Genomic DNA, 87,282 nt, shown 5'->3' with positions numbered 1-87,282 from the left:
GCAGTGGCTGGGTCTTGCTCCAGCAAGGCGTCAATGGCCTTGAGCACGTTGTAGTGCTCCTTCCCGAAGTAGGCCGCCACGTCCCGGCTATTCGCCCAGGCCTTCCCGTCGCTGTCGATTTTGACAATGGGGATGGTCTTCGGATCGCCGGGCTCATTGACGATGCCCGCCCAAGGGTTCGGGACGGCGGGGGAAGAGGCCTTCCGCCACGGGTTCGGGAGCCCCTCGTCGTGGAGTTCCTGAGCAAGTTCGGTTCGTTGGGTGGGCGTCGTCATTGCGGGGCATCCTGCCGGAGTGGAGGGGAAAGGAAGTTCAGCTTCGCCTTGCTGCCGTGGTGCTGGAGGGCGGCGGCGTCATAGGCCCTTGCAGCATCTTCCGGGCGCTCGAAGGAGCCGAGCCACAGGCGCTTGCCGTCTGCTGTGATGGCGGCCGTCCCGTGCCGATAGAGGCTGTCCCAGGCGACACCCCGGAAGGGGCGGTGGGTGCTCATTCTCACTCCACCGGAGGTGGAGCCTCAGCCCTCGCCAGCCCCGGCTTCCAGGGCTCTGGAGAAGGCGCCTGCACGGGCTCTGCCTGCTGGCTCTTCATGTGCATTGCGAAGGCCTCCATGCGCTGGAAGCTCTCCGTCATGCGCTCGATGGCCTCGACAGCCTGCGTGGGGGTCTCGTACTGGCCAAGGAACATGGCGTTCCCCCGGGGATCGGTCATCGTGGCTTCCCACAGGTGGGAGACCGGAGACCATGAGAGGCCTTCGATACGCCGGGGGCCGTGGCCGTCCTGAAGGTCAACGCGGCTCATGTCGCTGAGCGAGACCATGCCTATACGCCATCCCCCAACATGCCTTCACCCACGTCTCGGGAGGCGAGATGGCGGGCGTAAGCGGCGGTGCGGGAGGCGTCACGGGTGGCTTTGTCGGCGGCGTAGGCCTCCTGGGCGGCCCGCCCTTCCTCGGTCGTCATGTCGAACAGGTGGCGAGGGGCGGAGCCATCCGGCCGGAGGGTGGCCGGGGAGACCTCATAGAGGCCCGCACGGAGCATGCTGGCCGGGATGAAGGCGGCGGGGGCAGTGCCATAAGTGACAGCGGTCATGGTGGGGGTGTCCTTTTCGTTGATGGCGGGTGGTGGTGGTGGTGGCGGTCAGCCGCGACGGCGGGCGGCGTCGTGGACGGGCATCAGGCCTGTGCCACCGATGGCGGCAAGGCGCTCCTCAGCCCACACAGCCGCCTGCGCCATGGCCTCGGCAAGCACGCCGTAAAGACGCCGATCTTCGTGGGCGTTCTCGGCAAGCTCAAAGCGCAGCTCGGGGAATTGTGCGGCCACTTCCCGCAGGCTGTGCGCGGCCTCCAGGAAGCCTATGGTGGTCTCCGTGGTGGGCTTCCAGGTGCCCCACGGGGGCAGGTCGCAAACGACGCGGGACGTGCTCAGCACCTCCACCGGAAGCCCCTGCAAGCCCGCGTCGAGGACCTCCTGAAGGGCTTCGGTCACGGCGATTGCATGGGACTCGGCACCGGGGTGGGCGCCGTCCAGGGGGCAGAGGTCATGGTCGTGGTGGTGGAGCCATCCTCGTAATGGGTGGTCACCGCGTAGCAGATGGCATACGCGCCCTTGAAGGCACTCTGCGGGGAGCCTCTGCCGGCGGCGGTGATCGTGATGCCGGTGGGCTGCTTGCTGTCGGGGGTGTCCGAAGCCATGGGCGTCCTTTTCAATGGCCGTTGAGCCGCGCGATGCGGCCTCCTTGGGAGGAACGGCGGGGGTGGGTGGCGATGTCGCCAAAGGCTCCACAAAGCGGAGTGCAAAAGAAAAGGACGGGGATTGCTCCCCGCCCTTCTCGTGGTGGTGTGGCTCCGCCGGCTTACGCCACGGCGCCGGTGGCGATCTCAATCGCGCAATCCGAGCGCAGAACGTCGTGGCCCACCAGGTACTTGGCGACGAAGAAGGTGCCTTGGGTGCGGATTTCGTATTCACTCTCCACGCCAATATCCAAGAGCTTGACGGTGCCGGCAGCGTACTTGTTGAAGACGAGGCCCACGGTGGTGGTGAAGTCTCCCTGGTACTTGGTCGGACCGGTGGCGACGCTGGTGGACGGGACGTGGTTGGACTTCACGATGGGCAGGCCGGCGATGGTCTCGACGACGCCCGAGGCCACCGCGCCCTTGGCACCCAGATTGGTGTCCACCAGACGGTCACGCTGGGCGAGAAGGTAGAACTGCGCCGGGCGGAACACCGCATAGCGGTCCTGCTGGCTCACGTTCTTTTCGTCCAGGGTCTGGGTGGCGGTGAACAGGGCCGCTTCGAGGCGGGCCGGGTCCGTCAGCATGTCCGCATGGGTGATGCGGGAGCCGCCGGAACGGCCAGTCAGCGGAGAGGCCGCGCGGGCCGCCAGGGTCAGCACCGCGCCAAGATGCGTGTCATACTGGTAGGCCAGTTCCTGACCCAGCTCGGAGCTGTAGATGGACCGCACGTCATAGTGGTTCATCGCCTCGTCCACGTTCGCGATGAACGTGTTCGACTGGAGCAGCTCGTCAATGACGATGGTCTTTTCCGCGTGGTCGATGGCGGTGCCATCAATCCAGGTGCCGGGGGTGTGGTAGGCACTGGAGGCCCGGCCGACCAGGGGGAACTGCGCCGACTTGCCCGCCGTGATCCGGCGCACGTAGGTCAGCTTCTCGAACACGTTGAGGCGCTCGAACTCGGTCATCACCTCGCCGCCGAAGACCTTGAGGAAGAGGGCGGAGGCGTCGCCAGCGCCATTGATCTGGCCAAGGCGGGAAACAGTGGTATTGGTCACTTGGTACTAAATCCTTGATGATGCAGGGTGTGGCATCACCAACGGCAATGGCCGGTAGTTCTTCCGCCGGCGCCCGCGTGGTCGTCCCCCTCGGAGGCTCCACTACGTGGAGTGCAGAGGCTCCACCTCAGTGGAGTGCAGGGGAGACAAGCGGGCGTAAGGAAGAGTCGGGCACAGCCTTTGGGGCTTGCCAGGGTTCCCGACACGCACCAGGGAGTAGTTCTGTCCGCAGGTCGTCCAGCCGCACCGCAGCGCGGGGAAGGAGACCTCGGGACAGAGTTCACAGGGCATGTTCAACTCTGCATGTGCAGAGCCTCGGGCGTCTCGCTCAAAAGCGAGGGCGCGTCCAATGGGGGCATCATCAAGGGGGTGGAGGCGCGTCGTGGGGTCGGACCACGAGGGACCCAGCTTTGCTGGGCGGAGGGCGTCACCAGTGGTGACGGGCTAGTAATCGACGGCGGGGTTGTAGCCCTTGGGCTCCTCTTTCGGAGGCGTCAGCTTGCGAAGCTGGCGCTTGAGGTCCGCAACCTCCCTGCGCAGTTCCTTGCCCTCTGCGGCAGCTTCATCGAACATCACGTTCAGCTCGGCATTCTCCTTGCGGAGCGCGGCCAGCTCTTCCGTGGGTGGATCGTCGAGGGAGACCACAGGGGTCCCCTGGAGGCGCGTGATGAAGGCTTCGGCGGTGGCGAGGGCGTCGCGGGAGGCATGAAGCTCGCTCGTAAGGCGGGTGATCTCTGCTTTCAGCTCCTTGACGGAGGTGGAGGGCTTGGCGGGCTTCGGCTCGCTGGCGGCTTTGGGCGCGGTGGCCACGGGCTCGTCTGCATGCTCGGTCGTGTCGGCATCGCCACTGTTGCGGGGGGTGGAGTGGGCTTCGAGGAAGGCGTCGATGCCGCCGTCAAAATTCCCTTGCGAGGGAAGTTTGGCGATCCGCATGTATTTCAGTGCCTGCTTGTAGGAGACTGCACAGTTCTTCTCGATCCATGCCTTGAACTCCCCGTGCCGAACCTGCTCCTTGGCCTTGAGTAGGTGCTCCCCGGCCTCCTTGGCGAAGAGGAGGGTGGATCGTCCGGCCTCGCAAACGTGCTGGTGCGCGGCATTGATGGCGTCGGACAAGGTCATGGGCGGGGCCAGGACCGGAGCCGATACAGGGTCGGCGGTGGTGACGGGGGTGGTGGTCGTATCAAGCATGCGTCGTGGTGCTCCTTCATGTCGTGAACTCCACGTGGTGGAGCCTCTGGGGAGGTGGAGAGAGCGGCGCCGTGTCGGGGTTGGACCGACAACGGGTCGCATAGGGCCACGGGCGCACGGAACCACCCTCCCTGCGAGGGGGAGGGCCGAACGATACACCAGGGGAAAGGGGAGCCCTGCCCTCCCACCCGCCCCATGGGGCAGGAAAAGGAGAAAGACCGCCTCCAAGGGGCCAATGGGAAGGCAGGGCAAGGGACCCGGCGGGAGGCCGGGCGAGGCGCTGCAACGGCTGCTGCCAGCTTGCTGCACTCCACCTAGGTGGAGCCTCTGGCGCAAGGAGGTTCAGCCGGAGCGCGACGGGGGAAAGGAAGAAAAGGCGGGCATCCGCCTCCCCCGGGCTGACGGCCTCTCGCCATGGCCTGCATGGCCTGCCCTCAGGCAGGTTGGGCAGGACCGGGGAGAAGCAATATCTGAGGTGTCAGCCAGAGGGGGCAGATGCCCGCAAGTTGCCCGCGCCTCAGGAAAGGCAGCGGGTCTCAGCATTCAGAGACAATCCAGGGACTGGCTCCAAAACGGAATTGGGAGCGGGCGGGATGATCACCACGGGGCCGGTGAGGCCCTCTACACGGTGCATCATCAAGCGGGTCTTCCGCCTGTCTTCCCGTGGTATGTCGCGGGCCGCGTAGGGCGCCCCTTTTGAAGGCACGATCACATGCCAGCGGTGGCCTTCCACGAGCGGCGCATCGGCCGCGGGAACGCGGGCGGCATAGCCCCTGGTGAGGGGCACCGTGACGAAAGCGCCATCGGCGGAGACCTCCACCGCAGGGCGCACAGCACGGCCGGTAGTGGCGTCCTTGTCCTGCTCACGGGCGCGTTGCTCGCGGCGCTGGGTGGTCTTCTTGACCTTCCGGGCGGCCTTCTCGGCAGCGGCCTGTTCGGACGGGGGCAACAGGCGGAAGCGCTGCTGCTCATCGAACCACGCAAGGTCCGGCATGGTGGGGCGGGTGATCCACCCGCACTCGTCATCCAGGCCCCCGGCCGCGGCAATCTGCGCCCGCACCTCGGCTTCGGCCCGCTGGACGCGGAGCATGAAGAGATGCGGGCTGTCGCCGCTCATCATCGGGGGCCAGCTCCACCAGGGGAGCGAACATGAGGGGTACCCCTTCGCGGGGTAGACCGGAGAGCCTTCGGTGGGCGCGTAGGGCGTCGCCTCAGCCCACGCTTGCAGCTCGTCTTCCCCCGCCCATAGGTGGCGGTGGTGGCACCAATCCTCGCCCATGCCCATTCGGGTGCTGCCAGGGGAGCCGTCGAGGTGGCGATGAATGCGCATCAGGCCCCGTGTGAGGCGGGCGAGGTGTCCGCAGCGCTCCTTCCGGGCGCGGTAAGCAGTGACATGGGCGGCGTGGTGCTCGCCGCTGTCCTGCGGCTGGGCATCTTCATCGTCGTCCCCTTCATCGTGGTCCCGCTCGGGCAACTCCAAGCCCTCCCAAAGGCGGGCACGGGCGGTGGGGTCGGTGCCGAACGCCTGAGCGAAGGAGGGGCCAGGGGGCAGCGTCTGGGATGGCAGGTCCCCAGCGTCGGCGGCGGTGTCCAACAGCATGGGGAAGCCTTTCGTGGGAAGGACCGCTTCTAGGCGGCCCTCTGCTTGAGGATTTTCGCGAAGCCCTCCCGCTCCAGAACGAGGCCGATGTACGCCTCCTCCAGCGCCTCCCGCGGCATGCTTTTACAGTCCGTCCGGAGCTGGGCGATGCGGCTTTGGATGACTTCGAGCTGGGCACGGAGGGTGGCGGCTTCGGCCTTGGCGGCCTGGCCCTCGGCGTTGTAGCGGTCCAGCTCGATCTGCTCGGAGGACTTCTGCCAGTCCGGGAGGATGTCCTGGGCCTTTTCCACGAGCGCTTCAGCCGTGTAGGCCTGCCCGCTCTGCGGGTCCCTGAACCCCTTCGCGAAGGCTTCCAGCTTCCGCCGGGCAACGTCACGCTCCCCTTCGGTAGCGCCGCGCTCCACCAGGGCGTGGAGCTTCAGACCATACTCGGCGTCATCCCGGGAGATGCTAGCGGGCGTGGGTGCGTTGCGGCGGTTCGCGTGGGTGTCCAGGATGCTGTCGATGGTTGCACCCAGGTCAAATGTGTCGCCAACGACACTTTTGGCGAGCTGCATGTAACGAGCTGCCGTCCGATAGGGGAACGCACAGTTTTTCGCGATCCACGGCTTGAACTCGCCGTGCTTCAGCGTCCCCTTGACGGAGAGGAGGTACCTCCCGGCCTTAGCCGCGTAGGCCAGCATGGACTTGCCGTGCTCGACCACTTGCTGGTGGGCGTAGTTGACCTCCCTGGCGAGGTAGGTGGGGTCTTCGACGACGACAACTGCGTTGCTGGCATCCTTATCGGGGAGAGACATGACAAAATCCTTTCGCGCAAAGATCGCGAGCCCGTTACGGGGCGTCCTTAGGAGGGCGGTCGAGATGGATGGGGAGGGATGTCGCCACAAAAAAGCACAGCGCCGGGCTGTGCGTTGATGTTGCCGTTTAGGCCTGTGTGCAACCAAACTAATGCATTGTAACTACAGATTTTGGCGGCGCTCTAAGGAGCTGTAGCGGGCGGGGCGGGGGTGCCAAAAAGGTCATCGGCGACACTTTTGATCCTAACCCAGCGAAGGACAGCGGGTCACCAAAAGGACCACCGACTGTCCCTCTCCCCCCAAAAAGAGGTCTCCGGAAAACGGCACCGGCGACACCTTTAACCTCGACGCGGACAGGCCCCTCCCCCTCGCGGAGCAGCCCTTGCAGAGCCCTTCATGCGCACCAGACAGAACCCCTCAACGGGACCCATGAACCGGATGCAAGAGCAGGTCACCTCCTCTATGGGACCCTCTATCGGGGAGGGGCTCTGCCCCCTCGTCTCTAAGAGCCCCTTTCCCAGCGTCTTGGAGAGCACTTGAAGAGATCTAAAAGCTATCTTGAAGAGCACTTGAAGAGACTCTTAAAGAGCATCTTACATATCTCTCCCCGGCTTGCGTGCAACCTAATTCCAACCCGTTGACAAACAATGGTATTTCCAGCCTACGACTGCCGCGCCATCCAGGCCTGTTTCGCCGCCTCCAGCGCCTCGTGCGGGAGCCTGTGGGCGACGCAGGACAGCACCGGGTCGGAGAGGTACCGACTGAAACTCAGGTTGCCCCCATCGCCCGGGCAGACCGCACCGAACAGCGTGGAATAGACCCACAGGTCCAGTTGGAGGCCCGGGGTGCCGACCTTCGGCCACAGGGTGGCGGGGTCCACGCCCTTCGGAACGTACGTGGGAAGGTCCTTTGTGGTGGCCGTAATGGCCCGTTGAGGCGGGATGATGCCTTCGGCGACGTACCATTCAACAGTCCGCAACACCCCTTCGTGCTGCGCTTCCTTCTCCTCCCTGGTGGGAGCCGTGGAAACGGCCAGGGTGAAGGTGTTCAGGAGGTGGGACAGCGATGCCTCGACCTCCGCATAGGTCATCTTGGGCGTATCGGTCACGTTTGGCCCCCTCTTCTCAGCGGTCAACCGCCCGCAGGATGGGGTCAGGGAACAGGAGCACGGTGGGAATGCCCGCTTCTTGCGCCTTCACCGGGGCCGGCCATTCGATGGGCGTCATGCCCTCCTGCGCCATGAGGTCGAAGATGTCTCCATCGTCACGAGCGAAGCCCCGCCCCTCTGCCCAGTCCTTGAAGAGGTCCGGCATGGGCATGTCGAGCATGTCGAACCAGTGGGGGTGCGTCAGGGCCACCCAATGGGCGACAGAGTACCAGCCGGGTGGCGGGGCCCGGTCCAGGCCGTCCGGCCGGTCCACGTTGAGGCAGTCCCGAGGCGACCACCCGTCCCATGTTTCAAGGGGGCTGCCATCTTCCAGATGGGTGGGGATGTCTTCGACGCGGCATCCGTAGGGCGTGGTGGAGAAGGGAAGAGGATAGGTGCGGGCCGCAGGGGCAGCGGGGACCGGTTCCGCGAATTGGGTAGATGCGTTCATGTCTAAGTCATCCTCGTGAATTCAGAGCCGCCAGTCTGCGATTGGAGTGCAGAGGCTCTTACGGAGCGGATGACAATGAGCTTCATGAGAACGCGACGCGCCGTCCAACGACATTTTGGAATCAATCACCAAGGAGCGATTCATTTCTGTGATGCGCCCCTAGGATCGCTTCCGGGAGTCGCTGACGGCCGCTGGCAGCGGGCGGGTGGGAAGAGCTGCCGGAGAGGGTAAGGCGGCCGTCCAGGGGCCCTTGCGTCAGCAAGCTGATCACTGGAGGCGGAATGCAGGGACTCGGCAGGCGGTTGGGTGCAGCTCCTGCCAGCGGTCCACCACGCGGGCGGTGAACTCGGGGGAGAGCTGCGCCACGACGATCAGCGACGAGCGCTTGTCGAGGAGGTAGACCCGGATAACCCGCGGGCCGGGGCCGGTGTTGGGGACTTCCGCCAACGGCGGGAGGGTCAGAATACCCCTCAGGGCGAGGCGCTCAATCGAGCGCATCACGTCCGAATTGTTGTTCCCGAGCATGTCCGCGATCTCCCGCGAGGACATGGTGAGCGGCTCAGCGCGTTCGGCTATATGTCGTCCGCCCAACCCGGCTGGAGATGGTGGTGGTCGATTTCCCAGACGAGCGCGTTGTCTTCGTGATTGTGGTGTTGCCACATTTCGTGCGCGTTGTCTTTGACGTCCCGCTTTTGGTTTTCCGGATGGTGGTGTGTGTGCCGCCGCTCTTTTTCGGCATGGACGCCCCCGACGATTGCATCAATACAACGTAACATATTTTGGGTTGCGCATCTAGCGTTGCTCTCCGATCTCGCTGGGCCTCAATGGCCGGCCCGTCGCCAATTCGCGGGACGTGGCCCGGTACTTCGGGAAGGAGCACAAGCACGTGCTCGACGCCATCGACGACCTGATGCGCCAGATGCCCGGCGGAGGGTCTGCCGAATTTTCGGCACACCCCCACGTCCACCCGCAGAACGGCCAGACCTATCGCTCCTTCGACATGGACCGGGACGGCTTCACCGGTCCTCGCGCCCTCCAGTTCAAGATGGCCATGGCCTAGGCAATGAGCGCCTCTCTCACCTTTTCGCTTATCCCGCACGATGGTAAGGAGAAGAGGTGTACATGCGAGGGTTGCACAAGCACAAAACAACCGCAGAGATTAGCATGACGCCCCCTCGAAAGTTCACAGTCGGCGTTCACAAATGTGAACTCCGATCCAACATTGACGGCGGAATTAAATATTTTCAGATCTTCGTTGACGGAATCGCCTTCGGAAATCCCTCATACATCAACACTGAGACTATTGACGATTCCTCGAAAGGCACATCTGTAATAAATGTTTAGTTTATACCTGTATGTAATTTGATCTCAGAAGCCAAAAACGCTATCAAGCTGAAAGATCTGTACTACGAAAAACTTGCACTTGAAGCGTGGGAAAGGGGAGATACATTAAACACGCAACATAAGATCGCTCTCGCTAACAGTGCGGCATACCTACATGGCCCGTCAGGGGGCAATAACGCCCTTTCGGCGGCCCTCGATCGGCTCTCCTCCGGGGCTACGCTTTCGGAAGCGGATACCCGCTTGCTAAAGAAACGGCGGGCTGCACTTGAGCAGTAGCGAGCCGCGCTTCAACGGCCACGACGTGCGCGTGGTGATGATCGACGGCGCCCCGTGGTGGGTGGCGGCGGACGTGCGTCGCATCCTCGGTGTGGCGCAGTCGGGCTCCAACTTTTCCTTCCTGTCCTCGGACGAGGTCCGGCCTATTCCCAGAGGTCTGGCCTCTGGGAAGGGCATGGCCCAGGCTTTGGTCCTCTCCGAAAGCGGGCTCTACAAGTTCATGCTGCGCTCCGACAAACCCGAGGCCCGCGCCTTCCATGCGCCGCTGGCGCGGCAGGATTGGGTGACGCGCGTGGTGCTGCCGGCCATCCGTAAGGACGGCGCCTACATCATGGGCGAGGACAAGGTCGAATTTTCCATTGTTACATGGGGTGCGGCAGTCGCCCACTTCCGAGGGCACAACATCACAAGCGAAGAGTGGCTTTGCACAGGGTTTCATGGTATACAATAAATGCGTCCGATGGGGGCGCGGCAGCAGAAAGGAGGCAAATGAGGACGCCACGCCACTCGGGCAGCTAATAGAAAGGAGGACCTCATGCTTTGAGAAAAATTATATTGATTATAATGAAATTTATTATTGCAAGAATTATTTGGAAGATTATCAGAGAAATTTTCAACTTGTTAGACTTCTAAGATCAACAATCTAGGTTTCATATTTGATACCAATTGAGAAAAGATAACGCCGGGAGAGACGAAAGTCATTCTCGGCGTTATTAGTTTTCAACGCTCAAATAAAGCGAGCAAGGATCATTGGAGGGGCGCCTGCTTAACCTCGTAGGATCGATGCCGCGACAAATCCAGCTTGCGCGGCCACACCATCACCCCTCGCGCAGAGCACCCCTGATCCGCTCCGCGAGCGCCTCTTCCGTCAGCCTGCCGGCCGCCAGAGCCAGCCATGTGGCCACCGCTGTGGCGTCATCCATGCCCAGCTCGAAGCCGTTCAGGGCCAGGAACAACTCGCACACCACAAAGGAGGTGCGCTTGTTCCCGTCCACGAAGGGGTGATCCTTCGCCAGCCCATAGGCATAGGCGGCAGCCAGGGCAGCCACGTCCGGCCCGTCCCAGTAGTGAAAGAGGTTGCGGGGGCGCCCCAACGCCGCCTCCAGAAGCCCGTCATCCCTGAGCCCCTGCCCGCCGCCGTGCTCGGCAAGCTGCTCATCATGGATGGCGAGCGCGACCGCCTTGGTGACCCACCGGGGTTCGTCGCTCCGGTCCACCTACTTCGCCAGCTCCCGCAGGACGTTGCGGCGCTTCTTCATGATCTTGCGGGCCTCTTCCATCTGCGCCTCGAACTCGGGTTCGTAGGGCGTGAGGCGATAGCCGTCAGGCGCTTCTGTCAGATACAGGGTGTCTCCCTGGCCCACCTTGAGACGGGCCAGCACTTCTTTGGGCAGCACGGCGCCCACCGAATTGCCGACCTTCCCGAGCTTCAACGCGACCATGAGGGAACTCCCGACCGTATTTCTGGACCCTACCGGGAACCTTGCGTATGAACGTATGTATGAACGCAGAAATGTGCAAGTCGCTCACTCTTCCGCCTTGGGCACCGGCAGCCTCACGGCCTCCACACACGCCCGCTTCGCTTCCATTCCCGCCGCCCCGGGATAACGCCCCATCGTCATAGGCAGCGGCCCGGCCTCCTTGGAGTGCCCGACCACATCCGCCAGGGTCCAGGCGGTGAAGCCCGTAGCGCCCTGTTCAAGTGCCTCGACGGCTTTGCGGATGAACCAGCGACGGAACGAATGGAAGTCCGTGCGGGCCTGCCGGCGGCCCTCTATGCGGTCATCAAGCTTGAGGTGCCGAAGGAGGCGCGTGAAGGCCTGCGAGACCGGAGCACCGCGAGGGCGGGCTGTGTCGTGCTGCTCTGGCAGCTCATGGAAGAGGTAGGCGTCGGGCTCCTTCCCAGTGCATCGGGTGGCGACCAATGTCGCAAGGCCGGGGTGAATGGGCACGTCTCGGGCCGCCGCATCGGTCTTGCCGTGGGCAATGCGGATGACGCCATCCTTGACGTTACGCACCCTGACTTCCGACAGCTCCCCAAGTCGCATCCCAGACAGGGCGGCAAAGCGGCAGAGGTCCGCAAGGACGCTTGCGTTCGCAGAACGCTCACCATCGGCCCCCGCGAGGATGGCCACGACCTCTTTGTCTGTGAAGGGGCGCTTGGCGTTCTCTCCGTCCTCTGTTTGGGGCTTCCGTAGCTTCAGGCTCTGGCGCTCCCACGGATTGCCTGAGGTGGCGTGGCCTCGCTTTTCCATCCACTTCCAGAAAGCCGACAAGCCGGTAATGAGCTTGTTCGCTGTCGCCGGGTCCGCCCCCTTCGCGATGAAGACTTCCGACACGAACCGCCCTGCAATCTTCCGGTCAATGGCCTCGACCGTTTCCGGCACCGAAGAGGTGCGGCACCACTCAAGAAGCACACGCACGGCCTGCTTTCGGGCTGTCTCGGTGCGCCCGGCATATTTCGCTTCGGCAAGCCATGCGGGTTCCAATGGCCCGATAGGTGTCGCCTTGCCTCTGGCCACCTCGACGAATGCCCTGGCAGCCCGTGGGCCGTGCTTGTGCTCGATCTCCTCGGCTCGGTCGGGAAGAAGGATGTCCGAGGTGACCTCATCACCCTGAGCGATGGCCTGCCGCCATTCAATGGCCTCGATCACCACCGGGTCACCCCCGGCCGCCTTGGCTTCCGCGACGCGACGGGCGGCTTCGATCTCAGCCTTCAGCCGGGTGACCACAGGCCACTTCAGCATGTTGGCTCTGGCGAGGCTGTCGGTGTGCAGGGGCTCCTTGAGGTGGGCCTTGCCGATGACCGACCGGACGGCGTCGGGTACCTTCACCTTCACGCGGTACTGGTTGCCGTGCAGCTCAAGGAAACGCTTGTCGTGACGCATGGAAGGACCTCTTCAGGACCCCAGTTCAGTACCCCAAATTAATCCAGAAAATCAAGTAAATTCAATGCATATATGGGTTCGCGGCTGGTGGGCGGAACCCTCTCCTAGGGCGCGCCAATTCCGCACCTGATCGCGAACGCCCGAATGGGCAGGTTCGGCGGCCTGTGCGGCACTCTCCAGAACCATCGGTGATCCGGGAGCCCCCATCAGGCGCGGGGCGAATGCGGACGCTTCGATCACCCACACGGATGCGTCGCGCAGGCATGTGGGCCCCCATGCGGCACCATGGCGCCCAGCTTGAATCTGGCTGCGGCAGATCGAGCCACGGGAACCTATCTGGTTCGTCGCCCCATCGGCGCAAAACGCCCTGCCTTCCGCCCTTCCAGATGCAAAACGGCCTGGCGGACGCGCGTCCGCCAGGCCGTTTCTTTTGGCTGCGCGCCAGATCGGCGCCGGGTTCAGGCGGCCGGCGTCTTGCGGGGCGCGAACAGGTTGTGGCCGAGATGCTGGGCCACCGTGGCCACGGCCACCTGACCGCGCACGCTGTTGCCGGCGTCGTCCAGCGGAGGCGAGAAGGCGGCGATGGCCAGCACCCCGGGGACCACGGCCAGAATGCCGCCCCCCACGCCGCTCTTGCCCGGCAGGCCCACCGTGTAGGCCCAGTCACCGGAAGCGGTGTAAAAGCCTTCCATCATCATCTCGGCCAGGATCTCGGGAACCTTCTCCTCGCCGATGACCCGCTGCTTGGTGACGGGATTGACGCCCCCCGCCGCCAGGGTCGCGCCCATGGTGGCAAGGTCCACCGCCGACACCAGCGTCGAGCATTGGCGGGTGTAGACATCCACCGCCCGCATGGGATCGCTGTAGCAGGTGCCCGCACTGTAGAGCAGCCAGGCGATGGCGCGATTGTGGAAGTTGGTGCTCTGCTCGGAGGTGTTGACCTCCGGGCTCAGGGCGATGCTCCGGCCGGCGAACCGGCTCTGCGCATCGAGAATGGCCGCCCAACAGGCATCGGCGGTCTCGCCCGGCACCAAGCTGGCGGTGGCGATGGCGCCCGCGTTCACCAGCGGGGAAAGCGGCTTGCCATTGTGCAGCTCCAGCGCCACCACCGAATTGAAGGGCAGGCCCGTGGGGTCCGCCCCCACCTTCTCATGCACCGCCGCCGCGCCCAGGGTCTCCATCACCAGCGCCAGGGTGAAGACCTTGGAGATGGATTCGATGGCGAAGCCGTAATCCGCATCACCGAGCTTGTGCACGGCGCCTTCGGCGGTGACGACGGCAACGCCAAGGAGATCGGACGGGACGGAGGCGAGGAAGGGAATGTAGTCGGCATTCTTGCCGCCGCTGGTGGCCTTCGCGGCGGCATAGCCGGCGGCCATGGCCGCTTCGATGTCAGATGATGACATGGGATGGTCCTGTTCTCGGGAGGACGGGCGGATGCAATGCACCCGCCCGGAGCGTCGCAAGCCGGATCGGTCCGGCGCTCACTTGTCGCGCGGCACCAGGATATGGGTCGGCCGCGCGCGGGGGTGCACGAAGAAGTGGCCTTCGGGCGCGTTGTGCGACTTGATGTGAACGAGATCGGCCTGGGGCGTCTTCCCCTTCTTCGTGTGCACGGCATAGACGATGAACGGAATGACCAGGACGATCAGGAAGCTCACCACCAGCAGCCCCACATAGATCTCGTCGGCATCACCACCCGGCAGGCCGCTCGGCGGCACGAAGGAGATGACGAACGCCATGGCCGAGATGATGAAGCCCACCGCCGCCACCAGCACGCGGAAGCCGGTGCTGCCCGGCAGGCGATAGCCGCGCTTCTTCTCCGGGTGCTTCAGGGTGAGGTTGATGTAGGCGAGGAACAGCAGGAAGTAGGTGATGAGGTAGAGCACGACGGTGAGCGACATGGCGATCAGGAACGACATGTTGCTGCCCGACATGTTGGTGAACACGATGATGGCCAGCGTGGTGATGCACAGCTGGAAGATCACCAGCGGCACCGGCACGCCATTCTTGTTCACCTTGGCCGCCACCGTCGGCAGGATGCCGTGCTGGGCGGTCACATACATGCCGCGCGAGGGGCCCACGATCCAGGCGGCGATTTCCGCCAGAACGCCCAGAACCAGCAGGGCCGCCACCACACGCACCACCCACTCAAAGCCGGGGCCATGGGCGCTGATAAGGGCCTGGAAGGTCTGCACCACGCCGGCCGACAGGTTGATCTGATCCAGCGGCACCACCGAGGCCACCGCCAGACCGCCGATGGAGCTCAGCACGATGGCCGCGATCATCAGCAGGAACATGGCAATGGGATAATCCCGGCCGGGGTTCGCCATCTCGTTCACGTGGGTGGCCGAGGCCTCCACGCCCATGTAGGACAGGATGAAGGCGACGAACACCACCAGCGTCCCGATCTTGGTGAAGTCGGGGAAGAAGGTCGTGGCATCCATCACGATCTCGAGCTTAGCGCCGCTGGCCAGATGCCACACCGCCAGCACCACCAGCAGCAGCGCCGGCACCAGAATGCCGGCGAAGAAGCCGAGCTTGGCGATCTGCGCGGTGTATTTGGTGCCGCCGAACTGCGTGAAGGCGAGCACCCACAGCAGCACGATGGCAGCAATGGTCTTCACCACCGGGTCATTGTTCAGCGCTGGCCAGTTGAGGATGTAGGAGAGCGCGCCCAGAACGAAGTAGAGCATCGGCAGAAAGCCGATGGCGATCTCCAGATAGGTGAAGGAGATGGCCGCAAAGCCCCAGCGCTCACCCAGGGTATTGGACACCCAGGCGAACACACCACCTTCCTCCCAGCCTTCCACGGTGGCCATTTCCGCCGCGCAGAGCGCCACCGGAATGAACCACAAGATGCCCGCCAAAAGCAGGAAAAACACCAGGCTGAAGCCCGATGTCGCGAAGGTGGGATACTCATAGACCGCCATCACCATGGAGGCGGTGATGGCGAAGAAGCCAAGAAGTGTGAGTTGCTTTACCGGTGCGGTTGCGGCGCTGGTCGCCATGCTGAATGCCCCTGTCTTGCCACGGCCCGCGGGCCTATCCCGGACGGAAATGCCCGCCCCCAATCAAAGTGCGCAAGGCATATGGCGCACGGCCGGTGGCGCCTCAGCTCCACCCACCCGCGCGCCAAAGGCGGGCCGAAGCCCGCCCGGCCACCGCGAGCACGCCTGGTGCGTGCCCGCGGCCGGCTCGTGTCAGTTGTGGTTGAACCCGCTGGCCTCAGCCGACGTCAGCGGCTTCGTCACCGGATGCTTAGCGAAATAGTCCAACGACCGCTTGATGTCGTCGAGCAGCAGGCTGGCGAGATCGCGGCTGACGCCGTGACGCACCAGGATCCGCTGAATCACCAGATCCTCGCGATTGGCCGGCATGGAATAGGCCGGCACCTGCCAGCCGCGGCTGCGCAGCCGGTCGGCCAAGTCATAGAGGGTGTAGCCTCCGATGCCCGCCTTATCCTTCAGCTTCCAGCACAGGGCGGGAATGCCGGCCTGGCTGTCGCCGTCGAACAGGATCTCGAACGGCCCGAGGGCGCCGATCTCGCGGGAAAGATACTGCGCGGTCTCGTAGCAGGCGTTCTGGATCTTCGCGTAGCCTTCGCGGCCGAGCCGCAGGAAGTTGTAGTATTGGGCAATCACCTGCCCGCCCGGACGCGAGAAGTTCAGCGCGAAGGTGGGCATGTTGCCGCCCAGATAGTTCACGTTGAACACCAGCTCCTCGGGCAGGTCGGACGCCTGCCGCCACACCACCCAGCCCACACCCAGGGGCGCGAGGCCGAACTTGTGGCCGGAGGAGTTGACCGATTTCACCCGCGGCAGCCGGAAGTCCCACGCCAGATCCGGCGCACAGAAGGGCGCGAGGAAGCCGCCAGAGGCGCCGTCCACATGGATCGGGATATCGAGGCCCGTGTCCTTCTGCAGCTGATCCAGCGCATCGCTCACCGCCTTCACCGGCTCGTACTGGCAGGTGAAGGTGACGCCGAGGGTGGGCACCACGCCGATGGTGTTCTCGTCCACCCGCTTGAGCACTTCCTCGGCATTCATGATGAGCCGATCGCCCTCGAGCGGGATCTCGCGCAGCTCGACGTCGAAGTACCGCGCGAACTTGTGCCAGCAGATCTGCACCGGGCCACAGATGAGGTTCGGCTTATCCGTCGGCTTGCCGGCCGCAGCGCGCTTCTTGCGCCACTGCCACTTGAGCGCCAGACCGCCCAGCATGGCGGCCTCGGACGACCCCACGGTGGAACAGCCGATGGTCTTGTGGGGCTCGGGCGAGTTCCACAGATCGGCGAGCATGTGGACACAGCGTTCTTCGATCTCCGCGGTCTGCGGATACTCGTCCTTGTCGATCATGTTCTTGTCGATGGACAAGGCCATGAGGTCGCGGATCTCTTCATCGACCCAGGTCTGGCAGAAGGTCGCCAGATTCTGACGCGAATTGCCATCCAGCATCAACTCGTCGCGCACTGCAGTGAAGACGTGCCGCGGCTCCTTCTCCACCGCCGGGAACTCGAATTTCGGCAGCTTGCCGAGCAGATCGCTGGATGAATAGACATCATCCAGAAGATCGTCACGCAGATTGGTTTTGGACGGGTCCGAAGTCAAAGCTTGGCCTCCCTTTCAAGTCAGAGCACACTACACCTCAAGCCGTGGACACCTGTGTCCGTCGGCTTGATCTTACGGGGCCACCAAGCCCCGAAACTCCTTGCTCCGCTCGCGACGCTTCCCGCGTGGGACAACCACCGTTCGACCGAACTTGCGCACGTCCACCTCTCGACGAGGTGTCGCGCCGGTGAACCAGGTCCCTGCAACCTCATCGGCTGCCCCAACCAGAAACCGTCACCTGAGAACAGCATCTCACATTGCTATGCAACAACAAGAATAAAATGGATTAGACCGTGACAACGGTGTGGCGGTTTGGTGGCACACCGTCTGACATTGAAGGGCCCCCTTCCGCAGGCGCTTCGCACCATGGCCCGCCTGCTCCCGATAGGAAATATCCTATTTGGGAGGTCCCCGCGCATAAGTGGGCATAATAGAGAGATTATTAGGTTACCGGCGCGCCGCGCCCTTCCGTGCGCTCCCGGTCAGCGGGCAATGAGCGCCGCTGGAGTTTCGGAGGAGGTCATCGCCCCAAGCACAAAGGCGAGATTCGCCGCGGCCACCAACGCCGCAGCATGGGCGTCGGACTGGGCTTGGCGCGCCGTGAGCAGCCCGCTGTCGGCGGCGGTGGCGACGGTAATGTTGCCCACCCCGTTGCGATAAGCTTCCAGCGCTGCGTCATAAGTGACCGCCGCCGCGCTGGCGAGGGCGGTGGCGGCCTGGTAGGAGGCGAGCGCCGAACGCAGGGTGTGGGCGCTCACCACGATCTCCCGCGCGGCTGCATCGCGCACCTGCTGGAAGGTGGCGGCGCTGGCGGCGCTGAGCGATTCCGCATTCTTCAGCTGTGCGGCCCGCAGCCCACCGTCGTAGATCGGCATGGTGGCGCCCACCATCACCCCGGAGGCCGAGGATTGCTGGCCGATGGTGGGCAGGCCCGTGGCGCTGAGATTGGTGTTGCCAGTGGCGGCCACCGCCCCCAGGAACACCTTGGGCAGGAACTCCACCTGGGCGGCGGTGATGCCCGCCTGGGTCGCCTTCAGGGCTTGGAAGCTCGCCAGCACGTCGGGACGCTGCGCCAGCGCCGCCTTGATCATCCTCTCGGTCGGCGCACCCACGCTCTCCGGCAGGCGGCGGCCATTGGCCTCGCGCACCTTCAGCGCCGTCAGGGGCGAGATCCCCATGGCGCCGAGAAGCGCCTGATACGCATCGCGCTCGCCGCCCTGCGCCTGCACCAGGCCGAACCGCGCCTGCGCCACCTGCTGGCGGGCCTGCGCCACGTCGACGCTGGTGCCGAGGCCCTTCTGCATGCGCTCCTGCGCGGCGTCCTCGATCTTGCGGCTGTTGCCGAGGTTCTGCTCGGCGAGGGTCACCCGGCTGCGCGCCGCTCCATGGAGGAAGTAGGCGCGCGTCACGTCATAGATGATCTTCTGATGCACGCCGTTGAACAGAAGATTGGCCCCCGTAGCATTATGCTGCGCCGCTTCATGCAGCGCGCCCCGCTGGCCGAAGTCGAACACCAGCCATTGCAGTGCGATCTGCGGGGAAATGCCATCGATGGACGTGCTCACCTGATTGATGTTGCCAATGGAGACCGGCAGGGGTGAGGACAACTTCTGGTAGCCGCCGATCACATTGGCGCTGATCAGGGGAAGATAGGTGGCGGCCACCATGCCCGACGCCAGCGCCATCTGGCGCGCCTGCTGCCAGGCCACCCGGGTTGCCGGATTCTGGGTCTGGGCAATGTCGATCAGCTCGGCGAGGCCATAGGTCTTGTTCGGCTCGATCGGCGCCGGGGCCTGCAGGGCGACCACCTCCGGATCCGCCGGCACGCTGAACACCGGCTTGCGCGGCCCGTCCGCCACCGCAGCCTCGGGGGCGGCATTGGCGCTGGTGCTCGCCTCGGGCGTCCACGGCTGAGACGGATCGGCGGGCGCGCTGTCGAGAGCGCTCACGGCGCAGCCCGCCAGCAGCGCCGATGCCAGCAGCACCGGCAGCAGCCGGGCCATCCGTGGGAAAAGCGGCAGCTTCATCGCCATCACCCCGCCGCCAGGGTTTGGATGCGCCGGGCGCGCGCCAGCACGGACCCCTCGTCGTCGGCCTCCCCCGCCCCGCCGGACGCCGGCCCGCCGGGCGCGCCGTCCAGGGTGGCTGCGGCGGCGGCCAGCCGACGGGCCGTTTCGCTGGAGGCTTCGGGCGCGAAGATCAGCTGCGGCAGCAACGCGCGCACCTCCCGCACCAGCAATTCCAGCCGAGCGATGCCGAACCGCGACGGCAACAGCGCCTTTGGCTCGAACGGCAGCAGCCGCAATTGCTCCTTCGCCTTTTCAACCTCGGTCTCCACCAGCGCCGCTTCACTGGTGGCGGCCAGCCGCGCCGCCGGGTCCATGCCGGCCAGGCGGCCGGCGGCGGCGAGCGCGCGCGCCAGCCGCTCGTGCACGTCGCGCACCGCGCTCTTCGGCCAGATTCCGGTGAAGATCAGATACACGACCACATTCCCCAGCAGGATGCCGACGATGCGGTCACGCCCCGAATCCATGTCGAGGCTGGGAGCAAAGCCGCTGATGATGGTGAGTAGAAACGCCAGGCCGACCTGGACACCGGCATAGGAAATCCGCTCGTTGCCCGCCGACACCCAGGAGCCGACCAGCACGCCGCAGAACACCAGCCCCATCAATCCCCCCACCGAGGACAGGTGGGGAATGACGAACAGGATGGCGCCGAAGCCCAACGCCGCCCCCACCAGGCAGCCACTGATACGCAGCACCAGCTTGTGCACCGTCTCGCCGGTGGTGCCCAGCGCCGCCACGTAGCAGGTGACCATGGCGGTGTGGATGCCCTGCCAGTTGATCAGCGAATAGATGATGTAGCAGGTCAGCGCCGCCGCCGTCGTCTTCAGCGCAAAGCGCTGGTAGTCCGGATTGGTGAGCGCATCCGAGGCGAAGAACGGCGGCTTCGCCGGCGGCGTGCGGGTGCCCCCATCGGCCTGCGCCAACCCCGCCAGCGACCGGCGGATGGTGCCCTCCGGCTCCGCGAGGGGTGTGCCGTCAGCCTCCGAAGGCATCGGTGGGCGGCCCCCGGCCGCCACCGCAGCGGCCGCCTCGCGGCAGCGGCCGGCGAGGGAGCCACGCACCTGGGTCGCCGCCGTGGCCGGCAAGGCGGCGACCGCCAGCAGCAGCTGATAGCTGGTGGTCAGCGCTCCCTGCAGCCAGTCGCAATCCGCCGTCGGCGCGGTGTGAAACACCCGGGCCAGCATCAATTGCTGATCGCCGCCCCCATTGCCGTCGGCCAGAGATGAACGCAGCTTAGTCTCCGCGGCGAGGTCGGGATGATCGAGAGCCGCGGCAGCCGTCTGTAGCCGCGTGCTGATCGTGGCGCGCAGCAGACGATGGGGCGAGGTCCCCAGCACCATGTTGAACACGATCATCAGCGCCATGGGCATGACCGCCATCTGCCAGGCATAGAGCAGGCCACGGGTGGCGATCTCTCCGGCCGGCAGATCGTCCACCAGGGTCAGGATGAAGGCGATGACGAGGGCGATGATGGAGCCGATCTCGCCCAGTTGCGAGGCCGCCCCAAGATAGACGAAGACGAAGGAGGTGCCGGCAATGACCGCGATGCGCAGCAGTGGATAGTTCGCCGTCACCTGGATCACCGGCGCCATGGCCAGCACCACGATGCTGGCGAGGATGATGAGGCCGATGCCCTGCCCCACGCATTCGGCGCCATCGGGGCGGGCGAGATAGATGACGAGATAGCAGCCGATGGCCGCTTCCGGCACCTTGTAGAGCATGGCCACGCCCGCCACCAGCGCGCACAGCAGCGCCACCCGCCACGCCTGCCCGAACCGGCCGGGAAACGGCAGCAGATCCAGCCATGCCTGGTGAGCGACCGCCGGCCAGGGCGACTTAGCAGCTGCTGCCATGGTGCACCGTCGCGGTGGCGGAGGCGCCCACCCGCATCAGAGCCGGTGGCGGATCAAGGAGGCGGATCCGCACCGGGAAGCGCTGGGCGATGCGCACCCAATCCAGCGTCTTGGGCACGATGGGCATCTTGCGCGGCAGATTGATCAGTTCCTCGGATGCCACACCCCAGCCGATGCCTTCCACCCGGCCGCGCAGGGCCAGGGTGCGGTCCGCCAGGGCGAAGACGGTGGCGCAATTGCCCACGGCGATGCCGGGCAGCTCGGTCTCCAGAAATGCCGCCGAGGCGAACCATGCCTCGGAATTGATGAGGGTGAAGATGGATTGCCCGGGCAGCACATATTCACCCGGACCGGTGGAGAGGCCCACCACCTTGCCGTCGAACGGCGCCCGCACCTCGGTGTCCGCCAGCGCCCGCTCGGCCAGGGCCAGCGCGGCGCGGCGCGCATCCACCAGTGCCTTGGCCGCGGCGGCATCGCTCACCAGCACATCGGCGGCCGATTGCTGCTCCAGCGCCTGCTTGAGGCTGATTTCCGCATCGCGCTTGGCGGTGGCGGCATCATCCACCTGCTGGGCGCTGACATAGCCTTTCGGCCGCAATGCCTCCAGGCGGGCCAGGGTCTGCGTCGCCAGCGCCAGGTTGGAGCGGGCCCGCGTCACCTGCTCGCGGGCGATGATCGCATTGGATTGGGCCGCCGACACCGCCCGTTGGCGATCGGCATAGGCGGCCTCGGCGATCTGCAGATCGGCCCGCGCCTGATCCACCTGCAGGCGGTACACCGTGGGATCGAGGGCCAGCAGCAGCTCCCCCTTGCGCGCGGTCCCGTTGTCCACCACCCCCACGGAAGCGATGCGCCCGGGAACGGCCGCCGCCACGTTCACCACCTCGGCGGTGAGGACCGCATCCTGTGACAAGGGGTTGAGCGCCGCATTGTGGAAATAACGCCAGCCGAACGCGGCCGCCGCCACCAGCACGACCACGCTGACGAGGATGCCGAGGGAGCGCCGGGAATGGGCTTTGGCCGCGTCGTTCACGCTCTACCGTCCGAAGCTGAGAAGGGACACCAGGAAACCCAGCCCTGCCGCCAAAGCGATATAGATGGGCAAGCGCGTGGGCAGGGCATCGTCGATGCCGAGGCGGATGAACACGAAGCGCAGCACCACCGCGCCCAGGATTCCGGCGACCGCGCAGGCGAGCCACGAGGGAAAATAAGCCCCGAACATGGACAGGGACGGCGCCCCCAGCGGCGCGCAGGCCGACAGCATGCCACCGAGCAGCACCGCGCCGGCAACACCGCGCCATCTCCGGACCCCGCCCGGCTCACGCCCTATCAACACCTTGCGCAGCCCCCACATGCGAATGGATGACGTCGCCGGAACGCCCTGCCCCGGCGCTGCCAAGACCGAGACCGGCCCCTGACATGATCGCAGATGACAGCTTGCACCCGACGCCAAGCATTAACAAAGGCCTAACGGCGCAGGCCCCAAAAATCAAATGGCGCCCGCGCGCCAGCCACGCCGCGACGCCCAGTCGGCGCCTGATGTGGATAGCGGCTGACGGCGCCGTGGAATATCTCCCAAATGGGAGAGGGTTGGCGAGAAGGCACCGCGATCCCAACCGCTTCGCGCGGCATCACAAAAGTCCGATCAGTCGCCAGCGCCCGGTGGCGCGTGCCCCCTAATGTCTTGCAGCCTTTTCGCCGGGTCGGAAGTGTGCGACGAAGCAGCAGCGGGGCACCATCTGGCCTTTGGTGGTCGGCCCCCCCGAATCTCCTGTCGCGTCGCCTCACTTGGCACCATTCGCGCATCGCTGGAAAGGAATGCTGAAATGTGCACGTCGCTCGCCTACCGGGACGCGGCCGAACGGGTCTATTTCGGCCGGACCATGGAGCTGACGGTCGATCTGCCCTACCAGCTCGTCTATCTGCCGGCCGGCATCACCAACACCTCGCAGATCGACGGCCACGCACCGCTCACCTATACCGCCAAGTACCCCTTCATCTCGGTCGCCATGCCGGCGCGTGTGCCCACCGCCGCGGCCCCCATGGAACTGAAAGATCTCAAGGCTTTGGAGGGTCTGAACGACCAGGGCCTCACCTTCAGCCTGCTCGCCTACCCCGGCGCCGCCGGCGCGCAGCGTGCGGTCGAGATGACCAAGGCGGTGCTGTCCGCGAGCGATCTCGGCAGCTGGATCCTCGGCCAGTTCGCCACCGTCGCCGAAGTGAAGGCCGCCATGGCCGCCCAGCCGATTCTGCTGGAGCCGCTGGCGATCCTGGGCGGCTCCGTTTCGCCCTTCCATTATGTGGCGCATGACCCCAGCGGCGCGGCCCTGGTGATCGAGTTCAGCGCCGGCAAGCTCAATCTCTACGACAACCCGGTGGGGGTGATGACCAATGGCCCCGAATTCCCCTGGCACCTGACCAATCTCGACAACTACACCTTCCTCAGCAACGTGGATAAGTCGCAGACCACGTTCGGGAGCTACAAAGCGTCCCAGCCCGATTCCGGCATCGCCACGGCGGGCCTGCCGAGCTCGAACACCTCGGTGGGTCGCTTCGTGCGCGCCGCCTATTACACGAAGTTTGCGGAACGCGCGGCGACACCTGATGCGGCTGTGCAGACCCTCGCCCACGTGATGAACAATTTCGATCGTCCGCGGGGCATCACCATCGATTATCCCGGCGAGGACAGCAGCCAGCTGGAAGTCAAGGGCCTGCCGGAATCCGGCAGCCAGCCCTACGCCACCGAATACACCTGCTGGACCGTGCTCGGCGATCTCGACCGCAAGGTCTTTTATTTCCGCGATTATCTCGCCTTGAGCTATTCCCGGTTCGAGCTTGAAGCGCTCGCCACCGTCACCGAGCCCAAGGTCCTGGCGGCGCGCAAGCTGGATGTGGCCGCAACTGATGGCACCGCGCAGCTCATCAGCGCCGCCTAGTGTCGCCGTGCCTTGCAGGGCGAGCCCGGGCTCGCCCTGTGGCGCCTGGCACCCGAAACGCGCCGGAGGCTCCTGATGACGGCCCCACCTTCCCCGTTTCACCGGCTGCACATCCATATCGCCGGCCCGTGGCCGTTCATCACCTTTCGCAGCTACACCCTGGCGGGACGTCATTTCATCTGGCGGGCCCGCGATCACCGGAAGGGGCTGGAGCGCTGGGCCCGCGGCCTCGAGCACCTGCCGGTGCCCCTGTGGCAGACCCGTGGCTACAACTGGCTGACCGGTCTCGCCTTCGCCATCGGCGCCTTGCTGTTCATGGCGGGCGCCCTGCTCTCCCTGGTGCCGCCGCACGCCCTCCCGGTTCCGAGCCGGGACGTGGGCATCATCTTCTTCCTGGGCTCCCTGCCCTTCACCTTCGCCGCCTATCTGCAGCTGTTTCAGGCCGCCAATGCCAGCGTCTTCTCGGTGAAGCCGCAGGACGCGCCACATCAGCGCGTCATGGTGATCGGCTGGCAGCCGCACAGCGCCGGCTGGCTCAGCACCTTCGCCCAGTTCCTTGGCACGCTGGCGTTCAACCTCAACACCTGGAACGCGCTGCATACCGCCAACACCTGGCGGGCCCAGGACATCTGGGTCTGGACTCCAGACATGGTGGGCTCGCTTCTGTTCCTCATTTCCGGCTACCTCGCCTACCTGGAGGTGAGTGGCGGCTATTGGAGCTGGAAGCCCGCCGAGCTGTCCTGGCAGATCGTGTTCGTGAACCTGATGGGCTGCATCGCTTTCATGACCGGGGCGGTGCTGAGTTTCTCACCGGAGCGGCCAGATGCGAGCTGGATTGGCGTCGTTGGCAACACCCACCTGTTCGCCGGCTCGCTGTGTTTCTTCGTCGGAGCGCTGCTCACCATGCGCGAGGCCAGGACAGCCGCCTCCGCATGAGGAAGCGCGTGATGCATCGGTCATTGCGCGGTCATGGAGCCGGCATTAGCCTACCGCGTCAGCCAGCGCCCCCACACCACGATCAACGGACCCCCGGAGCAGAGCGGAACAACGGGCATGGACCTGCGCAAACGGCTTGTCGTCGAACCCGGCAGCCGGGTCACATTGAGCGACGTGGATGCCGCCTTTCATGGCAGCTACAGCTCCAGCGCCGATGCAAAGGCGGATCTGGAGGCTCAGGCGACGCGGCTCGGGTCGTTGCAGCAGAAGCTCTATGGCGAGAAGAAGCATGCCCTGCTGATCATCCTGCAGGGGATCGATGCGGCCGGCAAGGATGGCACCTGCTGGCACGTGATGGCCGCCATGAACCCCCAGGGCTGCACGGTGAAGAGCTTCAAGCAGCCCACCGAGGAAGAACTGCTGCATGACTTTCTCTGGCGCGTGCATCCCCACACGCCCGGGCTCGGCCAGGTGGCGGTGTTCAACCGCTCTCATTACGAGGATGTGCTGGTGGTGCGGGTGCACGATCTCGTGCCCGCCGCGGTGTGGTCGAAGCGCTACGAACTGATCAACGATTTCGAGAAGATGCTGACCCAGAAGGGCGTGACCATCCTCAAGTTCTTCCTCTACATCACGCCGGAAGAGCAACTGGAGCGGTTTCGCCAGCGGCTCGAGGATCCTGCGCGGCAATGGAAGATCAGCGAATCCGACTACAAGGAACGCGCCTTCTGGGACCAGTACACCGCCGCCTATGAGGACATGCTGGCGAAATGCTCCACCCCCCACGCGCCCTGGTATGTCATTCCCGCCAACCACAAATGGTTCCGCAATCTCGCCGTCTCCCAGATCATCGAGAAGACTCTCGATGAGATGAACCTCCAGCTGCCCGCGCCCAGCGTCGACATCGCGCACATCCGCCGCGTCTACCACGCGGCCGTGGTGGCGGATCCGGCAGCCACTGATGCCGATCCCTCCCGCCTGAAGGGGTAATCTCCGCCTGGCGGGCCCCGCCCCGCTCCCGCCCCCGCCGAACCGCATGTGACCCGAAGCCCCATGGATCTGACCCTTCTTATCTTCTTCCTCGTTTATGTGGTCATGGCGGTCGGCAAGCTGCCCGGCTTCATGGTGGACCGCACGGGCGCGGCCGTGATCGGCGCATTGGCCATGATGGCGGTCGGCTCGATCACCGCCAAAGGCGCCTGGGACGCCATCGATTACCGCAGCATGGGCCTGATGTTCGGCCTCATGGTGGTCTCCGCCGCCTTCGTGGTCTCCGGCTTCTACGGCTGGACCGCGCGGCGCATCGCCACCCTGCCGCTCAGCGCACCGGCCCTGCTTGCGGTGCTGATCTTCGTGGGAGCCGTGCTGTCGTCCGTCCTCACCAACGACGTGGTGGTGGTGGCGATGACCCCGCTGCTGGTCTCCGCCACCCTGGCGCGCGGGCTCAATCCGGTGCCATTCCTGCTGGCGTTCTGCTTCGCCGCCAACATCGGCGCATCGAGCACTCTGATCGGCAGCCCGCGCAACATGATCCTCGCGCAGGAGCTGGGCCTGTCCTTCAACGGCTTTCTGAAAGTCACCGCGCTGCCGGTGCTGATCTGCCTGCCGCTGGTATGGGGGGTGATCGCCCTGCTCTACCGTCGCCGCTGGGCCCTGGCGGCCCCCGCCGGCGGGCCGGCACCGGCGCATCCTGCGGCCGCCCAGACGCCGGCGCTTGATGTCTGGGAGACGGTGAAGGCGGGCCTCGTCACGATCGCCGTGGTGGTGGCGTTCGTCGCCAGCGATTGGCCGCGCGACATCATCGCCCTCACAGCCGCTGGCGTGCTGCTCATCAACCGCACCATCTCGTCGCGCGACATGCTCGGGCACGTGGACGGCAACCTGCTGCTGTTCATCATGGGGCTGTTCGTGGTGAATGCCGCCATGGCGGCCACCGGCTTGCCGCAGACATTGCTGTCGGACCTGCGCGGAGCGGGCATCGACCTCGCTGATCCGCTGGCCCTGTATCTGGTGGGCGGCGGGCTCAGCAACATTGTCGGCAACAGCCCGGCGGTGATGCTTCTGGTGCCCTTCCTCAGCCTCGGTGGCAGCAGCGACGCGCTCGGCGCCGCGCTGGGGCTCGGCATTGGCCTATCGAGCAACCTGATCGTGTTCGGCAGCCTGGCCGGCATCATCGTGGTGGAGCAGGCGGCCGCCTGCGGCGTCAAGATCAGCTTCAGCGAGTTCTCGCGGGCCGGCGTGCCGGTGACCGTCGCCAGCATGATCCTGGCCGCCGGATGGATCCTGCTGATGGCCTACTGACCCGGCGTGCGCGCCCGCTCCTCTTCCACCAGTTCCTTCTTGGAAAGCTTGCCAACCACGCTCTTCGGCAGGCTGTCGCGGATCTCGATCTCGCGCGGCATCTCGATCTTGGAGATCTGGGCGGAGAGGAATTCCATGAGGTCCGCCGGGCTCACCTGCGCGCCCTCGCGCAGGGTGACGAACGCCTTCGGGGCCTGGCCGCGATAGCTGTCGGGAATGCCGATGGCCACCGCCTCCGCCACCGCCGGGTGCAGGTAGAGCGCCTCCTCGATAACCCGCGGGTAGACATTGTAGCCGCCGCACAGGATCACGTCCTTGATGCGGTCCACCAGGAACAGGTAGCCGTCGGCATCGAGATAGCCCACATCGCCGGTGCGCAGGGCCCCGTTGAGGAAGGCGTCGGCGGTCTCCAGCGGCCGATTGTAGTAGCCGCGCATCACCTGCGGGCCGCGCACGCACACTTCCCCCTTCTCGCCCATCGGGCACAGCCGCTGCGGATCCGCGAGATCGTGAATCTCGATCATCGTCTCCGGCAATGCGGTGCCCACCGAGCCATCCTTCACCAGGCCCAGCGGCGGATTGGCGCTGACCACCGGCGATGTCTCGCTGAGCCCATAGCCTTCCACCAGCTTACAGCCGGTGAGGACCTCAAAGCGCTCGCGCACCTCCTTCGGCAGTGGAGCGCCACCGGAAATGCACAGGGTGAGCGCCGTCAGGTCCCGCCGCTCGATGCCCGGCGCGCCGTTGATGGCGGCATAGATGGTGGGCACGCCGGGGAACATGGTGGGCTTTTCCGCCTCGATGAGATCCAGCACGTCGCCCAAGGCGAAGCGCGGCACCAGCACGATCTCGGCCCCCAGGCAGATGGGAATGATCATCACCGTCTGCATGGCGAAGACGTGGAACAGCGGCAGGACGCCGAGCACCTTGGAGACGCCGATACGCTCGCAATCCGCATGCCGCAGCACCTGACGGGCATTGGCGGAGACATTGGCATGGGTCAGCATGGCGCCCTTGGGCACGCCGGTGGTGCCGCCGGTATATTGCAGGACGGCGATATCGTTGACGGGATCGATCCGCACCGACTTCGGTGTGGCGCCATGGGCCAGCAGCCGATCGAACGGCAGATGCAGACCATCGCCGAGATCAAACACCGCGTGGTCCTTGCGCTTGAAGAGGCTGAACAGGATGCCCTTCACGGTGGGCAGCACACCGGCCATCGGGCACACGACGATGCGGCGCAGGCCCGCCTCATGGGCCACTGCGGCGACCCGGGCATGGATGATCTTCAGGTCCGGCACCACCATCATCGTCGTGCCGGAATCGCGGATCTGGTGGCGCAGCTCGCGCTCCACATAGAGCGGGCTGAAATTCACCACCGTGCCGCCCGCCTTCATCACGGCAAAGAAGAAGATCACCGAATAGGGCGTGTTGGGCAGGCACAGGCCCACCTTGCTGCCGGGGCCGACGCCCTCCGCCTGCAGGCCCGCGGCCACCTGGTCCACCAGCCGCCCCAAATCCCCGTAGGTCCATTTGCGACCGAAGAAATTGAGCGCGGGGCGCGTCGCGAAGGCGGCGACGCTGGCCTCAAGCAGCTCCGGCACCGGAACGGGCACGATGGCGCCCCCATCGAGACGATCGAGCATAGGCGTTCTCCCCGAGGGCCGGAAGGGATGGCGGCAACCCCTGGCTGGAGCAGCGCCACACCGCGGCCGACCCGCTATATCTGTTGTCCTGCGGTCTCCGCGTCTGTGCGCGGTTTTTCGGCGGTGGTCACGGCAGCGGCGCGGGCGCGGGGCGTCTTAAGGCCAAGGCCCGAGCCGCCCGCCCCCACGAACCGTCAGCGGATGGCGGCCGGGGCCAGCTCGCCGAACTTATAACGCAGGCCCACCGACACGAGATCCACGTAGCCGCTGTTGACCTCGCCGATCAGCACGCCGCGCAGCGCGTTGCCCGGCTGGGTGGGCAGTTGCTCGATGGGGCTCGATTCCCCCCAGATGTGGCTGTAGGCGAAGTCCATGGAAAGTTGCTCGGTCACGGCGTAGGTTAAGCCGCCGGACAGCCACAGCCGGTTGGTGTCGGGCAGCCGCGGCGAACGCGTCTCATCCGGCACCGGGGTCAGCTCATAGGCAAGGCCCGCCCGCAGGGTGAGCTTGGGATCCCACTTGTATTCGGCGCCACCGGCGAAGAACCAGCCGTCCTTCCAGGCGAGATCGAGCACGCTGGCCACGGCGGTGGGGGTGCGCACCACCAGTTCATCGACAGAGGACCAGTTGGTCCATTCCACGGTGCCGAGCAGGGTCCACTCCGGACTGACCTGCGAGCGCACCGAGGCGGTCACCTGCGCGGGAAGGGTGATGCCTGCCGACGCCGCATAGCGGGCCAGCTGCGCCTGCTGGAAGAACAGATCCAGCGTGCCTTCCAGGTTCTGGTCCATGGCCGACTTGTAGCCGATGCCAATGGTGGTCCCCTTCCAGGGGGTCAGGAGCACGCCGAGATTGATGCCGAAGCCGAGGTCGTCACCATTGACCTGGGCGTAAAGATTATTGGTCGGCGGCACGATGCCGGTGAATGTGGCGTTGGAGAGCCGGGCATCCATGTAGTTGATGCTGAACCCGCCGCCGAGGGTGAGCCAATCATTCACCTTGTAGGCCATGGAGGCCTGGAAGTTGATGTCGAAGATCCGGCTATAGCAGCCATAGTAACGGCCCGACCAATTGCAGGGAGCGTCCGAGACGAGGCCGAACGGCACCGTCAAGCCGAAGCCGATGGCGATTTTGTCCCAGGCGTAGGAAGCGAACACCGTGGGCAGCAGCGCGTCGTCGATGATGTCGCCGACGCCGTTGTTGCCGAGGTTGGCGCCGGTCAGCGGCGCGCTCGCCTGGAACACGTCGATGGACGCATGGGGCATGATGTAGGTGAAATTTGATTCGAGGCTGAGACCGGGCGTGAAATTGATGGCCGCCGGGTTCCAGAACATGCCGGCCAGCCCCTCGCCCCCCGCGGCGGTCCCGGCAAAGGACGTCCCCTGGAAGTAGGAGCTTTGCTCCCGCAGGCCGAAGCCGCCCGCATGGGCCTGCGCCGCAGCAGTGCAGACAACCAATGGCAGAACAAGACTTCCGGCGCGCCGGGCAATGACGTTGGTCCTGGACATGGGGCCCCCTCGCTTGGCGTTTCCTCGGGCATGGCACGCTGCGGTGCACTATAGGTTTTTAAGATGCCCTATACGTCACCCAGCATGCCTAAACGAATGCCTGCGTCAACACTGGAAATGCTACCCCGAGGGGCTGACGGAGCGAAAGCCCGGGAGTGTTGTACCGATACCACGATACAGCCGAGAGGCGAGCCCAATTATTCCCTGAACTCCACGCATCTGTAGCGATGCGGCAGGGCATTGGTCAGTATCACTGAAATATATGATGACATGATGATTACAGCACATCGCAAATGCGCTGTCCGGCGATACATGGAGTCTTTTGCAGCGCACAAAACAGCAGGTGTTCCGCAGCCCACGCGCACAAGAAAATGAAATGCGGGGTCTTGCGCCATGAGGCAAAGCATGTATCGTCGGTGCCATCAGATGACGTATAGGTGAAGATGTGGCATCCAAAGGCAAGAGCAGCAGCAGCGGTGGCGGCCTGACCGACACCTTCTTCACCGTGACGGAGCTTGCCCGCGATCTCGCGGTGACGCCGCGCACCATCCGCTTTTATGAGGACAAGGGTCTCATCACCCCGCGGCGGGCGGGCACCATGCGGGTCTACACCAAGCGGGACCGGGCACGGATGGTGCTCATCCTGCGCGGCAAGCGGCTCGGCTTTTCCCTGCGGGAAATCAAGGAATACCTTGATCTCTACGACATGGACCCGACCCAGTCCGAGCAGATGCGGATGCTGCTCAAGAAGGTGCAGACCCGCCTGGACAGCCTGGAAGACCAGCGCATCGCCCTGGAAGAGACCATCGCGGAGCTGAAGGAAATCGAGGAGCAGACCCTCGCCGGCCTCGACACCACCAGCACCGACAAGAAGGCCGCCGGCTGAAGCGGAACCAGGCGCCGCCCACGGCGTCGACAACGTGGGCCAGATTCAAAATCCAAGCAGACAAGAACGTCAATCAGACAAGAACGCAGGCAGGAACGCCCCATGCAGAATGTCGTGATCGCGGGTTACGCCCGCTCGCCCTTTACTTTGGCCAAGAAAGGCGACCTTGCGCGCCTGCGTCCCGATGATCTCGCCGCCCAAGTGGTGGCCGAGCTGGTGGCGCGCACCAAGGTGAAGGTGGAGGACATCGAGGACCTCATCGTCGGCTGTGCCTTTCCCGAGGCCGAGCAGGGCTTCAACATTGCCCGCCTCATCGGCATGATCGCCGGCCTGCCCCAGTCGGTGGCCGGCACCACGGTGAACCGCTTCTGCGGCTCCTCCATGCAATCGGTCCACATGGCCGCCGGGCAAATCCAGCTCGGAGCGGGTGACGCCTTCATCTGCGCCGGCATCGAAAGCATGAGCCGGGTGCCCATGACGGGCTTCAACCCCATGCCGAACGCCGCCCTCTACGCCCGGATGCCCGCCGCATACATGGGCATGGGCGAGACCGCCGAGAACGTCGCCGCCAAGTGGCAGATCACCCGCGCCGACCAGGACGCCTTCGCGCTCAAGAGCCAGCAGAAGGCCACCAAGGCCGAGGCGGAAGGCCGCTTCAAGGCCGAGATCGTGCCGGTGCATGTGAATGGCAAGGTGAACAAGACCGTGGACACCGACGGCTGCATCCGCCGCGATGCCACGCTGGAGGCCCTCGCCAGCCTGAAGCCGGCCTTCGACGAGAACGGCACGGTGACCGCCGGCACCTCCTCTCCCCTCACCGACGGTGCTTCAGCGGTGCTGGTGTGCTCGGAAGCCTATGCGGAAAAGAACGGTCTTGAGCCCCTGGCGCGGCTGAAGAGCGTGGCGGTGGCCGGTTGCGCGCCGGAGATCATGGGCATCGGCCCGGTGGCCGCCACCCGCAAGGCGCTCACCCGCGCCGGCCTTTCCATCTCCGACATCAACGTGGTGGAGCTCAACGAGGCGTTCGCCTCCCAGGCGCTGGCCTGCCAGAAGGATCTCGGCATCGCTGACGAGACCCTGAACCTGGATGGCGGGGCCATCGCCCTCGGCCATCCGCTCGGCGCCACCGGCGCCCGCATCGTCGGCAAGGCGGCGGCACTGCTGAAGCGCGAAGGCGGCAAATATGCCCTCGCCACCCAATGCATCGGTGGCGGCCAGGGCATCGCCACCATTCTCGAGCGCGTCTGAGGGAGGCGCGTATGGGCTTCGAGATCAAGAAGGTCGCCGTCATCGGCGCCGGCGTCATGGGTGCGGGCATTGCCGCCCACGTGGCCAATGCGGGCATCGAGGTGCTGCTCCTGGACATCGTCCCGGAGGGCGCCAGCAACCGCAACGCCATCGCCGAAAAGGCCATCGACAAGCTGCTGAAGGCGGATCCCGCCGCCTTCATGTCCAAGAAGGCAGCGCGCCTCGTCACCGCCGGCAATATCGAGGACAATCTCGCCGATCTCGCCAGCTGCGACTGGATCGTCGAGGCGGTCATTGAGCGGCTGGACATCAAGCAGGCGCTGTACGCCAAGATCGAGGCGGCCCGTCGGCCCGGCTCCGCGGTGTCGTCCAACACCTCCACCATTCCGCTGGCGGATCTGACGGCCGGGCTACCGGAGAGCTTCCGCCGCGACTTCCTCATCACCCACTTCTTCAACCCGCCGCGCTACATGCGGCTGCTGGAGATCGTGGCGGGGACTGAGACCAATCCGGACACGGTCGCCGCCGTCGCCCGCTTCGCCGATGTGAAGCTCGGCAAGACGGTGGTGACCTGCAAGGACACCCCCGGCTTCATCGCCAACCGGCTCGGCACTTACTGGCTGCAGCTGGCGGTGGGCGAGGCTTTTGCCCTCGGCCTGCGGATCGAGGATGCCGATGCCGTCATGGGCCGCCCGTTCGGCTTTCCCAAGACCGGGGTGTTCGGCCTCATCGATCTGGTGGGGCTCGACCTGATGCCCCACGTCCAGGGCTCCCTGAAGCGCGCGCTGCCGGCCACCGATCCGTTCCACGCCACCCTGCGGGACGAGCCCTTGATCGAAAAGATGATCGCCACCGGCTACACCGGCCGCAAGGGCAAGGGCGGCTTCTATCGGCTCAACCGCGAGAACGGCCAGAAGCTGAAGGAAGCCATCGACCTTTCCACCGGCGACTACCGGCCTCAGGGCAAGGCGAACGTCGCCGAGCTGGAGGATGGCGGCGGCAGGGACCTTGCCGCGCTCATGGCGGCGCCTGGCCCTGGCGGGCGCTATGCGCGCGCGGTCATGGCCCGCACCCTCGCCTATGCGGCGCGGCTGGTGCCGGAGGCAGCGGACGACATTGTCGCCATCGATGATGCCATGCGCCTCGGCTATAATTGGAAGCTGGGCCCGTTCGAGCTGATCGACAAGATCGGCGCCGCTCGCCTCATCGCCATGCTGCAAGCCGATGGCGTGGAAGTTCCGCCCCTGCTCGCGCTGGCGGCGCAGCAGCCGTTCTACCGGGTGGAGGCGGGCACGCGCCAATATCTCGGCAGCGACGGCGCCTATCATGACATCGTCCGCGCCGACGGGGTGCTGCTGCTGGCCGACATCAAGCTGAAGACCCAGCCGCTGCTCAAGAACGGCTCCGCCGCTCTGTGGGACATCGGCGACGGCGTGGTCTGCCTGGAGTTCACCTCCAAGAGCAACTCTCTGGATGAGGGCATCATCACCCTGCTCTCCAAGGCGCTGAAGCTGGTGAAGGAGAAGTACAAAGCGCTCGTCATCTATAATGAGGGCTCGAACTTCTCGGTGGGCGCGAATCTCGGCCTCGCGCTCTTCGCCTGCAACATCGGCGCCTTCGGCGAGGTGGAGAAGCTGGTGGCCACCGGCCAGAAGGCCTACCAGGACATGAAATACGCCCCCTTCCCGGTGGTGGCGGCCCCCTCGGGCCTGGCCCTGGGCGGCGGCTGCGAGATCCTGCTGCATGCCAGCGCCGTGCAGGCCCATGCGGAAAGCTACATCGGCCTCGTCGAGTGCGGCGTGGGCGTGCTGCCGGCCTGGGGTGGCTGCACCGCCATGCTGGAGCGCTGGCAGACCGACAAGATGTTCCCCAAGGGCCCCATGCCGGCGCCGTCCAAGGTGTTCGAGACGGTCTCCACCGCCACCGTGGCGAAGTCCGCCGCCGAGGCGAAGGAGCTGAAGTTCCTGCGGGAGAGCGACGGCATCACCATGAACCGCGACCGCCTGCTGGCGGACGCCAAGGCCCGGGCCCTCGCCATGGCGGAGACCTACGCGCCGCCCAAGCCCATCGACCTCACCCTGCCCGGCCCGTCCGGCAAGGTGGCCATGGAGATGGCGGTGGAGGGCTTCGCCAGGCGCGGCATGGCCACCCGGCATGACAAAGTGGTCTCCGCCGCTTTGGCCGAGGTGCTCACCGGGGGTGATGCTGACCACATCGAGCCGGTGTCGCAGGCGCGCCTGCTGGAGCTGGAGCGGGAGGGCTTCATGAAGCTCATTCGCACCAACGCCACCCTCGACCGCATCGAGCACGTGCTCGAAACCGGGCGCCCGCTGCGCAACTGACGCAGCGCCGGCAAGGCCCGAGAACACGCCCTCTCCCCGCGTGGGAGAGGGCCCAAGAGATGAGCCACCGCGCGGCCGGCCACGGGCCAGGCAGACGCGCGCAGAGATCAAGATATTCGGGAGCCAACGCCATGCAGGTCTACACGCCACCGCTCCGGGACATGCGCTTCGTGCTGCACGAATTGCACGGCAGCGACGCCCTCGCCGCCCTGGACGGGTTCGAGGAGGTGACGCCCGATCTCATCGATGCGGTGCTGGACGAAGCCGGCAAGCTCGTCACCGAGGTGCTCGCCCCCCTCAACCAGAGCGCCGACCAGGAAGGGTGCGCCTACGAAAACGGCGTGGTGCGCACCCCCGCCGGCTTCAAGGCCGCCTATGCCACCTTCATCGAGGGCGGCTGGAACGGCATCGCCTGTGATCCGAAATACGGCGGCCAGGGGCTGCCGGCTTCGGTGAACAAGCTGGTGGAAGAGATGCTGTGCTCGGGCAATCTCGCCTTTGGCATCTGCCCCGGCCTCACCCACGGCGCCTATCAGGCGCTGAAGGCCTATGCCTCCGAGGAGCTGAAGGACCGCTTCCTGCCCAAGATGGTGGCGGGCACATGGTCCGGCTCCATGTGCCTCACCGAGCCCCAGTGCGGCACCGATCTTGGCCTCGTGCGCACCCGCGCCGTGCCGCAGGCGGATGGCAGCTACAAGATCACCGGCAACAAGATCTTCATTTCCGCCGGCGAGCAGGACCTGACCGAGAACATCATCCACCTGGTGCTGGCGCGCCTGCCGGATGCGCCCAAGGGCATCAAGGGCATCTCCCTGTTCCTGGTGCCCAAGTTCCTGCCCAAGGACGACGGCAGCGTCGGCGCCCGCAACGGGGTGCTGTGCACCGGCATCGAGCACAAGATGGGCATCCACGGCTCATCCACCTGCCAGATGTCGTTCGATGACGCCACCGGCTGGCTGGTGGGCGAGCCCCACAAGGGCATGCGCGCCATGTTCGCCATGATGAACTCGGAGCGCCTCTCGGTGGGCACCCAGGGCCTCGGCCTCGGCGAGGCGGCTTATCAGGGCGCCGTCGCCTATGCCAAGGAGCGGCTGCAGGGCCGCGCCCTCTCCGGCCCCAAGCACCCGGACAAGCCCGCCGATCCCATCATCGTGCACCCGGATGTGCGACGCACCCTGATGACCATCCGCGCCTATAACGAAGGCTGCCGGGCGCTGGGCGGCTGGGTGGCCCGGGCGCTGGACGTGATGGAGCACAGCGCCGACCCGGAAGAACGCCGGCAGGCGGAGGACTTCACCGCCCTCATGACCCCCATCGTCAAGGCGCTGTTCACCGATCTCGGCTTTGAGAACAGCTCCCGGGCCATGCAGGTCTATGGCGGCCACGGCTACATCCGCGACCACGGCATGGAGCAATATGTGCGCGATGCCCGCATCGCCATGATCTATGAGGGCACCAACGGGGTGCAGGCGCTGGACCTGGTGGGCCGCAAGCTGCCGGCGCACATGGGGCGCTACCTGCGCTCCTTCTTCCATCCGGTGCTGGCCTATATGGATGCCAAGCTGGACGACGAGAACCTCGCCCCGCTCATCGGCCCGCTGAGCAAGGCGTTCGGCGCGCTGCAGCTCGCCACCGCCCATATCGCGGAAAAGGGCCTCAAGGACCCGGAAGAGGCCGGCGCCGCCGCCACCGAATATCTGCGCCTGTTCGGTCTCGTGGCCCTCGGCTACATGTGGGTGCGCATGGCCGATGTGGCCTGGCAGAAGAAGCCCACCGCCAACGGTGAGGCGGCCTTCTACGATGCCAAGATCACCACCGCCCGCTTCTATATGGAGAAGCTCCTGCCCGAGGTGGCGGCCCTGTGGGGCTCCATCAAGGCCGGCAAGGCGGCCATGATGGCCCTCGAAGAAGCCCAGTTCTGATCCCCGCTGCCCGGGTCACGCGGCCCGGGCCGGCCCTGTCCACGAAAAGAGACCGAACATGGCGGACATCCCCACCCTCATCGAGGCCATGCAGGAGCGGGCCGAGAGCCTCTCGACCCTGGGCTACAAGGTACGCTTCGACCTGACCGACGCGGGTGAAAGCATCCTGCTGGACGCCACCTCCGGCGCTGCCGACCTCAGCCAAGGCGCTGGCGAGGCGGATGCGGTGCTGAAGCTCTCCAGCGATACCCTGGAGAAGCTGGTGCGCGGCCGCATCGGCCCCATGCTGGCCTTCTCCACCGGACGCTTGAAGGTGGAAGGCTCGCAGGGCGTCGCCCTCAAGCTGGCGAGCCTTCTCAACGGCGATTGAGATCGCGGACCCCACTCCGCCCGAAAATGAAAAGGCCGCGGCAGATGCCGCGGCCTTTTCATTTGGTCGCCGGTGCGGCGGCTCAATGCAGGCTGGCGCTGGCCTTATCGCCGGTGCCGAGCAGCTGGCGCAGCAGCTTCTGCATGGCCTCGCTCTTCACCGCATGCCGCGCGCCCAGGGGCGAGAGGTGGTTGTCGTCCACGTAATAGAAGTCGTCGCCATCGGCGGCGATGCACTTCTCGTCGTTGCAAAACACGTCGGAGAGCAGGAATACCGAGGCGCCGGGATGGTTGGCGGCCGCCTGCGTCAGCGTCGCGTTGGCCGGCCCCACCGACAGCATGGCCCGCGCCCGGCCGACCACCGTGCACGACTGGGACTCCTCGCCCTTCTCTTCCCGCTTGATCACGCATTGGTTGGGAGACTGGGCGAATTCCGGGGTCTGGCCCACCAGCAGCACCTTGATGCCCATCTTGGTGAGTTCCTCCACGGTGCGATCCACCGTGTGGTTGAACACCCGGGTGCTGTTCTGGCGCGAGCGCACCTCGCCATCGGGCAGATCATCGCTGACCAGCCAGAACGACTCGCCGGAATTCACCGTCCACAAGGACCAGCGGCCCACCAGCACCACCACCTTGGGGTGGATCTTGCGGATCTCGTCCATGACCGCATTGTTGAAATCGGTGCACAGATGGCCGGGATGCAGCTTGCGCAGAGGCCGGCCGCCGATCAGCGGCGGGCAGCCCGGCATGGTCTGCAGGCGCGCGGTGTAGCCCATTTCCGAAATGGCCTGGCCGAGCCCCCGGAAGGCGGCGCCGGCATGGGAATCGCCCCACACCACCACGTCATACCGGCCCTTGGCCGCGTCGGGACCGATGGCGCAATCGGAAATGCGGCTCATCTTGTCCGGCGACCAGCTCTTGGGAGAGGCGTTGCAGAGGTTGCGGCCGTTGGCACGGGCCGTGGCAATGGCCTCTTCGGCTGCCGCCGCGCGCGGCGAGATGGCGCGCAGACCGCCGCCGACATAGTCGATGACCTTCACCGCGCCGAAGGTGGCCAGAATGGCGAGGGCGCCGGCGCCAATCCGCGCCCAGCGCACGCCGCGCAAGATGGTGGCGCGGCGCAGCGGCGTCTCGATATATTTGAGAGAGAGGCCGGAGATCACCCCCGACAGCAGGATCACGCCACCCGCCTGCCAATAGGTCAGGTGGCTGCCCTTGAAATCGGCGCCCAGCACCAGCAGCGGCCAGTGCCAAAGATAAAGCGAATAGGAGATACGCCCCACATAAACGAACCACGGATGGCTGAGCACCCGCGTGACGGCCCCTTCCGGCGCCTGCTTGCCGGCATAGATGAGGGCGGCCGCCCCCAGCACCGGCGGCAGCGCGGCGAGGCCCGGAAATGCCGTGTCGCGGCTGTAGAGGAACACCGGTGCCATGATGGCGACCACACCGGCAAGGCCGATCCAGCCCGCCACCCGAGCCGACACGCGCGGCCAGGCGACCAGCGCCAGAAGGCTGCCCACGAACAGTTCCCAGGCACGGCTGGTGAGGAAGAAGAAGGCTTCCGAGGGCGCCTCGCGCACCGCCCACTGGGCATAGACCAGCGAGGCGATGGTGAGCGCCGCGATCACCCCGGCGGCCACGGTGCGCTTGCCGTAGCGCAGCAGCACGAACAGGGTGACCGGGAACAGGATGTAATACTGTTCCTCCACCGCCAGCGACCACAGGTGCAGCAGCGGCACCTCGTCGGCGCGCGGGCCGAAATAGTCGAGCACGCTCTCGAAATGGATGTTGGCGAAGAACAGGGCCGATGGCACCAGCGATTGCGCATAGGCCAGCATCTGCCGCGGGGTCAGCACCACTGCCGCCAGCAGCGTCACCACGGCGAGCATGGTGAAGAGCGCGGGGAAGATGCGCCGCACCCGGTGGTCGTAGAAGTCCACCAGCGAGAAGCGATGGGCGGACACGTCCCGGTAGAGGATGGAGGTGATCAGAAAGCCGGAGATGACGAAGAAAACGTCCACCCCGACAAAGCCGCCGGTGAAGCCTGGAATATGGCCATGGAAAAGAACCACGCTACCGACAGCGATGGCCCGCAAGCCATCAATATCGGCCCTATAGGCCAAACTCATACCGTGCCCTCTGCTCTCGCGCGCCGCCCACGGCGCGAGTTCTCGCTGATGGGCACATAACGCGGGACGGGCTCCTCCGCAAATCACGTCCCGCCTAGGGGCTGTAATGCGGGTGCAGACGTCACATCCAGGCAACACAGCCGCGGCGCGGACATTTCAAGGCGCGAACCGCCCCGGCAAGCAGCGGCCGCGGGTTCAAAAGGCCTTGAAGGTGATGATCGTACGGGTGTCCTGGATGCCGGGAATGGTCTGCACCTTCTGATTCACGAACTGGCCGATGTCGACGCCCGGCTCCACATAGAACTTCACCAGCAGGTCGAAATCACCGGCGGTGGAATAGACCTCCGAGGCGATCTCCGCATCGGCGATGGCGTCCGCCACCTCGTACGACCGACCGAGCTGACATTTGATCTGAACGAAAAACGGGATCACGGCTCACTCCGCAGGAACTGCGCCGCCAAGGTGGACAAAAGCCGGCCGCGGCGCAAGCACGGTGACCGTGCCGTTCACCGCCCGGCAGGGATGCGCTAAGACAGGTCCCGTTTCGAGCCAGCCATAAGGAACCGGCCTTGCCCTCTCGCCCGCCGCCCATCGCCCTCACCATTGCCGGGTCTGATTCCAGCGGCGGCGCCGGCATCCAGGCGGATCTCAAGACCTTTTCGGCGCTCGGCGTCTATGGCGCCAGCGTTATCGCCGCCCTGACGGCGCAGAACACCCAGGGTGTCACCGCCATTCACGATGTGCCCGACGCCTTCATCACCGCCCAGATGGACGCGGTGTTCGCCGACCTGAAGGTGGCGGCGGTGAAGATCGGCATGCTCTCCCGTCCCGGCGCCATCCGGGCCGTCGCGGCGGGGCTCGTGCGCCACGCGCCACCGGCGGTGGTGCTGGATCCGGTGATGGTGGCCGCGTCCGGCGCACGCCTGCTCAGCGACGACGCCCTCTCCACCCTGCGAGAGGAACTGCTGCCGCTGGCCGACGTCATCACGCCCAACCTGCCGGAGGCCGCCACCCTGCTCGGCACCGACCCCGCCGCCGACGAAGCCCAGATGGAGGACCAGGGCCGCCGCCTGATCGCGCTCGGTGCCAAGGCGGTGCTGATGAAGGGGGGCCATGGCAGCGGCAGCGAAAGTGTGGATCTGCTGGTGACGCCCGAAGACACCACGCGCTTTGCGGCGCCGCGTCACGCCACCCGCAACACCCACGGCACCGGCTGCACCCTCTCATCCGCCATCGCCGCCGGTCTCGCCGGCGGCACCGACCTGCCGACCGCCATCGCCCGCGCCAAGTCCTATATCACCGGCGCCATCGCCGCCGCCGACACCCTCGAAGTCGGCTCCGGGCACGGCCCCGTGCACCATTTCTTCGCCCTCTGGAGACAGTGACGCGATTTCTCTGTGCTTCCGGTGCAATGACGCGCGCAGCCCTTGCCGCCAGCGGATTAGACGCTATCGTCCGGGATTGCGAACGTTTGTTCGGAGGAAAGGATCGCGCGCATGGCAGTGAGAGAGCGGGGGAGCGGCACGCTCGAAACCGGAGCGCAGGCGATCACCGGCCAGCTGGGCAAGACCATCCAGCGGCTGCGCAAGGCCTATAATCTGTCGCTTTCGGATCTCGCCGAGCAGTCCGGCGTGGCCAAGTCCATCATCAGCCAGATCGAGCGCAACGAGACCAACCCGACGCTCGCCACCGTGTGGCGCCTGTCGCAGGCCCTCGACATGTCCGTGGAGCGGGTGCTCGCCTCCAGCGATGATGCGCCGTTCGTGGAAAAGCTCACCCGCGCCGACACCCCCATGCTGGTGTCCGAGGACGGGCTGTGCCGCCTGTCCATCATCGGCTGGATCAAGACTGTCGAGTGGCTGCAATATTATGACTTCCAGGCCGAACCCGGCGGCGAGCTCGATTCCGATGGCCACCAGCGCGGCTCGGTGGAATGCCTCACGGTAGTGTCGGGCAGCCTGGAGGTCGAGGTCGGCGGCGTGATCGAGACGGTGAAGGAAGGCGAAACCGTGCGCTACCGCTGCGATCGGCGCCACATCATCCGCAATCGCGGGCCGGGCCCGGCCCATGCTTTCATGGTCTGCCTGCTCAAGGCGGCGGTGCTGGACTGAAAGACCGCCGCTAAAGCAGGCCCAGCTGCTCCAGCTCCCGGCGCATCTCCTCCGGCATGTCCGGTGCCACTTCTTCCCGGCCGGCGCCCAGGTCCTGGGGCGCCTCGGTGGCTTTCAGATAGCGCCAGCCCTGGAACGGCCGCGAGGGACGCGGGCGCACCGCCACCACGTCTGGATCAAGCACCAGCGCGCAGCGGCGGATGCCTTCGCCATCGGTGAACGGGCGAATATCGAGCAGGCGCTGGCGGGCCGCCAGCTCACCGCGAATGACCCAATAGAGCGAGCCGCCGTCCAGCAGCTCATCCTTGCGATTGGGCACCATGCGGGTGACGTGCTGCTGCTCGAACGCCCGACCGGCGCGCGCGGCCATGGCCTGCTGCTCGCCGATCCAGGCCCGCAGATCATCAATCGACGTGGCGCCGACACAAAGCTTGAGAAGATGGAGAGTCATTGGAGAGGGCCGCAAGGGAGAAGGCCAAACGTCATGGTCCCTCTTAGGGCGCCACCGCGGCGAACGAAAGGCGGGGCCTGCTTCGCCGCAGTGCCTGTGCGCAAGATCTCTGTGCAATCGCGCCGGGCCGAAGGAGGCCCGGCTGCGTGACGTTTCAGAACCGAGCGCGGCAGGCTCGCCGCGGCCCGGCAGGGGTGGTCAATTCGCCAGCAGCGCGGCGGTCTGGAAACCGCCGAAGAGATAGACCACCACGACACCTACGACGAAAACGGTGAGCGCGGTGCGCGCAACACCCCAGCAAGAGCGAGCTTCAGTGATGTGCATGATGCGATTCAGGGGCTCTTCTTCCTCAAAGGCGCGGCCCAGGCGTAGGGGCGAGGCACCGCAACACCTCTGCCCTTAGGATTTTCTCAACCCCAAAACAAGGGGTGTCATGAAGCGTCACATTCCACCCTTAATGCAGCCACATTCGCCGAGAGCCCGAGTCGGCGGGCGTAACATTCTGTTACGAAATGTTTTTCGGCAGGATCGCATCCACAGACCGATGTGCTGCGGCGCATTATCAAATTTTCCGTTTTCCCCTACTAAGGGGCCATGACCAGCCATCACTCCGGCGCCACGAGCGCTGATTCCCACCCTTCGGCCGTCCCCGGCCTTGATCCTGAAGCCGTCGAGCGCGCCATCCTGGCGCTAGCGGGGGCCTGCGGCCCGGGCAGAACCATCGCGCCCATGGATGTGGCCTTGGCGGTGCTGCCGGGCGAGCAGTGGCAGCGCGCCCTGCCCCAGGTGCGCCGCAGCGCGCTGGCTCTGGTGGCCCGTGGCGAGCTGCTGATCTATCGCAAGGGCAAGGTCATCGACCCGTCCGAGCTGCGCGGCGTCTATCGGCTGGGCCTGCCGCACAACGAATAAGGCTCACGGCCCTGGGAAAAGGGTCCGGGTCTTGCCGCTGAGGTAATAGGCGACGAGGCCCACCCATTCCTTCACCCCCACGTCGGTGAAATCGAGCCCGCTGGCGGCGCGGGAAAAGGTATCGTCCAGAGCGTCGGGCCCGACAGTGCGGTAGTCCACCGGATAAGCCACCACCGGAAAGCCCACCGCGCGAAAGCAGCCCATGGCGCGTGGCATGTGAAAGGCGCTGGTCACCAGCAACCAGCGCTCACCCGGCTTCGGCTTCACCAGCTCAGCGGCAAAGGCCGCGTTCTCGGCGGTGTTGCGGGAGAGCTCCTCGAACTCGACCCGCTCCGGCGCGATGCCCAGCACGTTGAGGCTCTGCCGCATCATGGCGGCTTCCTTGCCCCTGCCATCGGGGAACAGGGCGCCGCTGCCGCCAACGAACACCAGACGCGCCTGCGGATAGCGGCGGGCCAGATCGGCGAACGCGATCACCCGCTCGCCGGCCTCGGAAAAGGCGGGCTGGCCGCGCGCCAATCCAATGTCCGGCAGCTCGGCGCCGCCCAGCAGCAGCACCCCGGTAATCGGCTGGCCGTCATCATGAAACTGGGGAAAGCGTTCCTCCAGGGGCGACATGATGAAGTTGGCCACGGGCGAGAAGCCGAACACCAGCAGGCCCAGCGTCGCCAGAAGCAGCAGCCCGCGCCCCACCCGTCTGAGGCCGACGAGAATCAGCAGCAGCGACAGCACCACCGCCAGCACCAGCGCATTGGAAGGCGCTGCAAGGAACCACAGGGTCTTCGACAAGGTGAAAAACGAATCCATGCCCGCGCCCCCGCCGCCCCGAGGCCGATCCCCGAACGCGCGACACGGAGGCTAACGGAGCGTCCGGCCCTTTAGAAGACCGGACGCTGGCGGCATGGCGCCCGGCCCCTCAGGCCGTCTTCTCGTACAGCTGGCGGCCGATGAGCATGCGGCGGATCTCGCTGGTGCCGGCGCCGATCTCGTAGAGCTTGGCGTCGCGCAGCAGCCGGCCGGTGGGATAATCATTGATATAGCCGTTGCCGCCCAGGGTCTGGATGGCTTCCAGCGCCATCCAGGTGGCCTTTTCGGCGGCATAGAGAATGGCGCCGGCCGCGTCCTCGCGGGTGGTGGCGCCGCGGTCGCAGGCCTTGGCCACCGCATAGACGTAGGCGCGGGTGGCGTTCATGGTCACATACATGTCGGCGATCTTGCCCTGCATCAGCTGGAAGGTGCCGATAGGCGCACCGAACTGCTTGCGCTCGTGGACATAGGGCATCACCACATCCATGCAGGCCTGCATGATGCCAATGGGGCCGGCGGCGAGCACCGCGCGTTCATAGTCGAGGCCGCTCATGAGCACGTTGACGCCCTTGCCCACGGCGCCGAGCACGTTCTCTTCCGGCACTTCGCAATCCTCGAACACCAGCTCGCCGGTGTCGGAACCGCGCATGCCGAGCTTGTCCAGCTTCTGGGCGGTGGAGAAGCCCTTGAAGCCCTTTTCGACGATGAACGCCGTCATGCCGCGGGTGCCCGCAGCCGGGTCGGTCTTGGCATAGACCACCAGGGTCTCGGCGATGGGACCGTTGGTGATCCACATCTTCGAGCCGTTGAGAATGTAGCGGTCGCCCTTCTTCTCGGCCCGGGTGCGCATGGACACCACGTCCGAGCCGGCGCCGGGCTCCGACATGGCGAGCGCGCCCACGTGCTCGCCGGAGATGAGCTTGGGCAGATAGGTGCGCTTCTGCTCGGCCGAGCCGTTGCGGCGGATCTGGTTGATACAGAGGTTGGAATGGGCGCCATAGGACAGGCCCACGGACGCGGAGGCGCGGGAGATCTCCTCCACCGCGATCACGTGCTCCAGATAGCCGAGGCCCGAGCCGCCATATTCCTCCTCCACCGTGATGCCATGCAGGCCGAGCGCGCCAAGCTTGGGCCACAGGTCCCGCGGGAACTGGTTGGTGCGGTCGATCTCGGCGGCGCGGGGGGCGATCTCCGCATCGGAGAAGGCCCGCACGGTGTCGCGCAGCATGTCGGCGGTTTCGCCGAGATCGAAATCGAATCCGGCGGGACTGTTCGGCAGCATCGGTTTCCTCCCTCGCCTCCCCCTTGTTCTTCCGCGTTTGGCGGTGGGAAGCGCAACTAGAATAAAACGGTTGTCCGTTTATTCAATGGGAGAAACGTTGGAGCACGCCGGCACAACCTGCGGAGCCTATCCCTCCCAGGCCGGCAGGTCGCCCCTGGCCCAGCCGTCCTTCACCCCGGCCACATAATCGTCATAGCGGCCGTCGGCGATGGCGGCGCGGGCGCCGGCCATGAGGTGCTGGTAATAATGGGTGTTGGCCCACGACAGCAGCATGGAGCCGAGCATTTCCTCGCTGCGCACCAGATGGTGGAGATAGGCGCGGGAGTAATCCCGCAGCGCCGGGCAGTCGCTCTCCTCGTCCAGGGGGCGCGGGTCCTCGGCGTGGCGGGCGTTCTTGAGGTTGATGCGGCCGAAGCGCGTGAATGCCAATGCGTGGCGGCCGGAGCGGGTGGGCATCACGCAATCGAACATGTCGATGCCGCGCTTCACCGCTTCCAGAAGGTCGTCCGGCGTGCCCACCCCCATGAGATAGCGGGGCTTGGTGATGGGCAGGTGCGGCTCCACCGTCTCGATCATGGCCAGCATCACATCCTGCGGCTCGCCCACGGCAAGGCCACCGATGGAATAGCCGGGGAAGTCCATCGCCGCGAGCTCGCAGGCGGATTCCACCCGCAGCTGCGGCACCGCCCCGCCCTGCACGATGCCAAACAAAGCGCGGCCCTTGGGCTGCGCCTCGAACGCGCGCTTCGAGCGTTCCGCCCAGCGCAGCGAGAGCCGCATGGCCCGCGCCGCCTCCTCGTCCGAACACGGCAGGCGCACGCATTCGTCGAGTTGCATCTGAATGTCGGCCCCCAGCAGCCCCTGGATCTCCACCGAGCGCTCGGGGCTCATGTGATAGGTGGCGCCATCCACGTGGGAGCGGAAGCTCACCCCCTCCTCGCTCATCTTCCGAAGACCGGACAAAGACATGACCTGGAAGCCGCCGGAATCGGTGAGGATCGGCCCGCCCCAGCCCATGAAGCGGTGCAGGCCGCCGAGCTTCGCCACCCGTTCCGCGCCGGGCCGCAGCATCAGGTGATAGGTGTTGGCCAGCACCACCTCCGCCCCGGTCGCGCGCACCTGGTTGAAATAGAGCCCCTTCACCGTCGCCACCGTGCCCACCGGCATGAAGGCAGGAGTGTGGATGGCCCCGCGCGGCGTCAGCACGAAGCCGGTGCGGGCCGCGCCATCAGTGGCGGTGAGCGAGAAGGAGAAGCTATCGGTGGGCGTATAGGTCATGGGGCCGCTTTTGGCAGAAGCAGGCAGGCATCGCCATAGGAATAGAAGCGGTATCCCGTCTCGATGGCATGGGCATAAGCCCGCTTCTGCACCTCGTGCCCCACCACCGCCGCCACCAGCATCACCAGGGTGGAGCGCGGCAGGTGAAAGTTGGTCACCATGGCGTCCACCGCCCGCAGCCGATAGCCGGGAGTGATGAAGATGTCGGTTTCGCCGATGAACGGACGCACCACCCCATTCTCGTCGGCCGCGCTTTCCACCAGCCGCGTGGGCGTGGACCCCACCGTCACGATGCGCCCACCGCGCGCCCGTGCCGCGTTGAGCGTGGCGGCCGTTTCCGGAGAAACCTCGCCCCATTCCGCATGCATGCGGTGGTCCTTTGTCTCCTCCACCTTCACCGGCAGGAAGGTGCCCGGCCCCACATGCAGGGTCACCGTCACCACCTCCACCCCGCGGGCCTTCACCGCCGCCATCAGCGCCGGGGTGAAATGCAGGCTGGCGGTGGGTGCCGCCACCGAGCCATCCACCCGCGCGAACAGGGTCTGGTAGTCGCTGCGGTCGTGCTCGTCCTCCGCCCGGCGGGCAGCGATATAGGGGGGAATGGGCATGTGCCCCACCCCGGCCACCGCCACATCCAGCGCCGTGCCGGACACAGCAAAGCCGAGGTCCACCTCGCCCTCCCGCTTGTCGAGCACCGTGGCATCCAGGGTGGAGCCGTCACGGCCGATGAAATGGATCACGTCCCCCGGGCGCAGACGCTTGGCGGGCTTGGCGAAGGCGGTCCAGCTGGCAGCATCCCGCCGCTTGACCAACGTCGCCTCGATCTGAACCGTGCTGCCGTCGGGACGACTGCGGGTGCCGGCGAGCGCCGCGGGGATGACCCGGGTGTCGTTCACCACCAGCACATCACCGGCATTGAGGAAGGACGGCAGATCGCCCACCCGCGCGTCGCTCAGCTCGGGCGCGCCCCCGGGGCGCACCACCAGCAGGCGCGCGGCTTCCCGCGGTTCCGCCGGCCTCAGAGCAATCCGCTCAGGCGGCAGATCGAAATCGAAGGCATCAACACGCATGGTTCAGGGACAGACACGGCAAGGCCGGGGGCCCGCGCGATCCGCGCGGAACTGCCCGGCGGGAAAGGGATCAGAAGATGGCGATGGCGCCCTGCCAGATGGCCCAGCTCATGAGGCCGGTGATGACGAGGCCGAGCACGGTGGCACCGAAGCCGGCCAGGATCACCAGCCCGTCGCGTTCCACCAGCCCCAGCCCGAACACGCACACCGCGAAGCCCGGGGGCAGATTGCCGAGGAAGGGAATGGGCAGCAGCAGAATGAAGCCCAGCAGCACCACCGTCGCTCCCACCACGCGGCGCGCGGTCGGTCCCGCGAACGCTTCGTAACGCGGCCGGGAGAAGGACTCGAACCGCTCGATATAAGGCCGCGAGCGGTTGACGATGGTCTCCAGCATCGAGCGGGAGAAGGTGCGCTTGGCGATCTTCTCCGGCAGCCACAGCTCCTGCCGGCCCATGGCCATCTGCAGGCCGATGAGGCCGAGGATGATGCCGCAGATGACCGGAATGCCCGGCGGCATGGGGATGCAGTTGGGAATGCCGAAGATGAGGAACAGGATGCCGAAGGCGCGGTTGCGCAGCGCATTCACCAGATCGCCGATCGCGACCTTCTCCCCCTCCTGCGCGGACAATACCGCGGCGAGCAGTTCCGATGTTCTGGGGGCTCGGTGATCCAATGCTGCCTCTTTGACGGCGCCGGGAAGGGGCGACGTGTTCCGCTGGGTCGCGCCCTACTTAGCACCGAGAAAGCGGCGGTGTGAGGGCATTGTGGGCGACCCGCCGCCACACCCCTCCGCCACACCCTTGGCAGCCGCATGGATATAGGAAGATCACGGGTCAGCGTGCGCGCCCAACCCCCGCCGGGCGCGCACGCTTCTCGCCGCACGCTCATTCTAAGACGAATAGCGCAGGAAGCGAGGTCCCATCGCCGGCATCCGCAACAGGCCGGCGGGCCCCGGCTCGCCCTAATGCAGCACGAACAGCCCGTCGACCGCACGCAGTTCCGCTGGCTTGATCAGGCCGCAATGGACCACGCGCACGGAATGCAGTGGCCCTTCAATCTCCCGCTGCCAGAATTCCAGGAAGCGGTTCAGCTCAGGAAATTTGGGGCACAGATCGTAGTCCTGCCAAAGGAAGGTCTGCAGCAGGACCGGATGATCGGGCATGCGGTAGAGAATTTCAGCAGTGGCGAGGCCATAGCCCTCCAGCTGCAGCCTGAAATCCTCGCTCACGCCACCTTGCTCCAAACGGGATGCAACCTGGGATGCCATCGGCAAGACCTCCGTTCGCAACGTCGCCTGAATGCGGGCTTCGGGCCGGTCCGGTGCGCGGGGCAGCGAACCTTGGGAAGCCTGCCGATCCAGTGTCGGCTCACAAGCTTGCGCGAGCCAAGGTCAAAGAATGGTTTCCTTCTGCAAAAACAAGGTGCTAGCAGCGATAAGCCGGGACTGCTGACAAGCCAGCGTCACCACAGCCCTGAACCCACCGCCCGATGTCCGGCAACAGGTCAGCCTCGTTAACCCATTTGCAGCGCAGCATTTTTGTCGGAATTAGCACTCACTTATAAAGAGTGCCAAAAAAGTGCATCGTCCCCCTTGCGGCTGCGCTGGCGGGGCCCTAGATGCCCGCAGAGCCGGACGGATCCGGCTTCCGTGACTGTGAAATCAGCAACCAACTGGAGGTTTCCCCCATGGGTTTCCGCCCTCTGCACGACCGCGTTGTGGTCAAGCGCATCGAAGCCGAGCAGAAGTCCGCCGGCGGGATCATCATTCCCGACACGGCCAAGGAAAAGCCCCAGCAGGGTGAAGTCGTTGCCGTGGGCCCCGGCGCCCGCAACGAGAAGGGCGAACTGGTCGCCCTCGACGTCAAGGCCGGCGACGTGGTGCTGTTCGGCAAGTGGTCGGGCACCGAAGTGAAGATCGACGGCCAGGATCTGCTCATCATGAAGGAGAGCGACATCCTCGGCGTGATCGAAGGCGCGGCCGGCGCCAAGCAGGCGGCCTGAGCGCGGCGCCTCACCTCACCGAAACCTGGAACATTCGTCCCAAGCTGAAGGAGCACGGCACATGGCTGCCAAGGACGTGAAATTCTCCGTCGATGCGCGTGACAAGGTCCTGCGCGGCGTCGATATCCTCGCCAACGCCGTCAAGGTGACCCTCGGCCCCAAGGGCCGCAACGTGGTCATCGAGAAAGCGTTCGGCGCCCCCCGCATCACCAAGGACGGCGTCTCCGTCGCCAAGGAGATCGAGCTGGAGGACCGCTTCGAGAACCTCGGCGCCCAGCTGGTGCGTGAAGTCGCCTCGAAGACCAATGACCTGGCCGGCGACGGCACCACCACCGCCACCGTGCTGGCCCAGGCCATCGTCAAGGAAGGCGCCAAGGCGGTGGCCGCTGGCATGAACCCGATGGATCTGAAGCGCGGCATCGATGTCGCCGTGGATGCCATCATCAAGGACCTGGCGGCCAAGTCCAAGGCCGTGACCTCCAACGAGGAGATCGCCCAGGTCGGCACCATCTCCGCCAACGGCGACGAGGAAGTCGGCAAGTTCCTGGCGGAAGCCATGAAGAAGGTCGGCAACGAAGGCGTCATCACCGTCGAGGAAGCCAAGTCCTTCGAGACCGAGCTCGACGTGGTCGAGGGCATGCAGTTCGACCGCGGTTATCTCTCCCCCTATTTCGTCACCAACGCCGAGAAGATGCGCGTTGAGTTCGAGGATCCCTACATCCTCATCAACGAGAAGAAGCTGACCGGCCTGCAGGAGCTGCTGCCGGTGCTCGAGGCCGTGGTGCAGTCGGGCAAGCCGCTGCTGATCATCGCCGAGGACGTGGAAGGCGAGGCGCTGGCCACCCTGGTGGTCAACAAGCTGCGCGGCGGCCTCAAGGTCGCGGCGGTGAAGGCCCCGGGCTTCGGCGATCGCCGCAAGGCCATGCTGGAGGATATCGCCATCCTCACCGGCGGCACCGTGATTTCCGAGGATGTGGGCATCAAGCTCGACAGCGTGAACCTTTCCATGCTCGGCCGCGCCAAGAAGGTGGTGATCGAGAAGGAGAACACCACCATCGTCGACGGCGCCGGCGAAAAGTCCGACATCGAGGCCCGCGTGGCCCAGATCCGCGCCCAGATCGAGGCCACCACCTCCGACTATGACCGCGAGAAGGCCCAGGAGCGTCTCGCCAAGCTCGCCGGCGGCGTGGCCGTGGTGCGCGTCGGTGGCGCCACCGAGGTGGAAGTCAAGGAGAAGAAGGACCGCGTGGACGACGCCCTGCATGCCACCCGCGCCGCGGTGGAAGAAGGCGTGCTGCCCGGCGGCGGCGTGGCCCTGCTGCGCTCGGTGAAGGTGCTGGACGGCCTGAAGGTCGACCATGCCGACCAGAAGACCGGCATTGAGATCGTCCGCAAGGCGGTCCAGGCGCCTGCCCGCCAGATCGCCCAGAACGCCGGCGACGACGGCTCGCTGGTGGTCGGCAAGGTGCTGGAGAACGACGACTACGCCTTCGGCTACAACGCGCAGACCGGGCAGTTCGTGGACATGGTGAAGGCCGGCATCATCGACCCCACCAAGGTGGTGCGCACCGCCCTGCAGGACGCCGCCTCGGTGGCCGGCCTGCTCATCACCACCGAAGCCCTGGTGGCCGAGCTGCCGAAGAAGAATGCCCCCGCGGCCCCGGCCATGCCGGGCGGCGGCATGGACTTCTGAGGACAGCCCACGCCCTGGCGCCGCCCGGCGACTTCTTCGCAAAAACGCAAACCGAAAGGTTTGCTCGGGCGGCGGCATGGACTTCTGAGAACAGGCCACGCCCTGGCGCCGCCCGGCGACTTTTTCGCAAAACGCAAACCGAAAGGTTTGCTCGGGCGGCGGCATGGACTTCTGAGGACAGACCACGCTCTGACGCCACCCGGCGACTTCTTCGCAAAAACGCAAACCGAAAGGTTTGCTCGGGCGGCGGCATGGACTTCTGAGGACAGACCACGCCCTGACGCCGCCCGGCAACTTTTTCGCAAGAACGCAAACCGAAGGGTTTGCTCGGGCGGCGGCATGGACTTCTGAGGACAGACCACGCCCTGACGCCGCCCGGCGCATTCTCGCAAAACGCAAACCGTTAGGTTTGCTCGGGCGGCCAGGGTAGAGAAGACGACGTGAGCGGCCGGGCCTTGCGCCCGGCCGTTTGCATTTTACGACGCCCACCCACCCACGCGCTGTGCGGGTAGATCATCCGGTGAACCACCGGTGCGCGACACCACAACCTGAAACCATGCTGGCCCTGCGACCCGGTTCCGGGTAGCGTCGGGCAACCGCACGGAACCCGATCACCTTGGCCAAGCCTCCTTCAAAATCCGCCAGTTCCTCCCGCAAAGCGCCGCCGCGCACCAAGTCGCGCGCCAGCCGCAAGGCCGCTGCGGCCGGGCATGCCCACGCCGAAGCACTCATCGTGGCGCCCCGGGCCACGGGCGAGATGCCGTCCAAGAAGGAGGTGCTCGCCTTCATCGCCAGCCAGAGCGGCACCGTGGGCAAGCGGGAGATCGCCCGCGCGTTCGGCCTCTCGGCGGCGCAGAAGGTGGAATTGAAGGCGCTGCTGCGGGATCTCTCCGATGACGGCACCGTGGATCGCCGCCGCCGCAGGCTGCTCGTGCCCGGCGCCCTGCCCGGCGTGCTGGTGGCGGACATCGTGAGCCGGGACGGCGATGGCGAGCTGATCGCCGTGCCGGTGGAATGGGACGGCGAGGAGCAGGGCGAGGCGCCCCGCATCCTGGTGCAGACCCCCCGTCACGTCAGCCGCGCCCGCGGCCCGGCGCCCGGGCTCACGGACCGGGTGCTGCTGCGCATCGTCGACGGCACCGGCGAACCGGGCGTGCCGTTCACCGGCCGCGTCATCAAGGTGCTGGAGAAGGCCCGCAAGCAGACGCTGGGCATCTTCCACCCCCTGCCCCATGGTGGCGGGCGCATCGTGCCCATCGACAAGAAAGCCCATGGCCGCGAGTTGCAGGTGCCCCCAGGCGCCGAGCACGAGGCGGAGGATGGCGACCTCGTTTCCGTGGAGCTGATGCGCCAGCGGGTGTTCGGCCTGCCCACGGCGCGGGTGAAGGACCGGCTGGGCTCGCTCCGCAGCGAGAAGGCGGTGAGCCTCATCGCCCTGCATGCCCACAACATTCCCAATGTGTTTCCCGAAGCGGTGATCCAGGAGGCCGAGGCGGCCAAAAAGGTGACTCTGCGCGGCCGCGAGGACTGGCGCGCTTTGCCCCTGGTCACCATCGACCCGCCTGACGCCAAGGACCATGACGACGCGGTGCACGCGGCCACCGACGAAGACCCGGACAATGCGGGCGGCTTCATCGTCACCGTCGCCATCGCTGATGTCGCCGCTTATGTGCGCCCCGGCACGCCGCTGGACCGCGAGGCACTGATCCGCGGCAATTCGGTCTATTTCCCCGATCGGGTGGTGCCCATGCTGCCCGAGCGCATCTCCAACGATCTGTGCTCGCTGCGGCCGGATGTGGACCGGCCAGCTCTGGCGGTGCGCCTCGTCATCGGCAAGGACGGGCGCAAGCGGCGCCACACGTTCCACCGCATCATGATGCGCTCGGCCGGCAAGCTCGCCTATGCCCAGGCCCAGGCGGCCATGGATGGCACGCCGGACGATCTGACCGGCCCGCTGCTCGATCCCGTGTTGAAGCCGCTTTACGAGGCCTATGCGGCCGTGAAGCAGGCGCGCGACAATCGCCAGCCTTTGGAGCTGGACCTGCCGGAACGCAAGATCCTGCTGAAGCCCGACGGCACCGTCGACAAGGTGGTGGTGCCGCAGCGCCTCGACGCCCACAAGCTGATCGAGGAATTCATGATCCTCGCCAATGTGGCCGCCGCCGAGACCCTGGAAGACAAGCGCACCCCACTCATCTACCGGGTGCATGACGGCCCCTCGCTGGAGAAGCTCTCGGCGCTCAGGGACTTCCTGAAGACCCTCGACATCGCGCTGCCGAAGATCGACGCGGTGCGCCCGGCCCACCTCAACCGCATTCTGGCGCAGGTGGTGGGCACCGATGTGGCGCCGCTGGTCAATCAGGTGATCCTGCGCAGCCAGAGCCAGGCGGAATATGCCTCGGAGAATTACGGGCATTTCGGCCTGAACCTGCGCCGCTATGCGCACTTCACCTCGCCCATCCGCCGCTATGCCGATCTGGTGGTGCATCGCGGGCTAATCCGTGCCTTGAATGCCGGCGCGGATGGCCTGCCGGAGGAGGCGACACCGGAGAGCCTGGGCGAGATCGCCGCCGCCATTTCCGTCACCGAGCGCCGCGCCATGGCGGCGGAGCGGGAGACGGTGGATCGCCTCATCGCCCACCATCTGGCCGATCAGATCGGCGCCGAATTCCACGGCCGCGTCACCGGCGCCACCAAGGCCGGCCTGTTCGTGGCCCTCGACGACACCGGTGCCGACGGCTTCATTCCCGCCGCCACCCTGGGGGCGGACTATTACCGCTTCGACGAGGTGCGGCAGGCACTGGTGGGCGAGCGCACCGGCGAGATGCACCGCATCGGCGACCGGGTGGAGGTGCGGCTGGTGGAGGCGGCGCCGGTGGCCGGCGCACTTCGGTTTGAGCTTCTCTCCGAAGGCTCCTATGTAAAAGGTCCGCGTGGCCGGCCCGGGCCGCAGCGGCGTTCCTCGGGAACGAAAACCGCCCCCGGTCGCGCTCCCTCGCGGAGCGGGCCGCGGGGCGCAACGGGTGGGAGGAGCACCGGCGGCAGCCGGAAAGGAAAAGGATGACCCGTCCATGACCATGACGGAAACCGAGCGGGCGCTGCCACCCGCGACACCCGCCTCTCCGGCGGTGGACCGCCGCCCGCGCTCGGTGGCCGAGGCGCTCATGCGCGGCGGCCATTGCCGCTGCCCCGCCTGCGGCACCGGCGCACTGTTCGAGCGCTACCTGAAGGTGACGCCGTTCTGCGACCACTGCGGCGAGGCGCTCTACCACCAGCGGGCCGATGACGCGCCGCCGTATATGGTCATCCTGGTGGTGGGCCACATCGTTGTGCCACTGCTGGTGCTGGTGGAAGAGGTGTTCCGTCCGCCGGTCTGGGGGCACCTTGCCCTATGGCTGCCTTTGACCCTGGTGCTGAGCTTGGTTCTGCTGCCGCCGGTGAAGGCGATGCTGGTGAATCTGCAATGGGCGCTGCGCATGCATGGTTTTGATCCCAGCAGCCCGGAGCGCGAGGCGCCGCCTCCCGGCGCGCAGTCACCCGCTTCCGTTTCCCGTACTGCGATGCCCTGACATGACCGATTTCGCCACGCGCCTCACCAATGCCGAGCGTCGCCAGGATTGGCCGAACCAGCGCCCCAAGGATGCGGCGACCATCATTCTGCTGGATCGCAAGGGCAAGGAGCCCCGCGTTCTAATGGGACGGCGCCACCCCAACATGAAGTTTCTGCCCGGTGTCTACGTCTTTCCGGGCGGGCGTCTCGAGCGGTTCGACAAGACCATGCCGGTGTTCGGCGTGGTGGATCCGGACAGCGAGCGCCGACTGATGGCCGGGTTTCAGCGCCCCACCGTGGTGCGCGCGCGCGGCCTCGCGGCCGCCGCCATTCGCGAGCTCTATGAGGAAACCGGCCTCTTGCTGGGCACCAAGGACCTCGGCGCGCCAGAGGTGCCGTGCGACGACTGGAAGGCGTTCGCCGAACGGGGCATCTTCCCCAATCTGGAGGCGCTGACCTACGTGGCGCGGGCCATCACCCCGCCGCGGCGCCCCAAGCGTTTCGACACCCGCTTCTTCGCGGCCGATGCCAATGCGGTCTGCGACGAGGAGCCCGGCAAGGTGGGGGAGAATGCCGAGTTCATCGACCTGCGCTGGCTCACCTTCGATGAAACCAAGGCGCTGGAGCTGCCCACCGTGACCCGCGTGGTCATCGAGGAGCTCGCCGCCCGGATCGAAGCCGGCTTCCACAACCGCCTGCCGGTGCCGTCCTACGCCATGCGCAACGGACGCTTCCAACGTACCCTGCTTGATTGACCGGATTCCCCGACCCCATGCACGCTCCGCAGGAGCCGGCCATTGAGATGAGCCGGACCGCCTCCATTGCCGCCGCCATCTCCGCCATCGCGGTGGTGGGGGTGGGCATCAGCCTTTCGATTCCGCTGCTCGCCCTTGAGCTGGAAAGCCGAGGTGTCTCGCGCACCCTGATCGGCATCAACACCGCCGTGGCCGGCGTGGCGACGGTCGCCACCGCCCCCTTCGTGCCGCTGCTCGTGCGCCGGATGGGCGTACGGCTGCTGCTCACCTTGTCCATCGCCATCACCGCCGCCACCCTGCTGGCGTTCAAGGCGATTCCCTCGTTCCCCGTGTGGTTCCCGCTGCGCTTCGTGTTCGGCGCAACGCTGTGCATCCTGTTCGCGGTGAGCGAGTTCTGGATCAATGCGGTGGCGCCACCGGGACGGCGCGGCCTCATCATGGGCATCTATGCCACCGCCCTCTCCATCGGCGCGGCGCTCGGGCCCATCATCCTCAGTGTCACCGGCACAACCGGATGGCCGCCTTATGTGGCCGGCGCGGTGGTGCTGTGCCTGGGCGCCATCCCGATTCTTTTGGCCAACGGCATGGCACCGAAAATCCAGGATGGCGAACACCATGGGGTGATGGCCTTTCTGCGCAAATCGCCCACGGCCCTGCTGGCGGCCCTGGTGTTCGGCGCCATCGAGACCTCGGTGATGAGCTTCCTGCCGCTCTATGGCGTACGGCTGGGCCTGCCTGATTCCGGCGCCTCCCTGCTGCTCACCGTGGCGGTGCTCGGCAATGTGGCTTTCCAGATTCCCCTCGGCCTCGTCAGCGATCGGGTGGACCGGCGCCTGGTGCTGCTCACCTGCGCCACCGTCGGCGCCATCGGTGCCGGGGTGCTGCCGCTCATGTCGGTGGGCGGTTGGGATTTCCTCGTCACGGTGTTCATCGCCACCGGCATCGCCGGCTCGCTCTATACGGTGGGGCTCGCCCATCTGGGCGCGCGATTCCATGGGGCAGCGCTGGCCGCCGCCAATGCGGCGTTCGTGATGCTCTATTCGGTCGGCCTCATCATCGGCCCGCCGCTGGCCGGCGCCGGCATGGATGCCTACGACCCTTATGGTTTCGCTTACGTGATCGCCGCCATGCTGGGTGGCTATGCGGTGGTCGTCGCCATTCGTTATGGCGTCGCCCGCGCGGCGGGGGCAACTGCGGGCAGGCCTTGACATTCAAGGGCGGTTGAGAGAGTTTCCGCCCCCACGAGCCGCCTGTCCGGCAGCGCGTTCGACTTTCTTTTCGCCGTTGACCGGCAACGCCGTAACGGCCCGCGCGCCACAAGCGGCACCCAGGGATCAAGACATGGCCAAGGCTGCAACCATCAAGATCAAGCTCCTGTCCACCGCCGACACGGGCTCCTTCTACGTGACCAAGAAGAACTCCCGCACCAAGACCGACAAGATCGTGCTCAAGAAGTACGATCCGGTGGCGCGCAAGCACGTGGAATTCCGCGAGACGAAGATCAAGTGAGTCTGCGGCGGCGCACCTGCGCCGCGCGACTCTGATCGGCCAAGGGCGCCCCTCGGGCGCCCTTTTTGCTGTTCGCGGCAGGCCGCGCGCACGGGCGCCCTCAATCCCGCATGAGGCCCTGCTTCTCCAGCGCGCCCACATAGGCGGCGAGCATGGCCTCCTGCTCCCGGCCATAGCGGTACAGCAGCTCCCAGGGGTAGATGCCAGTGGCATGGCCATCGTCGAAGGTCAGGCGAATGGCGTAATTACCCACCATCTCCACCGTGGTGATGCGCACGGCGCGCTTGCCTGGCACGGTGATTTTCTCGCTCGGATTATGCCCCTGCACCTCCGCCGAGGGGCTTTCGACCCGCAGCAGCTCGGCCGGAATCGTGAAGGCGGCGCCATCGTCGAAGGCCAGCCGCAGGGTGCGCTTGTCCTCGCCCAGGCGGATCTCCGTGGGCCAGGCGGCCGGGGTCGTCTCCACGGTCATCGCATTGTCCTTTCCGGCCGCTGCGGCCGCTGCAGGAGGACGGCCACGCGAATGTGCGCCGCCCCACCTGTTCATCATTCCATGGCATACGATATAAGACCTCAAAGGTCGAAGTCCGCAGCGTCGGGGCGCTAGGCGCGTCTCTCGCGCGACGGATCGCGCATGATGCGGGATGGATGCGACGGAGTGGTTGCGGTGAGTGGCGCGTTACGGGATCTGATCGACCGGCCGAATGCGGCGGCCGCCCAGGCTGCCGGCCCCTTGGTAGACACCTTTGGGCGCGCCGTGAGCTATCTGCGCGTCTCGGTCACCGACCGCTGCGATTTCCGCTGCGTCTACTGCATGTCGGAGCACATGACCTTCCTGCCCAAGCCGGAGCTGCTGAGCCTGGAGGAGCTGGACCGCCTGTGCTCGGCCTTCGTCATGCGCGGGGTGCGCAAGCTGCGGTTCACGGGCGGCGAGCCGCTGGTGCGGCGGGATGTGATGACCCTGTTCCGCGCCCTCTCCCGGCACCTGGAGCGCGGGCGGCTGGACGAGGTGACCCTGACCACCAATGGCTCACAGCTCGCCCGCTATGCCGCCGACCTCGCCGCCTGCGGCGTGCGGCGCGTGAATGTCTCCCTGGATACGCTGAACGCCGCCAAGTTTCGCGCCGTGACCCGCTGGGGCGACCTGGACCGGGTGCTGGCCGGCATTGCCGCGGCCAAGGCGGCCGGTCTTCATGTGAAGATCAACGCGGTCGCCCTGAAGGGCGTGAACGCGCATGAGATCAGCAGCCTGATGGAATGGGCCCATGGCGAGGGGCATGACCTGTCGCTCATCGAGGTGATGCCGCTGGGCGACACCGGCGAGGATCGCCTGGATCAATATGTGCCGCTCACCACGGTGCGGGCCGAGCTCGCCGAGCGCTATACCCTCACGGAGAGCAGCCACCGCACCGGGGGCCCGGCGCGCTATGTGGACGTGAAGGAGACTGGCGGCCGGCTGGGCTTCATCACCCCGCTCACCCATAATTTCTGCGAGGGCTGCAATCGGGTGCGCGTGACCTGCACCGGCACCTTGTTCATGTGTCTCGGCCAGGAAGACGCGGCCGACCTGCGCGCCCCGCTGCGGGCCTCCACCGACGATGCTTTGCTGCACGCGGCCATCGACGCCGCGATTCTGCGCAAGCCCAAGGGCCACGATTTCGTCATCGACCGCACCCATCGCCAGCCGGCCCTGCAGCGGCACATGAGCGCCACCGGCGGCTGAGCCGGCCGGCCAATTGCGGCGAAGACGTGGCATGGGCATGCGCGCCATGCACGTCCGCGCCCCCAGGGCCTCGAATTCGGCACGGCGAAGCCGCGGGCGAATAAGCTAAATCTTACCAAACGACAGCTATCCCTGTGCAGACGGCCCGGCGCCGCCTGGGGTTCATGGCCATCTGGGCTTCATGGCCATGCGCCCATCACGGCGCGCGCCAGGCTCCGCAGCCGGGGCAGACCCCGCCGGCCGCCCGCCGGACGAAGCAGCATGCCGGCACCCGCCGGACAAGGACCCAAGATGACCACCCCGGCTCAGACCAGCGCCAACCTCACGAATTCGGGATTGAAGGGCGTTCTCGCCATGGCGGTGGCCATGGGTCTTTTCATCACCAACGACACCTGCCTCAAGCTGGCGGTGGGCACCCTGCCCCTCGGCGAGGCCATCTTCCTGCGCACCGCCGTTTCCGCCGTGCTACTGCTGGCGCTGGTGGCCCGCTCCGGCGATCTGCCGGCGCTGCCGCTGGCGGCGCACCCCCGGGTGCTCGGCCGCTCCATCCTCGATTCTCTCACCACCTTCCTTTATGTGGCGGCGCTGGCGGTGATGCCCATCGCCTCCAGCACCACCATCTACATGGCCGCGCCCCTGCTCACGACCGCCCTGGCGGTGCCCATGCTGGGCGAGAAGGTGAGTCTGCGGGGCTGGTGCGCCATCGTCATCGGCTTCAGCGGCGCGGTCATCGTCACCCGGCCGGATCCGGCCACCTTCTCCCTCATTGCCCTTCTGCCGCTCATCGCCGCCTTCTGTAGCTCGGTGCGCGATGTGATGACCCGCGGCATCGGCCTGGAGATTCCCGGCCCTGTGGTGAGCGCCTCCGCCGTGCTGGTGCTGCTGGTGTGTTCCGGTGCCTTCGCCATCTGGGAACCCTGGCATCTGCCGGCTCTGCGGACGGTGCTTTATCTCCTGCTGGCCGGCACCGCCTTCGCGGGGGGCACTCTGCTGCTGGTGTACGCCTTCCGCCACGCCCCGGTCGCGTCCATCTCGCCGCTGCGCTACCTCATGGTCTTCGGCGCGCTGCTCTCGGGCTATCTGGTGTTCGGCGATGTGCCGGATGCGTGGACCAGCGTCGGCATCGTGCTGGTGGTGGGCGCCGGCCTCTATGCCATTCGCCAGGAACAGGTGCGTGCCCGCAATGCCCGCCGGGCGGCGGCCTGCGTCGCCGCCGGTGGCAGCGCCATGGCCCATGCAGCCGCGGCCTGCGCGGCACCGAAGGACTGAGGCAGGGACCGCCCAAGGCAAGCCGGCGACCACGACGGACGAGACCGCTACGGCGGTCGACTGGCCCGGCGCCGACGCTCCGAATCGGCGCCGCCGCGCCTATGCGCCGGTCTTCACCACACCTGGACTTGCGCGCGCAGCGCCCGGCCACCTACCGGGCAGCATCAGCCAGCCTTCTGCCCGCCGTGGACGAAGCTTGCAGCGGGACCTTCGGCCCGCTTTTGGAGGGGTGCGCCAGTTGAGGGGTGCGCCAGGCGGCGCATGCACGGCAGGGGCATGAACCGGGCAGAGGATAGGCTGGCCGGTGGGGAGCGCGCGGGGAGGCCTCCCGTCATCGCTCACCCACCGGCCAAACCCCACGGACCCAGGAGATGCGGCGGACCTGAGCACTCCGTAGGGTTGTCTCGAAATCTCTCGGCCCGCCGTCGCGGCCGCAACGCCGGTGGTGCGCCACCGTTCGCGGTTCATCGCAGCAGAGCGGTCAGAAGCCTGCAGCCGCGCCGCCGGCTGCATCATTTAAAAAGTGTAGCGCAACCCCAGAAAAAGGGAAAGCTGCCGAATTCGGGCCGGGTTACAGGGCCCGCTCACGTTCCGGCGAAGTGGCGCACGGTTTCCAGGAACTTCGCCACCGAGATCGGCTTGGAGAGGTAGGCCTCGCAGCCCCCCGCGCGGATGCGCTCCTCGTCGCCCTTCATGGCGAATGCCGTGACGGCCACCACGGGAATCGCCTTCAGCTCCGGATCCGCCTTCAGCTTGCGGGTCACGTCGAGCCCGGAGATTTCCGGCAGCTGAATGTCCATGATGATGAGATCGGGGCGATTGGCCCGCGCCAGCTCCACCGCTTCCACGCCGGTGCGGGTCTCCACGGTACGGTAGCCATGGGCCTCCAGCAGGTCGTGGAAGAGCTTCATGTTCAGCTCGTTGTCCTCCACGATCATGACCGTCTTCGACATGGGTCCTATCCCCGCTCCGTGCTTCGCAGCCCGCCGCGAACGTGCTGGAATGGGCACAGCTAGAACCCATTCCTTGCGGAAGCGCAAATGCCCATTCAAGAAAAGCCCAAAGGCCTGGACGCTCAACGGGCCGCGGCCCAGGAGGTGGCGGTGGCCGCCCTCTCCTTCATCGCCGCGGATGGGGAGCGCCTGGTGCGATTCCTCGGCGAAACCGGCCTCAGCCCCGCCAGCCTGCGCGAGGCCGCCGGCAAATCCGGCTTCGGCGCCGGGGTGCTCGCCTTCCTGCTTTCCGATGAAGCCATGCTGCTGGCCTTCGCCGCCGACCAGAAGCTCGATCCCAAGCATGTGGTGGCCGCCCACGACATTCTTGCCCCGCCGTTCGATCCCGACGCACCGGTGCGGCGGCTCTAGGCGCGCCCTGGAGCGTGGCCATGGCTGCCGCCCTGCCCCCCGGGTTCTGCCGCGACTGCCTCGCCGATGCGGCGAGCGGGCCGCGCTGTGCCGCCTGTGGTAGCCCGCGACTGGTGCGCCATGGGGAGATCGACAGCCTCAGCATGGCCCATGTGGACTGCGACGCTTTCTTCGCCGCAGTGGAAAAGCGCGATAACCCCGCCCTCGCCGATGTGCCCCTCATCATCGGCGGCGGCAAGCGCGGGGTGGTCTCCACCGCCTGCTACATCGCCCGCATCAGCGGGGTGCGCTCGGCCATGCCCATGTTCAAGGCCAAGGCGCTCTGCCCGGATGCGGTGATCCTGCCGCCCAACATGGAAAAATACCGCATCGCCGGGCGTCAGGTGCGGGCCATGATGCAGGCACTGACGCCCCTGGTGGAGCCCCTCTCCATCGACGAGGCCTTTCTCGATCTCTCCGGCACCACGGCCCTGCACGGGCTCAGCCCGGCCCGCACCCTGGCCCGCTTCGCGCGCGAGGTGGAACAGCAGGTGGGAATCACGGTTTCGGTGGGCCTTGCCCCCAACAAATTCCTGGCCAAGACCGCCTCGGACCTCGATAAGCCCCGCGGCTTCTCCGTCCTCGGCGCCGCCGAGGCGCCCGCCTTCCTGGCGCCACGGCCGGTCACCTTCATCTGGGGCGTCGGCGCCGCCTTCGGCAGCCGCCTCAACCGCGATGGCTTCCACACCATCGGCGATCTGCAGCGGGTGGATGCCGCGGAGCTGGCGCGTCGCTACGGTGCCGAGGGACTGCGGCTGGCCCGCCTCGCCCACGGCATCGACACGCGCCAGGTGGAGCCGCACCGGGAGGCCAAGAGCGTCTCCGCCGAAACCACCTTCGATACCGACATTGCCTCCCTGCGGCCCCTGGAGCAGTCGCTTTATGGCCTCTCGGAAGAGGTGAGCGCGCGGCTCAAGAAGGCCGGCATTGCCGGGCGCACGGTAACGCTGAAGCTCAAGACCGGCGATTTCCGCCTGCGCACCCGCTCGCGCACCCTCGAGACGCCCACCTGCCTCGCCGGGCGCATCTACGCCCACGCCCACGAGCTGTTGCAGAAGGAGGTGGATGGCAGCCGCTTCCGCCTCATCGGCGTCGGCGTGTCGGAGCTGTGCCCCGCCAGCGAGGCGGATCCGGCCGACCTGGTGGATACGGGCACCGAGCGCCTCAAGGCGGCGGAGAGCGCCATGGACGCGCTCACCGCGAAATTCGGACGCGGCGCCGTCTCCCGCGGGCTGATGCTCGGCAGCGACCACGGCGGCCGCCGCAAAGGGCGTTAGCCGCCGTCGGGCCGCCATTCGCCATCCGCCCACGCGCAGCGGTGGCCGAATGCGCGCGTCGCCCTACTCTTTCCGGCGCTGATCTGCTAGAGCGCACCCTTGATCAAGACATGACGAGTGCTGCGATGATCCCCCGTTATAGCCGGCCGGAAATGGCCGCCATCTGGTCCCCCGAAGCCCGCTTCCGCATCTGGTTCGAGATCGAGGCTCATGCCGCCGACGCGCTGGCCGAGCTGGGCGTGGTGCCCAAGGAGGCCGCGGCCAAGATCTGGGAGCTTGGCGGCAAGGCCGAGTTCAACATCGACCGTATCGACGCCATCGAACGGGACGTGAAGCACGATGTCATCGCCTTCCTGACCCATCTGGCCGAGTTCATCGGCCCCGAGGCGCGCTTCGTCCACCAGGGCATGACCTCGTCCGACGTGCTGGACACCTGCCTCGCGGTGCAGCTCACCCGCGCCGCCGACCTGCTCATCGCCGATGTGGACAAGCTCCTGGCGGTGCTGGAGCGGCGCGCGTTCGAGTTCAAGCTCACCCCCACGGTGGGCCGCTCCCACGGCATCCACGCCGAGCCCACCACCTTCGGCGTGAAGCTCGCCATCGCCAGCGCCGAATTCCAGCGCGCCCGCGCCCGCCTCGTGGCGGCCCGCGAGGAGATCGCCACCTGCGCCATCTCCGGCGCGGTGGGCACCTTCGCCCATGTGGATCCCCGAGTGGAGGAGCATGTGGCCGCCAAGATGGGCCTGAAGGTGGAGACCGTCTCCACCCAGGTTATCCCCCGCGACCGCCACGCCATGTTCTTCGCCACCTTGGGCGTGGTCGCCTCCTCCGTGGAGCGGCTGGCCACCGAGGTGCGCCACCTGCAGCGCACCGAAGTGCTGGAGGCCGAGGAATATTTCTCGCCGGAGCAGAAGGGCTCCTCGGCGATGCCGCACAAGCGCAATCCGGTGCTCACCGAGAACCTCACGGGCCTTGCCCGCATGGTGCGCGCCTATGTGACGCCGGCGCTGGAAGACGTGGCCCTGTGGCACGAGCGGGATATCTCCCACTCCTCCGTGGAGCGCATGATTGGCCCCGACGCCACGGTGACCCTGGACTTCGCTCTGGCGCGGCTCACCGGCGTCATGGACAAGCTGGTGGTCCACACCGACAACATGCAGAAGAACATGGACAAGCTGGGTGGCCTCATCCACTCCCAGCGGGTGCTCCTCGCCCTCACCCAGAAGGGCGCCAGCCGCGAGGACGCCTACCGCCTCGTGCAGCGCAACGCCATGAAGGTCTGGCGCGGCGAAGGCGACTTCCGCACCTTCCTCCTCAATGATGCGGACGTGCGCAAATTCCTTGCCGAAGACGACATCAACGAAAAGTTCGATCTCGGCTACCACTTCAAGAATGTGGACACCATCTTCAAGCGGGTGTTCGGCCACGCCTGAGCGGTTCCGCCCACAAATGAAAAGGCCCGCCGGATGGCGGGCCTTTTTTAGTCTGCGGACACCAGCGGCTGGCTCAGAACGTGGTCATGATCCAGCCCACCAGCAGCGCCACCACCGGCAACCAGGTCATGGCGAGGGCCAGATCGACCCGGCCGCGGCGCCACATCAGCAGCCCCAACAGCGGCGAGAGGATGCACACCGCCAGGGTCAGCGACCAGCCGACGACCGCCGACATCTCGCCCCCGGCGCCTTCCGGCCCACCGAAGACGAACCCGGAAATCGCCAGCAGCAGAACCACCAGCGCCGCATCGGCCAGGAGCCCGAGGGCGATCACCACCTTCAAGGCGCGCATCGGCGCCGGAACAGCAGTCACGATGGGCCGATCAGCCGATGGCCTTGTCGCGGATCGCGACGCCCTTCTCTTCCAGCATGGGGATGAGTTCACCCGACTGGAACATCTCGCGGACGATGTCACAGCCGCCCATGAACTCGCCCTTGATGTAGAGCTGGGGAATGGTCGGCCAGTTAGAGTATTCCTTGATGCCCTGGCGGATCATGTCGTTCTCGAGCACGTTCACGCCCTTGAAAGGCACGCCCACGTGATCGAGAATCTGCACCACCTGACCCGAGAAACCGCACTGCGGGAACTGCGGGGTGCCCTTCATGAAGAGCACCACGTCGCTCGACTTGATGATGCCTTCGATGTCTTCGCGAATGCTCATGGGATCAAATCCAATCTCGCGGACCGAATGAGCCGGCCCTCTGGGCTAAAGATCGACCCTCACCGCGGAAAGTTCAAGGCCGCTTGTGCAGCGCGGCGCACGCGCGGCCGCGCACCGCCCTCCGCGGTGTCGGGCGCATCGTGGCGTCAGGCCGGCGCCGAGGTATGCAGGGCGAGCGCGTGCAGCACACCGCCCATGTTCCCCTTCAACGCCGCATAGACCATCTGGTGCTGCTGCAGCCGGCTCTTGCCGCGAAACGCCTCAGAGACGATCCGCGCGGCATAATGGTCGCCGTCACCGGCGAGATCCTCAATCACCACCGAGGCATCCGGAAACGCCGCCTTGATGAGCTGCTCGATGTCACTGGCGGGCATGGGCATGGCCGGTCGATCCTCCGCGGAAGTGAGGGGTGTGCCCGTTCAGGACGCACCCATGTAGATGGGCAGCCAGGTTTCGTGGCGATCGCGAAGCGCCTCCACCATGATCGAGCGGTCCTCCGGCAGGATCAAGCGATCGCCGCCGGTCTTGCCGATCTTGGCCACCGGCACGCCCGCCGCCTGGGCATGGCGCACCACCTCGGCGGTCTGGCCCGACGGCACCGTGACCACATAGCGGGCCTGGTCTTCGCCGAACCACCATGCGTTGGCGTCCATGCCTTCGGGCGGCGCTTCCAGCGAGGCGCCGAGGTGCCCCGCCATGGCCATTTCCGCCAGTGCGACGAGCAGGCCGCCATCGGAAATGTCGTGCACGGCGGTGGCGATGCCGTCGCGGATGAGGGCGCGCACGAAGTCGCCGTTGCGCTTCTCGGCCACCAGATCCACAGGCGGCGGCGCGCCTTCTTCCCGCTCACACACGGTGGCGAGGAACGACGAAGCCCCGAGCCAGCCCTCGGTCTTGCCGATCAGCAGGATCGGCTCGCCGGAGGCCTTGAAATCCAGCGTCATCGTCTCAGCGAGATTGTCGATGAGGCCGACACCGCCGATGGACGGGGTGGGCAGGATGCCCTGGCCGTTGGTCTCGTTGTAGAGGCTCACATTGCCCGACACGACCGGGAAATCGAGGGCCTCGCAGGCCGCCCCGATGCCTTTCACGCAGGCCACGAACTGGCCCATGATCTCGGGCTTTTCGGGATTACCGAAATTGAGGTTGTCGGTCACCGCAATGGGGGTGGCACCGACGGCGGTGAGATTGCGCCACGCCTCGGCCACCGCCTGCTTGCCGCCCTCGAAGGGGCCCGCCTCGCAATAGCGGGGGGTCACGTCGGTGGTCATGGCAAGGGCCTTGGGGCCGTCCTCCACCCGCACCACGGCGGCATCGCCACCGGGCCGCTGCACGGTGTTGCCGAGAATCAGGTGGTCATACTGCTCCCACACCCAGCGCTTGGAGCACAGGTCCGGCGAAGCGATGAGACGCTCCAGGGCGTCCGCCACCGACAGCGGGCTGCGCACATCCTCCGGCTTGATGACGGGGCGCTCAGCGGGCTCCACATAAGGCCGGCGGTATTCCGGCGCCTCGTCGCCCAGCTCCTTGATGGGCAGATCGGCTTCCACCAGGCCCTTGTGCTTCACCACGAAGCGCAGCGTGTCGGTGGTGCGGCCGACGATGGCGAAATCGAGGCCCCACTTCTTGAAGATGGCCTCGGCCTCTTCTTCCTTGCCATCGGCGATGACCATGAGCATGCGCTCCTGGCTTTCCGAGAGCATCATCTCATAGGCGCTCATGCCGGTTTCGCGGCACGGCACGGCATCGAGATCGAGCTCCACGCCCAGGTCGCCCTTGGCGCCCATCTCCACCGCAGAGCAGGTGAGGCCGGCGGCGCCCATGTCCTGGATCGCCACCACGCAGCCCTTCTGCATGATCTCCAGGCAGGCTTCCAGCAGCAGCTTCTCGGCGAAGGGGTCGCCCACCTGCACGGTGGGACGCTTCTCCTCGGCATCGGCACCGAACTCGGCGGACGCCATGGTGGCGCCGTGGATGCCGTCGCGGCCGGTCTTGGAGCCGAGATAGACGATGGCGCGACCGACGCCGGTGGCGGCCGCGTAAAAGATCTCGTTGGTGTTGGCGAGACCGACCGCCATGGCGTTGACGAGGATGTTGCCGTTATAGCGCTTGTGGAATCCCACCGAGCCACCCACCGTGGGCACGCCGAAGGAATTGCCATAGCCGCCGATGCCGGCCACCACGCCGGCCAAAAGGCGCCGGGTGCGGGTGTTGTGGCAATCGCCAAAGCGCAGCAGGTTCAGGGCCGCGATGGGCCGCGCGCCCATGGTGAACACATCGCGCAGAATGCCCCCCACGCCCGTGCCCGCGCCCTGGTAGGGCTCGATGAAGGACGGATGGTTGTGGCTCTCCATCTTGAAGACCACGGCCTGCCCATCGCCGATATCCACCACACCGGCATTCTCGCCGGGGCCCTGGATCACCCGCGGACCGGTGGTGGGCAGGGTGCGCAGCCAGGCCTTGGAGGATTTGTACGAGCAGTGCTCGTTCCACATGGCGGAGACGATGCCGAGCTCCGTGATGGACGGCTCGCGGCCGATGAGCTTGACGAAGTGATCGTACTCCTCCGGCTTCAGGCCGTGCTCGGCCACCAGTTCCGGAGTGATGCGGGGCGTGTTGGGAAGAAGGGTCACAGCGTGTCGATCCGAATTGGGGCGCGTTTCACGCCGCCTTCAAGGCGCCGGCGAGGCTCTCGAACAGGCCACGCCCGTCGGTGGGGCCGATTTCCGGCTCGATATAGTCTTCCGGGTGCGGCATCATGCCGAGCACGTTGAACTTCTCGGAATAGATGCCGGCAATGCCGTTGATGGAGCCGTTGGGCCCATCGGTCTCGTCGATCTGGCCATCGGCGCGGGCATAGCGGAACGCCACGCGCCCCTCATGCTCCAGCTGGGCGATGGTGGCGTCATCCGCCGTGTAATTGCCTTCGCCGTGCGCCACCGGAATGCGGATCAGGTCGCCCTTGCGATAGGCCTTGGTATAGGCCGTGTCGGCCCGTTCCACCCGCAGCAGCACCTCGCGGCAGACGAAGCGCAGGCGCGCATTGCGCACCAGCACGCCCGGCAGCAACCCGGCCTCGCACAGGATCTGGAAGCCGTTGCAGATGCCCAGCACCAGGCCACCCTTGGCGGCATGGGCCCGCACCGCAGTCATGATATTGGCGCGGGCGGCGATGGCGCCGCAGCGCAGATAGTCGCCATAGGAGAAGCCGCCCGGCAACACCACCAGATCGGTGCCCGCCGGCAGCTCATGCTCCGCGTGCCAGACGATGTTCGGCTTGGCGCCGGCGACGAGCTTGAGGGCACGCGCGGCATCCCGCTCACGATTGGAGCCGGGAAAGAGGATGACGGCAGGTTTCATGATCTCTCAATGGGCGTCGGCAAGATCGAGCCGGGGTTCGATGCGTTCAAGGCGCGCATCCTGGCGGGCAAGCACGCCGTAGACAGTGTTCACATTCTGCTGGAGACCAGCGAGATGGGTGCGGATGGCCGAAATTTCCCGCCGGACACCATCCAGCTTGAGGGTCATCGGGTCGAACCGGCCTCGCATCGACTTCGGGACCTCGTGAATCAGTTCGCTCGCGACCTCAGCCATGGCGTCCCCTCGGCGGCACCGGCAAACAGCTTAGCACACCCTCAGGCGAACTCGATTCGGTAGGTTTCGATCACCGTGTTGGCCAACAGCTTCTCGCAGGCTTCCTTGAGGGCGGCCTCGGCGGTGGCCTGGTCGTTGCCGGCCAGCTCGACGTCGAACACCTTGCCCTGGCGCACGCTCTGCACGCCGTTCACGCCCAGGGAGCGCAGCGCGCCCTCGATGGCCTTGCCTTGCGGATCCAACACAGCGGACTTCAATGTGACAATGACGCGGGCCTTCATGACACCTTCTCGCGTTGGCATTCGCCTGGATCTGCCCGCGCCTGTCGCGCGGGCAACGGGCTCAGTCAGCGGACCTGCAGACCACCGTTCAATGCAAACGGGGGCCTGTCGGGCCCCCGCCTAGCACTTTTCACTGTTCCGGCTCAACGCCTGCCGGCGTCAATCCAGACCTGCGCGATCACTTGACCAGCACCGGACCTTTGCCCTGGCTGGGTTCCGGCTCGATCAGGATGCCGAGCCGGCGCGCCACTTCGGTATAGGCCTCCACGAGGCCGCCCATGTCGCGACGGAACCGGTCTTTGTCCATCTTGTCGTTGGACTTGATGTCCCACAGCCGGCACGAATCGGGGCTGATCTCATCGGCCACGACGATCCGCATCATGTCGTTTTCCCACAGGCGGCCGCATTCCATCTTGAAGTCCACAAGACGGATGCCGACGCCGAGGAACAGGCCGGTCAGAAAGTCGTTGACGCGGATCGCCAGGGCGATGATGTCGTCGATCTCCTGAGTGGTGGCCCAGCCGAACGCCGTGATGTGCTCTTCCGACACCATCGGGTCGTTGAGCGCGTCGTTCTTGTAATAGAACTCGATGATCGAGCGCGGCAGCGGCGTGCCTTCCTCGATGCCGAGGCGAGTCGACAGCGAGCCGGCCGCCACATTGCGGATCACGACTTCGAGCGGAATGATCTCCACCTCGCGGATCAACTGCTCGCGCATGTTGAGCCGGCGGATGAAGTGAGTCGGAACGCCAATGTCGTTCAACCGGGAGAAGACATACTCCGAAATCCGGTTGTTGAGCACGCCCTTGCCATCGATGACATCGTGCTTTTTGGCGTTGAAGGCGGTCGCGTCATCCTTGAAGTGCTGGATGAGGGTGCCGGGCTCAGGACCTTCATAGAGGACCTTCGCCTTGCCTTCGTATATGCGGCGGCGGCGCGACATGGGGGTATACCGTCGATTGAGGAAATCCATGGGTGTGCCAAGGCTCCGTTCTGGTGACGCTCCTCGGCGGGGCGCGGGTGGCTGTTGAGCAGTTCACGCCGAGCCCGAGCGGACACTAGCCGATCACGGCCCCGGATACAACGCGACTGCGTCAATGAGGCATTGGTTGCACGCCGAGCCGGCAAATCCCCATCCGGACACCTCACCTGCCCTTCCGACAGGGTGCGCGTAGCGGGCCGCGCGGCGAGTCGCCATCCGCGCGACGTCAGCCGCCCCGTCAGAAGCCGCGACAGAAGCCGCGACATGGGGCAGCATCGTGGTGTGCGATGCCTCACTGCCGTTGATCTAGGCGGAGGCGCCCTATATTCAAGGCACGCGCGCGATGTGGCGGGCCCTGCCCCAGCGTCGCGCAAACCAATCCCGGTCACGAGCCGGTCACGACATCGTCAGGAAGAGGGCAGCCATGACCACGTTCGACAAGCGCGAAGAAGGCTTCGAGGGGCGCTTCGCGCTGGACGAGGAGACCCGCTTCAAGGCTCTCGCTCGCCGCAACAAGAAGCTCGGCCTCTGGGCGGCCGAGAAGCTGGGCCTCGAGGGTGAGGCTGCGGCGGCCTACGCCAAGGAAGTGGTCATCTCCGACCTCGAAGAGGCCGGTGACGAGGACGTCTTCCGCAAGCTGCGGACCGACTTCGACGCCAAGGGCGTCGCGATCTCCGATCACCAGATTCGCCGGACCATGGAAGAGCTGCTGGCCGTCGCCTCCCAGGAGATGAAGTCCGGGAGCTGAACGCCCAGCGCTGGCGGGAGCGGCCAAGGCTCTCCCGCTCGCCACACAGCGGGCAATAAAAAAGGCCGCCTCCCGGCGGCCTTTTTCGTGTCGCGCGAGATCAGCGCGAATAGAACTCGACCACGAGGTTCGGTTCCATCTGAACCGGATAGGGCACCTCGTTGAGCTCCGGCACGCGCGAGAAGCGGGCGGCCAGCTTGCCGGCGTCCAGCTCGATATAGTCGGGAACGTCGCGCTCGCCGAGCTGCTGGGCTTCCAGCACCAGGGTCATCTGGCGAGAGGCTTCCTTGACCTCCACCACATCGCCCACCTTCACCTGATAGGAGGGGATGTTCACGCGCTTGCCGTTCACCTTCACGTGACCGTGAGACACGAACTGGCGGGCGGCGAAGATGGTGGGCACGAACTTGGCGCGATACACCACGGCATCCAGGCGGCGCTCCAGGAGGCCGATCAGGTTGGCGCCGGTGTCGCCCTTCATGCGGGAGGCTTCCACGTAAATGGCGTGGAACTGCTTCTCACCCACGGAGCCGTAATAGCCCTTGAGCTTCTGCTTGGCGCGCAGCTGCACGCCGAAGTCGGACAGCTTGCCCTTGCGGCGCTGACCGTGCTGGCCGGGACCGTATTCGCGACGGTTCACCGGGCTCTTGGAGCGGCCCCAGATGTTCTCGCCCATACGGCGATCGATCTTGTGCTTGGCCGCAATGCGCTTGCTCATGTAACGCGGATCCTTGTTTTGTTCGTGCTGGGATCGCGCCCCTCCTCTGTGGAAGCGGCCCGCCAACGGCGCGCCGGATTTCCACTGACAGGCCCAAGCAGCGCGCTGCCGCTCGAAGCCACGGGTGCGTGAAACGCCAATGTGAAAAACCTCGTGGACCGTCGCCGATCCGCAAGGTAGCGGCCTCATAAGCGTTCACGGCATGTGAGTCAACGTGCGCGGGGCTTCGCGCGCTTATGTCTCGGGGCCCCGCCCCCGCTTTGGCCTTGTCGCGGCCGCCCCAGGGCTTAGCTTCTCCACCGTTCCCAAAGCCCCGCGACACCGCCCCCGGTGTCGCGCCGTTGGAGCCTGCCCCATGAAGATCCTGGTCTTTCAGCACGTGGCCGTCGAGCATCCCGGCCGCTTCCGCGATTTCCTGAAGGCCGACGGCATCCAATGGCATCCGGTGGAGCTGGATGCGGGCGAGCCCATTCCCCCGCTCGATGATTACGACGCGCTCATGGTGTTCGGTGGCCCCATGGACGTATGGCAGGAGGCCGAAAACCCCTGGCTGGTGCCGGAAAAGGCCGCCATCCGTCAATGGGTGGCCAAGGACCGGCCCTATCTCGGCGTCTGCCTCGGCCATCAGCTGCTGGCCGAGGCCCTGGGCGGCCAGGTGGGCCTCATGGCCAAGCCCGAGGTGGGGGTGACCGAGGTGACCCTGACCGAAGCCGGCCGCGCCGCGCCCCTGTTCACCGGCCTCGGCCCCACCTTCCCCACCCTGCAGTGGCATGGCGCGGCGGTTCTGGCGCTGCCGCCCGGCGCCAGGGTGCTGGCCGAGAACGCCCATTGCCCCATCCAGGCCATCCAGGTGGGGCAGCGCGCCTTCGGCATCCAGTATCACGTGGAGCTGACCGACGACACGGTGCCCGAATGGGGCGTCATCCCGGAATACCGCTCAGCCCTGGAAGCCATCACCGGCCCCGGCGGCCAGCAGGCCCTCGAAACGGTGACGCGGGAGAAAATGCCGGTGTTCGCCGCCGCGGCGAAGCAGCTCTATGCCAACTTCAAGGGGGTGATCGGCTGAGCCCCCTCACCGTCCCTGGCGCAGGGCGGTGAGTACCTGCAGTGAGGCATAGCCGTCGTCAGGGGTGATGCCGGCCCGCTGCTGGAAGGCGCGGACCGCACGCATGGTGGCGGTCCCCACGCGGCCATCGGTGCCGCCGGTGCTGAAACCGGCGGCAGTGAGGCGCTGCTGCACCTCCTGAACCTCGGCCAGGGTCAGCGCCCGCTCGCCGCCGGGCCAGGGGGTCACGAAGGGCCCCTCCCCCATGATCTGGTCGCCCAGATGCACCACGGCCAGCGCGTAGTTGGACGAGGGGTTGTAGGAGCGCACCGCATAGAAATTGTGGAACAGCAGCAGCGCCGGCCCGCCCGGTCCCCCGGGCAGCCACAGCCGCGCCGGCTCGTCATAGCCCGCCAGGGAGCGGCCATCGATGGTCTGCACCCCCATGTCCCCCCATTGGGAGAGCGGCCGCTTGGTCTTGTTGTCGGCAAGGTCGGTATTGAAGGCGCCGGGCAGCCGTGCTTCCACGCCCCACGGCTCGCCGCGGCGATATTTGCCGCGTTTCACCAGATAGTTGGCGGTTCCCGCCAGGGCATCATCAGGGCGTCCGAAGGGGGAAATGCGGCCGTCGCCGTCGAAATCCACCCCCATGTTCAGCCACACCTCGGGCATCCATTGGGTATGGCCCATGGCACCGGCCCAAGAGCCGGTCATCTCCCGCGGTGTACCCCAGCCCCGCTGGACGATCACCAGCGCGTTGAGAAGCTCGGTTTCCCAATAGCGCCGGCGCCGGGGCTCGCCCCAGGCCAGGGCGGCGAGGGAGGGAAACACCGGCTTCATGTGCGCCGGGTTGCTCAGCACGTCGCCGAACGCGCTCTCCATGCCCCAGTAGCCGAGCATCACCCGCCGATCGACCCCGAACGTCTCCTCGATCCGGCTGAACAGCCCGGCATATTGGCGGGCGCGCTCCTGGCCGGTGGCGACGCGCCAGTCGGAGACCCGGCGATTGAGATATTGCCAAGTCTGCTCCGTGAACTCCGGCTGCGCCCGATCCTGCGCATAAACGCTGGTGTCCGGCTTCAAGCCGGCGAACACCGCATCATAAGTGGCATCGGACACGCCGCGGGCGCGGGCCTTGGCGCGGAACTGCTGCACCCAGGCGGGAAACGGCTTGGCCGCCTTCTGCGCCAGCGCCGCCTGCGGCCACGCGGCGGCGGCGGCCAGCCCCAGAAGACCGAACGAGACGGCGCGGCGGTCGACCCGAACGGCCATGCAATTCTCCTATCTGTTCAACTGGCCACCGCCAGCGGCGGGGCGAGGATTTCCGGCGGGCGCACCTGCCGCGCGGCCACCCGGCTCACCTGCGCCGCATCGAGCGGGCGGGCGGTGGAGATGAGCCGCACCGGCGCGGCAGGGCCCTCACCCGCGTCGGCGGGGCCCAACAGCTGCACCACGCGCCGGGCGATGGCGGGGGCGGGATCCACCCAGTCCACCGGCCACGGCGCCAATCGGCGCAGCCGGTGCAGCAGCAGGGGATAGTGGGTGCAGGCCAGCACCACCGTATCGGTGCGGCGGCCGTCTTCAGCCACGAAGCAGGGGGCGATTTCCGCCTGGATCACTGCGTCCGGTACCGGCCGGCCCGCAAGCTCGGCCTCGGCAATCTCGGCCAGATGCACGCTCGGCACCAGGGTGACCTCGCAATGGGCGGCGAATTCGCGAATGAGGCCGGCGGTATAGTCCCGGCGCACGGTGCCCGGTGTTGCGAGAATGCTCACCCGTCCGCTCCGCGAGCCTGCACACGCCGGCTTCACCGCCGGAACCGTGCCGACGAACGGCAGGGCATGGCGCGCCCGCAGGCTGGGCAGAACCACGGTGGAGGCGGTGTTGCAGGCAATCACCACCAGTTGCGGCCGGGTCAAGGCGATCAGGCGGTCGACCACGCCATCGACCCGCGCCACCAGCGCCGCGTCGCTCAGGCCGCCATAGGGAAAGCCGGCGTCATCGGCGGCGTAGACAAAGGACGCGTCAGGGCGCGCGCGCGCCACCTCGCGGAATACCGACAGACCACCGACGCCGGAATCGAACACGAGGATGGTCGGCGCCGGGTGGGAAACAGGCGACACAGCAGCGACTCTCTCTGCACAAGCAGTGACAATGGTCATCGCTTATCCTCAACGGCGCGGGCGACAGTGTGGCGCCGGCTCCGTAAAGGAAAGGTATCGCTCGCCCGCTCAGCCCTGGTTTTCAGGGGTGTGGAGCACCAGCCCGTCGAGCTCGGCGGTCAGCTTGATCTGGCAGGACAGCCGCGACGTGGGCCGCACGTCGGAGGCGAAATCCAGCATGCCCTCTTCCATCTCGGAGGGCGCGCCCACCTTCTCCGCCCAGGCCGCGTCCACATAGACGTGGCAGGTGGCGCAGGCACAGGCGCCGCCGCATTCGGCGACGATCCCCGGCACGCCATTGCGCACCGCCGCTTCCATGGCTGTCGCGCCTTCCGGGCTCTCGACCGAATGGCGGGTTCCGTTGAATTCCACAAAGGTGATCGCGACCATGAATTTGCCGTACCAGCGCCCGATGGATTGAAAACCTTCCAGGGAAGGCAGTTGGCGCCCTATAGCCCCAAGCGGCGGCGGATGCCAGCCTCGCCGGCGGACGCGGCGTTAACGATATCTTCATTCTCAGCCCACCGGCTGGTTCAAAGCCATTCCGCCCCCCGTTAGGATAAGGATCCGTAAACCATCTTCCGCCGGCCTGTCCGGACGGCAAGACGTGTTTGCGCGGCCTTCCGCCTCGGCGGCCGGCCGGGGCCTCGGCCCGCTGAGACGAGTAGCGTGTGAGTATCGGGATTGCGGCACCGGGCAGGACGAGCCACGGCCCTCTCGAAGGCAAAGGCGACGGCGACATGAAGACTCCGATGAAGATTCAGGATCCGACCGAGGCCGCCCTCTCGGCGATTCAGGAGGCGCTGACGCTGGAGCTGGACGGGGCGCAGGCCGCCGCGGCACAGAAGGAGGCGGCCGCCGAACGGCCGGCCGAGCCGCACCCGGAGCGCGGCGCGCTGGTGGAGCCGGCGGCGCTGCCCGATCATCCCATTCCTCCACCCGACCGGCCGCTGCCCAACGCCGGCACCCGCGCCATCGGCCGGCGCGCGCCGCGCACCGACGACCCCCGCCGCGAGGGTGCCGCCCGCCCCCGTCCCGAAACGCGCGAGCGCCGCGCCGCCAATGATGACCGGCAGACCGTCGGCCAGATGGTGACGCAGCTGCGCAGCCCGGCCACCACGGCACCCTACTGGTGGGCCGCCGGCGCGTCGGTGCTGTGGATCGTCATCGGCATCGCCCTGGCCTTCGCCTATCACCGCGGCCTGATGGCCAGTTCCGAGGGCATGCAGTCGCTGGCCAATTCGCCGGCCCTGCTCGGTGTGTTCGCCTCCATTCTGGTGCCGCCGGTGGCCTTCTTCGGCATGGCGGCGGTGATGCGCCGCTCGCAGGAGCTGCAGGGCATCGCCCGGTCCATGACCGAGGTGGCGCTACGCCTGGCGCAGCCGGAATCCATCGCCACCGAAAGCGTGGTGAGCGTCGGCCAGGCGGTACGCCGCGAGGTGGCGGCCATGGGCGACGGCGTCGACCGCGCCGTGGCGCGCGCCGGCGAGCTGGAAGCCATGGTACGCACCGAGGTGTCGCTGCTGGAGCGCGCCTATGAGGAAAACGAGATCCGCATCCGCAACCTGATCGACGAGCTGCAGGCGGAGCGCCACAACATCCAGCTGGAAACCGAGCGGCTGCGTGAAGGCATCGCCGGCGCCGAAACCGTGCTGTCCGAAGAGGTGAAGGACGTCTCCGGCCGCATCCATGAGACCATGCTGGAGGCCAGCGAGCGCGTCACCGAGATCCTGGGTCAGAAGGGCGAGCACATCACCTCCGCCCTTGCCCGGGTCGGTGATTCCATGATCGACAGCCTCACCGCCAAGGGTGCCGAGCTGATCGACCGGCTCCAGCTCACCGGCTCGGAGATCCGCCAGGACCTCTCCAATTCCGGCGACGTGCTGGTGCAGACCCTGAAGTCGCGCACCGACGACCTCGCCACCAACCTGCTGTCCACCACCTCCGACGTGGCGGTGCTGATCGATCGCTGGGGTGAAGACGTCAACGTCAACATCGAGCGGCTTAAGAAGAATATCGACGACACCCTGGCCGAGAACGGCGGCCGGCTCACCGACGAGATCGCCACCCGCATCGGCGAGGCCGGCGAGGCCTTCCGCTCGGCCACCGAATCCATCGTCGCCGATTTCGGTGCCCGTGGCGCCGAGATGGTGGAGCAGCTGGAAAAGAGCGGCGAGAGCATCAGCGCCACCCTCGCCACCCGCGGCGCCGAGCTGGCCGAGCGGATCGAGACCACCAGCGATCGCATCTATGACGCCGTCGCCGTGCGCGGCGAGACCCTACCCCAGCGCCTTGCTGAGACCGGAGAGCGCATCACCGGCTCGCTCGATCGTTCCGGCACGCAGATCACCTCGGCGCTGGTGGAGAAGGGCAACGAGATCGCCACGGCCCTCACCGCCGCCAGCTCCGACATGACCGAGCGCCTCTCGGTGGTGGGCACCGAGGTCACCAAGGCCATCGGCGCCCGCGGCAGCCGTGTCACCGACAGCTTCCGCGAGACCGCCGACACCCTGGCCGCCACCATCGGCACCAAGGGCGACGCCATCAAGGAGATGCTCAACACCCGCCTCAAGGCGATCGAGGAAACCATCACCGTGCAGGGCGCCGAGCTGGCCGAGCGCCTGCACCACGACGGCACCACCTTCGCCCGCACGGTGCAGGACGGGGTGAAGGCCTTCGACACCACCGTGAAGGTCCACGCCCCCGAGCTGATGGACCAGATCAACCATCGCGTGAACGCGGTGAACGAGAACCTGCGCGTCACCGTCGCCAGCCTCGATGAGCGCCTCGCCTCCACCACGTCCAACGTGGCGAGCACCATGGATCAGCGCATCGCCCGCATCGAGCAGACCCTCGACCAGCGCGCCCAGAGCCTGACCGAGACCCTCGCCAGCCGCACCGTGAACCTCGCCCGCACCCTGGCCGATGGCACCCGCGGCGCCACCGAGGCCCTCGACAAGTCGGTGGAGACCCTCGACGCGTTCTTCGCCAGCCGCAACAAGGTGCTGGGTGATGTGCTGCTGGAGCGGGCCGACGGCGTGCAGCGCACCCTCACCAGCCGCGCCCAGGAGATCGCCGGCGTGCTCGACGGCCGCGTCGCCCGCATCGAAGAGCTGGTGCTCGGCCGCCTCGATGGTGTCGCCACCGCCCTGGAGGCGCGCGGCAGCGCCATGGCTGACACCCTGGTCGGCCGCCTGGAGCAGGTCAACGGCGCCCTCAAGACCAGCGCCGCCGACGTGGAGCGCGCGCTGACCGACCTGTCCCTCAACGTGGGCCAGAACCTCACCAGCCACGCCGAGACGGTGGCCGACGCCCTCGGCAGCCGACTGAACGAGATCGCCCACCTCATCGACGACAAGAACGGCTCGTTCCTGCTGGCGCTGGAGCGCACCAGCCAGCGCGCCGTTTCGGAAATCACCGCCACCAACACTGCCCTCAAGGGCGATGTGCAGGCCATCATCGAGCGCCTGGGCGAGGCCAACTCCACCTTCCAGCACGCCATGAACAGCGCCGTGACCAATCTCGGCGACTTCTCCGGCACCTTCGCCCAGCAGGTGGACAGCTTCAGCGCCACCGTGGGCGGCATCGGCCAGACCGCCGAGAGCACCGCCCAGCGGCTGGATGGCCAGATCCGCGCCCTGCGCGACCTGTCCGGCGGCGCCCTGTCGGAAATCACCACCCTCACCGAGCGCCTGGAGCAGCAGAGCCGCCTGCTGGCCGATGCCTCCCAGTCCCTCGGCGCCACCCACGAGCGGGTGGAAGCCACCCTGCAGGCGCGGCGCTCGGGCATGGAGGAGCTCACCAGCGCCCTCAACGCCCGCGTCGCCGACATGGATGGCCGCCTGCAGCACTTCCACGCCATGCTGGAAGACAGCTTCAAGACCGCCCAGGGCCGCGCCCGGCAGATCGCCGGCGTGGTGGCAGAGGCCACCTCCGGCTCGGCCAAGGTGCTGGAAAGCCAGTTCGAGGCCATGCGCAGTGCCGCCGACGCGGAGCGCGAGCGCACCGCCGCCGCCCTGCGCCAGACCTACGAGGCCGCGCTGGGCGACGTGCACCGCCTGTTCGGCGAGACCGGGGCCCAGTTCACCGAGGCCGCCCGCGAGCTCAAGCGCACCACCGAAGAGGTGCAGCGCGCCATCGAGCTGGCCCGTGCCGAGATGAAGCGCGGCATCCTCGAACTGCCGGCGGAGACCGAGGCCAGCGCCGCCACCATGCGTCGTGCGGTGGCCGAGCAGATCAAGGCCCTGGCCGAGCTCAACGAGATCGTGGCCCGCCAAGGTCAGGCGTTCGACGTGGTGGAGGCGGGCGCCCGCGCCACCGCGCAGGACCTCGGCCGCGCCTCCGTGGCCCGCGAACTGTCGGCCGTGCCCCCCCAGACCGGCAATCCCCAGCCGAGCCGCTCGGAGCGCCCCGCCCCGGTGGCCCGCCCCGTGGCACCCGCCAAGGCCGAGGTGAAGAGCGAAGCCCGCGGTGACGACAAAGGGGCGCTGCTGACCGAGCTGCTGGCTCGGGCCTCTGACGATCTGCAGCAGGAGCCGGTGGCCAAGACCCGCCAGGAGTCTCGTCACGAGCCGCGTCACGAGCCGCGTCCTGCCCCGCGCGCCCCGACCAAGGCCACCAGCCCGTCGCCCGTCGTCGCACAGGCGAAACCGGCGGATGCCAAGAGCGCCCCGAGCCGTGAGGTGGAGGGTCGCGGTGAAGGCAAAGCGGCGCCCGGGCCCGATTCCCTGGAGAGCCTGACCGCCGACATCGGCCGGCTGATGGATGGCCCGGCCACCGCCGAGTGCTGGAACCGCTACCTGAAGGGCGAGCGCGCCTCCTTCACCCGGCGCATCTACACCCTGCAGGGCCTCCAGACCTTCGAGAGCCTGCGCCGGCGCTATCGCAGCGACGCCACCTTCCGCACCACGGTGGACCGCTACCTTGGCGAGTTCGACCGGCTGCTGGAGCAGGTGGGCGCGGGCGAGCGCGGCGACGAGCTGACCCGCACCTATCTCGGGTCCGACACCGGCAAGGTCTACACCATGCTGGCCCATCTCGCGGGGCGCTTCGAGTAGGCCCGCACACCGACATCCTTCGCGCCCGGAGGGCCTCCCTCCAGGCGCGATGCCATCGTCATGTCATCAGGGTGCATCTTATTCCTATGACGGCCACGTTCTGTGAAAAGCACATGGCCCCGTCATCCGCATTCATCAGACCCAGTGGGGGAGCCTTCCGATCATGAAGACCTACATCTGCGCCGCTTATGCCGGCGGCCAGGGCAAGACCACGCTGGCCCAGATGGTGTTTTCGGCCCTGCGCAAGCGGGAACTCTCCTACCGGCTGGTGGCCGCGGACTTCACCGATGGCACCGGCCATTCCAAGATCGGCAAGTTCTTCCCCACCAAGGTTCTGGAACTGGGCATCGGCTCCACCCTCGCCTCGTCCAAGACCGAGAATGACGCCAACGCGCCGCTGCGCTACTGGGATCGCTTCGGCGGCCTGCTGCTCACCGGCGGCGCGGTGCTGGATCTCGGTGCCAACGTGGTCCCGCAGCTGGTGCAGTGGGCCCATCACCGGCGCGTCGCCCACATCATGCAGCAGCGCAATTCGCCGGAGATCGACCTGTTGGTGATCACCAAGCCGGAAACCCATTCCATCGACAATGTCTCGACCCTGATCGAGGACGTGGTGGTGGGCGGGGCCCTGCCGGTGAACAATATCGTCGTGGTGCAGAACGAGGTGGGCGGCACCTTCGAGGGTCAGGACCTTGCCCGCATCGAGAAGGCCGGGGCGGGCCGCCACCTCAGCTTCATCACCATCCCGCGCTGCACCTCGGAGCTCTGGCCTCACCTGGAGCGCACCTATACGCCGGTGGAAGAGGCCCTTTCCGCGACCGAGAACGATCTCTCGGAGAAGTTCGGGATCGAGATCTGGTCAGCCTATGCGGGCCTGATGGATCTGCGCACCTGGGCCGAGGGGGTCTATGCGGAGCTGAACAAAGTCGGCATCTGAGCCGGCCAGACCGCGCCAGTCGCACCCACAAGCCCAACCCCGTCCGCCCCGCGCGGGCGGGGTTTTTGTTGGCGGGGCAAAAGTGCCGAGATGCGAGTGCGGAGATGCGCGCGCATAGCGGATGCGGGCAAGCGGAAGGCCGGCTGTGGGCACCCACCCGGGCGGCCGGGCGCGGAAAGAGGCCGCACGGACAGCGCGGCGTCGTTCAAATCAGAACGTGTCAGATCAGAATTTGGCGGAAGCCCAGCGCACCAGGGCCGTCAGCACCTGGTTGGAGGCCTGATCCAGCGCCGCCGTGGCTGCCGCCCCGGAGGAGCCCGATGCCGGCGCCTGGCCGCGGAACACCTGGGCGGCGACGATACGCCCATCGGCATTGCCAATCACCTTGGCGGAAAGCTCCACCACCGCCACCGGCCCCTCGGGGGTCACCCTGAGGCCGAACATGCGAATGTCGGTGACGAGCTGATATTGCGCCACCACCCCGTCGCCGGGCCGCGCCACGCGCTTCAGCTTGCTGGCATTCTCGAAGGCCTGGATGATGCGGGCCTGCAACAGCGAGGGCAGGCTGTCGCCCCATTGGGCATCCCCCAGATACGCGAGCTGCCCCGGGGTCGGCTCCACGACGATCTTGTCGGTGTTGAGCACGGCCAGCGCGGTCGGCGTGGTCACCACCAGCTGGGCGCTGCCGCTGCCGCCTGCGGTGAAACCGCTCGGCGCGCTCAGGTCGAAGGTGGGCACCGGGGTCGAACACCCGGCCAGCAGCAGGCCGAACCCGAGAATGACGGCCCCCGCCAGGGCGCGCGAGGATCCAAGAGCGGCGCGGACCGCCCCTGCCCCGACGCTGCGACGCCCCCGGCCGGCTGGCCGCGCCACGCGGCCCGCATCAGCGAAGGGGGTACGGATGGGCTCCATCATGGGCATACTCATCGCCTATAGGTCGGCACGTTGGTGTTGCCGCCGAAGATGAATTGCTGCGGATTGCGCTCCAGGCTGCGCAGCACCCGCTCGATTTCGGAAAGGGTCCGCCGGCCATCCACCGCCAGCGCCTCGTACTGGCGCAGGCCGGGACCCGTGAAACGGCTGATCTCGGTGGTGAGCACGGCGGTGCGCTTGTCCAGATTGTCGGCGAGCTCGCGCACCGATGTGGCGGCCTGCGTCGCCTGGTTGAGCAGGCCGTCCTTGTCCTCGGCCGCCTTCTGCAGGCTGGCCACCACCGAATCCACCTTGCCGGCCACGGTATTGAGCTGGGTCACCAGCGCTTCCGACTGCTCGATCAGCGTTGCGACATCGCCGGAGCGGTCGGCGATGGCCTTGGAGAAGGTGTCCACGTTCTTGATGATGGAGGCGATCTCATCCGGATTGATGGCCTGCAGCACCACCTCGATCTTGCGCGCCACGCCCTGGGCCGAATTGACCAGGCCCGCCATGCCCATGCCGCCATCGGCCGGAATGCGCGGGTAGCCGTCGGGGCCGATGGGCAGTGGCGCGGCGCCGGGCTGGCCGCCGCGAATGCCCACGGCGACAATGCCGGTGATGCCCTGGGATTCCAGCCCGGCCCGCGCGTCGGACAGTACCGGGACGTTCTTGTCCACCCCCACCAGCACCTTCACCTGTCCGGGCTCGTTGGGCACCAGGTTGAGGCTCAGAACCTGGCCCACCGGGATGCCATTGAACAGCACCGAATTGCCCTGCCGCAGCCCCGAAACCGAGCCATCGAAGATGATCTCATAGGTTCTGCGGGCGCTGGAATCCTCGGGTCCGGCGAACCAGTAGACGAAGCCGAACACCGCCGCGATAACGGCGAGCGTGAATGCTCCGATCAAAGTGTAGTTGGCCCGTGTTTCCATGCCCTGCTCTCGGTTGCCCTGCCCGCTCCGCTCGCTCTGCCGCTCTCACCCGCGCCCGCGCTGCACCGCCCGTGCCCGCGCGCCATGGAAATAGGCGCGCAACCACGGATGCTGTGCCTGCATCATGGTTTCGATGGTGCCCTGCGCGATCACTTTCCCCTCTGCCAAGGCCGCGATGCGATCGCAGACCGTATGCAGGCTATCCAGATCGTGGGTTACCATGAAAACCGTGAGCCCCAAAGTCTGCTGCAGGGTGCGGATGAGCTCGTCGAATTCGCCCGCGCCGATGGGATCGAGGCCCGATGTGGGCTCGTCCAGAAACAGGATCTCCGGATCGAGGGCGAGGGAGCGCGCCAGCGCCGCGCGCTTCACCATGCCGCCGGAGAGTTCGGACGGCAGCTTCTCGGCCACGTCCGGCTTCAAGCCCACCATCTCGATCTTGGTGAAGGCGATGTCGTCCAGCAGCCGCTGCGACAGCTTCAGGTTCTCTCGCAGCGGGAACTGAATGTTCTGCTTCACCGTGAGCGAGGAAAACAGCGCCCCCTGCTGGAACAGCACGCCCCAGCGCCGTTCCAGCGCCGAACGCTCGCGCTCGCTGAGGTCGTCCAGATTCTCCCCGAACACCTCCACCAGCCCCTCGCGCTTGGGCACCAGGCCGAGGATGGTGCGGGTGAGCACCGATTTGCCGCCGCCGGAGGTGCCGACGAAACCGAGGATCTCGCCGCGATACACGTCGAGATCCAGATGGTTGAGAATGATCTTCTCGCCGAAGCCCACGACGATGTCGCGCACGCGGATGATGGCGTCCTTGCCATTGGCGGCGCCGGGCAGCGGGGTCTGGGATTGGGTCTCCATCTCCCCCGCCTCACATGTTGATGGCTGCGAAGAACATGGCGAACAGCCCGTCCATCACGATCACGAGGAAGATGGCCTTCACCACCGATGCGGTGGTGTGCTCACCCAGAGATTCCGCGCTGCCGCCCACCCGCATGCCTTCCAGGCAGGCCACCACGCCGATGGTCGCCGCCATGAACGGCGCCTTGATCATGCCCACGTTGAACTGGTCGAGATCGATGGCGCCCTTCAGCCGCTGCAGGAACACGTCCGGCGTGATGCCCCCATAGCCCCAGGAGACCAGCCCCGCCCCCAGCAACGCCGACATGGAGCCGATGAAGGTCAGCATGGGCAGCGAGATGATGAGCGCCAGCACCCGCGGCACCACCAGCACCTCGATGGGATCGAAGCCCATCACCCGCAAGGCGTCCATTTCCTCGCGCATGCGCATGGAGCCCAGCTCGGCGGTGTAGGCGCTGCCCGAGCGGCCGGCGATCATGATGGAGACGATCAGCACCCCCAGCTCACGCAGCACCAGCACGCCGACCATGTCCACCACATAGATGTCGGCACCGAAGCGGCGGAAATTGAAGATGCCCTGCTGCGCCAGGATGCAGCCGATGAGGAAGGTGATGAGCACGATGATGGGCACCGCGCGAAAACCCACCCGGTCGATCTGGTTCACCATGGCGGTGAAGCGGAACTTGCGCGGCCGCAGCAGCACCCGCCACATGGCGGCGATGGTGGCGCCGATGAAGTTCAGGAGCGCCAGCGCGTCCTTCCCCGAATCCACCACCGAATGCCCGAAATGCTCAACGATGGCCTCGCGGCGCCGCGGCGGCGGCCGCTCGCCGTGGTCGGCGCCGGCCAGTTCGTCGATCAGGATCTTGTAGCGCGGCGCCACCCCCTGCACCTGGGTCGCGACCCCCTGGTCGCTCCAGGACCGGCGCAGCCGGTCGAACAGCAGCGCGCCGAAGGTATCCATGCGCTCGACGCCGGCGAGGTCGAAATCCACCGCCGCCGGCTTGCCATAAGTGGCAACGGTCTCGTTGACCACCTGCTCGAGCTCGGCAGCGTGCTCGGAGGTCCACGCGCCCCGCCCCGCCACCGTCAGGCGATCATCCTGGGTATGCACGGAGATCAACGAGGTATGCGGCAACGCGACGTCTCCCGGAACCCTGCCTGTGCGCCGATGCGCCGAGATCAGTGGCGGCCGCCCCGAACGCCGCAGCAGCCCGAGTGCCGCAGCACCTCAAATGTCGCATCAGTGAGACGTGCCCTGCGCCGCTCGCCCCCCGGCGGATCCGCGCCACGCCTCCCCTGAACAATGCCGAATCTGATAACGATTCGAGACCTGAAAGCCACTATCTCCGGCCTCCTTACCACATCACCGGCGCCCACCGCTGCGGGCACCGCCTGTTCAAGAGGCGATTTTCGGAGATGTCGGCATTTGAGGCACACTTTGAGGCCCACTTTGAGGCCCAACTGGAACCACAGGCCCATCCATGTCGCCCGCCGCCCACCCGGCCCTTTCGGTCGAGATCGCCCGTTTCCCCATCGCCGGCACCTTCACCATCGCCCGCGGCTCCAAGACCGAGGCGGTGGTGGTGGAAGCCCGCCTGTCTGCCGATGGCCTGACCGGGCGCGGCGAGTGCGTGCCCTATGCTCGCTACGGCGAGACGGTCGAGGGGGTGGCGGAAACCCTGCGCGCCCTGGCCCCGGAGATCGCCGCCGGGCTGGACCGGCGGGCCCTGCAGCAGCGCCTGCCCGCGGGCGCCGCCCGCAACGCCCTCGACTGCGCCTTCTGGGATCTGGAGGCCAAGCGCAGCGGGCAGCGCGCTGCCAGCGCCGCCGGCCTCCCGCCGCTGCGGCCGCTGACCACCGCCTTCACCCTGAGCCTCGACACGCCCGCCGCCATGGCGGCGGCCGCCGCTATGGCCAACCGGCCCCTACTCAAGCTCAAGCTGGGCGCCCCGGGCGATCCGGAGCGGCTGGCGGCGGTGCGCGCCGCCGCCCCGCAGGCGCGGCTGATCGTCGACGCCAACGAGGGCTGGCGCGCCACCGACCTGCCCACCCTCATGGCCGCCTGCGCGTCCGTCGGGGTGGAGCTGGTGGAGCAACCCTTGCCGGCGGATGACGATGGCGCGTTGGCGCACATGCCCCATCAGGTTCCCATCTGCGCCGACGAGAGCGTGCACGATCGCCAGGGGCTCGCCGCGCTGCGTGATCGCTATGACGCCGTCAACATCAAGCTCGACAAGACCGGCGGCCTCACCGAGGCATTGGCACTGGCCGAGGCGGCGGAAGCCCTCGGCTTCCAACTCATGGTGGGCTGCATGCTGGCAAGCTCCCTCGCCATGGCTCCGGCGCTGCTGGTGGCCCAGCGCGCCGCCGTGGTGGACCTGGACGGGCCGCTGCTGCTGGCGCGCGACCGCACGCCCCACCTCACCTATCTGGGCGCCGAAGTGTTTCCCCCCGCGCCGGACCTCTGGGGATAAGCCGCCGGCGCCCCGCCACCAAGCGCCAGCGCCAGCACCGCCCCGGCAACCCCGAGCCCCGCCGAGGCGACGAAGGCCGAGGCGCCCAGCGCCACCCACAGCGGCCCAGAAGCCATGCTGGCGGCGGACATGACGAGATTCACCGTCCACGCCGCCAGGGATTGCCCCGCCCCCGAACGCTGCTCGCTGACGCCGCGGGCCACCAGTTCCACCATGCCGAGATAGGTGGCGCCAAAGGTGAGCCCATGCAGCAGTTGCAGCCCGAAGAGCAGCCACAGGGGCGGATCGAACGCCATGGCCCCGAAGCGCAGCAGCGCCGCCACGCCCCCCAGGGCGATCAGCCGATGCGGCCCCATGGCCCCCATGAGCCGGGTGCCGAAGCGAAAAACGCCGATCTCCGCCGCCACGCCGGTGGCCCACAACAGACCGATAGTGGTGAGCGACCAGCCCAGCGCGCGCCAATGCAGGGAGGCGAAGGCATAGAGCAGCGCGTGGCTCGCCTGCACCAGGGCCACGGCCAAAATTCCCGCCACGAGCCAGCGCGGCAGCCGCGCCGCGGGCCCCGCGCCGGCCGGGGCCGGCGTCGGCGCCGGCAGTTCCGGCAGCAGGAGGGTGACGAGGAAATAGCTCACCGCCCCGAGCACCATCCACACGACCACCGAGCCGGGGCCCGTCAGGGTGATCACCGCGCCGCCGGCCACATTGGCCGCCAGAAAGGCCGCCGAGCCCCACTGGCGCGCGCGCCCATAATCGGCCCGCCCAGCCAGCGCCTGGCGCGAGGCGTAGGAATCCAGCAGCGCGAAGCTCGGGTTCCAGCTCAGGGCGATCACCCCGCAAACCACGAAGATCAGCCACGGATCGACGCTGAAGGCCAGCAAGGTGAGGCTCACGCACGTCATGGCCGCGAGCGCGGTCAAGGTGGCGCGCGGCCGTCCCAGCCGGTCGGACAGCAGACCGAGCACGGGGGTGGCGAACAGGCGCGTCACCAAAGGCACGGCAATGGCGATGCCGATTTCCTGCGGCCCCAGGCCGCGATGCTGCAGCCACAGGGGCAGGTAGGGCACCTGGATGCCGAGCGGCAGATAGAAGGTGGCGAACGCCGCGCCCAGGGTGAGCTTCAACGCGCCGCCCGGCGGGGGATCCGCACAGCGTTGTCCCGCCGGAGCCTCAGACATGCATGCGCCCACCCGTCACCGCGCCCAGCGCGTCACGCCGCCAGACACCGCATGAAAGTGGCGACATCCACATTGCCCCCCGACAGCACGATGACCACCGTGCCGCTGGCCTTCAGCCGGCCTTCCAGCAGCGCCGCCAGCGCCACCGCGCCGCCCGGCTCCACCACCAGCTTCAATTCGCGGAAGGCGTAAGCGACGGCCCGTGCCACTTCCGTGTCATCGGCCGCCGCTGCTTCCCCCACCAGTTCGCGGGTGATGGGAAAGGTCACCGCTCCCGGCGTGGGCGCCAGCAGCGCATCGCAAAACGAGCCGGTGGCCTGCGCATTGCGCTCGCGCTGGCCGCTGCGAAACGAGGCGGCGTGATCCTCGAAGCCGGTGGGCTCGCAGGCGACGATGCGGGCGGTGGGCACGCGGGTGCGGACCGCCAGCGCCAGCCCCGCTACCAGGCCGCCGCCGGAGGTGTTGGCGGCGACGAGATCGGGGGTGAGCCCCAGTGCCGCCAGGTCTTCCAGAATCTCCAGCCCCACCGTGCCCTGCCCGGCGATCACATCCGGATCGTCATAGGGCGGCACCAGCACCGCACCGCGTTCCGCCGCGATGGCGGCGGCGATGGCGTCACGATCATCCCGGGTGCGGTCGTAATCCACCACCTCGGCCCCCAGGGCCAGGGTGCGCTCCCGCTTCAGGGCCGGGGCATCGCTGGGCATCACGATCACCGCCGGCATGCCCAGCAGCGCCGCCGCCGCAGCCACCCCCTGAGCATGATTGCCGGACGAGCAGGCCACGACGCCGGCGGCCCGCCGGTCCTCGGCAATCTGCGAGATTCGGTTATAGGCGCCGCGAAACTTGAAGGAGCCGGTCCGCTGCAGCGTTTCCGGCTTCAGGAACACGCGCGCACCGCAGTGATCGCTGAGCACCGGTGAGAACA

General features: G+C 66.7%; 86 protein-coding genes and 1 pseudogene (1 of these 87 only partly in view). 32 read left to right on the top strand and 55 right to left on the bottom strand.

From position 1 onward, the window contains the following. The 13 genes and pseudogenes from MEU52_RS20195 to MEU52_RS20135 all read right to left on the bottom strand — a co-directional run. Positions 1 to 275: pseudogene (locus tag MEU52_RS20195) on the bottom strand (Rha family transcriptional regulator); the annotation flags it as partial. Then, positions 272 to 490 carry an AP2 domain-containing protein gene (locus MEU52_RS20190; protein ID WP_238122854.1) on the bottom strand — a complete coding sequence of 73 codons (219 nt, stop codon included), beginning with the start codon at positions 488 to 490 and terminating at the stop codon, positions 272 to 274. The gene MEU52_RS20190 and the pseudogene MEU52_RS20195, both read right to left, overlap by 4 nt. Before the next feature lie 2 nt (positions 491 to 492). Further along, entirely contained in the window at positions 493 to 708 is a 216-nt protein-coding gene (locus MEU52_RS20185) for a hypothetical protein (protein ID WP_238122855.1), read from the bottom strand. Positions 709 to 818: 110 nt separating this feature from the next. Next, on the bottom strand, positions 819 to 1,088 hold the full coding sequence (locus MEU52_RS20180; protein WP_238122856.1) for a hypothetical protein: 270 nt from the start codon (positions 1,086 to 1,088) through the stop codon (positions 819 to 821). 48 nt (positions 1,089 to 1,136) lie between these two features. Then, positions 1,137 to 1,484 (bottom strand): hypothetical protein, encoded by a 348-nt coding sequence (locus MEU52_RS20175; protein WP_238122857.1) that lies wholly within the window; start codon positions 1,482 to 1,484, stop codon positions 1,137 to 1,139. After that, positions 1,481 to 1,690 (bottom strand): hypothetical protein, encoded by a 210-nt coding sequence (locus MEU52_RS20170; protein WP_238122858.1) that lies wholly within the window; start codon positions 1,688 to 1,690, stop codon positions 1,481 to 1,483. Before MEU52_RS20170 ends, MEU52_RS20175 begins: the two co-directional genes overlap by 4 nt. A 161-nt stretch (positions 1,691 to 1,851) precedes the next feature. Beyond that, positions 1,852 to 2,787 (bottom strand): hypothetical protein, encoded by a 936-nt coding sequence (locus tag MEU52_RS20165; RefSeq protein WP_238122859.1) that lies wholly within the window; start codon positions 2,785 to 2,787, stop codon positions 1,852 to 1,854. A gap of 444 nt (positions 2,788 to 3,231) precedes the next feature. Then, positions 3,232 to 3,975 carry a DUF3102 domain-containing protein gene (locus MEU52_RS20160; protein ID WP_238122860.1) on the bottom strand — a complete coding sequence of 248 codons (744 nt, stop codon included), beginning with the start codon at positions 3,973 to 3,975 and terminating at the stop codon, positions 3,232 to 3,234. Positions 3,976 to 4,492: 517 nt separating this feature from the next. Further along, positions 4,493 to 5,575, bottom strand: a complete 1,083-nt coding sequence (locus tag MEU52_RS20155) for a hypothetical protein (RefSeq protein ID WP_238122861.1) — start codon at positions 5,573 to 5,575, stop codon at positions 4,493 to 4,495. A gap of 29 nt (positions 5,576 to 5,604) precedes the next feature. Continuing rightward, complete coding sequence (locus tag MEU52_RS20150; protein ID WP_238122862.1) at positions 5,605 to 6,372, bottom strand: DUF3102 domain-containing protein; 768 nt, start codon at positions 6,370 to 6,372, stop codon at positions 5,605 to 5,607. 661 nt (positions 6,373 to 7,033) lie between these two features. Continuing rightward, positions 7,034 to 7,480, bottom strand: a complete 447-nt coding sequence (locus MEU52_RS20145; protein WP_238122863.1) for a hypothetical protein — start codon at positions 7,478 to 7,480, stop codon at positions 7,034 to 7,036. 16 nt (positions 7,481 to 7,496) lie between these two features. Continuing rightward, positions 7,497 to 7,970, bottom strand: coding sequence for a hypothetical protein (locus tag MEU52_RS20140; protein ID WP_238122864.1), 474 nt, complete (start codon positions 7,968 to 7,970; stop codon positions 7,497 to 7,499). Between the two features lie 267 nt (positions 7,971 to 8,237). Next, positions 8,238 to 8,519, bottom strand: a complete 282-nt coding sequence (locus MEU52_RS20135) for a Rha family transcriptional regulator (protein WP_238122865.1) — start codon at positions 8,517 to 8,519, stop codon at positions 8,238 to 8,240. Positions 8,520 to 8,572: 53 nt separating this feature from the next. Here MEU52_RS20135 and MEU52_RS20130 point away from each other — a divergent pair, with 53 nt between their 5' ends. The 3 genes from MEU52_RS20130 to MEU52_RS20120 all read left to right on the top strand — a co-directional run bounded on the left by MEU52_RS20130 (position 8,573) and on the right by MEU52_RS20120 (position 10,041). After that, positions 8,573 to 8,743, top strand: coding sequence for a hypothetical protein (locus tag MEU52_RS20130; protein ID WP_238122866.1), 171 nt, complete (start codon positions 8,573 to 8,575; stop codon positions 8,741 to 8,743). A gap of 80 nt (positions 8,744 to 8,823) precedes the next feature. Beyond that, positions 8,824 to 9,030, top strand: a complete 207-nt coding sequence (locus MEU52_RS20125; RefSeq protein ID WP_337927145.1) for a Rha family transcriptional regulator — start codon at positions 8,824 to 8,826, stop codon at positions 9,028 to 9,030. A 549-nt stretch (positions 9,031 to 9,579) separates the two neighbouring features. Next, positions 9,580 to 10,041 (top strand): BRO-N domain-containing protein, encoded by a 462-nt coding sequence (locus MEU52_RS20120; RefSeq protein ID WP_238122868.1) that lies wholly within the window; start codon positions 9,580 to 9,582, stop codon positions 10,039 to 10,041. Positions 10,042 to 10,408: 367 nt separating this feature from the next. Here the strand turns inward: MEU52_RS20120 and MEU52_RS20115 are convergent, their stop codons facing one another. The 10 genes from MEU52_RS20115 to MEU52_RS20070 all read right to left on the bottom strand — a co-directional run bounded on the left by MEU52_RS20115 (position 10,409) and on the right by MEU52_RS20070 (position 22,271). Next, positions 10,409 to 10,807 carry a type II toxin-antitoxin system death-on-curing family toxin gene (locus MEU52_RS20115; protein WP_238122869.1) on the bottom strand — a complete coding sequence of 133 codons (399 nt, stop codon included), beginning with the start codon at positions 10,805 to 10,807 and terminating at the stop codon, positions 10,409 to 10,411. Beyond that, positions 10,808 to 11,032, bottom strand: coding sequence for an AbrB/MazE/SpoVT family DNA-binding domain-containing protein (locus tag MEU52_RS20110; RefSeq protein ID WP_238122870.1), 225 nt, complete (start codon positions 11,030 to 11,032; stop codon positions 10,808 to 10,810). A gap of 84 nt (positions 11,033 to 11,116) precedes the next feature. Further along, a complete protein-coding gene (locus MEU52_RS20105; protein ID WP_238122871.1) occupies positions 11,117 to 12,478 on the bottom strand; it encodes a DUF6538 domain-containing protein in 1,362 nt (453 codons plus the stop codon). Positions 12,479 to 12,936: 458 nt separating this feature from the next. Then, on the bottom strand, positions 12,937 to 13,884 hold the full coding sequence (glsA, locus tag MEU52_RS20100) for a glutaminase A (protein ID WP_238122872.1): 948 nt from the start codon (positions 13,882 to 13,884) through the stop codon (positions 12,937 to 12,939). 78 nt (positions 13,885 to 13,962) lie between these two features. Next, a complete protein-coding gene (gene gadC, locus MEU52_RS20095) occupies positions 13,963 to 15,489 on the bottom strand; it encodes a glutamate:gamma-aminobutyrate antiporter (RefSeq protein WP_238122873.1) in 1,527 nt (508 codons plus the stop codon). Between the two features lie 192 nt (positions 15,490 to 15,681). Next, positions 15,682 to 17,088 carry a glutamate decarboxylase gene (locus tag MEU52_RS20090; protein WP_443267817.1) on the bottom strand — a complete coding sequence of 469 codons (1,407 nt, stop codon included), beginning with the start codon at positions 17,086 to 17,088 and terminating at the stop codon, positions 15,682 to 15,684. 482 nt (positions 17,089 to 17,570) lie between these two features. Beyond that, positions 17,571 to 19,115: a TolC family protein gene (locus MEU52_RS20085; RefSeq protein ID WP_238122874.1), complete on the bottom strand. Its 1,545-nt coding sequence runs from the start codon at positions 19,113 to 19,115 to the stop codon at positions 17,571 to 17,573. 5 nt (positions 19,116 to 19,120) lie between these two features. Beyond that, complete coding sequence (locus tag MEU52_RS20080) at positions 19,121 to 21,007, bottom strand: FUSC family protein (RefSeq protein ID WP_238122875.1); 1,887 nt, start codon at positions 21,005 to 21,007, stop codon at positions 19,121 to 19,123. Next, positions 20,991 to 22,040: a multidrug transporter subunit MdtN gene (gene mdtN / locus MEU52_RS20075; protein WP_238122876.1), complete on the bottom strand. Its 1,050-nt coding sequence runs from the start codon at positions 22,038 to 22,040 to the stop codon at positions 20,991 to 20,993. The genes MEU52_RS20080 and mdtN overlap by 17 nt, the downstream gene beginning before the upstream one ends. 3 nt (positions 22,041 to 22,043) lie before the next feature. Continuing rightward, positions 22,044 to 22,271 carry a YtcA family lipoprotein gene (locus MEU52_RS20070; protein WP_238122877.1) on the bottom strand — a complete coding sequence of 76 codons (228 nt, stop codon included), beginning with the start codon at positions 22,269 to 22,271 and terminating at the stop codon, positions 22,044 to 22,046. Positions 22,272 to 22,833: 562 nt separating this feature from the next. Between MEU52_RS20070 and MEU52_RS20065 the strand changes: the two genes are divergently transcribed. From MEU52_RS20065 to MEU52_RS20050, 4 genes are all read left to right on the top strand, one after another. Continuing rightward, on the top strand, positions 22,834 to 23,943 hold the full coding sequence (locus tag MEU52_RS20065; protein ID WP_238122878.1) for a linear amide C-N hydrolase: 1,110 nt from the start codon (positions 22,834 to 22,836) through the stop codon (positions 23,941 to 23,943). A gap of 75 nt (positions 23,944 to 24,018) precedes the next feature. Beyond that, positions 24,019 to 24,879, top strand: coding sequence for a YrhK family protein (locus tag MEU52_RS20060; protein ID WP_238122879.1), 861 nt, complete (start codon positions 24,019 to 24,021; stop codon positions 24,877 to 24,879). A gap of 117 nt (positions 24,880 to 24,996) precedes the next feature. Then, positions 24,997 to 25,869, top strand: a complete 873-nt coding sequence (locus tag MEU52_RS20055; RefSeq protein ID WP_238122880.1) for a polyphosphate kinase 2 family protein — start codon at positions 24,997 to 24,999, stop codon at positions 25,867 to 25,869. Positions 25,870 to 25,932: 63 nt separating this feature from the next. Next, positions 25,933 to 27,180 carry an SLC13 family permease gene (locus MEU52_RS20050; RefSeq protein WP_238122881.1) on the top strand — a complete coding sequence of 416 codons (1,248 nt, stop codon included), beginning with the start codon at positions 25,933 to 25,935 and terminating at the stop codon, positions 27,178 to 27,180. On the opposite strand, the gene MEU52_RS20045 is transcribed toward MEU52_RS20050, so the two are convergent. Further along, on the bottom strand, positions 27,174 to 28,826 hold the full coding sequence (locus tag MEU52_RS20045) for a long-chain-fatty-acid--CoA ligase (RefSeq protein ID WP_238122882.1): 1,653 nt from the start codon (positions 28,824 to 28,826) through the stop codon (positions 27,174 to 27,176). The two genes, MEU52_RS20050 and MEU52_RS20045, sit on opposite strands and share 7 nt — an antisense overlap. Before the next feature lie 194 nt (positions 28,827 to 29,020). Continuing rightward, on the bottom strand, positions 29,021 to 30,334 hold the full coding sequence (locus MEU52_RS20040) for an OmpP1/FadL family transporter (RefSeq protein ID WP_238122883.1): 1,314 nt from the start codon (positions 30,332 to 30,334) through the stop codon (positions 29,021 to 29,023). Positions 30,335 to 30,779: 445 nt separating this feature from the next. Here MEU52_RS20040 and MEU52_RS20035 point away from each other — a divergent pair, with 445 nt between their 5' ends. From MEU52_RS20035 to MEU52_RS20015, 5 genes are all read left to right on the top strand, one after another. Continuing rightward, positions 30,780 to 31,220, top strand: a complete 441-nt coding sequence (locus tag MEU52_RS20035; RefSeq protein ID WP_238122884.1) for a MerR family transcriptional regulator — start codon at positions 30,780 to 30,782, stop codon at positions 31,218 to 31,220. A gap of 102 nt (positions 31,221 to 31,322) precedes the next feature. Next, the gene (locus MEU52_RS20030; protein ID WP_238122885.1) at positions 31,323 to 32,468 is read left to right on the top strand and encodes a thiolase family protein; all 1,146 of its coding nucleotides are present in this window, start codon (positions 31,323 to 31,325) and stop codon (positions 32,466 to 32,468) included. 11 nt (positions 32,469 to 32,479) lie between these two features. After that, positions 32,480 to 34,810: a 3-hydroxyacyl-CoA dehydrogenase/enoyl-CoA hydratase family protein gene (locus MEU52_RS20025; RefSeq protein WP_238122886.1), complete on the top strand. Its 2,331-nt coding sequence runs from the start codon at positions 32,480 to 32,482 to the stop codon at positions 34,808 to 34,810. Between the two features lie 131 nt (positions 34,811 to 34,941). After that, positions 34,942 to 36,732, top strand: a complete 1,791-nt coding sequence (locus MEU52_RS20020; protein ID WP_238122887.1) for an acyl-CoA dehydrogenase C-terminal domain-containing protein — start codon at positions 34,942 to 34,944, stop codon at positions 36,730 to 36,732. A gap of 58 nt (positions 36,733 to 36,790) precedes the next feature. Further along, the gene (locus MEU52_RS20015; RefSeq protein WP_238122888.1) at positions 36,791 to 37,102 is read left to right on the top strand and encodes an SCP2 sterol-binding domain-containing protein; all 312 of its coding nucleotides are present in this window, start codon (positions 36,791 to 36,793) and stop codon (positions 37,100 to 37,102) included. An 82-nt stretch (positions 37,103 to 37,184) separates the two neighbouring features. On the opposite strand, the gene MEU52_RS20010 is transcribed toward MEU52_RS20015, so the two are convergent. Both MEU52_RS20010 and MEU52_RS20005 read right to left on the bottom strand, forming a co-directional pair. Beyond that, positions 37,185 to 39,233: an acyltransferase family protein gene (locus MEU52_RS20010; protein WP_238122889.1), complete on the bottom strand. Its 2,049-nt coding sequence runs from the start codon at positions 39,231 to 39,233 to the stop codon at positions 37,185 to 37,187. Between the two features lie 195 nt (positions 39,234 to 39,428). Continuing rightward, positions 39,429 to 39,665, bottom strand: a complete 237-nt coding sequence (locus MEU52_RS20005; RefSeq protein WP_238122890.1) for an Lrp/AsnC ligand binding domain-containing protein — start codon at positions 39,663 to 39,665, stop codon at positions 39,429 to 39,431. 137 nt (positions 39,666 to 39,802) lie between these two features. Here MEU52_RS20005 and thiD point away from each other — a divergent pair, with 137 nt between their 5' ends. Continuing rightward, positions 39,803 to 40,618 (top strand): bifunctional hydroxymethylpyrimidine kinase/phosphomethylpyrimidine kinase, encoded by an 816-nt coding sequence (gene thiD / locus MEU52_RS20000; protein WP_238122891.1) that lies wholly within the window; start codon positions 39,803 to 39,805, stop codon positions 40,616 to 40,618. A gap of 111 nt (positions 40,619 to 40,729) precedes the next feature. Beyond that, positions 40,730 to 41,344, top strand: coding sequence for a helix-turn-helix domain-containing protein (locus tag MEU52_RS19995; RefSeq protein WP_238122892.1), 615 nt, complete (start codon positions 40,730 to 40,732; stop codon positions 41,342 to 41,344). Between the two features lie 10 nt (positions 41,345 to 41,354). Here the strand turns inward: MEU52_RS19995 and MEU52_RS19990 are convergent, their stop codons facing one another. Then, entirely contained in the window at positions 41,355 to 41,795 is a 441-nt protein-coding gene (locus MEU52_RS19990) for a DUF1489 family protein (RefSeq protein ID WP_238122893.1), read from the bottom strand. Positions 41,796 to 41,993: 198 nt separating this feature from the next. Next, positions 41,994 to 42,119: a hypothetical protein gene (locus MEU52_RS21870; RefSeq protein WP_273546340.1), complete on the bottom strand. Its 126-nt coding sequence runs from the start codon at positions 42,117 to 42,119 to the stop codon at positions 41,994 to 41,996. A 270-nt stretch (positions 42,120 to 42,389) separates the two neighbouring features. Between MEU52_RS21870 and MEU52_RS19985 the strand changes: the two genes are divergently transcribed. After that, positions 42,390 to 42,704, top strand: coding sequence for a DUF3253 domain-containing protein (locus MEU52_RS19985; protein ID WP_238122894.1), 315 nt, complete (start codon positions 42,390 to 42,392; stop codon positions 42,702 to 42,704). A gap of 3 nt (positions 42,705 to 42,707) precedes the next feature. On the opposite strand, the gene MEU52_RS19980 is transcribed toward MEU52_RS19985, so the two are convergent. From MEU52_RS19980 to MEU52_RS19955, 6 genes are all read right to left on the bottom strand, one after another. Beyond that, entirely contained in the window at positions 42,708 to 43,511 is an 804-nt protein-coding gene (locus MEU52_RS19980; RefSeq protein WP_238122895.1) for a YdcF family protein, read from the bottom strand. Positions 43,512 to 43,620: 109 nt separating this feature from the next. After that, positions 43,621 to 44,793, bottom strand: coding sequence for an isovaleryl-CoA dehydrogenase (locus tag MEU52_RS19975; RefSeq protein WP_238122896.1), 1,173 nt, complete (start codon positions 44,791 to 44,793; stop codon positions 43,621 to 43,623). 126 nt (positions 44,794 to 44,919) lie between these two features. Further along, complete coding sequence (tgt, locus tag MEU52_RS19970; protein ID WP_238122897.1) at positions 44,920 to 46,071, bottom strand: tRNA guanosine(34) transglycosylase Tgt; 1,152 nt, start codon at positions 46,069 to 46,071, stop codon at positions 44,920 to 44,922. Continuing rightward, positions 46,068 to 47,141 carry a tRNA preQ1(34) S-adenosylmethionine ribosyltransferase-isomerase QueA gene (gene queA / locus MEU52_RS19965; RefSeq protein WP_238122898.1) on the bottom strand — a complete coding sequence of 358 codons (1,074 nt, stop codon included), beginning with the start codon at positions 47,139 to 47,141 and terminating at the stop codon, positions 46,068 to 46,070. Before queA ends, tgt begins: the two co-directional genes overlap by 4 nt. Before the next feature lie 70 nt (positions 47,142 to 47,211). Beyond that, complete coding sequence (locus MEU52_RS19960) at positions 47,212 to 47,814, bottom strand: exopolysaccharide biosynthesis protein (protein ID WP_238122899.1); 603 nt, start codon at positions 47,812 to 47,814, stop codon at positions 47,212 to 47,214. A 288-nt stretch (positions 47,815 to 48,102) separates the two neighbouring features. Beyond that, the gene (locus MEU52_RS19955; protein ID WP_238122900.1) at positions 48,103 to 48,408 is read right to left on the bottom strand and encodes an usg protein; all 306 of its coding nucleotides are present in this window, start codon (positions 48,406 to 48,408) and stop codon (positions 48,103 to 48,105) included. A gap of 419 nt (positions 48,409 to 48,827) precedes the next feature. On the opposite strand from MEU52_RS19955, the gene groES reads away from it, so the two are divergent. The 7 genes from groES (at position 48,828) to rpmG (ending at position 56,649) form a co-directional block, all read left to right on the top strand. Next, positions 48,828 to 49,142, top strand: a complete 315-nt coding sequence (gene groES, locus MEU52_RS19950) for a co-chaperone GroES (RefSeq protein ID WP_238123141.1) — start codon at positions 48,828 to 48,830, stop codon at positions 49,140 to 49,142. Between the two features lie 61 nt (positions 49,143 to 49,203). Then, positions 49,204 to 50,835: a chaperonin GroEL gene (gene groL, locus MEU52_RS19945; protein WP_238122901.1), complete on the top strand. Its 1,632-nt coding sequence runs from the start codon at positions 49,204 to 49,206 to the stop codon at positions 50,833 to 50,835. 757 nt (positions 50,836 to 51,592) lie between these two features. Next, positions 51,593 to 53,899, top strand: coding sequence for a ribonuclease R (gene rnr, locus MEU52_RS19940; protein ID WP_238123142.1), 2,307 nt, complete (start codon positions 51,593 to 51,595; stop codon positions 53,897 to 53,899). A 7-nt stretch (positions 53,900 to 53,906) separates the two neighbouring features. After that, entirely contained in the window at positions 53,907 to 54,404 is a 498-nt protein-coding gene (locus MEU52_RS19935; protein WP_238122902.1) for a DUF983 domain-containing protein, read from the top strand. A gap of 1 nt (position 54,405) precedes the next feature. Beyond that, the gene (locus MEU52_RS19930) at positions 54,406 to 55,140 is read left to right on the top strand and encodes an NUDIX hydrolase (protein ID WP_238122903.1); all 735 of its coding nucleotides are present in this window, start codon (positions 54,406 to 54,408) and stop codon (positions 55,138 to 55,140) included. Between the two features lie 47 nt (positions 55,141 to 55,187). Continuing rightward, positions 55,188 to 56,348 (top strand): MFS transporter, encoded by a 1,161-nt coding sequence (locus MEU52_RS19925; RefSeq protein WP_238122904.1) that lies wholly within the window; start codon positions 55,188 to 55,190, stop codon positions 56,346 to 56,348. Positions 56,349 to 56,481: 133 nt separating this feature from the next. Continuing rightward, the gene (rpmG, locus tag MEU52_RS19920) at positions 56,482 to 56,649 is read left to right on the top strand and encodes a 50S ribosomal protein L33 (RefSeq protein WP_238122905.1); all 168 of its coding nucleotides are present in this window, start codon (positions 56,482 to 56,484) and stop codon (positions 56,647 to 56,649) included. Between the two features lie 100 nt (positions 56,650 to 56,749). On the opposite strand, the gene MEU52_RS19915 is transcribed toward rpmG, so the two are convergent. Then, complete coding sequence (locus MEU52_RS19915; protein WP_238122906.1) at positions 56,750 to 57,121, bottom strand: gamma-butyrobetaine hydroxylase-like domain-containing protein; 372 nt, start codon at positions 57,119 to 57,121, stop codon at positions 56,750 to 56,752. Between the two features lie 216 nt (positions 57,122 to 57,337). Here MEU52_RS19915 and moaA point away from each other — a divergent pair, with 216 nt between their 5' ends. Together moaA and MEU52_RS19905 are read left to right on the top strand one after the other, a co-directional pair. Further along, complete coding sequence (moaA, locus tag MEU52_RS19910) at positions 57,338 to 58,372, top strand: GTP 3',8-cyclase MoaA (protein WP_238125025.1); 1,035 nt, start codon at positions 57,338 to 57,340, stop codon at positions 58,370 to 58,372. Positions 58,373 to 58,663: 291 nt separating this feature from the next. Next, positions 58,664 to 59,641 carry a DMT family transporter gene (locus MEU52_RS19905; protein WP_238122908.1) on the top strand — a complete coding sequence of 326 codons (978 nt, stop codon included), beginning with the start codon at positions 58,664 to 58,666 and terminating at the stop codon, positions 59,639 to 59,641. 584 nt (positions 59,642 to 60,225) lie between these two features. Here the strand turns inward: MEU52_RS19905 and MEU52_RS19900 are convergent. Next, the gene (locus tag MEU52_RS19900) at positions 60,226 to 60,594 is read right to left on the bottom strand and encodes a response regulator (RefSeq protein ID WP_238122909.1); all 369 of its coding nucleotides are present in this window, start codon (positions 60,592 to 60,594) and stop codon (positions 60,226 to 60,228) included. Positions 60,595 to 60,681: 87 nt separating this feature from the next. Here MEU52_RS19900 and MEU52_RS19895 point away from each other — a divergent pair, with 87 nt between their 5' ends. The 3 genes from MEU52_RS19895 (at position 60,682) to purB (ending at position 63,754) form a co-directional block, all read left to right on the top strand. Continuing rightward, the gene (locus tag MEU52_RS19895; protein ID WP_238122910.1) at positions 60,682 to 61,005 is read left to right on the top strand and encodes a DUF3572 domain-containing protein; all 324 of its coding nucleotides are present in this window, start codon (positions 60,682 to 60,684) and stop codon (positions 61,003 to 61,005) included. A 20-nt stretch (positions 61,006 to 61,025) separates the two neighbouring features. Then, positions 61,026 to 62,321, top strand: coding sequence for a DNA polymerase IV (locus MEU52_RS19890; protein ID WP_238122911.1), 1,296 nt, complete (start codon positions 61,026 to 61,028; stop codon positions 62,319 to 62,321). Positions 62,322 to 62,446: 125 nt separating this feature from the next. Then, complete coding sequence (gene purB, locus MEU52_RS19885) at positions 62,447 to 63,754, top strand: adenylosuccinate lyase (protein WP_238122912.1); 1,308 nt, start codon at positions 62,447 to 62,449, stop codon at positions 63,752 to 63,754. Positions 63,755 to 63,827: 73 nt separating this feature from the next. Here purB and MEU52_RS19880 read toward each other — a convergent pair whose 3' ends face one another. From MEU52_RS19880 to purC, 8 genes are all read right to left on the bottom strand, one after another. After that, positions 63,828 to 64,127, bottom strand: coding sequence for a hypothetical protein (locus MEU52_RS19880; RefSeq protein ID WP_238122913.1), 300 nt, complete (start codon positions 64,125 to 64,127; stop codon positions 63,828 to 63,830). Between the two features lie 10 nt (positions 64,128 to 64,137). After that, positions 64,138 to 64,476: a Grx4 family monothiol glutaredoxin gene (gene grxD / locus MEU52_RS19875; RefSeq protein WP_238122914.1), complete on the bottom strand. Its 339-nt coding sequence runs from the start codon at positions 64,474 to 64,476 to the stop codon at positions 64,138 to 64,140. A gap of 146 nt (positions 64,477 to 64,622) precedes the next feature. Continuing rightward, positions 64,623 to 64,856, bottom strand: coding sequence for a BolA family protein (locus tag MEU52_RS19870; RefSeq protein ID WP_238122915.1), 234 nt, complete (start codon positions 64,854 to 64,856; stop codon positions 64,623 to 64,625). Between the two features lie 39 nt (positions 64,857 to 64,895). Next, complete coding sequence (gene purL, locus MEU52_RS19865; RefSeq protein ID WP_238122916.1) at positions 64,896 to 67,109, bottom strand: phosphoribosylformylglycinamidine synthase subunit PurL; 2,214 nt, start codon at positions 67,107 to 67,109, stop codon at positions 64,896 to 64,898. Between the two features lie 28 nt (positions 67,110 to 67,137). Further along, positions 67,138 to 67,836, bottom strand: a complete 699-nt coding sequence (purQ, locus tag MEU52_RS19860) for a phosphoribosylformylglycinamidine synthase subunit PurQ (protein ID WP_238122917.1) — start codon at positions 67,834 to 67,836, stop codon at positions 67,138 to 67,140. Positions 67,837 to 67,842: 6 nt separating this feature from the next. Then, entirely contained in the window at positions 67,843 to 68,070 is a 228-nt protein-coding gene (locus tag MEU52_RS19855; protein WP_238122918.1) for a hypothetical protein, read from the bottom strand. Between the two features lie 41 nt (positions 68,071 to 68,111). Beyond that, complete coding sequence (gene purS / locus MEU52_RS19850; RefSeq protein WP_238122919.1) at positions 68,112 to 68,351, bottom strand: phosphoribosylformylglycinamidine synthase subunit PurS; 240 nt, start codon at positions 68,349 to 68,351, stop codon at positions 68,112 to 68,114. A 178-nt stretch (positions 68,352 to 68,529) separates the two neighbouring features. Then, positions 68,530 to 69,324, bottom strand: coding sequence for a phosphoribosylaminoimidazolesuccinocarboxamide synthase (gene purC, locus MEU52_RS19845; protein WP_238122920.1), 795 nt, complete (start codon positions 69,322 to 69,324; stop codon positions 68,530 to 68,532). Positions 69,325 to 69,757: 433 nt separating this feature from the next. Here purC and MEU52_RS19840 point away from each other — a divergent pair, with 433 nt between their 5' ends. Beyond that, entirely contained in the window at positions 69,758 to 70,081 is a 324-nt protein-coding gene (locus tag MEU52_RS19840) for a DUF1476 domain-containing protein (protein WP_238122921.1), read from the top strand. A 100-nt stretch (positions 70,082 to 70,181) separates the two neighbouring features. Here MEU52_RS19840 and rpsD read toward each other — a convergent pair whose 3' ends face one another. Further along, positions 70,182 to 70,799, bottom strand: a complete 618-nt coding sequence (gene rpsD, locus MEU52_RS19835) for a 30S ribosomal protein S4 (RefSeq protein WP_238122922.1) — start codon at positions 70,797 to 70,799, stop codon at positions 70,182 to 70,184. Between the two features lie 355 nt (positions 70,800 to 71,154). Between rpsD and MEU52_RS19830 the strand changes: the two genes are divergently transcribed. After that, positions 71,155 to 71,865 (top strand): type 1 glutamine amidotransferase, encoded by a 711-nt coding sequence (locus MEU52_RS19830; protein ID WP_238122923.1) that lies wholly within the window; start codon positions 71,155 to 71,157, stop codon positions 71,863 to 71,865. 6 nt (positions 71,866 to 71,871) lie between these two features. Here MEU52_RS19830 and MEU52_RS19825 read toward each other — a convergent pair whose 3' ends face one another. The 3 genes from MEU52_RS19825 to MEU52_RS19815 form a co-directional block, all read right to left on the bottom strand. After that, positions 71,872 to 73,116: a lytic murein transglycosylase gene (locus MEU52_RS19825; protein ID WP_238122924.1), complete on the bottom strand. Its 1,245-nt coding sequence runs from the start codon at positions 73,114 to 73,116 to the stop codon at positions 71,872 to 71,874. Positions 73,117 to 73,133: 17 nt separating this feature from the next. Further along, positions 73,134 to 74,006, bottom strand: coding sequence for a glutamate racemase (gene murI, locus MEU52_RS19820; protein WP_238122925.1), 873 nt, complete (start codon positions 74,004 to 74,006; stop codon positions 73,134 to 73,136). Positions 74,007 to 74,075: 69 nt separating this feature from the next. Further along, positions 74,076 to 74,396: a 2Fe-2S iron-sulfur cluster-binding protein gene (locus tag MEU52_RS19815; protein WP_238122926.1), complete on the bottom strand. Its 321-nt coding sequence runs from the start codon at positions 74,394 to 74,396 to the stop codon at positions 74,076 to 74,078. A gap of 350 nt (positions 74,397 to 74,746) precedes the next feature. Here MEU52_RS19815 and MEU52_RS19810 point away from each other — a divergent pair, with 350 nt between their 5' ends. Both MEU52_RS19810 and MEU52_RS19805 read left to right on the top strand, forming a co-directional pair. After that, on the top strand, positions 74,747 to 79,063 hold the full coding sequence (locus MEU52_RS19810; protein WP_238122927.1) for a hypothetical protein: 4,317 nt from the start codon (positions 74,747 to 74,749) through the stop codon (positions 79,061 to 79,063). A gap of 163 nt (positions 79,064 to 79,226) precedes the next feature. Beyond that, positions 79,227 to 80,000, top strand: a complete 774-nt coding sequence (locus MEU52_RS19805) for a hypothetical protein (protein WP_238122928.1) — start codon at positions 79,227 to 79,229, stop codon at positions 79,998 to 80,000. Between the two features lie 225 nt (positions 80,001 to 80,225). On the opposite strand, the gene MEU52_RS19800 is transcribed toward MEU52_RS19805, so the two are convergent. Genes MEU52_RS19800 through MEU52_RS19785 form a run of 4 tightly spaced genes read right to left on the bottom strand, consistent with a single transcriptional unit; the run spans position 80,226 to position 83,840 of the window. Continuing rightward, a complete protein-coding gene (locus MEU52_RS19800; RefSeq protein ID WP_238122929.1) occupies positions 80,226 to 80,915 on the bottom strand; it encodes an ABC-type transport auxiliary lipoprotein family protein in 690 nt (229 codons plus the stop codon). Positions 80,916 to 80,923: 8 nt separating this feature from the next. Beyond that, positions 80,924 to 81,847: an MlaD family protein gene (locus MEU52_RS19795; RefSeq protein ID WP_238122930.1), complete on the bottom strand. Its 924-nt coding sequence runs from the start codon at positions 81,845 to 81,847 to the stop codon at positions 80,924 to 80,926. A gap of 45 nt (positions 81,848 to 81,892) precedes the next feature. After that, positions 81,893 to 82,702, bottom strand: a complete 810-nt coding sequence (locus MEU52_RS19790; RefSeq protein ID WP_238122931.1) for an ABC transporter ATP-binding protein — start codon at positions 82,700 to 82,702, stop codon at positions 81,893 to 81,895. Between the two features lie 10 nt (positions 82,703 to 82,712). After that, positions 82,713 to 83,840, bottom strand: a complete 1,128-nt coding sequence (locus MEU52_RS19785; protein ID WP_238122932.1) for an ABC transporter permease — start codon at positions 83,838 to 83,840, stop codon at positions 82,713 to 82,715. Between the two features lie 346 nt (positions 83,841 to 84,186). Here MEU52_RS19785 and dgcA point away from each other — a divergent pair, with 346 nt between their 5' ends. After that, positions 84,187 to 85,179, top strand: coding sequence for an N-acetyl-D-Glu racemase DgcA (gene dgcA / locus MEU52_RS19780; protein WP_238122933.1), 993 nt, complete (start codon positions 84,187 to 84,189; stop codon positions 85,177 to 85,179). Here the strand turns inward: dgcA and MEU52_RS19775 are convergent. Continuing rightward, positions 85,131 to 86,354 carry an MFS transporter gene (locus MEU52_RS19775; protein ID WP_238122934.1) on the bottom strand — a complete coding sequence of 408 codons (1,224 nt, stop codon included), beginning with the start codon at positions 86,352 to 86,354 and terminating at the stop codon, positions 85,131 to 85,133. The two genes, dgcA and MEU52_RS19775, sit on opposite strands and share 49 nt — an antisense overlap. Before the next feature lie 32 nt (positions 86,355 to 86,386). Then, positions 86,387 to 87,282 carry the 3' portion of a threonine/serine dehydratase gene (locus MEU52_RS19770; RefSeq protein ID WP_238122935.1) on the bottom strand. The gene runs 88 nt beyond the window's last position, so the window shows 896 of its 984 coding nt (coding positions 89-984); the start codon falls outside the window, past its right edge — the gene reads right to left on this strand; it ends in the stop codon at positions 86,387 to 86,389.

It is taken from the genome of Xanthobacter sp. NM-25 (genome assembly GCF_022138605.1).
GTDB lineage: Bacteria > Pseudomonadota > Alphaproteobacteria > Rhizobiales > Xanthobacteraceae > Xanthobacter.
This window is presented reverse-complemented; position numbering and strand designations above follow the sequence as displayed.

Coding starts and splice junctions, on each gene's coding strand:
- MEU52_RS19955 (WP_238122900.1), bottom strand. CDS start 48,408: ATGGCATCCCAGGTTGCATCCCGTTTGGAGCAAGGTGGCGTGAGCGAG.
- MEU52_RS20015 (WP_238122888.1), top strand. CDS start 36,791: ATGGCGGACATCCCCACCCTCATCGAGGCCATGCAGGAGCGGGCCGAG.
- MEU52_RS20050 (WP_238122881.1), top strand. CDS start 25,933: ATGGATCTGACCCTTCTTATCTTCTTCCTCGTTTATGTGGTCATGGCG.
- MEU52_RS20055 (WP_238122880.1), top strand. CDS start 24,997: ATGGACCTGCGCAAACGGCTTGTCGTCGAACCCGGCAGCCGGGTCACA.
- MEU52_RS20045 (WP_238122882.1), bottom strand. CDS start 28,826: ATGCTCGATCGTCTCGATGGGGGCGCCATCGTGCCCGTTCCGGTGCCG.
- MEU52_RS20010 (WP_238122889.1), bottom strand. CDS start 39,233: ATGAGTTTGGCCTATAGGGCCGATATTGATGGCTTGCGGGCCATCGCT.
- MEU52_RS20065 (WP_238122878.1), top strand. CDS start 22,834: ATGTGCACGTCGCTCGCCTACCGGGACGCGGCCGAACGGGTCTATTTC.
- grxD (WP_238122914.1), bottom strand. CDS start 64,476: ATGAGCATTCGCGAAGACATCGAAGGCATCATCAAGTCGAGCGACGTG.
- MEU52_RS19905 (WP_238122908.1), top strand. CDS start 58,664: ATGACCACCCCGGCTCAGACCAGCGCCAACCTCACGAATTCGGGATTG.
- MEU52_RS20185 (WP_238122855.1), bottom strand. CDS start 708: ATGACCGATCCCCGGGGGAACGCCATGTTCCTTGGCCAGTACGAGACC.
- gadC (WP_238122873.1), bottom strand. CDS start 15,489: ATGGCGACCAGCGCCGCAACCGCACCGGTAAAGCAACTCACACTTCTT.
- dgcA (WP_238122933.1), top strand. CDS start 84,187: ATGTCGCCCGCCGCCCACCCGGCCCTTTCGGTCGAGATCGCCCGTTTC.
- MEU52_RS20080 (WP_238122875.1), bottom strand. CDS start 21,007: ATGGCAGCAGCTGCTAAGTCGCCCTGGCCGGCGGTCGCTCACCAGGCA.
- MEU52_RS20110 (WP_238122870.1), bottom strand. CDS start 11,032: ATGGTCGCGTTGAAGCTCGGGAAGGTCGGCAATTCGGTGGGCGCCGTG.
- MEU52_RS19990 (WP_238122893.1), bottom strand. CDS start 41,795: ATGACTCTCCATCTTCTCAAGCTTTGTGTCGGCGCCACGTCGATTGAT.
- MEU52_RS19975 (WP_238122896.1), bottom strand. CDS start 44,793: ATGCTGCCGAACAGTCCCGCCGGATTCGATTTCGATCTCGGCGAAACC.
- groES (WP_238123141.1), top strand. CDS start 48,828: ATGGGTTTCCGCCCTCTGCACGACCGCGTTGTGGTCAAGCGCATCGAA.
- MEU52_RS19925 (WP_238122904.1), top strand. CDS start 55,188: ATGAGCCGGACCGCCTCCATTGCCGCCGCCATCTCCGCCATCGCGGTG.
- purS (WP_238122919.1), bottom strand. CDS start 68,351: ATGAAGGCCCGCGTCATTGTCACATTGAAGTCCGCTGTGTTGGATCCG.
- queA (WP_238122898.1), bottom strand. CDS start 47,141: ATGCGTGTTGATGCCTTCGATTTCGATCTGCCGCCTGAGCGGATTGCT.
- MEU52_RS19815 (WP_238122926.1), bottom strand. CDS start 74,396: ATGGTCGCGATCACCTTTGTGGAATTCAACGGAACCCGCCATTCGGTC.
- purB (WP_238122912.1), top strand. CDS start 62,447: ATGATCCCCCGTTATAGCCGGCCGGAAATGGCCGCCATCTGGTCCCCC.
- MEU52_RS20105 (WP_238122871.1), bottom strand. CDS start 12,478: ATGCGTCACGACAAGCGTTTCCTTGAGCTGCACGGCAACCAGTACCGC.
- rpmG (WP_238122905.1), top strand. CDS start 56,482: ATGGCCAAGGCTGCAACCATCAAGATCAAGCTCCTGTCCACCGCCGAC.
- purQ (WP_238122917.1), bottom strand. CDS start 67,836: ATGAAACCTGCCGTCATCCTCTTTCCCGGCTCCAATCGTGAGCGGGAT.
- MEU52_RS19930 (WP_238122903.1), top strand. CDS start 54,406: ATGACCGATTTCGCCACGCGCCTCACCAATGCCGAGCGTCGCCAGGAT.
- MEU52_RS19775 (WP_238122934.1), bottom strand. CDS start 86,354: ATGTCTGAGGCTCCGGCGGGACAACGCTGTGCGGATCCCCCGCCGGGC.
- MEU52_RS20060 (WP_238122879.1), top strand. CDS start 24,019: ATGACGGCCCCACCTTCCCCGTTTCACCGGCTGCACATCCATATCGCC.
- MEU52_RS20025 (WP_238122886.1), top strand. CDS start 32,480: ATGGGCTTCGAGATCAAGAAGGTCGCCGTCATCGGCGCCGGCGTCATG.
- MEU52_RS19840 (WP_238122921.1), top strand. CDS start 69,758: ATGACCACGTTCGACAAGCGCGAAGAAGGCTTCGAGGGGCGCTTCGCG.
- MEU52_RS20040 (WP_238122883.1), bottom strand. CDS start 30,334: ATGTCCAGGACCAACGTCATTGCCCGGCGCGCCGGAAGTCTTGTTCTG.
- MEU52_RS19810 (WP_238122927.1), top strand. CDS start 74,747: ATGAAGACTCCGATGAAGATTCAGGATCCGACCGAGGCCGCCCTCTCG.
- MEU52_RS19915 (WP_238122906.1), bottom strand. CDS start 57,121: ATGACCGTGGAGACGACCCCGGCCGCCTGGCCCACGGAGATCCGCCTG.
- MEU52_RS20150 (WP_238122862.1), bottom strand. CDS start 6,372: ATGTCTCTCCCCGATAAGGATGCCAGCAACGCAGTTGTCGTCGTCGAA.
- glsA (WP_238122872.1), bottom strand. CDS start 13,884: ATGTCATCATCTGACATCGAAGCGGCCATGGCCGCCGGCTATGCCGCC.
- MEU52_RS19855 (WP_238122918.1), bottom strand. CDS start 68,070: ATGGCTGAGGTCGCGAGCGAACTGATTCACGAGGTCCCGAAGTCGATG.
- MEU52_RS20180 (WP_238122856.1), bottom strand. CDS start 1,088: ATGACCGCTGTCACTTATGGCACTGCCCCCGCCGCCTTCATCCCGGCC.
- MEU52_RS20155 (WP_238122861.1), bottom strand. CDS start 5,575: ATGCTGTTGGACACCGCCGCCGACGCTGGGGACCTGCCATCCCAGACG.
- MEU52_RS20160 (WP_238122860.1), bottom strand. CDS start 3,975: ATGCTTGATACGACCACCACCCCCGTCACCACCGCCGACCCTGTATCG.
- MEU52_RS19790 (WP_238122931.1), bottom strand. CDS start 82,702: ATGGAGACCCAATCCCAGACCCCGCTGCCCGGCGCCGCCAATGGCAAG.
- MEU52_RS19980 (WP_238122895.1), bottom strand. CDS start 43,511: ATGGATTCGTTTTTCACCTTGTCGAAGACCCTGTGGTTCCTTGCAGCG.
- MEU52_RS19830 (WP_238122923.1), top strand. CDS start 71,155: ATGAAGATCCTGGTCTTTCAGCACGTGGCCGTCGAGCATCCCGGCCGC.
- MEU52_RS19935 (WP_238122902.1), top strand. CDS start 53,907: ATGACCATGACGGAAACCGAGCGGGCGCTGCCACCCGCGACACCCGCC.
- MEU52_RS20030 (WP_238122885.1), top strand. CDS start 31,323: ATGCAGAATGTCGTGATCGCGGGTTACGCCCGCTCGCCCTTTACTTTG.
- MEU52_RS20140 (WP_238122864.1), bottom strand. CDS start 7,970: ATGAACGCATCTACCCAATTCGCGGAACCGGTCCCCGCTGCCCCTGCG.
- MEU52_RS19895 (WP_238122910.1), top strand. CDS start 60,682: ATGCCCATTCAAGAAAAGCCCAAAGGCCTGGACGCTCAACGGGCCGCG.
- MEU52_RS20170 (WP_238122858.1), bottom strand. CDS start 1,690: ATGGCTTCGGACACCCCCGACAGCAAGCAGCCCACCGGCATCACGATC.
- groL (WP_238122901.1), top strand. CDS start 49,204: ATGGCTGCCAAGGACGTGAAATTCTCCGTCGATGCGCGTGACAAGGTC.
- MEU52_RS19800 (WP_238122929.1), bottom strand. CDS start 80,915: ATGATGGAGCCCATCCGTACCCCCTTCGCTGATGCGGGCCGCGTGGCG.
- MEU52_RS20130 (WP_238122866.1), top strand. CDS start 8,573: ATGGTGGTGGTCGATTTCCCAGACGAGCGCGTTGTCTTCGTGATTGTG.
- tgt (WP_238122897.1), bottom strand. CDS start 46,071: ATGACCTATACGCCCACCGATAGCTTCTCCTTCTCGCTCACCGCCACT.
- MEU52_RS20135 (WP_238122865.1), bottom strand. CDS start 8,519: ATGTCCTCGCGGGAGATCGCGGACATGCTCGGGAACAACAATTCGGAC.
- MEU52_RS19995 (WP_238122892.1), top strand. CDS start 40,730: ATGGCAGTGAGAGAGCGGGGGAGCGGCACGCTCGAAACCGGAGCGCAG.
- MEU52_RS19825 (WP_238122924.1), bottom strand. CDS start 73,116: ATGGCCGTTCGGGTCGACCGCCGCGCCGTCTCGTTCGGTCTTCTGGGG.
- rnr (WP_238123142.1), top strand. CDS start 51,593: ATGCCGTCCAAGAAGGAGGTGCTCGCCTTCATCGCCAGCCAGAGCGGC.
- MEU52_RS19795 (WP_238122930.1), bottom strand. CDS start 81,847: ATGGAAACACGGGCCAACTACACTTTGATCGGAGCATTCACGCTCGCC.
- MEU52_RS19870 (WP_238122915.1), bottom strand. CDS start 64,856: ATGCCCATGCCCGCCAGTGACATCGAGCAGCTCATCAAGGCGGCGTTT.
- MEU52_RS19985 (WP_238122894.1), top strand. CDS start 42,390: ATGACCAGCCATCACTCCGGCGCCACGAGCGCTGATTCCCACCCTTCG.
- purC (WP_238122920.1), bottom strand. CDS start 69,324: ATGGATTTCCTCAATCGACGGTATACCCCCATGTCGCGCCGCCGCCGC.
- murI (WP_238122925.1), bottom strand. CDS start 74,006: ATGACCATTGTCACTGCTTGTGCAGAGAGAGTCGCTGCTGTGTCGCCT.
- MEU52_RS19900 (WP_238122909.1), bottom strand. CDS start 60,594: ATGTCGAAGACGGTCATGATCGTGGAGGACAACGAGCTGAACATGAAG.
- MEU52_RS21870 (WP_273546340.1), bottom strand. CDS start 42,119: ATGCACATCACTGAAGCTCGCTCTTGCTGGGGTGTTGCGCGCACCGCG.
- rpsD (WP_238122922.1), bottom strand. CDS start 70,799: ATGAGCAAGCGCATTGCGGCCAAGCACAAGATCGATCGCCGTATGGGC.
- MEU52_RS20190 (WP_238122854.1), bottom strand. CDS start 490: ATGAGCACCCACCGCCCCTTCCGGGGTGTCGCCTGGGACAGCCTCTAT.
- MEU52_RS20085 (WP_238122874.1), bottom strand. CDS start 19,115: ATGAAGCTGCCGCTTTTCCCACGGATGGCCCGGCTGCTGCCGGTGCTG.
- MEU52_RS19805 (WP_238122928.1), top strand. CDS start 79,227: ATGAAGACCTACATCTGCGCCGCTTATGCCGGCGGCCAGGGCAAGACC.
- MEU52_RS19890 (WP_238122911.1), top strand. CDS start 61,026: ATGGCTGCCGCCCTGCCCCCCGGGTTCTGCCGCGACTGCCTCGCCGAT.
- MEU52_RS20020 (WP_238122887.1), top strand. CDS start 34,942: ATGCAGGTCTACACGCCACCGCTCCGGGACATGCGCTTCGTGCTGCAC.
- MEU52_RS20070 (WP_238122877.1), bottom strand. CDS start 22,271: ATGCTGTCGGCCTGCGCGCCGCTGGGGGCGCCGTCCCTGTCCATGTTC.